Origin of the sequence: Bradyrhizobium sp. AUGA SZCCT0176, assembly GCF_018130145.1 — a bacterium.
Classification (GTDB): domain Bacteria; phylum Pseudomonadota; class Alphaproteobacteria; order Rhizobiales; family Xanthobacteraceae; genus Bradyrhizobium.
In genome coordinates, this window is record NZ_JAFCMB010000001.1 from 169,032 (window position 1) to 282,411 (window position 113,380).

Below are 113,380 nucleotides of genomic sequence, written 5' to 3' on the forward strand. Positions count from 1 at the left end.
TCGGCGGAATCTCGGCGGCCGCAGGCACAGCCGGCGCAGCCTGTGCCAACGCCCCGAATCCGAAGGGGCCGCCCAGCAAAGATAGCGCGCCGGCGCTTTTCAGGATCGATCGCCGCGATAGGCTCATCTTGTGACCTTCCGTTACTTTTCAGTACTTTAGCTGTGTCCTAGCACCACCGAGGGCGGTGTAACTACTGGACAGGGCAGGGTTTTCGCAGGCATCACTTTAAAATCAAATGGAATCAAACCGGTGACAGGGGACAGGCGGAACGGACCATGACCGACCAGCCGAAGCGCTCGCGTTTTGCCGCCGACAGCATCGCAGCGCCGCTACGGCACGCGGTGTTCCGCCGGATATGGCTCGCCAGCCTGGTGTCCAATCTCGGCCTGTTGATCCAGGGCGTCGGCGCGGCCTGGGCGATGACGCAGATGACGTCCTCGGCCGACAAGGTCGCATTGGTGCAAACCGCGCTGATGCTCCCCATCATGCTGATCTCGATGCCGGCCGGCGCCATCGCCGACATGCACGACCGGCGCGTCGTGGCGCTGGTCTCGCTGTCGATCGCACTGGTCGGCGCCACCGCGCTGACCGTGCTGGCGTGGTTCAACCTCGTCACCCCGAATGTGCTGCTGGCGCTGTGCTTCATCGTCGGCTGCGGCATGGCGTTGTTCGGGCCGGCCTGGCAGGCCTCGGTCAGCGAGCAGGTGCCGGCGGAAACGTTGCCGCAGGCCGTCGCGCTCAACGGCATCAGCTATAACATCGCGCGAAGCTTTGGACCGGCGGTCGGCGGCATCGTGGTCGCGACCGCGGGTGCGGTCGCGGCGTTCGCGGTCAACGCGGTGCTCTATCTGCCGCTGATGGTCGTGCTGTTTCTGTGGAACCGCACCCATGAGCCGTCGCGCCTGCCGCGCGAGCGTCTCAACCGCGCGATGGTCTCCGGCGTGCGCTATATCGCCAACTCGCCGTCGATCCGCATCGTGCTGATACGAACATTGGTCACCGGACTGATCGGCGGTTCGGTCTCTGCGCTGATGCCGCTGGTGGCGCGCGATCTGCTGCATGGCGGCGCGCAAACCTACGGCATCATGTTAGGCGCCTTCGGCATGGGCGCCGTTATCGGGGCGCTCAACATCACGGAAGTGCGCAAGCGGCTGAGCGGCGAAGCCGCGGTGCGCGCCTGCGCGATATCGATGGCCGGCGCGATTGCCGCGGTGGCGTTCAGCAAGAACGCAGCGCTGACCGCAGCGGCCCTCGTACTCGCCGGCGGCGTGTGGATGCTGGCGGTCGCCCTGTTCAACATCGGCGTGCAGCTCTCGGCGCCGCGCTGGGTCGCGGGCCGCTCGCTGGCAGCCTTCCAGGCGGCGATCGCCGGCGGCATCGCGGTCGGAAGCTGGGGCTGGGGCCATCTGACGGACTACGCCGGCGTCGAGGCCGCATTGCTGGTCTCCGCAGGCCTGATGCTGGTTTCGCCTGTTCTCGGCATTTGGCTGCGCATGCCGCCGGTCGGCGCGCGCAACGAGGCTGCCACCGAAGTGCTGGCCGATCCCGAAGTGCGGCTGTCGCTGACCGGACGCAGCGGACCGCTGGTGGTTGAGATCGAATATCGCGTGGCGCAGGACAACGCCCGGCTGTTCCACAATGTGATGCAGGAAGTGCAGCTGAGCCGCCAGCGCAACGGCGCCTATGGCTGGTCGATCGCGCGCGACATCGCCGATCCCGAATTGTGGACCGAACGCTATCACTGCCCGACCTGGCTGGATTATCTGCGCCAGCGCAACCGCGCGACGCAATCCGAACGCGCGCTGCACCAGCGCGCGATCGACTTCCACCTCGGACCCGAGCCGATCCGCGTGCGCCGCATGCTGGAGCGACCGTTCGGATCGGTGCGCTGGAAGGAAGATACGCCCGACCGCGCGGCCAACGAGGTGTTGCCGGTCGCGACCGTGGCGGGCAGCAGTACGTAGATATCTCACCATCGTCATTCCGGGGCATCGCGGAGCGATGAACCCGGAATCTCGAGATTCCGGGCTCGTGCTTCGCACGCCCCGGAATGACGGAGAGACTAACTACCGCCCGTGGCTCGCCAGCGTTTGCTGACAGCCCTTGCTGATACGGGTGCGGTTCTGCTGCAGGCACGCCAGCACGACCATGTCGCCGTCATTCATCTGGGCGCGGCAAAACCGCGAGACGTCGCGGGCGCAGGCGTCATGGCCCGGCTGCTGTTGCGCCGAAGCCATTGAGGTCATCAGAACCAAGGGAATAACGAAAAGAAATCTGATCATCTTAGTTGCCTTCACACACAGCAATAAACGATCCCCGCCTTCTATCGCGTTTTCAGGCGAAAGCCAGCCCGGACCTAGTCCGGCAAAGACGGTTTGGTGCAGGAAGTCAGCGGCCGGGAAACGAAAAAAACGCCTGCGTCGCATCGACGCAAGCGTTTTTCGAGAGCCGAGGCGGAATGGGATTATTGCGCGGCGACCTTGCTGGACTTCTGCGCGGCGAAATCGCGGTCCATCACCGCGCGGCAACCGCTGGAGAGATTGCCGCGATTCTTGACCATGCAGGCGGTGATCTTCGGAATGTTCGGGATTTCGGAGCTGCAGAGGCGGAAGGCATCGCCCGTGCACTGCGAGCGGGCTTCTTCGCTGAAGGCGTAGCCCGCGGTCGAGGTAACAGCGGAAAGCGAAGCGGCAACGGCGAGCGCAATGCTGACGTTGCGAACGGTGGTGAAGAAAGCGGTCATTTTCGGCTCCCATTGGCGCCGCGGATGCGGGGCCCCTTGTTGATGACCGCACCATGCACCCGGGTTCCCGCACCCGCTGTGACGTTCGTCACACAGAGATAAGCCCCTAATTTTCCAGAACTCCCGGCGCCGCGTTGGGGAGGCGTTAAGACCTTATTGGCATTAATGGCCCGTTGCGTTGTGTCCCTTGCGTTATGTGGAAAGTGTAGCGATGCGTAATGCGTTAGGCCTGATGCTGGCCACTGTTGTTTCGGCGGCTGTGATCGCCGGTGTTTGGTTCTGGACCTCCTCGCCGCGTGCCGATGCGGCCCCTCAAACTGTCGCCGCCCGCAAGGCCGAGCCGTTGCCGGCCGCCGCCAAGTCGAAGGATGACGTCGAGGTAACGGCGTCGCTCACGAAGCCGGCCCCGCCGCCCGCACCTGCTGCGCCTGTGGCCGCAAAACCGGTTTGCGCCAATCCCGATGCGCTCGGCGTCAGCCGCACCGTCATTATCGACACCACGGGCGGACCGGGTTTCGGTTTCCTGCAATACAAGCAATTCGACTTCCTGACCGAGAAAGAGGTCGTGCTGACCTTCGACGACGGTCCGTGGCCGACCACGCCTGCGGTGCTGAAGGCGCTGGCGGACGAATGCACCAAGGCGGTGTTCTTCCCGGTCGGCAAGCACACCACCTATCACCCGGAAATCCTCCGCCAGGTTTTCGTAGCCGGCCACACCGTCGGCTCGCACACCTGGTCGCACGCGCATCTCGACAGCAAGAAGATGACGGAAGCGCAGGCCAAGGAAGAGATCGAGAAGGGCTTCAGCGCCGTGAAGATGGCGATCGGCGCTGCACCCGCGCCGTTCTTCCGCTTCCCCGGGCTCGGACACACCCAACCCACGCTGGCCTATCTCGGCACGCGAAACATCTCGATGTTCTCGGTCGACGTCGATTCCAACGACTTCAAATCGAGCGGTCCCGACCAGGTCATCCAGAACGTCATGACCAAGCTCGACAAGCAGGGCAAAGGCGTCATCCTGATGCACGATCTGCAGAAGCACACGGCGACCGCGCTGCCGACGCTGCTGCGCCGCCTCAAGGCCGGCGGCTACAAGGTCGTGCTGATGAAGGCCAAGGTGCAGCTTGAGACCTTGGCCGAGTATGATGCGATGCTGGTCAAGGACCTCAAGGTCCCGACCGTCGCCAGCCGCCCGATCGCCAGCGTGGTGCAGACGGCTCAGGAGTAAGGCGATCGCGGCAGCGCCGCCAACGCAATCATCCCAAGCAGCAACGCGCCCCCGGATTGATCCGGGGGCGCATCTTGTTTTCTCGGATTACCAGTAGATGCCGTGCCGACGCAGTTCGTTGATGATGCGCGCTTCGTTCCAGTAACGCTTCTTCCGGGGCTTATCGTAGCGCGGACCATCGTCATACGGCCGACGCGAGTCCGAGTATCGGGGGTCGTCCTTGTATTTCGGCTCATCCCGATATCGCGGTTCGTCCTTATACCGTGGTTCTTCCTTGTATCGCGGCTCGTCCCTGTAGCGTTCGGGCTTGGGTTCGACGATCGCCGGACGCTCGACATATTTCGGAGCCTCGGTCTTCGGCGCGTCCGCCTTTGGCGCTTCGGCTGCTTGCGCGACTTCCGCAACGCGCGGGGCTTCGGCGGTCTGCGAAATTGTGTTTGCCTTGGGGGCGGGTGCCGGGGCGGTCGTCTGCAGGCCGCTTCCGGCCAGCGAGAGGCTCCGGTTATCCCCTCCTTGCGCGGTGGCAGACGCCAAAACGAACCCTGCGATCAGAATGAGTTTGCGCATGATGTGTCTCCCGTTTTTGGTGGCGGGAAAACTAGGCGAGGACCGCGGATCGTTATGTGAGATAGGTCACGTAAGGGCGTGTACGATGGGCGGGGTGCCGGCATTCGAACCCGTGGGCGCACAACACTAGCGGGGCCGTGCTGCGCCGTCGGCCAGTTCCAGGGGATCTTGAGCGGCCTCAAAACGGGGAATGATGTCGGCGGGAAGTGCAACCAGCTTTGCTGCACGGTTGATGGACGATCCAAATACGGTGGCTGCCGCGACGTGCTTTGCCAGTTGCGTGTAGTCGTTCCAAATCAAATAGAACATCAGTGGTGGCTGCTCTCCATTATCAAGCAATTGGCTGGCGCGTTCGCCGGCTCCCTCGGTGAGCCACCATTGGTGCGCCAACGTGACAATCCTTCGAAAATTACGAATCGTGCCGGACTGCTTGCCGGGGTGAACGCCGGACAATTGAGCGCAATGTGTCAGCCAATTGAGGCCAGCTAAAATAGCGATCGCAAAATCGGTCGTCGCAGTTCCGGTGAAATCGATCACGGTCTCGTCGTGAGGGCGCTGAAACAGATAAGCGTTCATCATCTCGATCTGGCGGTCCGCACCGGTCAGCAACTCGAATTGCGGGCTTGGCACCATCGTCACATATCGCATCGCTTCGAGCCGGGTGTGATCCCAAACCGAGCTGATATCGCCATCCAGATCCGAAAGCGCCCGCTTGCAGGCCGGATAGATCAGTTTGCCGTTATCGGCATCATCGAGGTATCGCGGAACGCGGCTGCGTATTTCTTCAAGGATCGCGTGCGGTCCGCCAACGCGCCCCGTGTCGGCGGACTTCGTCGAAGGCTTTTTCGATTTCCACCAGTCAAACACTGCCTTGCCCTCTGGCCAGGCGAAGAAATCAGGAGCAAAGCCAGATAATAGCGACCGCCATTGGCAAGCCCAAGACCAGGGCAACGGCAATTGTCGATGTGAATGCGGAAAGCAAATTTACCCCCAGTTGCACCTTGCCCGGTTCAGACATGGCTCTACTCCACGGTTCGGAAAGGCAAAAAGCCGGTCACCGGGACAGCGGAGACGGCTTCTCGCCGCACACTCGTTTCCAGAAGGGACGACGCAGGGTGCGCCGACATGGTTAATGGAGGGTTAACGGCGCGGGATGGGCACGGAAAATGCCGGCACGGCCACCTCGGGGCTGAGAACAGCGGGCACCATCGCTGGAACGTAGTCGGCTACAGAACCAGCTGTTACCTGGGGAACAGCGCGCCGATTCACCTTCAAGCATTCTCCCAATCACAGGACGCGAACGGTCGCGCCCGACCCAACATGAGCGAGAGCCATGAACACGCAAACCCAGCAGATTGCCGCCCCTGACGTGCTGACCGATGAAGCGCTTGCAGCCGTGTACGGCGGCGCGAAGCAGCAAGTTACGAAAGCGGAATATGAGCGCATCCTTGCCAAGATGATCGCTGACAGTAAGCCCAAAACTTTTTTTGGATTGTTCTAGATAGATCTCGAGCCCTGAGGTTGGCGGAATGATCTTGGTACTCCGCAAGACGCCTCGGACCCGTCGGAAAGCTGGTGCCGCAAACAGGACTCGAACCTGTTACCCCGTCATTGCTTGGGATGGTGCAGCAGTTCGTCTATCCGTGGATACTCATTGGATTGACGTTATGCACGCGTAAGGGCTTCGCATTGGTCGGATGGCTTGTCACGATTGCCTCGACCTTGAATCTTTGCACCGCTGGCTATCCATACTTCATAATCTACGCCCTATTTCTAATCGGACCCTACTTGTTGATCGTGAGCTACGGCCCGACGCGAGGTGTCATCTCCTTGAACGAAGGAGTTCCAGGAGGGGGATTTCTCAAAAATCTGGTGGTGGGTACCTCCGCCCTGACAATTGGCGGTCTGGCAAGCTTGCCTTGGCTGTTGGAAGTGCGCCAGATCTTGAGCTTTACCGCCGCGCGCTCAACTGCTGACTATGACTTCGCCACCAAATACTCTTACTCGCCACTTCAGACTCTCGGTGCCTACGTCTTCCCGCCCGTGGGAAATCCAGAGGGGTGGGTCTATTTCGGTACGCTCAGCCTCTTCATCATTTCATTCTTCGTTGTGATTGTGCTGCACAGGCCCAAGACGCGAAGCGAGGACTTTTGGCTCATTGTACTCAGCGCATGCTGGATCGCGACCGTAACTGGCATGACACTCGGGCGGTATTCATATTTGTTTGACATGGTCTGGAGCACATTTCCTTTTCTGCAAGGTCTGCGAATTTGGGGCCGCCTGAATATCGTATTGCTTCCGGTCTTCGCGCTCCTTCTTGCTCGCGCTTGGCAAGTCTTCGAAACACAGCTGATTTCGCCAAGCGATCTATCTCGGTCGTGTAAGTTCGCTCTGTATTCATTCATGGCACTCGTGGTCGCAGTTCAACTCGGCCTTTTGTTCGGTGCAACGTTTGATTACTACTGGCTCCATTATGCCGTAGCTCAGCTTGGGCCCGCTTGGTGGTACCCGCTCATGGGCGTCGTTTCTGCGCTGACGATGGCATTCTTCATGTCTACAGCCGTTCGCCGCAAAATCTCCATACGGCCAGCGGCATTCTTGATTGTTTGCGTCGGCGTTATCACCGTTGATATTTGGCCGGAGTCCAGCACGCAGTGGGCAGCTCGTTATCCCGACCGATACAGCACCCGCGTAACGCACCCTATCGCGGATCAGGTCTCCGCCGGATTTACCGCTCCACGTCGGAGTGTTTATGGAGCAATTTGGCCGGAGTATCTCCCATCGTTTAACCTCGGAGTCGTCTCCGCTTGGTACAGTGAGGGTTATGTCCGCTTTTATAATCGTTACTTCAATGGGGATGCTAGCGTACGGCCGGACCTGCCGGCGGAGGAACGCGCGGCGCTAGAAACTTTCCTCGGCATCCGTGATGGCTCAAGGCTGTTCTTGACCCGAACTCTCGACCACCCCACTATCGCCAGCTTCCTGGCTGATGCGCGTGAAGTGGAGCAGAGCAGCCGCATAACTGTTGAGCGCTATGATGGGACCGAACTCCGCGTCCGCATCACCGCAGGCGAGCCGCTGATCTTAAGCTTTGTTGACAATTGGCTCCCTGGCTGGAACGCGACTGTGAACGACAAGCGAAGGACTATCGAACTATTGTTCGGAACCTTCAAAGCCTTACGTGTCGATCCAGGGGAAAATGAAGTTCGGTTCACATATCGTCCGGAGATGTTGAAGTATTTCTCGGCGACCCCTTAGCTTCGTTTTCATCTATCTCGGCAACACAGTGCCCGAATTGCTTGTCTGTCAGTCATAGCTTCTTCGCGAAAGTCGCTTTCGGGGTAGGAGACTTACTCGTCGGATATTTTGACCGGAATCTGCAGTGGTCTTCCCGTTACTCCGAAATACGCTCGGGTCCGCTTTCGCCCATTAGGCGAAGTGGTGCCGCAAACAGGACTCGAACCTGTGACCCCGTCATTACGAATGACGTGCTCTACCAACTGAGCTATTGCGGCGGACCAGACGCAGCGTTCGACAACTGGGCCGAAAACGCGTGCCACCTGATATCGGGCAGCGCCCGCCTTGGCAAGAAAAACGCAAGCCCCCGGGCCTACTCCCCGCCCCAGCGTGACAAAAATCCCCGCCAGCCGCCGGCCTGGGCCTTGGGCGGGCCGATTTGCTGGGCGAATTCGTCCGGAGGGCCGTCCTCGTCGATTCCCGGGTCATCCGGCGCCCGAACAATGGGAATCACGGCCGGAATCGGCGCCGGAACCGCCTTCGGAATGTCCTGGCGGGCGCGAAACAGCGGCGCGGCAACGGCGGGCGCGGGTTGGGCGGGCGCCGGTGCGGGTGACGGCTCAGGCTCTGCGGCTGGGGTCGGTTCCGGTTCGACGCTGGCGGCCGGCGGCGCGTTGTCCTGGGCGGCCGCAGCTGCGGGCGCGACAACAGGCTCGGGCGCGACGGGGGCTGCCGGTTCCGCCGGCTCGCTTTCGACCGGGGCTGGAGCCGGCGGCTCGAGCACGACCGCGCGGCGCGGCGTCGCCAGCATCGCCTCTTCGAACGGCGAGGATTCGATGGCGGGGCCCTTGTCGGACGGCAAGGCCGCGACCGGGGTCTGCCACTGGAAGGCGTCGAGGCGGCCGGTGACCGGCGAGACCGGCCGCCAGCGATCGCTGACATAGCCATCCGCGGTCCAGGCCGGATCGTGCAGCGCGCGCACCGCGCGCAAGGTCCACGCCCGCGCCCGGCCGCTGTCGCCATGTTCGGTGCGCTCGATCTCCGCCATAAGCAGCGCCACGCGCTGCGTCGGCGCTGTGATGAACGGCGCCAGCGCTTCGCGCGCTTTCGTAAATTCGGAGGCGTCGATCGCGGCGCGCGCGATCGCGAGCGCGCCCTCGATATGGCCGGGCGCTTTGGCCGCAAGCGTTTCGACGCGCACCAGCCGCTGGCGCGCGGAATCGCCGAGCTTCACATGGGCATAGGCATCGGCGAGATCAGGATGCGGCTGCGCCAGCCACGCGGTTTCGACCAGGCGCATCGAACGCCGCACCTGATGTGCCTCGCTTTCAAACTTGCTCGCGAGCACCGCGGCCGGCACCAGCGTCGGCGCCAGCTTGACCGCCTCCATCACGCTCTGACGCGCGAGATCGCGATCGACCTTCTCGAGCTCGAGCGCGCGTGCCGTCAGCAACACGCCGCGGTGACGGCGATAGGTCGCCTTGTCGATCAGCCCCGAGGACTGGTTGTTGTCGAGAATGCGGAGCGCGCCGGTCCAGTCGCTCTTGGCGCAGCAGAACCCGAGCACGGCATGCGACGCCCATGACGAAGACGGCGACAGTTTCAGCGCTTCCTCGGCGACCATCACGGCGGCGACGGGATCATCCGCGCGCTGCGCCTCGATGAACAGGCCGCGCAGGCCGAGCAGCCGCGTATCCGCGCGCTCGGCCATGGCGTGGAAGGCGCGCTGCGCGCCTTCGCGATCGCCATCGAGCTGCGCCGATTGCGCTTCCAGCAGCAGCGCCAGCGGATCCTCTGCCGCATGGCGGCGCGCGACGTCTGCATGCGCGCGGGCGGCGGTGGAATCGCCGTGACCGATCGCGAGTAATCCTTGCGTGATCGCATGGCGGCCGCGGGCGTGGCGCTTCTCGCGCCGATTACGACGCAGACGCGTCGGCGTGCGCCACAATCCGCGCAGGATCGCCCAGATCAACATGGCCGCGACGATGACAATGCCGAGCCCCAGCACGAATACCGGCAGCGTGGTCGCGATCTTCAGATTGCCCGACGACAGCACGACCTCGCCGGTCTGTTCGGCAACCCAGGCCGCGCCGGCTGCACCAAACGCGATCAACAGCAGAAACAGAATGATCCGGACCATCGGATTCCTTATTGCGCTGGTTTGGAGAGCACGGCCATGGCGTCGGCCGCAAATTGACGGGAGGCGGCCAGCGCGGCATCGCGCGCGTCGGCCTTGTCGAGCCAGGCTTGCGCCAAGGCACGATCGGCCGGCGCCAGCGTTTTCAGTTCGCGTCGCGCTTCATTGGCATCGTTGCGCAACGCCGCCGCGGTCGCCCGCGCTACCACCGCGCCGCGGTCATTGCCTGCGGTATCGGTGCGTTCGATGCGGACCAGTTTGGCGGCGCCGGCCTGCAACCGCTCGACGATGCCCGAACCAGTCGTGGCGGTGTCCTGCGGCAACGCCGGCGACAATTTCGGCACCAGCGTCAGCAATTCGCCCGAGAGCTTGCCGGCGCTCGGCACGCCCGTTGCCGCGAACGGCTCGAGCGCCTTCAGCGCTTCGGCGTTGGGCGCCAGCGCTTTCGCGGTGGTCAGCGCCGCCGGATAGGGATCGCCGGTTCGAACGAGAACATCGAGCAACGCCGCCGCCACCACGCGGCGCAGCGGCAGATCGTCGGCAGGTTTCGTATCGACCGGCTTGTCGGCGATCTTGCTGCCTTGCTGCGCGATCTCCGCGGCCTGCGCCTGCATGGCGGTTTCGATCTTCGCGATTTGTTCGTTGATCCCGGAGAGATCGGGTGCGGGTGCGCCGTCGGCGCGCGGCGCGGATTTCACCTCGTTAAGCGCGGAGGCAAGTTTTTCGTTCTGCGTGCGCGCGGTTGTGAGTTCGCCGCGCAGCGCGGCGAGCGATTTTTCCAGCGTATCAATCCGCGCCAGGGAAGCGGGATCGGCGACCGGCGCGGCGGGCTTGCTGGTTTTGGTTTCGAGTCCCGCGACGCGGGCGGTAAGGCCGTCGATCGCAGCAGCACTAGGCTGCGGCGCGGGAGGCGCTGCCGCCGGCTGAACGGCGGGCCAGCCCAGCATCCAGCCGACGCCGATCACGAGCGCGGCCGCCACCGCGCCGGAGACGGGTGCAACGATCCAGGGGGAAACCGGCGCCGGCGCAGGCGCCGGTTGCGGCGCCGGTTCCGCCGCAGCCGCCTCGGTTGCAGTCTCGGTCTCGGCCGCCGCAGCCTCAGACGCAGCAGTCTCGGGTGCTGCGGTATCCGACCTCGTTGTATCGCCTGCTTTCGCGGTCTCGCTGGTCACTTCGGTGGCATCGAGATCGATCGTCGGCGGCTCGCGCTTGGGCCGCTCCGATTCGGGCAGTGATCCCTGATTTTCGGGCCTGTCGTCGACCATCGCAGCGGTTCCCTTAGCGTGAGTTTCCCTGAACCTATCAGAATCGGGCGGGGTTAGGCCAATCGGGTCCGCAAAGCACGGCTCAAAGCCTCGAACAAGGCATTTTCGTCGGCCTGGGCGGCCGCCGTGACCTGCGTCGCGCCGGCATCGCGCAAGACGGCGGCAACGGCAGCGGAAATGCAGCATTGTGGCAGCGCCAGCGCCGATATTTCGACGCCGCCCGACCGCGCCGCGTTCAGAAAGGCGCGCGCGCTGCGGCGTGAATAATGCAGCACCGCCTCGACCTGGTTCGCCACGAAAGCGTCACATACTTCCTGCGGCAGGCTGGACGCCGGAATCATCCGGTAGGTCGTGTGCGTCACGACGGTAAATCCCTTCTCGCCCAATTCGCCCGCAAGATCGCGCGCGAGATCGGCGCCGGCCAGATAGAGCAGCGTGCTGGCTTTCTTGAGTTGCTTCGATTTCACAGCTCCCAGCACCAGATCGCGCAACGCACCGGCGTCGCCCCTGGCCGCGATCACCTGGCTGAAACCAGCGTCCCGAGCAGCCGAGGCGGTGTGTTCGCCGACCGCGAAGAGCGGCAATTTCAACAGCCGGCTATCGGCCAGATGCGGCGCGATGGCGCGTAGCGCGTTGGCGCTGGTGACGATGATGGCACCGTAACGGGCATCGGCGTCGTCATGGAACGGCACCGCCTCAAATCGCAGCATCGGCGCCCGAAGCACTTCAAAACCCCTGGCGCGAAGGGCTGTGGCGGTGGCCTCATCGTCCGGATGCGGGCGCGTGACGAGAACGGCCATGCCTCAGACCTCCAAAAATGTCTTGCCGCAACCCTTGGCACAACCCTTGGCGCAAGAAAAAGCCTTGGCGTAAGAAAAAGCCTTGGCTCAAAAAATTTCGGCTTTAACCGGCGATTGCACCTAGCGACCTCGTAATGCTACCGGGTTACGGAAGCGTTGTTTTGACCTGATACGCAAGGGATCAAATTGGATAACGACACGCCGATGCTGGTGCTGGGTATCGAGACCACCTGCGACGAGACCGCGGCAGCGGTGATCGAGCGGGCGAGCGACGGCAGCGGCCGGATCCTGTCCAATATCGTGCGCTCGCAGACCGACGAGCACGCTCGCTTCGGCGGCGTGGTGCCGGAGATCGCGGCGCGCGCCCATGTCGATCTGCTCGACGGCATTGTCGATAGCGCGATGAAAGAGGCCGGAATCGGCTTCGCGCAATTGTCGGCGGTCGCGGCCGCCGCGGGTCCCGGCCTGATCGGCGGGGTAATCGTCGGCCTCACCACCGCAAAGGCGATCGCGATGGTGCACGACACGCCGCTGATCGCGGTCAACCATCTCGAGGCCCACGCGCTGACGCCGCGGCTTACTTGCGCGCTGGCGTTTCCCTATTGCCTGTTCCTTGCCTCGGGTGGTCACACCCAGATCGTCGCGGTCGTCGGCGTCGGCAAATATGTCCGGCTCGGCACCACCGTCGACGACGCCATGGGCGAAGCCTTCGACAAGGTCGCAAAGATGCTGTCGCTGCCTTATCCCGGCGGACCGGAGGTCGAGCGCGCGGCCACCGGCGGCGATCCAAAGCGATTTGCGTTTCCGCGCCCGATGCTCGGGCGGCCGGATGCGAATTTCTCGCTGTCGGGACTGAAGACCGCCGTACGCAACGAGGCCAGCCGGATGATGCCGTTGGAGCCGCAGGATGTCAGCGATCTCTGCGCCAGTTTCCAGGCCGCGGTGCTGGAATCCACCGCCGATCGATTGAGCGTCGGCCTGCGGCTGTTCCACGAGCAGTTCGGTCCGCCCCGCGCGCTGGTCGCGGCCGGCGGCGTCGCCGCCAATCACGCGATCCGCGACGCCCTGCAGGATGTGGCGGCGAAAGCGCAGACCACGCTGATCATTCCGCCGCCGGCGCTCTGCACGGATAATGGCGCGATGATCGCCTGGGCCGGCGCCGAGCGGATGGCGCTCGGGCTGACCGATACGATGGATGCGCCGCCCCGCGCGCGCTGGCTGCTCGATGCCAATGCCGCCGCACCGGCGGGCTACGCCAACACCAGGGCGGGATTTTAGCGATGCCGTCTGAGAACACCGTGGCGGTGATCGGCGCGGGCGCCTGGGGCACCGCGCTTGCGGCCGTCGCGGCGCGCGCGGGCCGCGATGTCATCCTCTATGCACGCAACGCCGAAAACGCCGCGCAAATGAAGATGGCGCATGCCAATCCGCGGCTGCCGGGCATGCGCCTCGACCAGCGCATCGAAATCACCAACCGCATCGCGGCCGCGGCCGGCGCCCACATCATCCTGATCGCAACGCCCGCGCAGAATTTGCGTGAAGCGGCCCTGGCGCTGGCCCCACATCTGAAGAAGGCGACGCCGGTTATCGCCACCGCCAAGGGCATCGAGCGCGGCACACATAAATTCATGACCGAAGTGATCGCGGAAGCCGCCCCCGACGCGATACCTGCGATCCTGTCGGGACCGAGCTTCGCCGACGATGTCGCGCGCGGACTTCCGACCGCCGTGACGCTGGCGGCAAAGGACGAGGCGCTGGCAAGCGCGCTGGTGCAGGCGCTCGGCTCATCCACCTTCCGGCCCTATCACACCACGGATATCCGCGGCGTCGAGATCGGCGGGGCGGCGAAGAACGTGCTGGCGATCGCGGCCGGCATCGTTGAAGGACGCAAGCTCGGCGCCTCGGCGCTGGCTGCCTTGACCACGCGCGGCTTCAGCGAGCTGGCACGGCTCGGTCGCGCCTGCGGCGCGCGCGCGGAAACGCTGGCGGGGCTTTCCGGACTGGGCGATCTGATCCTGAGCTGCTCCAGCCTGCAATCGCGTAATTTCGCGCTCGGCATCGCGCTCGGGCGCGGCGAGCAGCCGGCGCGCGACAAGCTTGCGGAGGGCGCATTCACCGCGCCCGTGCTGATCGAGCTGGCGGCTTCGCAAAATGTCGACATGCCGGTATCAAATGCGGTCGCGGCGATCCTGGCCGGCAAGGTGACGATCGATGCCGCGATCGAGGGACTGCTGACGCGGCCGTTCAAGGCGGAGGAATAGATGGCGTACTGGCTGGTGAAGTCCGAGCCCTCGGTGTGGTCGTGGGATATGCAGGTTGCGAAAGGCGCCAAGGGCGAAGCCTGGACCGGCGTGCGCAATTTCACCGCGCGGCAGAATCTCGTGGCGATGAAGAAAGGCGACCGCGCCTTCTTCTACCACTCCAACGAGGGCAAGGAGATCGTCGGCATCGCGGAGATTATCAAGGAGGCCTATCCCGATCCGACCGACAAGACCGGCAAGTTCGTCTGCGTCGACATCAAGGCCGACAAGCCGCTGAAGATCCCGGTGACGATGGCCGCGATCAAGGCCGACAAGAAGCTCGCCGCGATGGCGCTGGTGAAATATTCGCGGCTGTCGGTGCAGCCGGTCACCGCGGACGAATGGAAGATGGTCTGCACGATGGGCGGATTGTAGGGCATCGTGGAGGCACCGCAGCGCCGACGCGCTATGGGTGGAACCTGGCGGGGCCAGATACAAAATCGCGAAAACAACCCCATGCAAAGTATCAGGATCCCTACTGGAAGGTAATAAAGCACCGCGCCCTGGGCCCTTAACCATTCCTTATCCCGTAATACTCCCCGATCCCTTTTGCAGGAGAAATTTAGCATTTCGGGCGCTAACTCCTGGACGTGCGGCAAGCACGCCAGCGGGAGAGATACGCCTTGAGATCGGGTGCCAGCAGCCTGAACGCGACGCCGCACGACGATGCGGCGGACGTGCTCGTGACGCCTGCGCTCGAAGCCGAGACCGAGCGGCTGCTGTCACAGCGCACGCGCGACATCCAGTTCTCTCCCGAAATGATCCGCGCCTACCGCAAGAAGGACTGGCCGCAACGCAGCAAGATTGCGCGCGCCTGGATGGTCTGGGTCGCCGCCATCAGCGTGGCCTTTGTGCCGCTCAGCTACCTTCTCGCTCCCGATTTCCTCACCCTCACCACCGCCATCAGCGGATTGCTGGTTCCGGCGCTGCACGCCTGCGCCTATCTGGTCTGGCGCAAGCCCCGCAGCGCCACGGTCGAAGGCCTGTCGCTGCTGCTCTTGATGACCAGCGTCATGATGGCGTACGGCGTCATCGCCGTCGCGGCCGGTGCCAGCAATTATGAGCGCTTCCTGATCTGCATCATGTACGTGAACACGATCGCGATCGTGGTGTTCAGCGTCGACTATATCTGGACGCTGGCCCTGATGATCTGCTCCACCGCGATCTTCTTTGGCTTTGAGATCTTCAATCCCGCGATCGAACTCCAGGAAGCGGTCGGGACGTCGATCTTTTATGCGATGGGAATCTTTGCGGCGACGATCGCGCGGAAGACCCAGTCGATCCTCGGTCAAAAAGCCTTCCTGCTGTCCTTGCGCAACCAGTATCGCAGCGACGCCCTGAGGCGCGCCAACCATCAATTGGAAATACTGGCGACGCGCGACCCGCTTACCGGGCTCGGCAATCGCCGTTCGGCGACCGATCTGATCGACCGGCTCTGGCGCGACCCGACGGTTCCGAAAGCCAGTATCACGTTCATCATGGCCGATATCGACTTGTTCAAGCACTTGAACGATACCGCCGGCCACGCCGCTGGCGACGCCTGCATCAGGCGGGTAGCGGATACGATCGAGGACTCGGTCCGGTTGGGCCTGGATGCGGTGTTTCGCTATGGCGGCGAGGAATTCCTCGTCGTTCTCGCGCATGCCACCCCCGATCTGGCCTGGACGATCGCGCAACGCATCCGCAGCGCGGTGGAGGCGCTCGGCATCGTCAATCCCGGAATCCATCCCGCAAATGATTCGACCAGCGTGGTGACGATCAGCCTCGGCGTCGCGTTCGCGCAGGAGAACGCCGCGCCGGAGATGGTCGCCAAATGGGCTGACGACGCTCTCTACGACGCCAAGCGCGGCGGCAGGAATATTGTGTTTTTGTCGAATGCGCATGCGGCGGCGGAGGATGTGCGGGACGCACAGCCTGTCGGCACCGATGAACGGAAGATGTCATCAAGGGTGGGCGGGCAGTAGCGCTCGCAATCTGTCATTGCCGGGCATAGCCGTCCGAAGGACGGCGTCGCTTCCGCTCGCCTATGACCCGGCAATCCATCACTTTTCAAAAATTCACTTTGTAGATGGATGCGCGGGTCAAGCCCGCGCATGACAAGCGGAAATTACGCCGCAGCAGCCGCCGTCACGACCTGCGCCAACAGCGCTTCGCGCTTCGACTGCGAGCGGTAGCCCTTCATTGTCGCGGCAAAGCGTTCGAGGATGCCGTCCTCGAAGGCGGTGACGATGGTGTCGTGGACGTAGCTCTTGCGGCAGATCGCGGGGGTATTCGACAGTTCGTCGGCAGCCGCCCGAACCGCCTCCAGCACCTGCTTCTTGCGGCCACGGGCGCTGGCTGCCGGCGAAATCCGCGACAGCGATTCCAGCACCACGGCCGAGGCCATCAAAGTGCGAAAATCCTTCAGCGAAATCTTGATGCCGGCGATCTCGCGCAGGAACCCGTTCACCGTCGTGGTCGAGACGGTACGCACGGTGCCGGAATTGTCGCGATACTGGAACATGCGCTTGCCCGGCACGCCGCGCAGGATGCCGATCGCGCGCACCAGCTTGGCCGCGTCGCATTCCTTGCGCACGGCCTTGCCGCCCTTGGCCTTGAAGGTCAGGACCAGATTGTCGTCTTCCAGCGTGACGTTGGACTTCAGCAGCGTGGTGGCGCCGCGGGTGCCGTTCAATCGCGCGTAGGATTCATTGCCCGGCCGGATCGCGGTGCGCGCGATCAGTTCGATCACCGCCGAGAGCGCGAACTCGCGCGTCGGCTCGTCGCCGGACAGATGCATCGAGACGTTGCGGCGGATCTTCGGCAAGGCCGCGACCAGGCGCGCAAGGCGATGGGCCTTGCGCTGCTCGCGGACCTTTTCCCAATCGGCGTGGTAGCGGTATTGCAGCCGGCCGGCGGCGTCGACGCCGACCGCCTGCAGGTGCGAGGTCGGATCGGGCGAATAACGCACCTGCTGATAGGCCGGCGGCACCGCCATCGAGTTCAGGCGCCGGATGGTACCGGCGTGGCGTATCGCCGTGCCGTTGGCGCGAACAAATGAATAGTTCTTGCCACGCTTGATGCGGCGGATCGTCAGCTCGTTCTGGTCGCCGAGCTTGAGGCCGAGTTCCTGCGCCAGCGACTCGACCGTAATCTTCGGCTCATGCTTGGCGAGCTTTTCCTTCGGCGAGGGGATTTTGGCGGGCGCCTTCAGCGGCGTTTTCGGCAACTGGCCAAGCGCTTCTGCCAAAGCGACGGCAGGATCAGCGGAATTGGGCCGCGTAGCCTCGAAATTCACCTGATCCATCATGACCGTCGTTGTCCTGCTCCGCCTGTTCTTCCGGTAATGCCGCTTGCTGCGGCTTGGTTCCGGCGGGGCCCTGTCACCCCGGAAACGCCATTTAGGGGGTAACGAACCCCTTTGCGAGTCCCGATTCCGCGATTAACGGTTATTGGATACCGGTCATGGGAGCCATTCGCGCGATAACGTTGATTTTGGGTCGCATCAAAACGCGAAAGTGATGGCCGGACCGGGCCGGCCGGGCCGTCCGGAAGCGCGGGAACCGACCAAGGTCGCAGATGTTTCCGCCTTGTCCGGGCCCCCTGCGACGCCTAATCATCGTAATAATCAAGACGGCTTGCGACCGCTTACGGGTAGGGCTCGCAATCAGCGGAGGGGAAGATGTCCGAGAAGATTTACGACGTGTCGGCAGACTGGTCGAAGCGCGCTTTGATCGACGACGCCAAGTATCGCGAGATGTACGCAAGATCGGTCGCCGACCCCAATGCCTTCTGGGCCGAACAGGGCAAGCGGATCGGCTGGATCAAGCCGTTCCACAAGGTCGAGAACGCCTCCTTCGCTCCCGGCAATATTTCGATCAAATGGTTCGAGGACGGTGTCCTGAACGTCGCCTGGAACTGCATCGACCGCCATCTCGACAAGCGCGGCGACCAGACCGCGATCATCTGGGAGGGCGACGATCCCAATGAGTCCAAACACATCACCTACCGCCAGCTGCACGACGAAGTCTGCAAGATGGCCAACATCCTGCGCACCAGGAACGTCAAGAAGGGCGACCGCGTCACCATCTACCTGCCGATGATCCCGGAAGCGGCGTATGCGATGCTGGCCTGCGCGCGGATCGGCGCCATTCATTCGGTGGTGTTCGGCGGTTTCTCGCCTGACAGCCTCGCCCAGCGCATCACCGATTGCCAGTCCAAGGTCGTCATCACCGCCGACGAAGGCCTGCGCGGCGGCAAGAAGGTGCCGCTGAAGGCCAATGTCGATGCCGCGATTGCCAAGAGCGGCGGCGTCGACTGGGTCGTCGTGGTCAAGCGCACCGGCGGCACTGTGGACATGAACCCTACCCGCGACTTCTGGTATCACGACGCCGCCAAGATGGTGACGACGGAATGCCCGTGCGAGCCGATGCACGCGGAAGATCCGCTGTTCATCCTCTATACGTCCGGCTCCACCGGCCAACCCAAGGGCGTGCTGCACACTTCGGGCGGCTATCTCGTCTTCGCGTCGATGACGCATCAATACGTGTTCGACTATCACGACGGCGACATCTACTGGTGCACCGCCGACGTCGGCTGGGTCACCGGCCACAGCTACATCCTCTATGGCCCGCTGGCGAACGGCGCGACCACGCTGATGTTCGAAGGCGTGCCGAACTATCCGGACAATTCGCGGTTCTGGAACGTCATCGACAAGCACAAGGTCAACATCTTCTACACCGCGCCGACCGCGATCCGCGCGCTGATGCAGGGCGGCGACGAGCCGGTGAAGAAAACCTCGCGCAAGAGCCTGCGTCTGCTCGGCTCGGTCGGCGAGCCGATCAATCCGGAAGCCTGGGAATGGTATCACCGCGTGGTCGGCGACGAGCGTTGCCCGATCGTCGACACCTGGTGGCAGACCGAGACCGGCGGCATTTTGATCACGCCGCTGCCGGGCGCGACAAAACTCAAGCCGGGTTCGGCGACGCGGCCGTTCTTCGGCGTGGTGCCCGAGATCGTCGATGCCGACGGCAAGGTGCTGGATGGCGAAACTAGCGGCAATCTCTGCATCGCCAAATCCTGGCCGGGCCAGATGCGCACGGTCTATGGCGACCACGCCCGCTTCGAGCAGACCTATTTCTCGACCTACAAGAACAAGTACTTCACCGGCGACGGCTGCCGCCGCGACGCCGACGGCTATTACTGGATCACCGGCCGCGTCGACGACGTCATCAACGTATCAGGCCATCGCATGGGCACCGCCGAAGTCGAAAGCTCGCTGGTGGCGCATGAGGCGGTCTCGGAAGCCGCCGTGGTCGGCTATCCCCACGACATCAAGGGCCAGGGCATCTATGCCTACGTGACACTGATGACCGGCAAGGAGCCGACCGAAGCGCTGCGCAAGGAACTGGTGGCGTGGGTGCGCAAGGACATCGGCCCGATCGCCTCGCCTGATTTGATCCAGTTCGCCCCGGGCCTGCCGAAGACGCGCTCCGGCAAGATCATGCGCCGCATCCTGCGCAAGATCGCCGAGGACGAACCGTCAAGCCTCGGCGACACCTCGACGCTGGCCGATCCCGCCGTGGTCGACGATCTCGTGCATAACAGGCAGAACAAGAAGGGCGCGGGGGCTTAGCGTGCAATAGGGTTGCCATCACTGCAAAGGGCTCCGAGATAACCGGAGCCCTTTTTGTTTCGCCTCAACCGCCGCTCACCGCGTGAGTGTCTTCCTCTCCGGCACGGTCACCGGCAGCGGCCGGGCCGCGGTCGGCGCTGCAGCGCCGACCGTCGTCTTGTTGAGGCCGCCGCCGCTCGGTGCCATGACCACCGGACTGGGATTCGGCCGCATCGGCGCTGAGATCGGCGGCGGCGGACGGTTCGGCAACTGCACCGGCTCCTTGATCCGCACATTGTCACCCGAGCCGTTGGGACGGATCACGTTCGGAATCCGCACATCGGGTTTGCCTGCCCCGGATGCCCCGCCAACCGGGTTGTGCCCGGTATGGCCGCCGTTCGACGACGGTGGATTGCCGACCGGCCGGCCGTCGCCGGTACCCGTAACCGGACCCGTCACCGGCGGTTTGCCGTCGCCGCCATGTGGCCGGTGGGCGTGGAGGCAGCGCCGCAGCGCAATGCCGGTGAGATTGGCGCAGGGATTTTCGGTTACCGGCGGCTTCGGCAACGGATCGGGCCTCGTCGGGAATACGCACAGATTGCCCACCCGCACCATTCCCGGGCGGCAGTCCGGCAAGCGGCATACGCCATGGTCCATGAAAGTGCCGCGCGGACACACTGGCGGGACCACGACGACGACCGGCGGACCATTGTCGATCGGCTGATCAAGACGCGGCGGCAGCGGCGACACAGGGTTGTGGACCGGCAACGGTTTGTATCCGCCGCCCTGCTTTGGGCCTACCTGTGGGCAGTCCGGAGCCACCGCACTCATGACGGCGAGGTTGTTCCAGATGAAATTCCAGTCGATCAAATTCTGCGCCAGGAACCAGGCCGGCCACGGCGAGAAGAAGATGTCGATGTCGATCCACGGGCCGACCACGTATCCCGGCAACACGATCACAGTGATTCCATACACGAGCTTGATGTCGGTAACGTAGGTCGTCTGCGTCAGCAGCACCGGGATCTGCTGCGGCGGCGCCGCGCCGTTGCAGCCTTGCGCGAACTTCTGCGTCTCGACAAAGATCCAGTAAGCGGCACTGTTGAAGTCGGCGGTGGAAACCGTCTGAACATCTTGGTCGGGCAGCATCGGCGCCCAGCCGACCCATTCCGGCGACGTGCGCCAGACAACCCAACCCGGGCTGAACTCCGCACCTGGCGTCCATATCCATCCCATCTGTGCGTCAGACACCCAGCGGCCGTAGTGATGGACGATCGCGCCCCACGGCGTCTTGTCGTCGTAGTACCAGCCATATTTTGGGGTCTTGACCCAGTTGCAGGGCGGATACGGACGCCAGCCCTGCGGCGTCACCGTGGGAATCCACACCTCTCCGTATTTGGCGTGCTGGACAAAGCGGCCGTATTGCGTGAGCACGCCGCGGAATTCCTCCTGCAGCTTCGCAACGCCTTGCTGCGGCACGACGCTGACAGAGCCTTGGGCAGATTCTTGCGCAGGCGCTTGCGCGAAAGCTGACGGCGTTGATGCTGACAGCACGAGGACGGCAAGCGCTGCGGCGAACATCGCCGTGAGCATCGTCCTGGTCTTGATCGAGATGTTCCGGGCAAGGGTCATGATGATTGCTCCCTCACTTCGCGTTCGACGGCGTGCAGACATTCGGGACGTTGAAGTTCAACGTCTTCTGCCACACGAAATTGGAATTCTTCATCATCTGGACCATGAACCACGCCGGCCACGGACCGAATCCGATCTGCACATGGACGAACGGCCCGATCAGGTAGGGCGGCAGCACGATGACGACGATGCCGTCGACGAATTCGTACGCCGTGATCCATTTGGTCTGGCGTAGAATTACCGGAATGCGTTCGACCGGAGCCGACTTCGTCGCGTCGCAACCATTGTTGAACTTCGCGGTCTCGACGAATATCCACTGATCGCTGTTGTTGAACTGATCGGACGACATGCTGGGGAACGCCGGGTCCGGCGGCATCGGCGCCCAGCCCGTCCATTCGGGGCTGGACCGCCACACCACCCATCCGGGGCTGAACTCCGAACCGGGATCCCAAGCCCAGCCGATCTGCTGATCCCAGAACCAGCGGCCATAGTGGTGCACGATCTGGCCCCACGGCGTCTTGTCGTCGTAGTACCAGCCATATTGTTTGGTCTTGACCCATTGGCACGGCGGATAGGGATGCCAGCCTTGCGGCGTGACCGTCGGTACCCACACCTCGCCGAAACGGGCGTGCTGCACGAAGCGTCCATATTGCGACAGCACCGCGCGGGCTTCGGCCTGCACCGGTTCGTCGCGAACCTCCTCCCTGACATCGTAGGAGGGTTGCGCCACGGCGGTTGCCGAAAGCGCTGATAGCCCCAGCAGCAATGCGGCCAGTATTGCTGTGAGGCGGCCGCCGCCGGCGCGGACGGCTCGGCGCAGCAAAACAATCTCAACCAATGCTCGCATGAGACGAACTCCTGCGCCCCGGAATTGGGCCGCAGCCAGTAGCCGCGTCGTCACGACGCCGCGTTCGGGGCTTCCGGTTTAATTTTTCGTCATGTTCGAGGCCTGGTACCGCCCGGCGCCCTTGCTGCCGCTCCTTTGGGCGAGGCCCCCGCCGCCTGGACCTGACGGCCTCACGCAATCGTCAGGGCGGCGACCGCTGCCCGGGACGTTTCCGGACGAGTGTTGTTTTCAAGTCATTTACTTTAATTCGAACATTTCCTTTGGTTCCCCCATCGAAACCAGTCTTGCGGCCGGCTTGGAAACCATCCGGTTAAGACACGCGGTTAAAAATGCGTGGGTGAGACGGCAAACCGGCATTTCCATTGGATTTTCCTTTGGAGGTTTGTGTGTGCATTTGAGGACCCCTGACGGGGCGATTGGGCGGGAGAAGTTGATGTCGATGAGGATTGCGGTGGCGCTGGCCGCCACCATCGGGATGGGCGTTTTGATGTCGTCGGCGGCCGAGGCGCGGCCCGAAATGGTCGGTATCCGCGGCGATTACACGCCGGGTACGATCGTCGTGAAGACCAACGAGCGCCGCCTCTATCTCATTCTCGAACAAGGCCGCGCCGTGCGCTATCCGGTCGGCGTCGGCCGCGCCGGCAAGCAGTGGGCCGGCACCACCCGCATCGACGGCAAGTATCAGAACCCGGCATGGTCGCCGCCCGCCGAAGTGAAGCGCGACAAGCCGAACATGCCCAACGTCATTCCCGGCGGCTCGCCGAGCAACCCGATGGGCGTCGCGGCAATGACGCTCGCCGGCGGTGAATACGCCATCCACGGCACCAATGCGCCGGGCTCGGTCGGCGGTTTTGTCTCCTATGGCTGCATCCGCATGCTCAACGCCGATATTACCGACCTTTACCAGCGCGTTTCGGTCGGCACGCAAGTGACGGTGACGCGCTGATCGGCATTCTCTGTTTTGAAATTTGAGAGAGCCGCGCATCGAGCGCGGCTTTTTCTATTTCCCGGCGTTCGCGCACCAGCCGTTGCGATGACCGCCGCTGTACCCGCGCCCATGGCCACCGGCAAGCAACGCAGCCGAGACGCTGGTGGTCTTCCTCGTCGCCACGTCGGCCACCACCCGGCCGGCATACTTGTCCGGCCCGATATTCGAGATCGTGACCGCGCCTTCGCGGAGCAGGCCGCGCAGCGCGTCACTCGCGGCTTCCGCCATCTGCAATTCCTGCGGACAGGCCGCCTTCAATTCCGGCGTGTCGATTCCGCGCAGGCGGACCCGCGTGTTCAGCGCGAGTCCATCCGGCAATTGCACCCGTGCCTCGAACGTGTCGCCATCGAAGGTGCGGATCACGTCGACGGCGTGACGCACATCGGGACTGCCAGCGCTCTTCCAGATTGTCTCGGCGTCGCGCGCCGCCTGGCTGTCGGCCGCGGGCGGAAACGGCCAATGCACCCAATGGCGCAGCGGCAGCATCGTCCCCGCGACAACCCCAATCACGAATACCCAGGGCAAGGCCGCTGCGAACCGGCGCCGCCAAGGACTTCGGTGCGGCGTTCGATAAGTATTTATTCTTTTATATGGGGACATATTCCCAATATGGTGGAATGAGTCGGCTATTCCGGCAAGTTACCGCATCGCCTCAAAAATCCGAGGCGATGCCTTTGCGCTCCCAGTCGCCGTAACGGGTCGGCTCCGGCCCCTTCGGACCCTGCAATTCCTGCTGTGCCGCCGGAGCGGTGGTGGCTTCGGCAGCTTTCCGGCGCGCTTCGGCTTCGGCCAGCGCACGCCGGGCGGCCGGCGTCAGCAACTTGCCGGGGGCGGCGCCGGGAAGAGCTGCAGGCGGTGATCGGGGATCGTCGGTCATGGCAAAATTTCCGGCAAAACTTTCCTGCGGCTGATCTCGTAGCACAGCGACGAACGCATCGCCGGCATCACAATCATGAAATCGCCGGCGCGATTCTTACATTTGGCATATTCGCATGCCAAAGGAGTTTTTCATTTCCAAGTTCTTCACTTCAATGGCATGCGCCGAAACCCTGTTCAGCACCTTCCGAGATATTCCTTCTCCATGCCCCCTTCAAGATTCGCAGTTCCTGCCGAAGTTCCCGGTCTCGCGGCGCGGCGCATAGCGGCCGACATTCTCGACGGCGTGCTGCACAAGCACCGCACCCTCGACGAGCAGCTCGACGGCGCCGGCGCCCATCCCGGATTGAAATCGCTCGCCGATCGCGACCGCGCGCTGATGCGGCGGCTGGTCGCAACGATCCTGCGGCGGCTCGGCACCCTCGGTCATTTATTGTCGCGCCTGCTCGATCGCGGCGTTCCGACCGACGCGCCGCGCGCGCAAAGCGCGCTGTTGATCGGCGCGGCGCAGATTCTCTGGATGGACGTGCCCGATCATGCCGCCGTCGACCTGTCGGTGCGGCTGGTGCAATCCGACCGACGCGCCGCGAAATATGCCGGGCTCGTCAATGCCGTGCTGCGGCGTTGTGCGCGCGAAGGCCAGCCGCTGATCGACGAAGTCAAGGCGCAGACGCTGGACATTCCGCCGTGGCTGCTGGCGCGCTGGATCGCGGCCTATGGCGAGACCACCGCGCGTGAGATGGCAATTGCGATCGGCCATGAACCGTCGCTCGACATCACCGTCAAGTCGGACGCGCCGCAATGGGCGACCCGCCTGCACGGCGAAACGCTGCCGACCGGGACGGTGCGCACCCTGTTGCAGGGTTCCGTGACGATGCTGCCCGGTTTCACCGAAGGTCAGTGGTGGGTACAGGACGCCGCCGCTGCACTGCCGGCGCGGCTGTTCGGCGACCTCAATGGCAAGAGCATCGTTGATCTCTGCGCCGCGCCCGGCGGCAAGACCGCCCAGCTCGCGCAAGCCGGCGCACGCGTCACCGCGGTCGATCGTTCGGCGCCGCGGATGACGCGGCTGCGCGACAATCTTTCGCGGCTGTCGCTGCAGGCCAATGACGTCGTGGCCGATGGCGCCGAATGGCCGGGCGGCGACGGCACGTTCGACGGCGTCCTGGTCGACGCGCCCTGCACCTCGACCGGCACCATCCGGCGCCACCCGGATGTGGCCTGGCTGCGCCAGGAAACCGACATCGCGGCGCTGTCGGCGCTGCAGATCCGGTTGCTGAAAAAGGCGGTCGCCCTGCTCAAGCCGGGCGGGACGCTGGTCTATTGCACCTGTTCGCTGGAACCGGAAGAAGGCGAGCAGGCGGTGGCGGCGCTGCTCGCGACCGAATCAGGCGTGCGCCGCGCGCCGGTGGACGCCGGCGAAGTCGCAGGCCTTGCCGAGATCGTAACAGCGGACGGCGATTTGCGTACCCTGCCCTGCCATCTGCCCCACGACGACCCGCGGCTTGGCGGGCTGGATGGATTTTACGCCGCGCGGCTGGTTAAATCCTGATTTTGCACCTGTTTTTCGCGACCTTCGGGTGATTCGCGCACTTTCAAGATGGTGTCTTGGGCGCGTTTCCGGATTAAAAGGATTCGCCACAAGATCTCCTCCCATCAAGGTTAGGCGTGTCGGTCGCTCAACGCAGACGCATTACGACGCTGGTCGCGAGCCGCTTTGCGCGGGGCGTGATGGCGCGCGCCAGCGGCGGTACCGTCGGGCTGTCGCGGCTGTGGCCGGGCCGCGCCGACCGGCTGATCATCGCGCCGCATGATCTGCGCACCGCCGACGCCACCCGCGCCGCCGAAATCTACGCCGGCCGTTTCGTGTTCGCCGGCAAGATCGTGACCTGCCACGGCCGCTCGATCTTCGATCTCGAACCGCCGTCGGAAGATTGGGAAGTGGCGCTGCTCGGTTTCGGCTGGCTGCGCCATCTGCGCGCGGCCGATACCGCGCTGACCCGCGCCAACGCCCGTTCGCTGGTCGACGACTGGATTTCGAATCCCGGCCGCAAGCGGCCGCTCGAGCGCCGCGCCGATGTGCTGGCGCGCCGCGTCATCTCGCTGTTGTCGCAGGCCCCGCTGGTGCTCGGCGATACCGACGGCAAGTTCTATCGCAAATATCTGCGCGGGCTGACCCGCGAGATCCGCTATCTGCGCTACACCATGCTCGACATCGCCGACGGCGTGCCGCGGGTGCAGGTGCTGATCGCGCTTTGCTACGCCTCGCTGTGCCTCGCCAACCAGGCAAAACATATCCGCTCCGCGAGCCGGCGGCTGTCCGACGAATTGCAGCGGCAGATCCTGCCCGACGGCGGGCACATCTCGCGCAATCCCGGCGCGCTGGTCGAACTGCTCAGCGATATGCTGCCGCTGCGCCAGACCTTTGCCGCGCGCAATATCGCGCCACCTCCGGCGCTGCTCAACGCGATCGACCGCATGATGCCGATGCTGCGCTTCTTCCGCCATGGCGACGGCGCCTTTGCGCTGTTCAACGGCATGAGCAACGCGCCGAACGATCTGGTGGCGACGCTGCTGGCCTATGACGACACCCACGGCGTGCCGATGGCGCACATGCCGCATACCGGCTTTCAGCGCCTCGATGCCGGCACCACCACCGTCATCATGGACACCGGCCCGCCGCCGCCGCCAAATATCAGCCAGGACGCGCATGCCGGCTGCCTTGCGTTCGAATTGTCCTCCGGGCCGAGCAGGATCGTCGTCAATTGCGGCATGCCCTCGACCGGCCGCGACAATTGGCGCGCCTTTGCGCGCAGCACCGCGGCGCATTCGACCCTGACCTATCACGAGACGTCGTCGTGCCAGTTCGTCGAGATATCGGCGATGAAGCGGCTGTTGCAGGGGGCGCCGGTGACCAGCGGCCCGGCCAATGTGGAAAGCTATCGCGAAGCGGTGGAGAGCGGCGATCTTCTGACCACATCGCATGACGGCTATCTGCCGCGATTTGGCGTCGTGCACCGCCGCGTGCTGATGATAGCGCCTGATGGCGCGCGGCTCGACGGCGAGGATACGCTGTCGCCGGCGCCGGGCTCGCGCTTCAAGGGCAGCGGCACCGACTTTGCCTTGCGGTTTCACCTGCACCCGTCCGTGAAGGCGAGCCGGCTTTCCGACGCCCGCGGCGTCATGCTGGTGCTGCCCAACCGCGACGTCTGGACCTTCGAGGCGCTCGACGACAAGGTCGACCTCGAGGACAGCGTTTTCCTGGCCGGCAATGACGGCCCCCGCCGCACCGCCCAGATCGTGATCCGGCAGGATTCGCGGCAGGCAACCTCGATCCGCTGGAATTTTGTGCGCTCCTCGACCTCAGCCGCGGCCACCAACGCCCGCCGCAACGCCAGGCGCGAACCGGAATTGCCGTTGTAGAAACAACCGATCCTGCCGTTGTGAAACCCGCCGAAAACTGCTAACCGAGCCCTGCTCGCGCGACTGGCGACCTTGGATGGAGTACCATCGGGAAGCGCGGGACTAGCTGCCGCGCGCCTGGGCACCCCCTTTAACCGAGGATCTTGCCCATGACTGACCATCCCCGCCGCGTCACCCGCGCTCTGTTGTCCGTTTCCGACAAAACCGGCCTGATTGAATTCGCCCGCGCGCTTGCAGGCCACGGCGTCGATCTGGTCTCCACCGGCGGCACCGCGAAGGCAATCGCGGCCGCGGGGCTGAAGGTGACGGACGTCTCCGACCTCACCGGTTTCCCCGAAATGATGGACGGCCGGGTCAAGACGCTGCATCCGAAGGTGCATGGCGGCCTGCTCGCGATCCGCGACAACAAGGAACACACTGATGCGATGAAGGCGCACGGCATCGCGCCGATCGATCTGCTGGTGGTCAACCTCTATCCGTTCGAGGCGACCGTCGACAAAGGCGCCGGCTACGAAGACTGCATCGAGAATATCGACATCGGCGGTCCGGCGATGATCCGCGCCGCGGCGAAGAACCACGACGATGTCGCGGTCGTCGTCGAAGCCAGCGACTATCAATCCGTGCTCGACGAGCTCGCCGCCAACAACGGCGCCACCTCATTGAAGTTGCGCCGCCGTCTCGCGGCAAAAGCCTACGCCCGCACCGCGGCCTATGATGCCGCGATCTCGAACTGGTTTGCGCTTCAGCTGAAAGACGACGCGCCGGATTTCCGCGCCTTTGGCGGCAAACTGATCCAGTCGCTGCGCTACGGCGAGAACCCGCATCAGACCGCGGCGTTCTACGCGACGCCCGACAAGCGGCCGGGCGTTTCGACCTTGCGCCAGCTTCAGGGCAAGGAGCTGTCGTACAACAACATCAACGACACCGACGCGGCCTATGAATGCGTCGCCGAGTTCGACCCGGCCCGCACCGCGGCCTGTGTCATCGTCAAGCACGCCAACCCCTGCGGCGTTGCCGAAGGCGGCGATCTGCTCGGCGCCTACAAGAAGGCGCTGGCCTGCGATTCGACGTCGGCCTTCGGCGGCATCGTCGCGGTCAACCGCACGCTCGACGCAGAGGCTGCGCGCGCCATCACCGAAATCTTCACCGAGGTCATCATCGCACCCGATGCCACGGAAGAAGCCATCGCTGTCGTCGCCGCAAAGAAGAATCTACGGCTGTTGCTGGTCGGCGGCCTGCCTGATCCGCGCAAGCCGGGTCTTACCGCCAAGACGGTGTCCGGCGGACTTCTGGTGCAAAGCCGCGACAACGCCGTGATCGAGGACATGGCGCTGAAGGTCGCAACCAGGCGCGCGCCGACCGATGCCGAACTGCGCGATCTCAAATTCGCCTTCCGCGTCGCCAAGCACGTCAAGTCCAACACGATCATTTACGCCAAGGATCTCGCCACCGTCGGCATCGGCGCCGGCCAGATGAGCCGCGTCGATTCCGCCCGCATCGCCGCCCGCAAGGCGCTGGATGCCGCGGCTGAAATGAAACTCGCCGAACCGCTGACCAAGGGTTCGGTGGTCGCGTCAGACGCGTTCTTCCCGTTCGCCGACGGCATGCTGGCCTGCATCGAAGCCGGGGCCACCGCTGTCATCCAGCCCGGCGGATCGATGCGCGACGACGAGGTGATCAAGGCCGCCGACGACCACGGCATCGCCATGGTGTTCACGGGCGTGCGGCATTTCCGGCATTAGGATCCCCGCCGTCATCCTGAGGCGCTCGGCGCTATTGCGCCGAGCCTCGAAGGATGAGCTCCATACTCCCGTCCGCCGCCCTTCGAGGCTCGCAAGTGCTCGCACCTCAGGGTGACGGACTACTCGACACGGGCGCCCTAACCCGCAACAGCAGCGCCAGCCCGACAATAAAAAACACCACCAGCAGCGCCATGCCGGCCTTCTGACTCGCAGTCACCGCCGTAACAACGCCGATCAGCAGCGGTCCGACGAACGAGGTGACCTTTCCGGTCAGCGCGAACAGCCCGAAACACTGCGCGATGCGATCTTGCGGCGCGAGACGAATCAGCAGCGTGCGCGACGCCGCCTGCAGCGGACCGCCGGCGCCGCCGATCAGGCATCCGAGGATGAGATAGGCGCGCTCGGCCGCACCCGAGAACAGCGGTCCGCCGGGCACGGGGGGTGCCACCTTCACGAACAGGATCGAATCCTTGTCGACCAGCAGGATGGCGGCGAGCGCCAGCAGCAGCACCAAGAGGCTGATCGCGATCACGCGCTTCGGCCCCACGCGATCATCGAGCTTGCCGCCGAGCCAGGCCCCGAACACGCCCGCGACCGCCGCGACAATGCCGAAGATGCCGATCTGGATCGTGTGCCAGCCGAACGTGCCCGCCGCATAGATGCCGCCGAAGGCAAACAGCGACACCAGCCCGTCGGTATAGATCATGTTGGCGAGCAGGAACGTCGCCAGCGATTTCTGCTTCGGCAATTCGCGCAGCGTCTGCTTCAGCTCGCTCAAACCTTCGCGCAACGCCGCGCGCATCGGAAGCTTTGCCGGATAGTCCGGCGTCAGCAAAAACATCGGCAGCGTGAACAGCATGAACCACAGCGCCGTCAGCGGTCCGGTGATGCGGTCGCCCGCATGCGTCACCGGGTCGAGGCCGAACAGCGGCATGAACCCGAACAGCGTGCGTCCGGTCTGCGGATTGGCGGCGAGAAAACCAAGCACCAGGATCAGGCTGAGGATACCACCGACATAGCCGGTGGCCCAGCCGGTGCCGGACAGCCGTCCGATCTTGTCCGGCGGCACCAGCGTGGGCATCATCGCGTTGTTGAACACGGTGGCGAATTCGACGCCGACACTTGCGATCGCATAACACAGCAGCAGTGTCGGGATAATGCTGGGATCGCCGGGCTTTCCGAACCACATCAGGCTCGAGCCGATCACCAGCAACAAGCCGAATCCTGCGATCCACGGCTTGCGACGGCCGCTGGCGTCGGCAATCGCGCCCAGGATCGGCGACATCAGCGCAATCATCAGGCCTGCGGCTGCGGTAGCAAATCCCCACAGCGCCTGCCCGGTCGCCGGATCCGGCGCGACGAAGCCTGCGAAATACGGCGCGAACACGAAGGTGGTGATCAACGTGAAATAAGGCTGCGCGGCCCAGTCGAAGAAGATCCAGCTGACGACGGCGGCGCGGGGCGGATATTTTCTTGAAGTATCAGCGCCAGATGCCTGAGGAGCAATCACCGTCATACCCAGGAATTTCCTTCATCGATCACGACAAGGCGTTTTGCCCGTCGAATTCGAACCCATATAGCATGCGATTATCATGCGTGTGCTATTGCCAGGCATCACACCGGCTCCAACTGCGGCGGATTTTGGATGATTTTCTGCACGAATAAGTGGCGTAGCGCGCTGGTGACCATCACGCTCGTCGTTGCGTCAGGCACAACGGCCTATGCGCAGGAGCAACGCCGCCTCTATACACCGCCGGACCTTGCCACGGTTCGCGCCGTATCCGCCCAACAGGGCATGGTGGTGGCGCAGGAAAAACTCGCGGCCCGCATCGGCGCCGACATTTTGCGGCAGGGCGGCAACGCGGTCGACGCCGCGGTCGCGACCGGCTTTGCGCTGGCCGTGACCTATCCGCGCGCCGGCAATATCGGCGGCGGCGGTTTCATGGTGATTCATTCCGCCGAGCGCAACGAAGACGTCGCGATCGATTATCGCGAGACCGCCCCATCCGCTGCCACGCGCGACATGTATCTCGGCGCCGACGGCAAACCCGACACCGACAAATCGCGCAATTCGGCGCTCGGCATCGGCGTGCCCGGCACCGTGGCGGGCCTGGCGCTCGCGCTGGAGAAATACGGCTCCGGCAAATTCACCCTCGCGCAAATCATCCAGCCATCGATCGAACTGGCGCGCGACGGTTTTATCGTCGCCGACGACATGGCCGACACACTCTCCGACATGTATCGCCGGATGGCGCGCTGGCCGAATTCCGCCAAATCTTTCTCCCGTGCCGATGGTGAGCAGCTGCGTGACGGCGACCGGCTGATCCAGCCTGATCTGGCGGCCACACTGACCGCGATCGCCGAACAGGGCCCGCGTGGCTTCTATGAAGGACCGGTCGCCGAAAAACTGGCGAAGGCGGTGAGCAGTGCCGGCGGCATCATGACGCCGGACGATCTGAAATCATATCAGGCGCTGCTCCGCGCGCCGGTGCGCGGCAATTACCGCGGCTACGACATCGTCTCGATGCCGCTGCCGTCGTCGGGCGGCACGGTGCTGCTGGAAACGCTGAACATCCTCGAAGGCTTTCCGATGTCCGACATGAAGCAGGGCTCGGCCCCCTCGCTGCATGTCATGATCGAGGCGATGAAGCGTGCCTATGCCGACCGCGCCCGCTATCTAGGTGACCCCGATTTCGTCAACGCACCGATGCAAGTCCTGCTCGCCAAGGATTACGCCGCCAGGCAACGCGCCAGCATCGATCCGGAACGCGCAACGCCATCGGCCGATGTCTTGAAAATTACCCCGCAACGCGAGGGCAGCAACACCACGCATTATTCGGTTGTCGACAGCCGTGGCAACGCCGTCAGCAACACCTACACCCTGAACTTCCCCTATGGCGTCGGCCTGGTCGCCGACGGCACCGGCATACTGCTCAACAACGAGCTCGACGATTTCACCGCGGCGCCCGGCGCCTCCAACGCCTTCGGGCTGGTGGGTTTTGAGGCCAATCTGCCCGGCCCGGGCAAGCGGCCGCTATCGTCGATGTCACCGACCATCGTGCTGAAGGACGGCAAGCCGGTGCTGGTGACGGGAACGCCCGGCGGCAGCCGCATCATCTCGGCGGTGCTGCAGATCGTCGTGAACGCGCTGGATTACAAGATGGATGTTGCGGCTGCCGTCGCCGCGCCGCGCGTGCACCATCAATGGATGCCCGACGAAGTGCGGGCGGAACGCGGCTTTCCGCAAGAGACGCTCGACGCCCTGAAAGCCAGAGGGCATCAGGTGATCGTGCCGCTCGGCCAGACCTCGGCCAATTCCATCGCCGTGACGCCCACCGGCCTGCTCGGCGCGCCCGATCCGCGCACCCGCGGCGCGGAAGCGGCGGGGCAATAGGTTTCGATTCGCTGTTGCCGGTTTGCCTGACGAACGCATCGGCGTAGGATTGTTCTTCAATCTTGCTCGGTCGTTCCCTCCCCCCTTGCGGGGGAGGGTTAGGGAGAGGGGTCCACACGGGTAGTCCCGATGACGCCACCCCTCTCCCCGACCCTTCCCCGCAAGGGGGGAGGGAGCATAACCATTTGTGCGTCCCTAACCTGGAGTCGTCCCATGACATCCCTCAAAGGCAAGACGCTGTTCGTATCCGGAGGCAGCCGGGGCATCGGGCTGGCGATCGCGCTGCGCGCCGCGCGCGACGGCGCCAATGTTGCGATCGCGGCCAAGACCGCGGAGCCGCACCCAAAACTCAAGGGCACGATCTACACCGCCGCCGACGAGGTTCGCGCTGCCGGCGGCAAGGCGCTTCCAGTGCTCTGCGATATCCGCGACGAAGCGCAGGTGATCGCGGCGATCGACAAGACCGTGGCCGAGTTCGGCGGCATCGACATCTGCGTCAACAATGCCAGCGCCATCAGCCTGACCAATTCGCAGATGACCGACATGAAGCGGTTCGACCTGATGATGGGTATCAATACGCGAGGCACCTTCCTGGTGTCGAAATATTGCATCCCGCATCTGAAGAAGGCCGCCAACCCTCACATCCTGATGCTGTCGCCGCCGCTCGACATGAAGACGAAATGGTTCGAGCATTCCACCGCCTATACGATGGCCAAATTCGGCATGAGCATGTGCGTGCTCGGGCTGTCAGGTGAATTGAGATCCGCAGGCGTCGCCGTCAACGCGCTGTGGCCGCGCACCACGATCGCGACCGCCGCGGTAGGCAATCTCCTCGGCGGCGACGCGATGATGCGTGCCAGCCGCACGCCTGAAATCATGGGCGACGCCGCTTACGTCATCTTCACCAAACCCTCCCGCGAATTCACGGGGCAGTTCTGCATCGACGACAAGGTGCTCTATGCCAGCGGCGTGCGTGACTTCGAGCCTTACCGTGTCGACAAATCGGTGCCGCTGATGTCGGACTTCTTCGTGCCCGATGACGACGTCCCGCCACCCGGCGTCACCGTGCAGGCGCTGCCTTCGGTTGGCGCGGCCCAGAAGTCGGGCTAGAACGCTTGCGCCGTCGGGTCGGCTGCGGAGAGGCGCGTGGGTTGGCGTAAATGGGTCGTTGTCGGGTTGGTGTTGGCCGTGCCGGCGGCGGCTTGCATCATCCTCCGTCCTGATCGCGCGATCCGCATCGCCACCGGCGTGGTGGCGCACAATGTCTGCGCCAAGACCTTCGTCTCCGGCCTTGATCCGCAAACCGTGTTTTCGGAAACTATCGAGCGTCCCGGACTGCGCCGCCTGCGCACGGCGCTGCGATTTTACGTTGATCACACTGCGATGAGTGTTGACGCGTCGGCGGCGTGGATGTTTGGCAGCCGCGCTGTCTATCATGAAGGGCTCGGCTGTGTGCTGCGGCACGGAACGAAGGAGCCGTATATCCTCAAGAGCGACATTGACGCATTGAAGGTACCGAAATCGCCGCCGCTGCTGGGCGAGATTGCCGGCCCCGATGTCGTGGCGCCGTCCAATCCCGCATTGAAGGCCGCGCTTGAGCACGCCTTCGAGGAGCGGGCTGAGCCGCCGTTCCGTCGTACCAAGGCGGTGGTCGTAGTGCACGACGGCAAGGTGATCGCCGAGCGCTACGCCAGCGGCATCGGCGTCAACACGCCGCTGCTCGGCTTTTCCATGACCAAGTCGGTGATCAATGCCTTGATCGGGGTGCTGACCCAGCAAGGGCTTGTCACGCCCTCGATGCCCGCGCCGATACCGGAATGGCGCGGCGATCTCAGGCGCGAGATCGAGGTCGAGCATCTCTTGCGCATGACCGCCGGGCTGGCGCTCGACGAAACCGACAGCTTCAGCGAGATGGTCTATCTGCAGGACGACATGGCCGGCTTCGCGGTCAACGCTGCGCTTGTCGCGCCGCCGGGCACGCGCTGGGCCTATTCCAGCCCGACGACGCAGCTATTGGCGCGGATCATTCGCGATGCCGCCGGCGGACCGGAGCAGAGCCTGGCGTTTGCGTGGCGCGAATTGTTCAATCCACTCGGCATCCGCGACGTCACGCTGGAATTCGACGCGACAGGCACGCTGCAGGGATCGACCAACATGCTGGCGAGCGCGCGGGACTGGGCGCGGTTCGGGCTGCTGTTTGTCAATGACGGCGTTGTCGGCGGCAAACGCCTGCTGCACGAGGACTGGGTGGATTTCTCGGCCGCTGCGACACTCGACACCGACTATGGCGCCGGGTTCTGGACCAATCGCAGCGAGCATGCACACGCCAAAGAACGCGTGCGATCAGGCATTCCCCGCGACGCGTTCTTTGCGGCCGGCGATCTCGGCCAGCGCATTATGATCATGCCGTTACAGCGTCTCGTCGTCGTCCGCCTCGGCGACAGCGTCGATCCGACCGGCGATATCGGCGGGCTCGCGCGATTGGTGAAGGAAGTGATCGCGGTGGTGGGGCCGTGAATCTTCCCCCTCTCCCGCGCTTGCGGGGGAGGGCCGGGGTTGGGGTGTCTCCGCGATTCAGACTGTTCGTGTGGAGAGAGCCCCCACCCGCCGCGCGTCGCGCGTCAACCTAAGAGCGAGCTTCGCTCGTCTCGACCCCGCAAGCGCGGGAGAGGTTAGCGTCCCACCACATACGGCCCGCCCTTTTCCAGCGCGCGCGCATAGGCCGGACGGGCGTGGATGCGTTCGAGGAACGCCATTGCCTTGGGGTGACCGACCTCCAGCCCGCCGCGCGCGGCGGCGGCTTCCAGCGGAAAGCTCATCTGGATGTCGGCGCCGGAGAATTCGCTGCCGGCGAACCATTCGCTTTTCGCCAGTTCGCCTTCCCAGTAATCCATGTGCTGCTTGAGCTGCGGATTGACCAGTGTGGTCAGCGCCGTATTGCAGACCTTGCGCACCAATGGCCGAAGCAAGGCCGGCGCGCGCTTGGGCATCAGCGTGAACAACAGTTTCAGCAGCAGCGGCGACATCGCGGATCCTTCCGCATAGTGCAGCCAATAGGTGTAGCGCAGCCGCTCCGGCGTATTCGGCGCCGGGATCAGTTTGCCGTTGCCATAGGTCGCGATGATGTATTCGGCGATCGCGCCGGATTCCGCGATGGTGTTGCCGTTGTCGGTGATCACGGGTGACTTGCCGAGCGGGTGAATGGCGAGCAGCTCTTTCGGCGCGCGCATGTCGCCCTGGCGCTGATAGCGCACGATCTCGTAGGGCACGGCGAGCTCTTCGAGCAGCCACAGCACGCGCTGCGAGCGGGAATTGTTGAGATGGTGCACCGTCAGCATAGCCGCTCCCCAAATTGACCGCCGCGTTGGTGCCAGCCGGGCACGGGAAAGTCGAGATGCCTTCAAGGCGGGTCATGGGACTTTGACAGACCTAATTTACCCGGGTAATATCCAAGGTAGAATCGAGGAACAGCCGTGAATCCCACATCTGATGCCGCCTACATCGCTTTTGAAGGAGACAGCTGCGTCGGATCGGGCGATCTGCGCGAGGTCGCCCGTTCCGCCAGGCAGGCGCTCGGGCGGCAGCCGGAGGCCTCGATCCTGATTTTCAACGGCAGGACCAGCGCGCTGGTCGATGTCGACTTCCGCGGCTCGGTCGACGACGTCGTGGCGCGGATTCCGCTGCCGGAGCCACCGTCCACGGATGAAGATACCGCCCTCGCCGCCCCGCGCGGTCCCGGCCGCCCGAAACTCGGCGTGGTCGCGCGCGAGATCACGCTGTTACCGCGGCATTGGGACTGGCTGGCGCAGCAAAAAGGGGGCGCCTCGGTCGCAATCCGGAAACTGGTCGACGAGGCGCGCCGCAACAACGAGGGCAGCGATCGCATCCGCCTTGCGCAGGAGGCCGCCTATCGTTTCATGTCGACCATGGCCGGCAACCGGCCGCATTTCGAGGAAGCGATCCGCGCACTGTTCGCGAGCGACGCCAAACGTTTCGAGCAGTTAATCGCCGAATGGCCCGCGGATGTGCGGGACCATGCTGCAAGGCTGGCAGTTCCGGCATTTCACCGTGAAGCTTGAGACGAAGTCCGGTTGATCCGGCTGATCGGACCCGCTAGGTTGGTTGAAATGATAGGGATCATATAAGAACCATCCGAGGGAGACCGCCGTGAGCCTAAATCCGCAATTCTTGTTCGATTTCGGCAGCCCCAACGCCTTCCTCAGCCATGAGGCGATCCCGGCGATCGAAAAGCGCACCGGCGCGAAATTCGAATATGTTCCGGTGCTGCTCGGCGGCATCTTCAAGGCCACCAACAACAAGTCGCCGGCCGAGACGCTCGCCGGCGTCAAGAACAAGCGCGAGTTCCACGCGATCGAGACCGAACGCTTCGTCAAGCGCTTTGGCGTCAAGCCCTACACCTGGAATCCGTTCTTTCCCGTCAACACGCTGAACCTGATGCGATCAGCAGTCGCCGCGCAAATGGAAGGCGTGTTCGAGAAGTATGTCGAAGCTGCGTTTCATCACATGTGGGTCGAGCCGAAGAAGATGGACGATCCGGAAGTCGCGGCGAAGGCACTGGCCTCCTCCGGCCTCGATGCCGCCAAACTTCTGGCCCGCTCACAGGACGCGGATGTAAAGGCAAAGCTGATCGAGAACACGCAAGCCGCGGTCGAGCGCGGTGCATTCGGCTCGCCGACGTTCTTTGTCGGCAAGGAGATGTTCTTCGGCAAGGAACAGTTGCGCGAAGTCGAGGAGATGATTTCGGGGAAATGACGACGCAGTCGTCATCCCGGGGCGCGAAGCGAACCCGGGATCTCGAGATTCCCCGGTGCGCAATTGCGCACCTGAGGTCTGGTCCTTCGGACCATCCCGGAATGACGGCGACACAGAATCAGCGGAGTTCACCAATGCAAAAACGAAACGCCACCGTCGCGGTGATCGGTGCCGGCGACTACATCGGCGGCGAAATTGCCAAGAAATTCGCTTCCGAAGGCTTCACCGTGTTCGCCGGCCGGCGCGACGGCGCCAAGCTGGAGCCGTTGAAGAAGGAGATCGAGGCAGCAGGCGGGTCGATCGTGGCGCGCTCGCTCGATGCGCGCAAGGAGGACGAGGTCGCCGCCTTCCTCAACGACGCCGACGCGCACGCGCCGCTGGAGGTCTGCATTTTCAATGTCGGCGCCAACGTCAATTTCCCGATTCTTGAGACCACCGACCGCGTGTTTCGAAAGGTCTGGGAGATGGCCTGCTGGGCCGGCTTCCTGGCGGGCCGGGAATCGGCGCGGCTGATGCTGCCGCGCGGCCAGGGCAACATCTTCTTCACCGGCGCTACCGCGAGCCTGCGCGGCGGCAGTGGTTTTGCTGCCTTTGCCAGCGCGAAATTCGGCCTGCGCGCGGTGGCGCAATCGATGGCGCGGGAGCTCGGGCCAAAGAACATCCATGTTGCGCATCTGATCATCGATTCCGGCGTCGATACCGCCTGGGTGCGCGAGCGCCGCGAACAGCTCTGGGGCAAGGAAGCCCTCGACAATCCGGATCTGCTGATGCCGCCGGCCTCGGTCGCGGCGGCCTATTGGCAGCTCTACCAGCAGCCGCGCAGCGCCTGGACGTTCGAGCTGGAGATTCGCCCGTTCGGGGAGAAGTGGTAGGACGCTCTTTCCGTCATGGCCGGGCTTGACCCGGCCATCCACGTCTTGCTTGCTGCTGCGGTGTTAAGACGTGGATGCCCGGCACACCTAGCGCGAAGACGCGCTTCGCGCTACTGGCCGGGCATGACGAGGACCGTGATATCTCCGGCTCTCTAGATGAAGTAAGCTAGAACAAAACGGAGTTGAACGATGCGCATTCTCGTGGTCGGCGCCGGCGCCATCGGCGGATATTTCGGCGGTAGGTTGCTTCAGGCCGAGCGCGACGTGACGTTTCTGGTGCGGCCGAAGCGGGCCTCTGAACTCGCCTCCGCCGGCCTCGTCATCAAGAGCCCTGCCGGCGACGTCACGCTGAAGAATCCGCCGACGGTGCAGGCCGACAAGCTCAGCGAAAAATTCGACGTAGTGCTGCTGAGCTGCAAGGCGTTCGATCTCGAGGACGCGATCAGGTCCTTTGCGCCGGCGGTTGGCCCAAATACCGCGATCATCCCACTGCTCAATGGCATGCTGCACCTGAACGTGCTCGACGAAAGATTTGGCGCGGAGCGCGTGCTGGGCGGCCTCTGTGCGATTGCCGCGACGCTCAACGAGGCGCGCGAGGTGGTGCAGCTGGCGCCGATGCAGTCGCTCAATTTCGGCGAACGCGACGGCAAGATGTCGGATCGCGTCCGTGCGATCTCTGAAATCTTCACCAGCGGCAACATTGGCGCTGTTGCCAGCGAACACATCATGCAGGATATGTGGGAAAAGTGGGTATTCCTGGCCTCATTGGCGGCCTCGACCTGCCTGATGCGCACTTCGGTGGGCAACATCCTGGCGGTGACGGGCGGCAAGGATTTCCTGCTCGGCATGCTCGATGAATGCAGCGCGGTCGCATCAGCGGAAGGCTTTGCGCCCGGTGGACCGTTCTTCCAGCGCACCCGCGGTTTGTTGACCGCGGAAGGCTCGCCCATGACCGCCTCGATGTTCCGCGACGTCAAGACGGGATTCCCGGTCGAAGCCGATCACGTCATCGGCGATCTCGTCGCCCGTGCCGACGCCGCGAAAATTCCGGTGCCGAAACTGCGCATCACCTACACCCATCTCAAGGCGTATGAAAAGCAGCGGGGGTGAGGTTTTATTCGTTGTCGTCCCGGCGAACGCCGGGACGACAGCAATTACAAATGCGCCAGATAATGCGCCAGCGCCTCGATCTCCTCTTCGCTGAGGGAATAGGCGACACTCGCCATCGCCGCCATGCCGCCGCCGGACCGCACCCCTGACTTGTAGTCGTGCAGCGCCTTGATGAGATAATCCTGACGCTGCCCGGCGACGCGGGCGACCGCCTTGGTGCCGGCGTAGTCCGGCAGGTGGCAAGACGCGCAACGCCCGCCCACGGCCGCCTGCGCGCCCTTCTTCGACAGATCCGGCTTGTCGTCGGCCGGCGCCTTCGGCGGCGATAGCTGCGCGAAATAGGCGCCGAGATTGCGGATGTCCTCGTTGTTGAGCTGCTCGACGACCGGCTGCATCTGCTCGTTCTTGCGGGCACCGGCGCGGTAGAACACCAGCTGCCACTGGATGAACATGTCCGGCTGCGCCGCCAGCGAGGGAATGTTTTCCATTTGCGAAATGCCGTTCTCGCCGTGACAGCCGACGCACAATTCGGCCTTCGCCTTGCCGGCGGCGATATCGGCGGCATGGGTGGGGCCGCAGATCATCGCTGCTGCTAGTAGGACCCCGGTAAACGCAAGTCGCATCATAGCTCTCCCGTCGTCATGGCCGGGCTTGACCCGGCCATCCATCTCTCTTCAAGAAATTTTGCGTTGATGGATGCCCGGATCAAGTCCGGGCATGACGAGCATGTTCCATTCCAAAACGCGAAGCTGCGGCCACTCGATCCCGAGTAACCGCAGCCTCGCCTGTTCGTTTGCGCCTTACTTCTTGGCGTAGCTGATGCGATAGATCGCACCGGCCCAGTCGTCGGACACCAGGATCGAGCCGTCCTTGTCGATGATGATGTCGTTGGGACGGCCGAGATAGCCCTGGTCGCCTTCGAGCCAGCCGGAAGCAAAGATCTCCTGCTTGGCGTTCTTGCCGTCGGGACCGACGATGACGCGCTTGATCCGGGCGCCCTGGTACTTTTTCCGGTTCCAGGAGCCGTGTTCGGCGATCAGGATGTTGTTCTTGTACTCGGCGGGGAATTGGCTGCCGGTATAGAACTTCATGCCGAGCGGCGCCACATGCGCGCCGAGATTGAGCACGGGCGGGGTGAATTCCGAGCACTTGTGACCCATCGCGAATTTCGAATCCGGCATATTCCCCTGGTGGCAGTAGGGATAGCCGAAATGCTCGCCGATCTTCGAGATCATGTTGAGCTTGTCGCTCGGCAGGTCGTCGCTGATCCAGTCCCGCGCGTTCTCCGTGAACCAGTATCGCCCCGAGCGTGGATCGACGTCGCCGCCGACGCTGTTGCGGACGCCGAGCGCCCAGATTTCCGCGTTGCCTGTCTTGGGATCGACGCGGCGGATCTGCGAGAGGCTGGTGGGCGGGAGGCCGATGTTGAAGGGAGGTCCGAACGGCAGGTAGAACCAGCCTTCCTTGTCGACCGCGATGTATTTCCAGCCATGCGCGACGTAGGACGGCATGTCGTCATACACCACCTTGCCGGCGCCGAGATTGTCGAGATTGGCTTCGGCGTTTTCGTATTTGATCAGCTTGTTGATCGCGACGACGTAGAGCGCGCCATCGACGAAGGCGAGGCCGGTCGGCATGGTGAGGCCCTTGAGGACAGTCTTGACCTCTCTCTTGCCGCCATTGTCCTTGATCGCGTAGACATTGCCGAGGCTGAAGGAGCCGACAAACAGCGTGCCCTTGTCACCCCTGGCCATCTGCCGCGCCTCCAGAACGTTGGAGGCGTAGACCTCGATCTTGAAGCCCGCCGGCAGTTTGATCTTCGGGATCAGCTTGGCGAGTTCGGCGTCCGTCGCGCCGGTCGGCGGGCCGGACGGCGGCGCCTGCCCCTTCTGCGCCTCGGTCTCGTCGCCGAGAAACCAGTCGGGCGGCGGGTTGGTCCAGAATTCCTTGGTGCCGGATTCGTATTTCTTCAGCGGCTTCTGTTGCGCGTTGGCCTGGCTGGCCGCCGCGACAACGAGGATCGCCGTGAGCGCAAGAATAGATCGATGGAAAGCCGATTTCATCGCGTCACTCCCTATGCAGCCTGGGGGGCTGCGCCTGTTATTATTTGAACGTTCGAGAGGCGAACTTGGTCAGGTGAGGTGGAATAGACCGTAAAATGGTAGCACATCTATTTCAGGAGAAAAGCGTGGGCTGCGCTACCCTGTCAGACGAAATTAGATTGAGTGCAAACTTTTCTTCGTCGGGTTTTGTTTTCGGACTTTTTCAAGGACGCTGCACCGCAATATTCGTTTGAAGCGAGCGCGGCGTCCGGATCGAACGGTGCGCGTCCCGGTGGGCGGGCTTCCACAGGCGAGGCAGATCGTGCGCGTGTTGGTTCTCGGTGGGACGGGCCTGATCGGCTCTGCCGTGGTGCGGCAACTCGTTGGCCGCCGACATGAATTGTCGCCCCGGAAGCCGCGATCGCCGCGGGATAACCGCGCTATCGCGTGCGCCTCAACGACAGCACTGCGGTGCCGTGGTTGTTGCGGTAGAGCAAATCATAGAGACCGGGAATGCCGATCACGGCGTCGTTGACGAAGACGAACAATTCTTCCTTGCCGTTGGGCGCAATCGTCGGCGTGATATTGAACTGGATGATGTCGTCATAGGGATCGGGCTCGTAGGAGTCCTCCTCGCCGCCGACATTGCCAAAACGCAGCACGATGCGGAACCAGTCCTTGGATAATTCCCGCCGCATCGGCAGCAATAGCCAGAGATAGACACGCTCGTACCATTGCGGCCGCTCCTTGCTGGAAAAGCCCCCGACCGGCGTGCCGATGCGGGCAAGGCCATTGAACCATTGCTTGTCTTCGCCGCTTTTGGCGCCGGGTTGAATCGTCACATAATAGCGGCCGCGATGCTGCAGCAGGATGCCGGTCGCCTTGCACAAATCCGACGTCTTGAATTCGACGCGCGCGGTCTGGTTGACGGCCAGCACCGCAGGTTTTGGATCGGTATCTCGACGCACGCAGGTTAGTCCGGCCGTGTCGAAGCCGTCGTAAGCGAGGTGGCTGACAAACGCCAATCCGAGATAGATGAACATCACCGCGAACAGGAAAGGCGCGATCATGGTCTTCAATTTGTCGTGGAAATGGATGTAAAGCGGACTGCTGCGCAGACCGTAAATCCCGTTGTCGGGAAGGCCTGTCGGCGCTTGCGGCGATTTTCGCCAGATCGAAGCCATCAAGCGCGAGGTCCGGCCCGCGATCCACGAGTTCACATACAACAGCGCCGAGACCAGGCCCACCATGACCAGAAACCAGGCTGGCGCGCGTGCATAACCGTCGGCCCAGGTCGATGCGAGGGTTGGAAGAAGTCCCAACGCAAAGCGCACGAAGTCCGACACCCACCGGATCGGACTGGTATATTCATCGTAGCGTGGCGCACTGGAGACCAGGGGGAAGATCACCAGCCACAGCGTCGCGCCGACGGTAGCGAAATAGGCGATACGGCGTGCCCAGACCCAGTTCCAGACATGCTCCTGCGCCAGTGCGCGCTGCGCCGCGGCCGCGCTGGTCTCGAACGGTTGTGTCGACGGCGCGATGCTGAAAGTGTCGGGTGAGACGATCTCGCCATCTTCCTTGACGACTTCGTAGTACGGCGGCAGGCCGACCGGCGCGTAGGCATGCGCGTTGTTCTCGATGCGCCGGAACACAGTCTCGTGAATCTTGGCGCTGATGACGTCGACCTCGTCTTCTTCCAGTTTCTTCGGATAGAAGGCCGGCACCAGCTTACGCGGTCCGTAGCGGTAATAGCCGCCAACGCCTTTGCGCGGATCGTACAGCCGTCCGTCCTTGTCGCGCTTCGAGATCGCGTTCTTGAACGTGTCGGGATCGGCAATCATGTGGTCGGGGCTCGGCGGCTGGCCCGCATAATCCGACTTGAATTTCAGCCCGCAGCGTTTCGCCTCGGTGATCATCCAGACGAAGGGGATGTGAGCCAGCGCATCGTCGGGATAGCCGCCGCCGACATTGGTGTGCACGCCGGCGAACCAGACCTGGCTGATGCGTTCGTTCTTGATGAAGCGCTTCCCGCCGGGTTCGGCCGGCGATGCCGCACCATGGATACCAGCGGTTTCATCCCAGAGCTGGGGGTGGAAGGTGGTGCGTTCCTCGTCGAGCGCCAGCGCCTGACAGGCGCGCATGACGCTCGGCGACAAATGCTTGTTCGGCAGTTCAAGCGGCCAGATATAGTCATGAATGCCGCGGGTCATTTCGTCGACCGGCATGCCGTAGGCGGCAACCGTGTCCCAGACCCCGATGAACCTGATCTTGACGTTCCTGCGAACCTCTCTTGGCGGGTAGTGCGGGCCGAACTTGTTGCGGATCCACTGGTACGGCCGTTCAAATCTCAGTTTGGGGTAGCGGTCCTTGCGATAAGCACGGTAGGCCGCACTCGCCAGGCTGTGCAGTTCAACCTCGTTATCGGCCTTGACGAGCCCCTGGCTGTCGATCATCCCCATCACGATCCGGATGGTGAAGGCACCGCGGCTGAAGCCAAAGCCGAACAGTTCGTCGTCCTTGTCGCGATAGTTCCGGCAGGCGAATTTGTAGAGCGCGATGACGTTGCGGCGCAGGCCGAGACCGAACGCACCACCTAGGATCGCCATCGGCTTGAACGACGAGGTGCCGACGCCGTCGTCATACAATGCGACCTGGTCGTTGCCGGAGAGATCCAGCGCCTCGAAGGTGCGCCAGACATTGGTGCGCCAGACTTTTGCCGAGGAATTGCCGGTGCCGTCGGACAGCAGGATGATTTTTCGGCTCATGGGACATGCCTCGCCCGCGGCATGAAATGAGTATGCAACCTAGGGTATCAGAGCATGACACGTTCTGACCGAATAGAGAAGCACACCGCGGGCAGGGCGGCCGCCCGTCAATACGGCGGCTCGTCATAGACGGGCTTGCCGTCGATCAGCAGGCGCTTGATCGCCGCCTGGCCGGAAGCCGTCACGGCCGCGACCACCTCCAGCCGTGCCTTTTCGGTCGTCTCGATTTTCTTGCCCTCGCCCTGCGGCACGAAATAGCTCTCGAGCCCGTATTTCACGAGCGCGGCGCGGATTCCGGGCGTGCAGACCCTGAGCCCCGCCTCGTTAGGCGGACAGACCGATCCCGCGCTCACCGTGCCCAGAATGACGATATCGGCGCCGGACACCGCCGGCCGCTCGGATGAGATCGCGACCGCCCTCGCCTTGCCGTTCTCGTCGGGCCGCAGGGTCACGAATACTTTTTGCCCCCGTTTGAACTCACTCGTTGAGTCCTTCGGCAGGTCAACCGCCGAGATTCGATAGTCGAGAATGACGTAATCGCCGCGAAACAGGTCGCGCGGGTCGACGGGCACGATCTCGAGCCGGACTTCCTGGCCGTTTCGCAATATTTCCGCCCGTTGATAGACCATCGCGAGGATCAGTCCGCAGAGCAGCAGCGCGGCGAGGATGTAGCGCGGAAGCAGCGGGACGCGCGCAAGGAAAGTATCGATCGTACCCATCAGGCCGCACTCCCCGAGGATTGTTCATTGGCACGCCTCGACCAGCTCGCGAGCTTGTGCGCCCCCAGGGCGAGCCCCAGCAGCACGACACCGGCGGCAAGGAAGAACAGGGACTGGTCGAGCAATGTGCCGACCGTGCGCCAGAGCAGGATCAATATCGAAACGCCGAACACCGCGTAGCCGACCACGACAAATGTCCGCAGGCCGACCAGCAGGCCGCCTGCGATCAAGGCCACCGCGCTGACGAGCACGGCGATGGGAATCAGCACGCGGCTCGGAATTGCGGGGCCGCCCACCAGCATCAGCGGAATCGTCAAGCCAATGGCGCAGGCCGCGATGATCACAAGCCGCCCGTTGTCCCTGTGCCGTGCCAGTACCGCGAGGGCCGCAAGCGCGAGCGCCGCCGCGACATAAGCAAGGCCGAGATGCGCATCGATGGCGTGCGCGGAGCGGACTGATTTTTCCAGAACGAGTTCGATTTCAAAGCAGAGAAACACGCCGAAGGCCCAGCCACCCCATGGCAGGAGCGCCCGGAACTCGGCGGGCCAGTCCCGGTCCAGCGCCAGCAGCCCGATCGCGATGTAGGCTACCGAGAACGCAATGCCGCCATGGATCAGGCGATCCGCTGGCGCCCACGTCAGTGTGGCCAGCCAGACGCCCAGCGCCAGAGCTGCAGCATGCGCCACCAGGCGATTTTCGCGGCCCAGCGCCAACGCAAATGCCGGAACGAACAGCAGGAAAAACGGCCAATGGATTTCGTGCCATTGCGCGTCGTCGAACCTTCCGAACGACCAGGCCGTCATCGCCGCAAAGGCAATCACGAGCGGGCCGCTCTTGCCCGTCAGCGCGGCCGCGATGAGCGCGCCGATCGCCACCAGCATCGCTCCCGCCGGCCAGTCGCCCGGCAGATGATACATCTGGCCGACCAGCGCCACGCCCGCGCCGAAGCTAAGCGTGGCGAATGTCACGGCGGCATCGGCGCCCCATGGGATCGCGCGCCGGCCGAGCAGAAGGGCGATCGGAAAACAGGCCGCAATCAGCGAGAGGATGCCGACCAGCCTGACCAGGCGCGGAATCTCCTGCCAGTTCGCGGCAACAAAGGCGCTGACGCTGGCCGCCAGCATCAGGGCGCCGAGCATCGCGAAGATGGCGGGCAGGCGCGAGGTCGCCTCTTCGCCAAATCGCGCCTTGCGGATGGAATGGGCCGCGTCGCCCGAAATCACGCCCTCTGCGACCCATTTGACCAGGTCCGCCTCAAGGCGCTGCCGATATCCACGTTCGAACAATTGCCAGCCTCGCTTGTGTCACGATCCTTGCGGCGCGGCACAAGACGACGCTGCAATCCTTGGTATCAGAAGATGGCATGCAGGTTCGGGAGAAAGAAGAGCGCGGCGGCGGCAGGTCGCCCGCCACCACAAACGACAAAGCCGCCTGACGGCGGCTTGTCGTTCAATCATTGCTTGGGCATGCGAGAAATCTTGGAGCGGGCGAAGGGGCTCGAACCCTCGACCCCGACCTTGGCAAGGTCGTGCTCTACCACTGAGCTACACCCGCATCCGAGATGTCGGCGATCGCTCGCCGGCAACGGCAGAGCTATGCCAAATGCAGGCCGTGAATGCAACAGCCAGCACACGGCCGAAACCACCCCGACAGGCGGATTTTCTTAATAAATTGGCGCGAATCGGTCCGAAACAACGCCCAAACCGCATTAATCGGTTCCCCGGCCTGGAGGGTGGTAACCCCAGGGTCAAATTGCCCTCCTATCTCGCCGCGATTCGGACTTCCTCCCGAACACGGCGATCCGCCGGCCGGTGAATTCGCCGCGCCGGCCGGGCCGCTGATGGGAGGCCGCCCACCCCCTGGGCCCCTTGGGACGAGTCCCGGTCGCGGCCGGGGCGATTGAATTTTGTGACCAAGCCGCCATCTAGCGGATGAGAACTTCGCGCCCTTCCGTGCTAGAAGGGCGCCATTCTCTGGGACAGCTTTCGAGACCAATTCTCAAGACATCAGGCGAGGATACATCGTGACGATAATTGAGCAGGGCGGCGGCCCCGCGCCGCAGGCCGTACCCGATCTGATCAAGGATACCACCACCCAGACCTTCGTGAAGGACGTCATCGAGGAATCGAAGCGCCAGCCGGTGCTGATCGACTTCTGGGCGGAGTGGTGCGGTCCGTGCCGTCAGTTGACGCCGATCATCGAAAAGGCCGTCCGCGCCGCCAAGGGCAAGGTCAAGCTGGTCAAGATGAACATCGACCAGCATCCGCAGATCCCCGGCCAGATGGGAATCCAGTCGATCCCGGCCGTGATCGCCTTCGTCAACGGCCAGCCCGCCGATGGCTTCATGGGCGCGGTGCCGGAAAGCCAGGTCACCGCCTTCATCGACAAGCTCACCAAGGGCATGGCCGCACCGGGCGAACCGAACATTGCCGAAATTCTGCAGGAGGCCGAGGCCGTGCTGGCGGAAGGCGATGCGGCTGCCGCGGCGCAGATCTATGCCGAGGTGCTGTCGATCGATTCCACCAATATCGCCGCGTTGGCGGGTCTCGCGAAATGCTACGTGACGACAGGTGCCATCGAGCAGGCCAAGCAGACCATCGCGATGGTGCCGGAATCCAAGCGCAATGACGCCGCCGTCAAGGCCGTGCAGGTCTCGATCGATCTCGCCGAACAGGCGCAATCCGTCGGCCCGGTCACCGAGCTGGAACAGAAAGTCGCCGCAGACCCGCTCGATCATCAGGCTAGGTTCGATCTGGCGACCGCGCTCAACGCCCAAGGCAACCGTGCCGAAGCGACCAACCAGCTGCTCGAAATCGTCAAGCGGGACCGCAAGTGGAACGAGGATGGCGCGCGCAAGCAGCTGGTGCAGTTCTTCGAAGCGTGGGGCGGTGCCGATGAAGCGACCGTGGATGGACGCAGGCGGCTGTCGACGATCCTGTTCTCGTGAGTTGCGTATTCCGCAACCGTGGACACCGGTTTTGCGATAAGAATACGCACAAGACATAGACATCTCATGCAGTAGAGCCGGGGCCGCAGATGCCGATCAATGCCGAATACCGCGGACCCGGCGAGCTTCCCGAAATCATTCCGGTGTTTCCGCTGCCGGGTGCACTGCTGCTGCCGCGCGGCCAGATGCCGCTCAACATCTTCGAGCCGCGCTATCTGGCGATGGTCGACGACACGCTGCGCGACGGCCACCGCCTGATCGGGATGATCCAGCCGGATATTTCCCACAGCAAGGACGAGGCGCGGCCGATGCTGTTCAAGGTCGGCTGCGTCGGCCGCATCACCCAGCTCGCCGAATCCGGCGACGGCCGCTACATCCTCGAACTCACCGGCGTCTCGCGCTTTCGGGTGGTCGAAGAGCTGACGGTGCTGACCGCGTACCGGCAATGCAAGGTGGATTTCTTCCCCTTTGTTGACGACTTCACCGCGCGCAAGGGCGAAGAGGCCGTCGACCGCGAGGCGCTGCTCGAGGTGCTGACCGATTTTCTCAACGCCAACAATTTGAAAGTGGATTGGGAAGGCATCGAGAGCGCGCCCAACGAGGCGCTGGTCAATGCGCTGGCGATGATGTCGCCCTATGGCCCCGCCGAAAAGCAGGCGATGCTGGAAGCGCCCGATTTGAAGACGCGCGCGGAAATCCTGGTCGCGGTGACCGAGATGGACCTCGCCAAGAAGCGCACCAGCGGCGGCGATACGGGACTGCAGTAAACCGCGCCGGCTACGCCGCGTTCGCGGCTGCCTTGACCCGCGAGCGCACCATTTTCGCAACTTCGGCGCTCGTTACCGGCGGACTGAAATAATAGCCTTGCGATTCGACGCAGTCCTCTCCGCGGAGGATGTCCCATTGTTCCTGGGTTTCCACGCCTTCGGCCGTGGTGGTCTTGCCGAGGCTCACGGCAAATCGAACCACCGCACGCGCGATGACGCGGGACTCTTCCTGCGGGCTGGTCAGCTCGCTGACGAAGCTGCGGTCAATTTTGATCTTGTCGAACGAGAATTTTTGCAAAAAGCTCAGCGATGAGTAGCCCGTGCCGAAATCATCCAGTGCAACTCGCACGCCCAGTTCGTGCAGCTGACCGAGCGCAGCGAACACGGCTTCGCTGTCGTGCATGATGGCCGTTTCGGTCACCTCGAGCTCAAGTCTTGGTGGCGCAATTCCCGAACTCGCCAGGGCGCTGACAATGACCCGAACCAGGTCCTTGCTTCTGAATTGAGCCGGAGACAGATTTATCGCGATCTTGAGATGGGCCGGCCATTTTGCCGCCTCCACGCACGCCGTCCGCAGTACCCACTCTCCGATCGGCACGATCAAGCCGGTTTCTTCCGCAAGCGGGATAAAGTCGCCGGGCATCACCCAGCCGCGCTGGGGATGATGCCAACGCAGCAACGCCTCAAAGCCGCTGATCTTGCCGTTCTTGAAATTGACGATCGGCTGGTAGCGCAGTTCGAACTCATCATTGGCAAGCGCGCTGCGCATATCCCGTTCGAGGTTGCGGCGGGCATGCATGAGTTCGTCGAGTTCCGGCTCGAAGAAACGGAAGGAACCACGCCCGCCATTCTTGGCGGAATACAAGGCGAGGTCCGCTTTCTTGAGAATTTCATCGGAATCGGTTCCGTCGCGTGGCGCAACGGCAATGCCGATGCTCGTTCCGACGGTGACCCGGTGATCGCCAAGATCGAAAGGTTCGCAAAGCTCGGCCTTGATTCGTTCGGCGAGCGCCACGGCTTCCACCAGCGGATTTTCCACGCACTCGATGACGGCGAACTCGTCGCCGCCCAGCCGCGCGACCATCGCCGTTTCCCTGACGCACGCCAGCAGCCGCGCGGCAACGGCTTGCAACAGCGCGTCTCCGGTGGGGTGCCCCAGCGTGTCGTTGACCTCCTTGAAGCGGTCAAGATCAAGCATGAGCACCGCGAGATCGGCGCCACCCCTGCGCGTGATGGAAAGGGCGAGCTCCAATCGCTTCCTCAAGAGGACGCGATTTGGCAGGTCGGTCAGCGCGTCGTGATGGGCCATATGCGTGATCTTGGCCTCGGACCTGCGCTGCTCGGTGACGTCCTGGTGCGTCGCCACCCAGCCGCCGCCGGGCATCGGTTGCCTCGTAACGCAGATCAATCGACCATCGGCAAGCTCGTCGACGCGACTTGCCGGGACGTTGCTTGGCAGCGCATTCAGGGCCGACAGCACCTGCTTTGCGGTGCTGTCATTGGTGCCACCCTTGAGGATGCCGTTGCTGATGCGATGCTCGATGATTTCGCGGTGTGGTGTCCCCGCCAGCAACAGTTCCGGCGGCAGCTGATACATTTTGGCGTAACGATCGTTGCAGACGACAAGCCGCTTCTCCGCATCGAACATGCAGAGACCTTCGCCCATGTTGTTGATCGCCGAATCCAGCCTGAGCTTCTGCTCCTGCAATTCCTTTTGGGAGCCTTCGACCTGTTGCCGCGCGAGCGAGAGCTGATCGATGATTTCCTCGAATTTGCGCGTCCGGTTGGCGAGGCGGCGATCCGCCAGCACGCCGACCAGGCTCATCCCGAGCACCGACAGAGCCACGCCCGCAATCGCCACCGCGAGAAACGCGGGAGAAAGTGACATCTCGTCAGGTCCCCGCGTCGGATCGGGGACAATTTCTACCGCGCCCATCGCCGTGAAATGATGCGAAACAATTGCGAGCGTCAGGAAAATCGCAGCGACAAATGTTCCCCACAGATCCTTGTAGCGGACCGCGAACGCGAGCGCCGCATAACCGAACATCATGCCCACAATGATGGAGGCGAACACGAGATCGAGCGACCAGGTGACCCGGCCCGGGACTTCGAGCGCCCACATGCCGAGATAGTGCATGCTGGCAATGCCCGCGCCGATGATTCCGCCGCCGATCGGTGCTCGCCACCGGCCGGGCGCATTGGCGGAGAAGCCGAACCCGCCGGAAGTCAGTATCATGGCCGCGGCGAGCGACAGCCCGGTCAAGGCCACGCCGTATCCGGTCGTGACACCGGGCTCGTAGGCGAGCATCGCGATAAAGTGCGTCGCCCAGATCCCGTACCCGATCGCGGCGCCCGCAATTGCAATCCAGATCAGCCGCGTCCTGGCATGCGACGAGATCGCCCGATGAAAGATATGGATGGCGACAACGCTTGCGACGAAGCAAACGAGACCGGCGAGGAGAACCAGTCGCCAGTCGTGTTCGACTGTAAGGCAGCTAAGAACGCGGAACATGTCATTCGGCCATGGTTGTTTGTCACCATGGTTACCCGCGCTGGTTCTTTACTTCCTAATTTCTTTGCAGCTTTCGAGGGCGTAGTTATCCGCGCGTAAAGAACGAATGTATAATGGTTGAATACATCAGGGTTTCTACGGAAAATCTCGATCTATCTGCCCGCTAATGTGCATTTGATTGATTGAACCGCCCGATGCGGAACCGCGCGCGGAACTGCTTATCGCGCAGCGAAATGGAACTCGCGACGGTGCGCATCCGTAGCGGTACGGAACTTGCTCCGTAGTGATACGGGACCGCGGTAGCGGGCCCTGGATGCGTTCGCTGCGCTCATTAACATTTGCCCGGGCCGCTTCCACTTGATTGGCGCTGCCGAGCAAAGCCTTCTGCTCCGTCGTTTCGGCGGTGGGTCCTTCGCAGGCGTCACGCGCGACGGTTTGATTGAGTAGCCGCTTGGCGGCGCGGAGGCTTCCGTCTTGCTTGAGGCACGCGCCGGCTTCAGCAATCGCCGTAAGCATCGCCGCATCAAGCGCATTCATCTTGCCCATGGCCCTTCTCCTTGCTCCCACCCGGACCATGGGCATCTCCGTTTTCACGGCGGCGCAGGAAGGCGCCTAGTATCCCGCGACCGCCAGTGCGACGACGGCGGTGAGCGCCTTCCATCCAAAGCCGCGTCCGCGCGACCACCACGCATTCGCCGCGGCCGCAAAGGCGTAGATCGCGATCACGGTAATGACGATCCAGTGCCGGGCGCTCTCTGAGCCGAAGGAAGGAGCTGCGATCAGCAGCACTGCGCCGCCGATCCACGCCACGGTGCCGGCCTGCCACACCAGCCGGATCAGGGTCCGCAAGCTCTCGGGCTGGATGGTCGCTTTGGCGAACACCTTGGTTTCCCCGAGCACGCCGTGAATCAGGGATACCGCTATTCCGGCGACGCCGGCGCATTGCAGAATGATATCGCGCATCGGATAAGTCTCCATACAGTTGTGTATGGTTATGACTTGCCGCCTGGCGGCTGTCAATACAGTAGTGTATGGTGGACGTCGCAGGACGGGAACATGGGCGATCAACTCTCGGGGCAGGATTGGGTCGACCAGGGTCTGAAGACGCTGGCGAAAAGCGGCTTCACGGCGCTGAAGGCGGAACCGCTGGCCAAGGCGATGGGGGTGTCGCGCGGCAGTTTCTACTGGCATTTCGCGGATATTTCCGCGTTCCATGCCGCGATCCTCAAGCAATGGCGCGAAATCGCCGCCGAACAGATCATCGCCGGGGTCGAGGCGGCATCAAAGAACGAGAATCCGCTCGAGGTGCTGCTGCGCCGGGTGTTCGGCGCAAGATTGGCGCTGGAAAACGCGGTCCGCACCTGGGCCAGCGTCGACTCCGCGGCGCGGGCGGCGGTGCAGGCGATCGACCGCCGCAGGCTCGGCTATGTCGAGAGCCTGTTGACGCAGTCCGGATTATCCGCGGAGGTGGCCCGCGCCCGCGCGCAAATCCTCTATTGGGCGTTTCTCGGTTTTGCCCTGTCGGACCAGCCACTGCCGAAGGCGCAGCAACAGGCCATGCTCGACGAAATGCTGCGGATAGCCACCTCGCGATGACAAGTTTGGTGTGCTAAGGGACCGGCCAAGCTGGAGATCACAAATGAATTCGCCCGAACGCCTCGACAGCACCGTCGATCCGAAATTGCTGGAAATCCTGGTGTGCCCGATCACCAAGGGCCCGCTGGAGTTCGACGCCTCCACGCAGGAGCTGATCTCGCGCTCCGCCAAGCTCGCCTACCCGATCCGCGACGGCATCCCGATCATGCTGCCGGAAGAGGCCCGGAAGATCGATTAGGGCGATCACTCTCCTCGCCGTCATGGCCGGGCTTGTCCCGGCCATCCACGTCTTCATCGCTCAGCCCCAAAAGTAAGTCGTGGATGCCCGGCACAAGGCCGGGCATGACGAAAGATGGAGCGCTATAACGCCTCGCCCTTCAGCAGCCGCGGCACTTCGCCTGATAATCCCGCGGCCTGGCGGATGAACAGGCTCTTCAGCGGCGGCGCGCGATCGACCAGGCCCAACCCGATGTCGCGCACGGTGCGCAGCAGCGTCGATTCGTTCGAGAACAGGAAGTTCAGCGAGTTGGTCGCAACTCCCATCGCCATGGTGTCGAAGCGGCGCCAGCGCTGGTACCGTTCGAGCACGTCGGCCTGGCCGAGATCCATGCCGAGCCGCGCGGCGTCGACCACGACTTCGGCCAGGGCTGCGACATCCTTCAGCCCCATATTGAGCCCCTGCCCTGCGATGGGGTGGATCACATGCGCGGCGTCGCCGATCAGCGCCAGACGTTCGCCGATGAAGGAGCGCGCGACGAAATAGCCGAGCGGAAACGCGCGCGGCTTGTCGAGCGCCTTGACCTCGCCGAGATGCAGGCCGAAGCGCTGCTCGAGCTCGCCGTGAAATTCATCTTCGCCGAGCGCGGTGATGCGCGCGGCTTCGGTACGGTTCTCGGTCCACACCAGCGACGAGCGCTTTCCGGTCAGCGGCAGGATCGCGAACGGGCCCGCGGGCAAAAAATGTTCTTCGGCACGGCCACCATGATCGCGCTCATGGCCGACGGTGACGACGATGCCGGATTGATCATAGTCCCAGCCATGGGTGGCGATCCCGGCGCGTTCGCGCAGCTTTGAGCGCGCGCCGTCGGCGGCGACCAGCAGGCTGGCTTCGATGATCGTGCCGTCGGCGAGCGTCACGTCGACGCCGTCAGTGCGTGAATCGAACGAGGCAACGGCGGTCGCGCGCAGCTCGATGCCCTCGGCCTCGGTGCGCGCCACCAGCGCATCGATCAGATATCGGTTCTCGACCATATGCGCGAAGGGCTCGCCGGGCTCGACATTGCCGGCGAAGGTGAGGAACACCGGACGGGTGGCGTCATCAAGCTTGGAATCGGTGACGACCATGTCGAGAATCGGCTGCGCGGTGGGCGCGATCTGGCCCCAGACGCCGAGCGCCTCGAACAGCCGCCGGCAGGCGGCGACGATCGCGGTGGCGCGCGGATCGCGGCTCGGCTTTGAGGCCAGCGCCGGATCGGCCACGATGACAGGAATATCGCGACCCAGGCCCTGACGGAGCGCCAGCGCCAGCGCCAGCCCCGCAAAGGCGCCGCCGCAGATGACAATACTTCGCTGTGCCGGCATAGGGACCTGCTTCATTCATACTCTTGCTACCGGAGTATAGCTGGGTGAAACAGAGGTGAGAAACAAGGCTTTATCCCGTCATTCCGGGGCGATGCGCAGCATCGAACCGGGAATCTCGAGATTCCGGGTTCAAGCGACGACGCGTGCCCCGGAATGACCCGAAAAACCGAAAGTGCCGCCATGTCCGCAAGCGTGACCGACCTGATTTCGATCCTCGACATCGAACCGATCGAGGTGAATCTGTTTCGCGGCAACAGCCCGAAAACCGCGTGGCAGCGGGTGTTCGGCGGCCAGGTGATCGGACAGGCGATGGTGGCGGCGTGCCGCACCGTCGAAGGCCGGCTGCCGCATTCGCTGCACTGCTATTTCATCCTGCCGGGCGACCCGCAGGTCCCGATTATCTACCAGGTCGAACGCTTACGCGACGGCAAGAGCTATTCGACCCGCCGCGTCACCGCCATTCAACATGGCAACGCGATCTTCTCGATCATGGTCTCGTTCCACGCCGAGGAGGATGGCGCCTTCAACCACCAGGACAAGATGCCGGACGTGCCGCCTCCGGAAAAACTCTCCGCCGAGGAAGTCGCCAAGCAGCCGGTGTTCAAGGAGATGCCGGAGTTCATCCAGCGCTATTACGAGATGGACCGGCCGATCGAGTTGCGCCCGGTCGAACTCGGCCGCTATTTCGGCGAGCAGATCGACGACGGCCGCATCAATGTCTGGATCCGCACCGCGGCAAAACTCCCGGATGATCCGGCGCTGCATATGTGCGCGCTGGCCTATGCGTCGGATTTCTCGCTGCTCGACGCCGTGATGGCGCGCTACGGCCGCACGCTGTTCGACAGCAACGTGATGCCGGCCAGCCTCGATCACGCGATGTGGTTTCACCGGCCGTTCCGCGCCGACGAATGGCTGCTTTATTCGCAGGATTCACCGAGCGCACAGGGCGGCCGCGGGTTGGCCCGCGGCCTGATCTTCAAGCCCGACGGCACGCTGGTGGCGTCGGTGGCCCAGGAAGGCTCGATCCGCCAGCGCAGGGCATAGCGTTTTCTACCCGTTCGGCTGCGCGCCTCGCTCGGCCAACACCGTCTGCGACGCCAGCCACTGCCACATCCATCGATACACCCATGGAATCGGGATGATGAAGATCGAGGCAATTCCGGCCACGATCGCGCGCCACAGGAATTCCAGCCCGGTGCCGATGAACAGGACTTCACGCTGCGTGCCCTGGATATTGCGACAAGCCCAACGCATCATCGCGGTATAAACCCACGCCCAGCCGATGATGGTGAAGATGGCGAGCACTCCGAGGATCGAGTATCCCAGATAGGCCCAGATCGAACCGGAGAAGCTGAGCCCGAGCGGCTGCCCGTCGGACGCGAGGTTCGCGATGAACCATTTCAGGAAAAGCCAGTAGAGAACAAACTGGACGAGGTTCGCCAGATTGCTGAGCACATCACTGCCGAGGAAGGTTACCGCAACGAGAAGCACGATAGCCCCGAAATACCAGGGAACGATGGTCATCGCATTGCCGGTGAAGCTGAGGTTCGGCCGGCCCGGCACCTTGATGCACGGCACGAGCCAGTTCAGGTACCAGACCAGGACCCACGGCGCCGGGATCACCAACACCATTCCGATAATCATCACGAGGCTGCGCCAGACAAACTCCAGGATGCCGAAATCGATCGACAGCGGGCCGCCGGCGTAACCGCCTCCGCCCGCATAGCCACCGCCAGCGCCGCGGCTCATCGGCGGCGGGCCGCCCGGTTGCGCAACCGGCGGCGGGGCGCCATCCGCCGGCATCAGGCCGGGAATTTCGCCCGCGCGCTGCCAGCCGGACATTCCCTCTGACCAGACCAGCGTATCGGCCCTGACCGTGCCCCTTGTGATGAGATCGCGCAGCTGGGCTTCCGGAAAGGGCCCCTGTTGCTGGCCATTCGCTGCATAAAACCACGATCGGTTCGACATTTTTAATCCCTTGGGTCGTGGAAACGGGGGAAGCCGGCGGGGCGGCTGGCGAAAAGCCCATTGTGTCGGAGGATCATATTCCCTGTACAGGGACTGAGGTCACCAGCTGCAAATGTTTTCCCCTTAAACCTGCAAGTTTTTTGTGCCATTTGCATAGAAAGATGCCAGATTTGGATTTTGGCAGCGAGCCGCCGGGCGGCCAGCCTGCCGAACACGCCGAAAGAACGTCAAAAAGATCGTCAAAAACTACGTCTAGAAAGACCGTCCAAGGAACTTTCAAGCGAACTTTCAATAGAGCATCCCAAGAGACATGAAGGCCTGACCATGAAACTCGTCGTCGCGATCATCAAACCATTCAAGCTTGACGAGGTGCGCCAGGCGCTGACCGCCATCGGCGTGCACGGCATGACCGTCACCGAGGTCAAGGGGTACGGCCGTCAGAAGGGCCACACCGAAATCTATCGCGGCGCCGAATATGTCGTGAACTTCCTGCCCAAGCTGCGCATCGAAATCGCGGTCGCCTCCGACGTCGCGGACAAGGCGGTCGAGGTCATCACCGCGCATGCGCGCACCGGCCAGATCGGCGACGGCAAGATTTTCGTGACGCCGATCGATCACGCACTTCGCATTCGCACCGGCGAGACCGACAGCGACGCGCTCTGAAGTTTTCATTTCAGTTCAACGCGCGCGGGCAACGACGCCTGACGCGCGAACAAAAAACGACAACAGAACGACAACAGGCCGGGGAAATTCCATGGGGGCACTCTCGATTCGTGCAGCGAAGATCGCTGCGCTCAGCATTCTTGCGATGAACGTCTCGCCGGCGACGCCGGCCTTTGCGCAGACATCGACCATCAACGCCGCCGACACCGCGTGGATGATCGTCGCCACCGCGCTCGTCCTGATGATGACGATACCGGGCCTGGCGCTGTTCTATTCCGGCATGGTGCGCAAGAAGAACGTGCTGGCGACGATGGCGCAGAGTCTCGCTGCGGTCGCGATCATCTCCATTCTCTGGGTGTGTTTCGGCTATTCGCTGGCGTTCGTCGGCGACGGTCCCTGGATCGGCACGCTGGACCGCTGGTTCCTCATCGGCATTACCATGGACAGCGTCAACCCGGCGGCGAAGACGATCCCGGAAGCGCTTTTCATGCTGTACCAGATGACGTTTGCGATCATCACGGTCGCGCTGGTGGCGGGCGCGGTAGCCGACCGGATGCGGTTCTCGGCCTATCTGCTGTTCTCGATCGGCTGGTTCATGTTCGTCTATGTGCCGCTGGCGCATTGGGTGTGGGGCGGCGGCTTCCTCGCCGCCATGGGCGTGCTGGATTTTGCCGGCGGTCTCGTCGTGCATCTGTCCGCCGGCATCGGCGGTCTGGTTGCCGCCAAGGTGATGGGACAGCGTCACGGCTATGGCAGCGACAATCTCTCCCCGTTCGACCTGTCGCTCGCCGTCATCGGCACCGGATTGCTGTGGGTCGGCTGGTTCGGATTCAACGGCGGCTCGGCGCTGGCGGCGAACTCGCGCGCCGTCATGGCCATCACCGCAACGCATCTGGCTGCCTGCGCCGGCGCGCTGACCTGGGGCGCGATCGAATGGGCAACGCGGCGCAAGCCCTCCGTGCTCGGCATGATCTCCGGCGCGATCGCAGGCCTCGGCACGATTACGCCGGCCTCCGGTTACGTCGCACCGTGGCACGGAATCATCATCGGTCTGGTGGCGGGTTTGGTTTGCTTCTGGGCCTGCACCTGGCTCAAGCACCGCTTCAAGTATGACGATTCGCTCGACGTGTTCGGCGTCCACGGCATCGGCGGCATGACCGGCACCCTGCTCGCCGGCGTTTTTGCCACCGCCGCCATCGGCGGCACCGGCGGCCTGATCGAAGGCCATCCGCAGCAGGTGCTGATCCAGCTCTACGGCATCGGCGTCACCCTGGTGTGGTCGGGCGGCGTCACCTTCGTGCTGCTCAAGCTGGTGAGCGCGTTCGTGCCGCTGCGGGTCTCACTGCAGCAGGAGCTCGAAGGCCTCGATATTTCGCAACACGGCGAGGCGCTTCAGTAAGCCGCCGCGTCGCGTCGGGCTTGCACAACACATAAGTGTGTGCTTATGTGTTGACATGATCGAAACCGACATCTTCAAGGCGCTGGCGGATCCCACCCGCCGCAAGGTCTTTGAGAAGCTCGCCGGCGGAAGCCTCAACGCCAGCGCCTTGCGCGATGGAATGGAGATCAGCCAACCGGCGGTGTCGCAGCATCTCGCGGTGCTGCGCGCGGCCGGACTCGTGCGCGAACAGCGGCACGGCCGCTTCGTGAACTACGAAGTCGATCCGGACGGTATCGCCAGCATCGGGACGTGGCTTGCGCGCTACCGCGCCTACTGGCCGAAGCGCATCGAGGCGCTCTCCGACCTCTTGAAGGACATGGATCAATGAGCGATGCCGTCGAGCCTGATCACACTGAGGCCCTCGAGCTCGAATACGAACTCGATGCGCCGCCCGAGAAAGTCTGGCGCGCGGTGACCATTCCTGCGCTGCGCGAACGCTGGCTTCCCGATTGCGATCTTTCCGGAGCCGAACCGGAATCGTCAGTCACGGGCGAGGAGGTCCGCTATCGTCTGCGCGAGCAAGAACCGCCGTTCCGCGAAAGCCACGTCACCTTCAAGATCGCGCCAAACGAGGCCGGCGGCACCCGCTTCCGCATCATTCAAGAGGCCTGCGATATCCGCAGAATTCAGCCGCGGCCAGCCAACAGCAACAGCGGCTGCATGATGCGCGCGGCTTGATCGCAGACACCATCACCTTCTGAGACTTCATCAACCTACTGAAACGGAGGTCGCCGATGCGCGACATGATGCAACTCGTCCCGATGGTCGTTGAACAGTCCACCCGCGGCGAACGCTCCTTCGACATCTATTCCAGACTCTTGCGCGAACGCATCATCTTCCTGAACGGCGAGGTCAATGATGCCATGTCCGGACTTGTTTGCGCGCAGCTGCTGTTCCTCGAGGCCGAGAACCCGAACAAGCCGATCAATCTCTACATCAACTCCTATGGCGGCGTGATCACCAGCGGGCTTGCGATGTACGACACCATGCAGTTCATCAAGGCACCGGTTCATACACTGTGCATGGGCACCGCGCGCTCCATGGGATCGTTCCTGCTGATGGCGGGTGAGCCCGGTCACCGCGCCGCCTTGCCCAACGCCAGCCTTCACGTGCACCAGCCGCTCGGCGGCTTCCAAGGCCAGGCGTCCGACGTCCTGATCCATGCCACTGAAATGCAGGAGACCAAGCGGCGCATCACCCGGCTCTATGCGCAGCATTGCGGACGTCCGGAAGAGGAGGTGGAACGGACGCTGGACCGCGATCACTTTATGACCGCCCAGCAGGCGCTCGCGTGGGGACTGATCGACAAGGTTCTCGCGGAACGCGATGCCGCCTGACGGGTCCGCGTCTAGGTCTCGGTGCAGCAGAAGCTAAAGTGCTTGGAGATTTCGCAGCACGGCGAGGCGCTTCAGTAGAACTACCTATCTGAATACCGCCTTCCTGCCCTCGCACTGGGCAGGATTATGTCCGGAGTCTGGCGTGCCCGCGCCTTGACCAGACGTGCCTATTTTTTGAGCGCGACGGAATAGCGCAGTTTGGTTCCCCTCCCCGAAAGGCCGAAAAGGCCCGGATTCATAAACCGTTAGGGAAATCCGCCGTTCTGGCACGGCATTTGATTCTATGGGTCTTGGCTGTGCCCGCGAAGTGAACTTCTCCGCGTGGTGAACCTCAGTCGAGAACGCCCGGTATGTCTGAACCGGGCCAAGCGGGGATAGGACCCATGAAAATTGTTATGGCGATCATCAAGCCATTCAAACTCGAAGAAGTCCGGGACGCCCTGACCGCCATTGGCGTTCACGGTCTCACGGTGACGGAAGTCAAAGGCTATGGTCGGCAGAAAGGCCACACGGAAATCTATCGCGGCGCTGAATACGCGGTGAGCTTCCTGCCCAAGATCAAGATCGAGGTCGCTGTGGCCTCGGATCAGGTCGACAAGACCATCGACGCCATCACCTCGGCAGCAAAAACCGGACAAATCGGCGACGGCAAGATCTTCGTCATCAACCTCGACCATGCGGTTCGTATCCGCACCGGTGAGGCGGATGCCGCGGCCCTCTGATTTCGCGCTCAATCATACCACTCAGGAGTACAACAAATGACGTTCAAACGTCCCTATAGCGCGGGATTGACGGCCCTCGCCGTCGGCATGTTCGCCGCGACCTCCGCTTACGCGGAAGCCACTGTCAACAAGGGCGACAACGCCTGGATGCTCACGTCGACGGTGCTGGTGCTGTTGATGACGATCCCCGGCCTTGCACTGTTCTATGGTGGTCTGGTCCGCTCCAAGAACATGCTCTCGGTCCTGATGCAGGTTTTCTACACCGTCTGCATCGTCACCCTGATCTGGGCGGTCTACGGCTACAGCCTCGCCTTCACCGGCGGATCGGACTTCATCGGCGGCTTCTCCAAGGCGTTCCTGAAGATCGCGCCGGAAGGCAAGACGATTCTCGACGCTCAGGCGGCGACCTTCTCCGCCGACGTCAACATCACGGAGCTGATTTATATCTGCTTCCAGATGACCTTCGCGTGCATCACCCCCGCACTCATCGTCGGCGCCTTCGCCGAACGCATGAAGTTCTCGGCTGTCGCGCTGTTCGTGCCGCTCTGGGTAACGCTGATCTATCTGCCGATCGCGCACATGGTTTGGTACTGGGCCGGACCGGACGCGATCTCTGCGGCGCTCAAGACGTTCGAAGCCGCGACGGACAAGGCAGCTGCGCAGGCCGCCTTCGATGCGGCGAAGACCGCGTTCGGAGACGACCAGGGCTGGATCTTCAAGAAGGGCGCGATCGACTTCGCGGGTGGCACCGTGGTGCACATCAACGCCGGCATCGCCGGTCTCGTCGGTGCGCTCCTGATCGGCAAGCGCGTCGGTTACGGCAAGGAGCTGATGGCTCCGCACTCGCTGACCATGACCATGATCGGCGCTTCGCTGCTCTGGGTCGGCTGGTTCGGCTTCAATGCCGGATCGAACCTCGAAGCCTCCGGCGGCGCCGCGCTCGCCATGACCAACTCCTTCGTTGCAACCGCAGCGGCGGCGATGGCCTGGATGTTCGCGGAATGGATCGTCAAGGGTCACCCCTCGGTGCTCGGCGCGTTGTCGGGTGCGGTGGCGGGCCTGGTGGCGGTTACGCCTGCGGCCGGTTACGCCGGTCCGATGGGCGCGATCGTGCTCGGTCTCGTGGTCGGAATCGTCTGCCTGTTCTTCTGCACCGTGGTGAAGAATGCGCTCGGCTATGACGACTCGCTCGACGTGTTCGGCGTCCACTGCGTCGGCGGCATCGTCGGCGCGCTCGGCACCGGCATCCTGGTGAACCCGGCCCTCGGCGGTACCGGCGTCATGGACTACACCATCGGCAAGGTCGCCGAATACGACTTCGCAGCGCAGATGGTCTCGCAGTTCTGGGGCGTCTGCACCACGCTGGTGTGGTCGGGCATCGGGTCTGCCATCCTCTTCAAGGTCGTCGATGTCATCGTCGGCCTGCGCGTCAACGTCGAGACCGAACGTGAAGGCCTCGATGTCACCGAGCACACGGAGCGCGCCTACAATATGTGAGTTCTCCCGGGGTGCGATCCCTTGGGGTCGCACCCACAACTCCGGTTCGGGCACATACCCGGCAATGCCCTGACCGTTGAGGGGCTCCAGCGCAAGTTGGAGCCCCTTTCTTTTTGTTCGGGCCGCTGGACAAGAATCGTAGGATGGGTGGAGCGCAGCGATACTCATCCTTCCATTGCGCGGGTGAGGTGATGGGTATCCCGCCTGTCATCGGGCGCGAATTCGCGCGACCCGTGGCTCCACCCATCCTGCGGACCATCACCCGAACTTCGCGCTGAGTTTCGGAAACAGGTCGTATACCTCGTCTTCCTGCCACTCGGTTCCGGATGGCTGAGCCGGCGCACTCCGCTGCGGTGGATTGCCGGCAACCGCTTCGACACCATCGGTGACGGCGTATTGATAGCCTTCGTAGAACCAGTCCAATTCATCAAAACCGTCGTCCGCCAGTGAGTCCGGATCCGACAGCGCGCGCTTGAATGCCTGACGTCCCCTGGAGATCAACGCAGCGCGAAAATCGGAGAAGGTATCGTCGCTGCAACCGCCATTGATGATGTAGGCGGCGCCCCACAGCGGCCAGCAATAGGCCTTGTCCATCATCCCATCGAAGTGCTGCGCAAATTCAAGCGCCTCGTCCTTCGGCAGCGCTGCGATTTGCTGGCGCAGCCCTTCGCATTTTTGATCCATGTCGCCGCCCGAATTATCGTGCGCGCGCTGCACGATCTTCCAGAAACCGTCCTCGTCCATCACATGCTCCTGCGGGCTCGCCTTCCGGCGTCATGCACAGACTAATCCGGGAACGGCAGAGTTCACGATGGAACAGAAACCAGAGCTAAAAAAGCATTGCCAAATCCTGCGCGCGGAGCAGAATTGACCACAACAACAACCGGGAGGACGTCATGAAACTCGAAGGCGGATGCTATTGCGGCGCTGTGCGCTATCAGGCCGAGGGCGAGCCGATGATGCAGGCGCAATGTCATTGCCGCGAATGCCAATACGTTACCGGCGGCTCGCCCAATATGTTCGTTGTGATGCCGCCCGACGGCTTCAAATACACCAAAGGTGGGCCGAAGCAGTTTTCACGCAAGGACCTTGAGAAGCCGGTGACACGCGAATTCTGCGCCGAATGCGGCACGCATATGGTGACCCGGCCGCAGCGGCCGGTCGTGGTGGTGAAGGTCGGAACCCTCGATAACCCCGCTATGATCACGCCGCAGATCGCCATCTACACAGTCGACAAGCAGCCCTTCCACCACATTCCCGAGGGCATGCCGAGTTTCGAGCGGTTGCCGCAGCGGTAGGTGTTCCGGCATCGTCATTGCGAGCGAAGCGAAGCAAATCCATAGCGCGGCATAGCGATTGTGGATTGCTTCGTCGCTTCGCTCCTCGCAATGACGCTTAGCTGTGACATAAACAACACGACGGGCAAATCAATTCTGATTTACAGAAATCATGTCAAGCCCCGAAATGAAAAATATTTCTGTTTACCAGAAGGAAAATCAGGTGCATATCTTTGGCCATCCCGTCCCACTCAGAGGGCGTCGGCCGTCGTCACGGACGTTGGACGGGTTGCGGTGGACGCTGGTTTACGCCTCGACGACGGCGTGGATAAGCGTACGGCAAAACCGTGTGGTCCTGGCGCCCGTTGCTGGCGTCAAGCTGTTGGAGAAGCGCAAGCGGAAACGGCAGCGACGGAGTCAACCAAGAACTCGTCTCCGGGGAGATCACGGCATAAGCCGTAAAGCCATTGCGCAGGGAAGGCCGGGTGTTCTCCGCTGCCCTGTATGCTCGTGTGCACTTTGTTTTGTGCAAACCGCACGCGAGACCGCGGGTGCAGCGCGCACCCGGTCTTCCCTGCGCCCTCTTATTTTGGGGGCAAGGAATTTCTGGCAAAGCTCGGGCGCAATGCGTCGCGAGATCGCGGCCACATATTCAGCTGTCGTCACCCGCCCGAGTGCGCAATTGCGCACGGGGGGCGGGTGATCCAGTATTCCAGAGGCGTCAATGACAAAACGGAGAGGCCGCAGCGTACTGGATCCCCGCATGCGCGGGGATGACAACCGAATGTGGCGCGGAACTGCTGGTCCGGATCGACCAAAATCCACCAAAATCGACGCTGGCGCCGATGGTTAATCGCGTCTTAACCTCGCCGTATCTATGGTGGTTTGATCCGCTTCCGGTCGCTCCGTCCGTCCCCCGACCGCAATTGAAAGTGCTGGCGTTTTAGACATGGCAATGACCGCCTCTTCCGGCGTGGCGCAGGGCGCCGGCAGTGTCCCCGCTGCCGGTCAGGCCGAGCGTTCGCCGTTTCTGCGGACGGCCGAGCTTCTGGCTCCCTATCAACCCGGTAAGCCATTGATCGCGTTATCGTTAGGAGAACCGCAGCATCCTGTCCCGAGCTTCGTCGGGCCGGTGCTGGCCAAACACATCGCCGATTTCGGCCGCTACCCGATCGCCAAGGGCATCGAGCCATTCCGCCGGGCGGTCGCGAACTGGCTCTCGGCCCGGTTCCAGCTGCCCCGGGCAATGGATCCCGAGAGCGAAATTCTGGTGCTGAACGGCAGCCGCGAAGGCCTGTTCTTCGCGGCGATCACGGCCGCGCGCTATGTCGGTCCCCGCAAGGGCAGGCCGGCGATCCTGATGCCGAACCCGTTCTATCCGGCCTATGGCGCCGGCGCGCGCGCCGCCAATTGCGAACCGATCTATCTGCCGACCACGCTCGCCAACGGCTTCCTGCCGGATCTCGATACGCTCGATGAAGCGACGCTGGCGCGCACTGTTGCGATGTTCATCGCCTCGCCGGCCAATCCGCAAGGGTCCGTCGCCTCGCGCGACTACTTCACCCGTCTGACGCAACTCGCCGATCGCTACGGCTTCATGATCCTGAGCGACGAGTGCTATTCGGAAATCTACACCAAACAGGCGCCGGGCAGCGTGCTCGAATGCGCAGGATCCGATTTCAGCAACGTCGTGGCGTTTCAATCGCTGTCGAAGCGCTCGAACCTGCCGGGCATGCGCGTCGGCTTCGCGGCCGGCGACAAGAAATTTCTCAGCGTCTTTCACGAACTGCGCAATGTCGCCGCCCCGCAGGTGCCGGTGCCGCTGCAGCACGTCGCGGTTGCCGCCTATAGCGACGAGGCGCATGTCGAGGAGAACCGCCGGCTCTATCGCATCAAGTTCGATCTCGCCGATCAGATCCTCGGCAATCGCTACGGCTATGTCAGGCCCGCCGGCGGCTTCTGCGTCTGGCTCGATGTATCGGACCGCGGCGGCGACGAGGCTGCGACGGTGCAGCTCTATCGCGATGCCGGCGTGCGCGTGATCCCCGGAACCTATCTGTCGCGTCCGCAAAACGACGGCAGCAATCCTGGCGCCGGCTATATCCGCCTGGCGCTGGTATCGGACAGTGAATCAACGGCCGAGGCGTTGCACCGCCTGGTCGAAACCTTGGCTTAATCGCAGGGCCCCATGAGCATGCCAGCGATCGAACGTGTCATTCCCCTGGTCGGCCATCTGCCGGCCTCGATCCGCGACGCGCTGGCGCGGCGCCTGCGGGAGGTCGCAGGCCTGTGCCTGATCGCGATCTCCGGCGTCGCCGCCGCCGCGCTGATGACGTGGTCGGTGCAGGATCCAAGTTTGAGCCACGCGACCTCGCGCGCGATCCGCAACGTTCTCGGATATCCCGGCGCGATCGGCGCCGATCTGTTGATGCAGATTCTCGGCCTTGGGGCGATCATGCTGATCCTGCCCGTCGCGGTGTGGGGTTGGCGCATGCTGACCCATCGCACCTTCGACCGCGAAGCGTTGCGCCTGGCCTGCTGGATCCTCTGCACTATCATTGCGGCAGGCTTTGCCAGCTGCTGGCCGCATGGCGGCGCATGGCCGCTGCCGACCGGGCTTGGCGGCGTCGTCGGCGATGCGCTGGTGCGCGCGCCGGCCGTAATCTTCGGGCCCGCCGGTTTCATCTACCGGCTGGTGCTCGGTATCATCCTGTTCGCGGCGATGTGCGCCACCTTCCTGTTTGCGAGCGGCTGGGGTTCGCGTCCGCGCGACGACGAGGAGCTGACACCGATCGAGGACGATGACGCGCCGTTCGAGGAAGAGCGCGATCGCAGCTCGGTCTCGCTCGGCTGGGTCTATCATGCCCTGATGAGCGCCAAGGCCCGGCTCGGCTGGCTGATGTCCACGGCCTATCGTTCGCTGGTCGCAAGCGCGCCGCAGCCCCGCACCGCTTCCTTCGAGCGGCAAGAGCCCAGCCTCGGCGGCCGGACGGCGCCGTCGATTGCCCCGCAAGCCCAGGAAGAAGACGAGCACGAAGAAGAGGAAGAAGACGAGGAAGAGGAAGCCCCGGTCGCCCGCGCCCCGCGCAAGAAGGCGGCGCCAAAGGCATCGCCACGGAAATCCGACAAGTTCGAATTGCCGGCGGTCTCGATGCTCACGGCACCAAAAGCGTCCGATCGCCAGCCGCTCAGCAAGAGCGAACTGGAAGCCAATTCGCGCGCGCTGGAAGGCGTGCTCGGCGACTTCGGCGTCCGCGGCGAGATCGTCAAGGCCAATCCCGGCCCTGTCGTCACGCTGTACGAACTCGAGCCGGCGCCCGGCATCAAATCCTCCCGCGTCATCGGTCTCGCCGACGACATCGCCCGCTCGATGAGCGCGCTGTCGGCTCGCGTCGCCGTGGTTGCCGGCCGCAACGCCATCGGCATCGAATTGCCGAACGCGCATCGCGAAAAGGTCTATTTGCGCGAACTGCTGTCGCTGAAGGACGAGTCGCACGCCAAACTGCCGCTCTGCCTTGGCAAGAACATCGGCGGCGAATCCATCATCATCGACCTGGCGCGCACGCCGCATATGCTGATCGCCGGCACCACCGGCTCCGGCAAATCGGTCGCCATCAACACCATGATCCTCAGCCTGGTCTACCGGCTGCGGCCCGATCAGTGCCGGCTGATCATGGTCGATCCCAAAATGCTCGAACTCTCCGTCTATGACGGCATCCCGCATCTGCTGACGCCCGTCGTGACCGACCCGAAGAAGGCCGTGGTCGCGCTGAAATGGGCGGTGCGCGAGATGGAAGAGCGCTACAAGAAGATGTCCAAGCTCGGTGTCCGTAACATCGACGGCTACAACCAGCGTCTCGTCGAAGCCAAGGGCAAGGGCGAGGAGCTGACGCGCACGGTGCACACCGGCTTCGACAAGGAATCCGGCAAGGCGATCTACGAGGACGAAAAGCTCGACCTCGAACCGCTGCCCTACATCGTCATCATCGTCGACGAAATGGCCGACCTGATGATGGTCGCCGGCAAGGACATCGAAGGCGCGGTGCAGCGGCTGGCGCAGATGGCGCGCGCCGCGGGCCTGCACGTGATCCTCGCCACGCAACGTCCCTCGGTCGACGTCATCACCGGCACCATCAAGGCGAACTTCCCGACCCGCATCGCGTTTCAGGTCACGTCGAAAATCGACAGCCGCACCATTCTCGGCGAAATGGGCGCCGAGCAACTGCTCGGCCAGGGCGACATGCTCTATATGGCCGGCGGCGGACGGATCAGCCGCGTGCACGGCCCGTTTGCCTCCGACGAGGAAGTCGAGAAGGTGGTGCGCCATCTCAAGACGCAGGGCCAGCCGGAATATCTCGAGGCCGTTACGGCGGAAGAACCTGCCGAGGGCGAGGACGGCGCGGTATTCGATTCCACCGGCATGGGTGGCGACGGCAGCGGCGACCTGTTCCAGCAGGCCGTGGCGATCGTCAAGCGCGACCGCAAGGCCTCGACCTCCTACATTCAACGCCGGCTGCAAATAGGCTACAACCGTGCGGCGTCATTGATGGAGCGGATGGAACTCGAAGGCATCGTCGGACAGGCCAACCACGCCGGCAAACGCGAAATTCTGGTCGAGGAAGAAGAGAGCGGTTTCTAGAGCGATTTCAAGCGATTGGACCCACTAACGAACTGAATTTGGCGTAATAATTCTCACGGAAAAACGATATCTCCTTTGGTCGAAAGCGCGATAAAACCACCGGCAGTGGGACGATCCGTTGAATAGAGATTCGAAATATCTGATGACACACTACTTTACCCTTCGCGGCGTCCGTTACGGACTGGCGCTTGTGACCGCCATGTCCGTTGCCGGCGCAGCGACATCAGGCTTTTCGCAGAACGTTCCGGTCCCAAAGCCCGCACCCAAGGCCCGCGACGGCGGCGTGCAGATGAGCGCGCAGGATTCGCAAAAAGGTCCGGCGACGACAGGTGCGACCCAGGCGCCGCCAAAGACTGGAACGACCCAGGCGCCGCCGAACCCGGTCATCCCCGATCGAAATCGCAATGTGCCCGCCAATATTTTCGCGACCTTCGATGCCAACCAGAAGGCGCAGGCCGCCAGGGTGAGCTCGTATCTGTCGTCGCTGCAGACGCTGGTCGGGAATTTCGTCCAGGTCGGGCCGGACGGCAGCAAGACCAAGGGCGACTTCGTGATCCAGAAGCCGGGCAAGGTGCGCTTCGAATATGACGCGCCGAGCCAGATCGCGATCGTCGCCGACGGATCCTCGCTCGCCGTGCGCGACAAGAAGCTCGCGACCCAGGACATCTATCCGTTGTCGCAGACGCCGCTCCGGTTCCTGCTGTCGGACCGTATCGATCTGTTGAAGGATACCAACGTCGTCAGCGTCACCGCCGATGACGTCTTCATCAGCGTCACCATCGAGGAGAAGCAGGCGCTGATCGGCACCAGCCGGTTGATGCTGATGGTCGGCACCAAGGACGGCCAGCTCAAGCAATGGACCGTGACCGACCCGCAGGGCTACGACACCACGATCGCGGTCTATAATCTGGATACCTCCAAGAAGGTCGACCCCGGCCTGTTCAAGATCGATTTCACCAACTATTCGATGCCACCAGGCTGAACATTCTTGATTAGGGGCAAAGGACGTGCGTCATCAACCGCACGTCTTTTTCATTTCGGGCCCGCATGCGTTTTTCCCTGACAACGTGGAATATCAACTCGGTGCGCCTGCGCATCGACATCGTCGCCAAATTCCTCAAATCGGTACGGCCTGACGTCCTCTGCCTGCAGGAGACCAAATGCATCGACGATGCCTTCCCGCTGAAGCGCTTCAAACGCCTCGGCTATGAGCATGTCGCGCTGAACGGGCAGAAGGGCTATCACGGCGTCGCCATCGTCTCGAAACTGCCGTTCGATACCAAGGATATCCGCACCTTCTGCGACAACATCGATTCGCGGCACATCTCCGTGGCGTTCGGCGAAAAAGCCCAGCTCGCAAAGCCGCTGGTGCTGCATAATTTCTACGTCCCGGCCGGCGGCGACATCCCCGACCCCGCGCTCAATCCGAAGTTCGATCACAAGCTCAAATTTCTCGACGAGATGAAAGCCTGCGAGCCGCTGCATCCGCGCGGCGACGACCGGCATATCCTGGTCGGCGACCTCAACGTGGCGCCGCATGAGAACGACGTGTGGTCGCACAAGCAGCTGCTAAAGGTGGTCTCGCACACCCCGATCGAATGCGAAAAGCTGCTGGCGGCGCAGACCCATGGCGAATGGTTCGACGTCGCGCGCGAGCGCATCCCGATGTCGGAGAAGGTCTACACGTGGTGGAGCTACCGCGCCGCCGACTGGACCGTCGGCGACCGGGGCCGCAGGCTCGACCACATCTGGGTTTCGCGGGCGCTGAAGGATGGCGTCAGCGATTTCCGCATCACGCGCGATGCCCGCGGCTGGGAGCGGCCGTCGGATCACGTGCCGGTTACGGTGACGCTGGAGGTGTGATTGCGATCAGGTCGAGAGCTTGGCGCCGGCCATCAGAATATCGCTGGCAAGCTGGCTGGTGCGGGTGGCGAGTTCGTCGCGCAGCGCCCGCGCCGCGGCAGGGTCGCTCTCGAGCACGCGCTGAAACAGGCTGCGCGACACCCGGATCACGGTGGAATTTTCGATCGCGATCGCGCTCGACGGCCGCTTCATCGCCACGATCAACGCCAGCTCACCGATCAGGGCACCGGGGCCTGCGATGATTTCAGCGCCGCCGTCCTCGACCCGGAACGCGCCGCGCTGCACGATATAGCCGGCATCCGCCTCGTCGCCGGCGTTGAACAATTGGTCGCCGCGACCGAATTCGCGCTGCTCCGAGCCGATCGCCAGCATGCGCAACGCCGTCGTCCCCAACAGGCGCAGTGTCGGGACGCGCTCAAGCAGAGCTACATCATCTTCGATCGACATACGGAACCGGTGATGCCCAGGGAGGTACGATTCGTGGGCCGAATCGTATCACGGCACCAGCTTGTAGCCACCGGCTTCCGTCACCAGGATCTCCGGATTGGCGGCATCTTTCTCGATCTTCTGCCGCAGCCGGTAGATGTGGGTTTCCAGGGTGTGGGTGGTGACACCGGAATTATAGCCCCAGACTTCCTGCAGCAGCGTCTCGCGCGACACCGGCATCTGGCCGGCCCGGTACAGGAAGCGCAGGATCGCGGTTTCCTTCTCGGTCAGCCGCACCTTCCGAGCGTTGGCGCCGGTCAGCATCTTGGAGCCGGGCCGGAAGCTGTAGGGGCCGACGGAGAACACCGCGTCCTCGCTGGCCTCGTGCTGGCGCAGTTGCGCCCGGATCCGGGCCAGCAGCACGGCGAACCGGAACGGCTTGGCGACGTAGTCATTGGCGCCGGATTCGAGGCCCAGAATGGTATCCGAATCGGTGTCGTGGCCGGTCAGCATGATGATCGGCGCCTTGAAGCCCCCCTTGCGCAGGGAGCGGACCACTTCGCGGCCATCGGTATCGGGCAGGCCGACATCCATCAGCACCAGATCGGGGGAATTGGCCTTGGCGGCGCTGGCGCCCTTGGCGCCGGTATCGACCGCGGAGGCTTCGAACTCCTCATGCAGTGATAATTGCTCGACCAGCGTGTCGCGCAGATCGGTATCGTCATCCACGATCAGGATCTTGCGGGCATTGGCCATAGGTACGATCCTCTTGAGGCAGGCGGCGGACACAAGTGGGAGCGTCTCAAGCCGGTCTTGGTCGGTTGGTCGATGACGAAACTGGTTCGCGGGCGAACCTCGGCCATCGGGTACGGAATCAGGTAGGAGATTGTTACAATTTCACAAGGCGAACCGCAGTGTATCCCATATTCGAGGGGCTGTTGGATGAATGTCCTGTAATGGGCGTCAAATAGAGCAATTGCGGCCGGGGAGGCAACCCCAGGATTTGGACGTTTGGCATGGGAAGCACCAATTTTTCAATCACTTATGGGACAGAAGCGCGTGATCGGCCGCTCTCGGCGATCAGGGTTCACCGCGGCGCCGGCGACCCGCGCCGGGGCTGGCTGACGGCGGACGGCTGGACCGTCCCGGTGGCACTTGGTCGCGGCGGCATCCTCGCCAACAAGCGCGAAGGCGATGGCGGCACCCCGCGGGGCACCTACCGGCCACTGCAATTATGGTGGCGCGCCGACCGCCACTCGCGCCCGCCAACCTTTCTGCCGGTCCGGCCAATCCGGCCCGAGGACGGCTGGTGCGAAGACCCGAAGGACCGTCACTACAACCAGCCAATACAGCTCATGCGTGACCAGACCGGCGACCGCCTCACACGCGACGATCACCTCTACGACTTCATCGTCGAGATCGATCACAACAGCGCGCCGCGTATTGCCGGCCGCGGCAGCGCGGTGTTCCTGCATCTGGCGCGCACGAATTTTTCCGCCACAGCAGGCTGCGTTTCGATGACAAAATCTGCGATGCTGCGGTTGCTGCGGCGGATGGGGCCGCAAACCAAAATTACTATTGGATGAACTTCATTTCAGGATGCGGGGATTATGCAGGACAGACATCAGATTGCGTCTGCATCGCAGACGTTGCACGGCCATTGGCGCGCCGGCACCAAGCTTGACGCGCTCGACAACTGGCTGCGGCCACAGGACCGCATCGAGGCCTATGCGATCCAGGCCGCGATCGAAAGATTTTCGACGACCCATCTGTTCGGCTGGAAGATCGCGGCCACCAGCGAGGCCGGGCAGAAACACATCAATGTCGACGGTCCGATGGCCGGACGCATTCTCGCCGAGACCGTGATCCCTGACGGCGGCACGGCTTCGATGGCCGGCAACGAAATGCGCGTTGCCGAGCCGGAATTCGCGTTTCGCATGCGCTACGATCTACCGTCGCGATCGACGCCCTACACGGTGAGCCAGGTGCTCGATGCCGTGGACACGCTGCATCCGGCGATCGAGATTCCGGATTCGCGCTTTTCGGATTTCGTCAGCGCCGGCGACGCCCAGATCATCGCCGACAACGCCTGCGCGCATCTGTTCGTGCTCGGCCCGGCCACGACGGCGGACTGGCGCGCGCGCGACCTGGTCGAGGAACGACCTGTCACCACGCTGCGCGGCCAGCAATTCATCGGTCAGGGCAAGAACGTGCTGGGCGACCCCCGGCTGGCGCTGACCTGGCTCGCCAACGAATTGCGCCAGCTCGGCGTGACACTGAAGGCGGGCCGGGTCGTCACCACAGGCACCTGCCATCCGCCGCTGCCGATCCAGGCTGGCGATTTCTGCGCGGTCGATTTCGGGGTGCTCGGGAAAGTGTCGGTGGGGTTCGAGTAGACGGCTTCACACTCGGTGTCGTCCCGGCGAAGGCCGGGACCCATAACCACCGCTATGTATTGTTTACAAAGTGTATCAACTCCGACCGTGCACCACCGAGAAGCCGCGGCGTGGGTCCCGGCCTTCGCCGGGACGACAAGTCAGCGATGCCCGAAAATCGCCGAGCCGACGCGGATATGCGTGGCGCCGAACTGGATCGCGATCGCAAAATCGGCGCTCATGCCCATCGACAGACTCTTCAAGCCGTTGCGCGCGGCGATCTTTGCGGTCAGCGCAAAATGCGGCGCCGGCGCCTCGTCGACCGGTGGAATGCACATCAATCCGGAAATCAGCAGGCCATACTTCTCCCGGCAGCTCGCAATGAACGCATCGGCCTCGCCGGGCGCGACGCCGGCCTTCTGCGGCTCCTCGCCGGTGTTGAGCTGGACGAACAATTCCGGCTGTTTTTTCTGGGAATTGATTTCCTTGGCTAACGCTTCGCAAATGCTCGGGCGGTCGACAGAATGAATGGCATCGAACAGCGCCACGGCCTCTTTCGCCTTGTTGGATTGCAGCGGCCCGATCAGATGCAGCGCCAGCCCCTGGTAAGCGGACATTAACCCAGGCCATTTCGCTTTGGCTTCCTGCACGCGATTCTCGCCGAATACGCGCTGTCCGGCGTCGATAATGGGCGAAATCGCCGACGCGTCGAACGTCTTGGACACCGCGATCAATTGTACCGTCGCCCGATCGCGGCGCGCTTCCTTGCAAGCGCGCGCGATGTCCTGCTCCACGGTAGCAAGTCCGCCAGGTAAAGGTTCTGTTAGCGAGCTGGTCGTCGGAGGCGTCATGTGAATTGTGGCTCGTACATTTACGGGATTTCCTTGGATTTTACCAAGTTCGGGAAGGGCTTTTTGAATCCTTCGCTTTACCCTGCCACGCGGGGTGGGGAACAAGATGTCTGCCGTTACTTTCAACCGCAACAGAGTGAAACTCAAGAAGCTTCTGGGGATCCGGACGCGGCTGGTGCTGCTGGCGTTGATCCTGGTGGCGCCCTTGATGCTGGAACGCGTCCGTTCGCTCGAACATGCCCGCTCCAAGCAAATCGCCCTTGCCACCGAAGAATTCCTCAACATCGCGCAGCATAGCGCCGATACCCAGCGCGAAGTCGTCTCCTCCGTCGAGACGATGCTGAAATCGGCGGCCTATATCCGCGCGTCCAGCGGCATCGGTCGCGGTTGCGAAATCCTGCGCGCCAGCCTGCCGAGCAACCTGCCCTGGATCCGCAGCATCATGATCGCGTCCAAGGACGGCCTCGTGCAGTGCTCGACCTTGAACATTCAGGTGGGACTGCAAATCGGCGACCGCGAATACTTCAAGAAGGCGCAGGCAAGCCGCGACTTCGTTTTCAGCGACTATCTGTTCGGCAAGACAAACGGGCGGCCGATGATGATGGCGGCCTATCCGGTGTCTGCCATCAATCCCGAGGAAGATGCCGTCGTCGTTGCCGGCATCAATATCGATTGGCTGTCGAAGATCATGACCAATCTCGGCGGGCGGCCGGGAATTTCGTCGTTGCTGGTCGACAGCGCCGGCGTCGTCCTCGCCGCGCCCACCGATCAGACCAGCATGATCGGCCGGCCGCTGGATTCGGTGCCGCTGATGTCCGCCGTGGCGGAGAAGGCCTTGAGCTCCGACGCACCGACCGGCTCGCTTTCATTCACCGCTTCCGACGGCTCGAATCGCACGATCAGTTTCTCCCGCATTTCCGGAACGCAATCCCGCCTGATCGTCAGCATCGACGAAACCAGGGTGACCGCCGCGATCAATCGCGAGATCCGCACCGCCTATCTCCAATTGGGATTCGTCTGCCTGTTCGTGCTGCTGGGCGCGCTGATCGGCGCGGAAAAACTGATCATCAACCCGATCGAGGTGATGACCGGCATGGCCAAGCGCTTCGGCGAGGGCGACCGGTCGGCGCGCGTCGCGCGCAGCAAACTGCCTGCTGAATTCATGCCGCTGGCGCGCGCCTTCAACGCGATGGCCACCCAGCTCAGCCAACGCGAGCGCGAGCTTCTCGCCAACAACGACCGCCTCACTGTGATCGCATCGATCGATATGTTGTCGGGTCTTGCCAACCGCCGCGGGTTTCAGAGCCGTCTGGATTTCGAGTGGATGAAGGCGCAGCAATACAACAGCCAATTGTCGCTGCTGATGATCGATGTCGATCACTTCAAGCTCTATAACGACACCTATGGCCACCCCGAGGGCGACGCCTGCCTGACCAGGCTCGGCGAAACGCTGGCCGGGATCGCCGCCGACACCATGGGCTTCGCCGGCCGCTATGGCGGCGAGGAATTCTGCCTGCTGCTGCCGAACACCGATTCGCTCAAAGCACTGGCGATCGGCGAGATGGTGCGCACCGCGGTGCTGGATCTGAAAATACCGCACCACACCAGCAGCCATCACACCGTCACCGTGAGCATCGGTGTGGCCGGCACGCTCCCGCACGACGCGCTGCGCCCGGGCGACCTGATCGAAGCCGCCGACGCCGCCCTCTACGCCGCCAAACACCGCGGCCGCAACACCGTGGTCGAGCATGGATTTGCGAGGATGGCGGATCAGGCCGGAATGGCGCTGGCGGGTTAGCCCGCCACCTGCTGCTCAGGCACGAGTTCGGCCTCGGTGACGACCCGATTGCGGCCGGTCTTCTTGGCCTGATAGAGCGCGCGGTCGCAGCGCTCTATCAGGTCGGCCATCGATTCGCCGCCCTGGAACTGGGCCACCCCGATGGAGATGGTGATGCCGGGCAGTGCTTCGCCGGTCGAACGGCGGGAGATGTGGCATTCGGCAACCAGACGCCGGATGCGTTCCGCAATCGTGGCAGCCGTCGTCAGGCCAGCGTTCGGCAGGATGACGATCAGCTCCTCGCCGCCATATCGCGCCGGCAGATCGATGTCCCGCACGGCCTCGCGCAACACCTTCGCCATCAGGCGCAGCACCTGGTCGCCGACCCCATGGCCGAACTCGTCGTTGAAGCGCTTGAAGTGATCGATATCGATCAGAAGCGCACTCACTGGATCATCCTGTTCCATCGCCGCGAGCTGAGCCTTGCGGAAGAACTCCTCCAGCGCCCGGCGGTTCGGCAGGCCGGTCAGCGTGTCAGTCTTGGCCCGCTCCTCGGACTTGACCAGGGAATCGCGGATCGTCGCCAGTTCGCGTGATTTCTCGACAAAGCTGACTTCGAGCTTGGTGGCGCGCGTCGTCGCCTTGGCGAGTTCGCCCATCAGGCTCTCGATCAGCAGCTTGGGATCGACGCCGGCCTCGGTGCGCTCGGTGACATCGTTGATGGCAGCCATTTGCGTGCGGTTGTCGGCGATCGCCGTGGTCAGGAACTGCTTGGCCGACGCCATCACCGAATGCAATTGCTGGGAGACTTCATAGGCCACCGCCTCGTCGGTGGCTTTCGACCCGATATAGCTCTCATAGATCTCGCGATTGGTCTGGGCGTCGAACTTGCGCTTGTTGCCGATCAGGATATCGATCGCGCGCTTGAGCACCGGCGGCGTGCCGAGCGTATAATTGAACCAGACATGGAAATTGTTCGGCGTCGGCGGCACGCGATGCTCGGCCATTGAGCGCATGGCCGTTTCAGCGACCGACGTCGCGTACTCGAAATCGAGCTCGTCGAATCCCGCGGTCACGGCTTTGATGGCTTCCTACCGGTGAATTGGTGCCCTTTTCATAGGCAGGTTCCCATGAATTCGTTAAATGCCCCTCAACCGACCCGCCGGCAATGCGGCTCCAGGCGTCCCAGGGGCCTGTCGATCTGCGCCAACCCGTTGACCCCGCAACCGCTTTTGTGGCCTAGTCCGCCGTCTTTTAGACGGCCCCGAATCCATAAAAGCCCAGCGATTCCATGACCTCCGAACGCTATAACGCCCGTGACTCCGAGCCGCGCTGGCAACGCCAGTGGGACCAGAAGGCGATCTTCGCCTCCAAAAACGACGACTCCCGGCCGAAATATTACGTCCTCGAGATGTTCCCCTACCCGTCCGGGCGCATCCATATCGGGCATGTCCGCAACTACACGCTCGGCGACGTGCTGGCGCGGTTCATGCGCGCCAAGGGGTTCAACGTCTTGCACCCGATGGGCTGGGACGCGTTCGGGCTGCCAGCCGAAAACGCCGCGATCGAGCGCAAGGTCGCGCCCAAGGCCTGGACCTACGACAACATCGCCGCGATGAAGAAGCAGCTGCAGTCGATCGGGCTGTCGCTGGACTGGAGCCGGGAATTCGCGACCTGCGATCCCAGCTACTACAAGCATCAGCAGAAGATGTTTCTCGACATGCTGCGGGTGGGGCTGGCCGACCGCGAGAAGCGCAAGCTGAACTGGGACCCGGTCGACATGACCGTGCTCGCCAATGAGCAGGTGATCGACGGCCGCGGCTGGCGCTCCGGCGCCGTGGTCGAGCAGCGCGAGATGAGCCAGTGGGTCTTCAAGATCACGAAGTACGCGCAGGAACTGCTGGACGCGCTCGATACGCTGGATCGCTGGCCCGACAAGGTGCGGCTGATGCAGCGCAACTGGATCGGCCGCTCCGAGGGCCTGTTACTGCGCTTTGCACTGGATGCGGCAACGACGCCCGCCGGCGAAACCGAACTGAAGATCTTCACCACGCGGCCGGACACGCTGTTCGGCGCCAAGTTCATGGCGATTGCGGCCGATCATCCGCTGGCGATCGCGGCGGCGGCGAAAAATCCGAAGCTGGCAGAGTTCATTGCCGAACAAAAGCGCATCGGCACAGCGCAGGAAATCATCGACACCGCCGAAAAGCAGGGTTTCGACACCGGCATCCGCGCGGTGCATCCGTTCGACCCAAGCTGGAAGCTGCCGGTCTATGTCGCGAACTTCGTGCTGATGGAATACGGCACCGGCGCCATCTTCGGCTGCCCGGCGCACGACCAGCGCGACCTCGACTTTGTGAACAAATACGCGCTCGGCAACATCCCCGTGGTGTGTCCGGAAGGCCAGGATCCGAAGAGCTTTGTCATCACCGATACCGCCTATGACGGTGACGGCCGCATGATCAATTCGCGCTTCCTCGACGGCATGACCATCGAGCAGGCCAAGGAAGAAGTCGCAAAGCGGCTGGAGTCAGAGCTGCGAGGCAACATGCCGGTCGGTGAGCGGCAGGTGAATTTCCGCCTGCGCGACTGGGGCATTTCGCGGCAGCGCTATTGGGGCTGCCCGATCCCGGTGATCCATTGCCCGAAATGCGATGTGGTGCCGGTGCCGGACAGCGACCTGCCGGTAGTGCTGCCGGAGGATGTCTCCTTCGACAAGCCCGGCAACGCGCTCGACCATCATCCGACCTGGAAGCACGTCGCCTGCCCGAAATGCGGCGGCAAGGCCCAGCGCGAAACCGACACCATGGACACGTTCGTGGATTCGTCGTGGTACTTCGCGCGCTTTACCGATCCCTGGAACGAGAACGCGCCGACGACGCCTGATGTCGTGAACCGGATGTTGCCGATCGACCAGTATATCGGCGGCGTCGAGCACGCGATCCTGCATCTGCTGTACAGCCGCTTCTTCACCCGCGCGATGAAGGCGACCGGCCACATCGGTATGGACGAGCCGTTCGCCGGCATGTTCACGCAGGGCATGGTGGTGCACGAGACTTACCAGAAGGCCGATGGCTCTTACGTCACGCCCGCCGAGGTGAAGGTCGAGACTGGCGGCAATGGCAAGCGCGCCCTTCTGCTGACGACGGGTGAAGAGATCACCATCGGCGCGATCGAGAAGATGTCGAAGTCGAAGAAGAACACCGTCGACCCCGACGATATCATCGCGACCTACGGCGCCGACGTCGCGCGCTGGTTCATGCTATCGGACTCACCACCCGATCGCGACGTGATCTGGAGCGACGAGCGCGTGCAGGGCGCCTCGCGCTTCGTGCAGCGGCTGTGGCGGCTGGTCAACGAATCGGCCGAGATCGCCAAAATGGCCCCGGCCGCCCGGCCGGCCTCGTTCGGCGACGATGCGTTGGGCCTGCGCAAGGCGGCCCATGGCGCGCTGGACAAGGTGTCGAACGGCATCGAGCGGCTGCATTTCAACGTCTGCCTCGCCCATATCCGCGAATTCACCAATGCGCTGGCCGAGGTGCTGGGGCGCGAGGGGCAGCCGGCGCCTGACCTGAGTCCAGATTTTTCTTGGTCGGTCCGGGAGGCCGCGGTCATCCTTGTTCAACTGTTCGCGCCCATGATGCCCCATCTGGCCGAGGAGTGCTGGACGGTCTTGGGGCAATCCGGGCTGATTTCGGAAGCCGATTGGCCCCAAATCGAACGCGATTTGCTGGTTGAAGACACGGTGACGCTGGTGGTTCAGGTCAATGGCAAAAAACGGGGTGATGTAACCGTGCCACGGGGCGCCCAAAATCCGGAAATTGAGGCTGCCGTTCTGGCCCTTGATGCGGTAAAGCTGGCCTTGGGTGGCAAGGCCGTCCGCAAGGTGATTGTTGTTCCCATGAGGATCGTGAATGTCGTTGGCTAGGACCCGGATCGCCGTTCGGCTGCTCGCCGTCGCCGCTCTGGCGGCGCTGACGGCCGGTTGTTTCCAGCCGATGTATGCCGAACGCGCCGACGGCTCGCCTGGCCTGCGCGAAAAGCTGATGGGTGTGGAAATCCCGCCCGTCGACAAGAACAACGCCTCCCGCGAGGCCCGGATCCAGGTCGAGATCCGCAACCAGCTGGCGTTCAAGCTTTATGGCAATGCGACCGGCATGCCGCCGACCCATCGGCTGGTGCTGCGGTTCTCCACCACCCGCTCGTCGCTGATGCTCGATCCGACCACAGCGCTGCCGTCGAGCGAGAATTACGGCATCGATGCGCAGTACAATCTGATCGATCTGGCGACGAACAAATCTGTCATGACCGGCACGACCTTCTCCCGCGTATCCTATGACATCCCGGGCCAGATGCAGCGTTTCGCCCGCGCCCGCGCCTTCCGCGACGCCGAGGATCGCTCCGCCAATGAGATCGCCGAGAACATCCAGACACGGCTGGCGTCGTTCTTCGTCGCTGGAAGCTAAGAGCCCGTCATTCCGGGGCGCGCGTTAGCGCGAACCCGGAATCCAGAGATTATTCGATCGAGATTCCGGGTCCACGCGAAGACGCGTGTCCCGGAATGACAAGGTTGGTATGGTCGCGCTTCGCGGAAAAGAAATCGACGCCTTTCTCGCCCGGCCTGATTCCGCCCGTCCCATCATTCTGCTGTACGGCCCGGACGCCGGCCTGGTGCGTGAGCGCGCCGACGCGCTGCTGGCGTCCGCGGTCGACGATCCCAACGACCCATTCTCAATGGTGCGGCTGGACGGTGACGAGCTGTCGGCCGAGCCGTCGCGGCTGGTCGATGAAGCGATGACGGTGCCGCTGTTCGGCGGCCGCCGCGCCATCCGCGTGCGTGCCGGCTCGCGCAGTTTTGCTGGCGGCATCGACACGCTGGCGGAGATGCCGCTCAAGGATTGCCGCATCGTGATCGAGGCCGGCGAACTCCGGCCGGAATCGCCGCTGCGAAAGGCCTGCGAGCGCGCCAAGACCGCGGTCGCGATCGCCTGCTATCCCGACACCGAACGCGACCTTGCCAAGCTGATCGATGACGAATTGCGGCCGTCCAATCTGCGCATCGCGCCCGACGCCCGCGCGGTGTTGACCGCATTGCTCGGCGGCGACCGGCAGGCCTCGCGCAACGAATTGCGCAAGCTCGCGCTCTACGCCCACGGCCAGGGCGAGGTGTCGATCGACGACGTGATGGCGGTTGTCGCTGACGCATCCGAGCTGAAGCTCGACCCGATCGTCGACGGCGCGTTTGCGGGAAAGCCTGATCTGGTCGAAAGCGAATTCGCCAAAGCCATGATCGCCGGCACCTATCCCGGCGTGATCATTTCGGCAGCCCAACGTCAGGCCGCATGGCTGCACAAATCGGCGCTTGCGGTGGCCGAGGGCACGCCGGTCTCGACGTTGCTGGAGAGCGGGTATCCGCGGCTGCATTTTTCGCGCAAGGGCGCAGTTGAAGTCGCGCTGCGGAATTTCAGCGCCGCGCGGCTGGTCGCGATTATCGACCAGCTCGCGACCGCCGCATTCGACATGCGCAAACAAGCCACGCTGGCAGCCGCGATCGCGCAACGCACGCTGCTGTCGATCGCGGCGAACGCGAAACGGCGGGGATGAAATTTCCTCGTCGTCCCGGCGAACGCCGGGACCCATACGCCGCGGCCGGCGTTATTGGAAAAGGAAGCCAACGACCAGCGGGTAAAACAATGACCGCTGGTGGTTATGGGTCCCCCGATGCGCAATTGCGCATCTGAGCTCAACGCCGGGACGCCGAAAATAAATTCGAGCGCTCCGTTCAACCGCCCTTCGCCAGCCGCCGCATCACTTCGTCGAGCTGCTCGAGGTTGCGGTAGCTGATCTGGACGCTGCCGCCGGGATCGCGGTGATTGACGGTGACGGCCAGCCCTAGCGCGTCGCTGACGCGTTTCTCCAACGCTATCGTATCGGGGTCCTTGGTCTTGCCGCCGCTGCTGCGGGCCTTCTGCGGCTTGCGCTCCGGCACGCCTTCTTCATGCGCCAGCGCTTCGGCCTGGCGGACGTTGAGGCCTTCGGCGACGATGCGCTTTGCGGAGGCAAGCGGATCCGGCACGCCGATCAACGCGCGGGCGTGGCCGGCGGACAATTCGCCGTTGGCGATGAGGGCCTGCACTTCCGCCGGCAGCTTCGTCAGCCGCATCATGTTGGCGACATGGCTGCGGCTCTTGCCGACCTCCTTGGCGATCTCTTCCTGGCTGCGTTTGAATTCTTCCGCGAGCGCGTGATAGCCCTGCGCCTCTTCCATCGCATTGAGGTCTTCACGCTGCACGTTCTCGATGATCATGATCTCGAGCGCGTCGCTGTCGCTGACCTCGATCGGCACGATCGGCACTTCATGCAGGCCGGCCAGCTGCGAGGCGCGCCAGCGGCGTTCGCCGGCGATGATCTCGTAGCGATCGGCAACGCCCTTCACCGGACGCACCACGATCGGCTGGATCACGCCATGCTGCTTGACGGAAGCCGCGAGCTCACCGAGTTCGGCATCGGCAAATGTCCGGCGCGGGTTGCGCGGATTTGCCTTTAGAAATTCGATCGGCACCTTGCGCTGATTGCGCGGGCGCTCGACGTGCGCGGCCTCACCGCCGACATCGCCGATCAGACTTGCAAGACCGCGGCCCAGTCGCGAACGCGCTTCGTCGGCCATCGCCAGCTCCCTTGGATTCACGCAACTTACTCCGAAATTAGAAACTGTGTTTCTTGTAGGATGGGTAGAGCGCAGCGAAACCCATCATCTTGATCGCGTATGTGGCGGTGGGTTTCGCTGCGCTCTACCCACCCTACGATTTCGCGCTAATGCGTTCGCAGCTCACGCTCGCGCTGGATCACCTCGGTTGCGAGTTTCAGATACGCATCGCTGCCGACGCATTTGAGATCGTAAACCAAGACCGGCTTGCCATAGGACGGCGCCTCGGAGATGCGCACGTTGCGCGGGATCATGGTGTTGTAGACCTTGGCGCCCATGAACTGCCGGACGTCGGCGACGACCTGGTTCGACAAATTGTTGCGCGAGTCGAACATGGTCAGCACGATGCCGTGGATCGACAGGGTAGGATTCAACGTCGAGCGCACCTGCTCCACGGTCTGCAACAATTGCGACAGACCTTCGAGCGCGAAGAACTCGCATTGCAGCGGCACCAGGATCGCGTCGGATGCCGCCATCGCATTGACGGTGAGGAGGTTGAGCGACGGCGGGCAGTCGATCAGCACATAGGTGTAATCGGAGTCGGGCGCCGCGTTGCTGTTCAGCGCCGCGATGGCGTCGCGCAGCCGGAAGGCGCGGCCGGGCGTCGATCCCAGCTCCAATTCGAGACCCGACAAGTCCATGGTGGAAGCCGCGATATGCAGACGCGGCACGGCGGTTACAACGACAGCTTCGCGCAGCGGGGCTTCACCGATCAGCACATCGTAGGTTGAACAGTTGCGGTTGCGGCGATCGATGCCGAGACCGGTGGAGGCGTTGCCCTGGGGGTCGAGGTCGACGATCAACACGCGCTCGCCAATCGCAGCGAGTGCGGTGCCAAGATTGATCGCGGTGGTAGTCTTGCCGACGCCACCCTTCTGGTTGGCGAGCGACAATATGCGCGGATGGCCCGCCGGTGTAGCCGCTTTATCTTCTTGATATATTTGATCAATCACGGTCATACCCGGTGCCCATCGCGGAAGTTTTGCGTCGCTCGATGCGGTCGAGTTCGACGATCCAGCCTTGTCCGCCCGTGCGGCTGGAATGAAGTTGCGGCCTAATATTCCAATATTTAGTGGCTTCGGTCAATTCAGCCTCTACATCTTGTCCCTTTAGAAATAACGCTTTTGCGCCCTTTCCTACCAGCGGTTCCGCGAAACCGATGAGCTGATGTAACGGAGCCAGCGCCCGCGCAGTGACGCAATCGACAGGGCCGGCGATTCTATCCACGATATCCCCGATGTCAGCGAGATGCACGGTCCCGGCCGCCGAGGTCACACGAATTGCTTCGCGCAGGAACGCGGCTTTCTTGGCGTTGCGTTCGACCAGCTGAATATTGGCGCCCGGCGTCTCGGCCAAAGCGCAGGCGAGGACCACACCCGGAAAGCCGCCGCCGCTGCCGAGATCGACCCACCTCGTTGCAGTGGGAGCCAAGCTCAGGAGCTGTAGCGAGTCGGCGATATGGCGAGTCCAGAGATGTGGAAGTGTCGATGGCGCCACCAGGTTTGTTTTGGCCTGCCATTCCCGGAGCAGATCGACATAGCGATCCAGCCGCGCCTCTGTTTCACGTGAAACGGGGGTGAGGGCGAGGGCGGCGGCTTTGTCGGAGGTTGGGACCATGAATTTTACTTGCTCGGCATCTTATCGATTCGCTCGAAGGCCGCCGCTGCTGAGGCTGTCATTGCGAGCGAAGCGAAGCAATCCATCGCGCAGCATAACGGACAGGTGGATTGCGTCCGCCTTCGCTCATGAGCTACGGCGGACAGGTCGCCGCCTGCCCCCTCTGGACTGTGGGCCTCCCCGTTTCACGTGAAACGTTTTAAGCCGTCACCTTCGAAGTCTTTCGCCGGGCTTCACGCCGCAGATATGCCGCCAGGATACCGAGCGCGGCCGGAGTCAAACCATCCAGCCGCCCCGCCTGCCCCACGGTTCGCGGCCGCGCCGCCTCAAGCTTTGAGCGCGCCTCATTGGAGAGGCCGGGCACGTCAGAATAATCGATGTCGGTCAGAACCATGCCCTCATCGCGCCTGAAGGCGTCGACGTCAGCGGTCTGGCGCTTCAGATAGACGTCATATTTGGCATCGATCTCGAGGTGGACGGCGATCGATGGGTCAATGGCGGATAGCTCGGGCCAGATGCCTTGCAGGGCGGACCATTCGACCTCCGGGTAGGCCAATAGCTCAAACGCCGAGCGACGATGGCCATCCCGGTTCAGCGCCAGGCCGTGCTTGCCGGCTTCGTTGGGCGTGATCGTCAAAGACTTCGCCAGCGACTTCGCGGCTTCGAGCGCGCCCATCTTGGTGCCGTGGCGCTGCGAACGCACCTGCCCTACGCAACCCAAGGCGATCCCCTTGTCGGTCAGCCGCTGGTCGGCATTGTCGGCTCGCAGGGTCAGGCGATATTCCGCCCGCGAGGTGAACATTCGATACGGCTCAGTGATGCCGCGGGTCACGAGATCATCGATCATCACGCCGAGATAGCCGTCGGCACGGTCGAAAACGATCGCCTCGCCGCCGCTGGCGGACAGTGCCGCATTCAGCCCCGCAACAATTCCCTGTGCCGCAGCCTCTTCATAGCCGGTGGTGCCGTTGATCTGCCCGGCCAGGAACAGTCCCGGCAGCCGCTTGGCCTGCAGCGTCGGCTCCAACTCCCGGGGATCGACATGGTCGTACTCGATCGCATAGCCCGGGCGGACCATCTTGACCTGTTCGAGACCAGGAATGGTCGAGAGGATCGCGAGCTGCACCTCCTCCGGAAGCGAAGTCGAGATGCCGTTGGGATAGACGGTGGAGTCTTCCAGGCCTTCCGGCTCCAGGAAGATCTGATGGCCGTCGCGATCGCCAAAGCGGACGATCTTGTCTTCGATCGAGGGGCAATAGCGCGGACCGCTGCTCTTGATCTGACCGGAATACATCGGCGAGCGATGTACATTGGCCCGGATCACGTCATGGGTCGCCGGCGTGGTGCGGGTGATCCCACACTGGATCTGTGGGGTCGTAATGCGGTCGGTCATGACCGAGAACGGCTCCGGCGGATCGTCGCCGGGCTGCATTTCGACCGCGGACCAGTCGATAGTCGTGCCATCCAGCCGCGGCGGCGTCCCTGTCTTGAGACGGCCGAGCGTAAACCCAGCACGCTCGAAGGAAGTCGAAAGCCCCATCGCCGGAGCCTCGCCGACCCGCCCCGCAGGCCAGTTCTTTTCGCCGAGATGGATCAGACCACGGAGGAAGGTCCCAGTGGTGATGACGACGGTACCACAGCCAAGTTCGCGGCCGTCGCCGAGACGAATGCCGGTGACACGCCCGCTCGAAACAATCAGCTCATCCGCCTCGCCTTCGACCACACTCAGATTGGCGGTCTCGATGATCGCCGCCTGCATCGCGGCCGCATAGAGTTTGCGGTCGGCCTGGGCCCGCGGTCCGCGAACGGCAGGACCCTTGCGACGGTTCAGCATCCGAAACTGGATGCCGCCAGCATCGGCGACCCGGCCCATCAGACCATCGAGGGCATCGACTTCACGGACGAGATGACCCTTGCCCAGACCACCGATGGCGGGATTGCAGGACATCGCGCCGACGGTCGCAAAGCTGTGGGTGACCAGCGCTGTCTTCGCGCCCATCCGGGCTGCCGCGCTCGCGGCCTCGCAGCCGGCATGGCCGCCGCCGATGACGATAACGTCGAAGGAATCTGAGCGCGAAATCATGACGGACTTCTATCGCGGAGTCAGAAATCGCGGAAGCGGGAAGTTGCGGGAAATTGAAAGGAATGGATCTGTTTCACGTGAAACAGCGGGTTCCACCAGCGCCTCGGGAACTGTTTCACGTGAAACACGCCAGCCATGAAATGAATTAAAAACTAAAAGAAAGAAATATTACTTCCCTACACAGAATTCCCGGAAGATCACGTCGAGTATGTCCTCGACATCGACGCGCCCCAGCAGCCGCCCAAGGGAGTGCGCGGCGACGCGAAGTTCCTCGGCCGCCAGTTCCTCGCCCTCTCCGACCACCTCAATGCTGCGCCGCAACGAAGTCGCCGTCTGCTGCAGCAACTGCCTTTGCCGGGTCCGGCTGATCAACCCGCCTTCGCTGGCGCCGAAATAATCCTGGGCGAACTGGACCAAGGCCGCGATCAGCTCGGGAAGCCCGTCCCCGCTCCTGGCCGAAATCGCAAATTCGCCTCGTCCCGGTACCTCGGCCAATGGCCGAGCGGCCGGATCCAGGTCGATCTTGTTGCGGACGGGCCAGACCGGCGCGGTGCCTGCGTGATCAATTCTCGCGTCCGCCCCGTCGGCAAGCCACAGCACCAGATCGGCTTCCGCGGCACGAGCCCGCGCGCGACGCACACCCTCCTGCTCCACCGGATCGTCGGTCTCGCGAATACCGGCGGTGTCGATGACGGTCACCGGAAAACCGTCGAGATCGAGCTGCACCTCGATGACGTCACGCGTGGTGCCGGCGTGCGGCGATACGATCGCCACCTCGCGCCGCGCCAGCTGATTCATCAAGGTCGATTTGCCGACATTCGGGGGACCCGCGATCGCAACCACCAGGCCATCGCGCAGCCGTTCACTTTGGCCCTGTGCCGCAAGCACTTCTTCGATTTCGATTAAGAGTGTTTTGATTTTCGCCAGCGCCGGCGCAATCAATTCCGCTGGCACATCGCCCTCATCCGAAAAATCAATGCCGGCTTCGATCAGCGCTGACGCCTCGATGATGCGCGCACGCCAGTCGCGTGCCTTGTCGCCGAGCAACCCCTTGAGCTGGCGCAGCGCCTGGCGCCGTTGCCGGTCGGTATCGGCGTGAATGAGATCATCCAGACCTTCGGCCTCGGTCAGATCGAGCTTGCCGTTCTCGAACGCGCGCCGCGTGAATTCGCCGGGCTCGGCGGCCCGCATATTTTCCAAAGCGGCCAGCGCCGCGAAGATCGCGGCCAGCACCGCCCGCCCACCATGGACATGGAACTCGGCGACGTCCTCGCCGGTGGCGCTCGCCGGTCCCGGGAACCAGAGCACCACCGAATCGTCCAATGGCTGACCGCTGGTGTCCTGGAGAAGCATCCGGGTCGCTGCCCGCGCCGGCGGGATTTTGCCCCCCAGCGCCATTAGCGCCGGACCGGCGCCCGGCCCCGATACCCGCACAATCGCGATTGCACTGGGCGCGCGGCCCGACGACAGCGCAAAAATGGTCTGATCCCGCGGATGCATCGCCTATTTGTGCAGGAGTGCTTGAAAAGGCAACGCAATTTGAGCTGCGGGTCGACATCCCGATCAGAAGGGGAAACGCCCTCCCGAGAGCCAATTTGCTGCAGCATTTGTGCAGCAAATTTGCTGCGAAAACCGATGGCTTGGCTGGGTTTCGTGGCCTGTCCTTATCTAAACCGAGCAATATCAGATACTTAATCGAAAGTCGGCTCCGATGCGCCTCCCCGGCCATGCTGCACCTTTGCTGCAGCAATTGCTGCAACATGGGCGACCAACGAAAGGGGCGCCCCGTCTGCACGAGGCGCCCTTCCCCAAAACCTCGCCTGACGGATCAGGTGTTCATGGAATCGAAGAATTCCGAGTTGTTCTTGGTGTTGCGGAGCTTGTCGAGCAGGAAGTCGATCGCGTCCATGGTGCCCATCGGATTGAGGATACGGCGCAGCACGTACATTTTCTTGAGGAGCTGCGGATCGGTGATGAGCTCTTCCTTGCGGGTGCCGGAGCGCGAGATGTCGATCGCCGGGAAAGTCCGCTTGTCCGAGACCTTGCGGTCCAGGATCAGTTCGGAGTTACCGGTTCCCTTGAACTCTTCGAAGATGACTTCGTCCATTCGGCTGCCGGTATCGACCAGCGCGGTCGCGATGATGGTGAGCGAACCGCCCTCCTCGATGTTACGGGCGGCACCGAAGAAGCGCTTCGGCCGCTGCAGCGCATTGGCGTCGACACCGCCGGTCAGCACCTTGCCGGATGACGGCACCACGGTGTTGTAGGCGCGGCCCAAACGCGTGATCGAATCGAGCAGGATCACGACGTCGCGGCCGTGTTCAACCAGCCGCTTGGCCTTTTCGATCACCATCTCGGCGACCTGGACGTGACGCACCGCCGGTTCGTCGAAGGTCGACGAGACGACTTCGCCCTTCACCGAACGCTGCATGTCCGTGACTTCTTCCGGACGCTCGTCGATCAGAAGTACGATCAGATAGCATTCAGGATGATTGGCGGTGATCGAGTGCGCGATGTTCTGCATCAGCACCGTCTTGCCGGTGCGTGGCGGCGCCACGATCAGGGCGCGCTGGCCTTTACCGATCGGGGCGACGATGTCGATAACCCTTGCAGAAAGGTCTTTTCGCGTCGGGTCTTCAAGTTCGAGGCGGAAGCGCTGGTCCGGAAACAGCGGCGTCAGATTGTCGAAATTGACCTTGTGCTTGGATTTTTCCGGGTCTTCGAAATTGAGCGTGTTGACCTTGAGCAGCGCGAAATAGCGTTCGCCTTCTTTCGGGCTGCGGATATGGCCCTCGATGGTGTCGCCGGTGCGAAGCCCGAAGCGACGGATCTGCGAGGGCGAGACGTAGATATCGTCCGGGCCCGGCAGGTAATTCGCGTCAGGCGAGCGCAGGAAGCCGAAGCCGTCGGAGAGAACCTCAACGACACCCTCGCCGATAATGTCGGTTTCCTGGATCGCGAGCTGCTTGAGGATGGCGAACATCAGCTCCTGCTTGCGCATGGTGCTGGCATTTTCGACCCCGTTCTCTTCCGCGAACGAGACGAGCTCGGCCGGCGTTTTTGCTTTGAGGTCTTGGAGTTTCATTTCCCGCATTGGGGTGGTCCTGTGGAGAATAACTGGAGGAGGGGTGCGAGGGGCTTCGAACGAAAAGCGGACACGAAAAACGGAAGGTCCGCAGGTCTAAGCGAGGAAAGTGCCGGTAAGGCTTCAAACCTGATGCGGTGGCCGGCTCAACGAGGAGACCGGGACACAACCACATCCGCCTGCGTGGGGTGGGATTTGGCTAATATAGAAAATCGCCCGCCGCTTCGCAAGCAGGCCTGAAGTACTCCTCGCGCCAAAAAGGCCGCCTAGAACGGCCTAACCACGACCAGAATAACGATCCCGATCATCAGAACAGTAGGTACCTCGTTGATAATACGATAGAATTTCTGGCTTCGCATATTCTTGTCGGCGGCGAAATCCTTCACCCAGCGCGAAAAAAAGCCGTGGACGCCGGACAGCGCGATCACCAGTGCGAACTTGGCGTGAAACCAGCCGGACACGTACCAATGGCCGCTCCAGGCCAGATACAGCCCGGCCAGCCAGGTGACCATCATCGCCGGGTTGATGATCGCCTTCAGCAGCCGGCGTTCCATCACCTTGAAGGTTTCGGATTGCTTCGATCCGACCTCGGCATCGCAATGATAGACGAACAGCCGCGGCAGATAGAGCATGCCGGCCATCCAGGAGATGACCGCAATCACATGCAGTGCCTTGATCCACGGGTAGGCCGTGATCGTGATCCACTCGTACATCGCGCGTCGCCTTGTCCTCATCGCCGCTTGGAACGTTCAGACGCTCTCAGCATTGCCTGAAAAGCTTTCGCCAGCGGGGGACGGAGACATATCCTCAATGCACCGCTTCTCTAACTAATATTTTTAGAATCTTAGGTTTGAGTCTAAGTAGCGGTGAATTGGACTCACAACAAACTGTCCCGCAGTTCTCCCGGCTTGTTCACATCCATCCACATTTCGGCGAGACAATCTGGTCGCTCGAATAATGCGCCTTGCATCAAACGCTTGCGTTGGTTTGCCCGGAGCTTATGCAGAGACAAATCCACAAATTCTCACTATCGTTCGGATTGGGGATCTGACTTATCCTTTTGGGAGCCCTGTGTAGAAAAAGCCGGGTTATCCCCGAGAGGGCGATCCAGGGCCAAATCTCTGGGCTAAGGTCCACAAGGATTCACAGGATACACAGGGGTTTTGGTGCCCACGACCGGCAATTATTTTCACCTCCATCTGGTCTCCGATTCGACCGGTGAGACACTGATCACCGTGGCGCGCGCGGTGGCCGCGCAGTACGCCAACGTCACCGCGGTCGAACATGTCTATCCCTTGGTGCGCAGCCAGAAGCAGCTCGACCGTGTGCTCGATGAGATCGAGGAGGCGCCGGGCATCGTGCTTTTCACGCTGCTGGAAAAGGATCTGGTTGGCCGGCTCGAGACCAAGTGCAAGGACATCAACATCCCGAGCCTGTCGATCATCGGGCCGGTGATGCAATTGTTCGAAGCCTATCTCGGTGCGGCCACCACGGGGCGCGTCGGCGCCCAGCACGTGCTCAATGCCGAATATTTCAAGCGCATCGACGCGCTGAACTACACGATGATCCATGACGACGGCCAGCATGTGGAAGGCCTCGAAGATGCCGACATCGTATTGGTCGGTGTATCCCGTACATCCAAGACGCCGACCTCGATCTATCTCGCCAACCGCGGCATCCGCACCGCGAATGTCCCGCTGGTGCCGGGCATTCCGGCGCCGCATCAGCTGGAGACGCTGAAGAAGCCGCTGGTGGTCAGCCTCCATGCGACGCCGGAGCGCCTGATTCAGGTACGGCAAAACCGGCTCCTGAGCATGGGCGCCGATTCCGGCAACGACGATTATATCGATCGCCAATCCGTCACCGATGAAGTGGCATATGCGCGGCGGCTCAGCGCCAAGTTCGGCTGGGCGCAGCTCGACGTGACGCGGCGGTCGATCGAGGAAACTGCGGCCGCTATTTTGAAACTTTTCACCGACCGGCAGCGGCAACGGCTTCCGGAATGACGCGGCTACCATGAGCATCTGGCTTGGAAAAGACCCGCTAGTCCTGGCTTCGCAGAGCCGCGCGCGGCAGATGCTGCTGGCCAACGCCGGCATCGCCTTTGAAGCTGTTCCGGCCGATATCGATGAGCGCGCCGTGCAAAAGGAGTCCGGGCTTTCGGCACCCGGCGAAATCGCCAAGTTGCTGGCGCGAGAAAAGGCGCTGTGGGTTTCGCGGCAAAAACCCGGCCGCTACGTTGTTGGCGCCGACCAGACCCTGGCGCTTGGAGACCGGTTGTTCAGCAAGCCTGCCGGGCGTGCCGCAGCAGCGGAGCAATTGGGTTCGCTCGCCGGCAAGCGCCACGAATTGCACTCGGCATTTGCCGTTGCCCGCGACGGCAAGATATTGTTCGCCGATGTTAGCGTTGCACACATGACCATGCGATCGCTAAGCAAAGGCGAGATCGAGGCCTATCTGGACCAGGCGGGAGAGGCGGTAACAACCAGCGTCGGCGCCTATCAGCTGGAAGGGCTCGGGGTGCATTTGTTCGAGCGCATTGAAGGCGATCATTTTACCATCCTCGGCCTGCCGCTGCTGCCGCTGCTCGCATTCTTGCGCGGTGAGCGGTTGCTCGGTGTCTGAACTCTCAAACAACGGCGATCTGAATGCTGATCCTTGGACTGACCGGTTCGATCGGAATGGGAAAATCCACCACCGCAAAACTGTTCGCGGAGGCGGGGGTTCCCGTGTACGACGCCGATGCGGAGGTGCACAAAATCTATGAGGGTGAGGCTGCGCCGGCGATCGAAGCGGCGTTTCCCGGCACCACCGTGGACGGCAAGGTCGATCGCGCGCTGCTCTCCGTCCAGGTGGTGCACGATCCCGATGCCATGAAGCAGCTTGAGCAGATCGTTCATCCGATGCTCGGCGCCTCGCGAAAGACATTCTTCGAAGATGCGGAAGCGGCGGGCAAGCCGGTGGTGCTGTTGGATATCCCGCTGCTGTATGAGACCGGCGGCGAGAAGCGTGTCGATGCGGTCGTGGTGGTGACGACGACGCCCGAAATGCAGCGCGAACGCGTGCTGGCGCGCGGCACGATGGACGAAGCGCGCTTTGACGCCATTGTGGCGCGGCAGCTACCTGATGCGGAAAAGTGCAAGCGCGCTGATTTCGTGGTGGATACCTCGCATGGTCTCGACCCCGTGCGCGCCCGTATCAGGGACATTCTGGCCGAGGTTGTTAAGATGCCGCAGCGGCGGACGTGATTCGCTGACTTTCCGGCCCGGTCTTTTTGTTTGACGCGTTTTCCTTACGCGAACCGGTACCCACTTCGCTCGAAAACGCTTTAGAGAAAACCCATGCGTGAAATCGTTCTCGATACCGAAACCACCGGCCTTGATCCGCTGCGCGGCGACCGGCTGGTCGAGATCGGCTGTATCGAGATCTACAACCGCATGCCGACCGGGCAGACGTTTCACGTTTACATCAATCCCGAACGCGACATGCCGGCCGAGGCGTTCGCGGTGCATGGTCTGTCCGCCGAGTTCCTGTCCACCAAGCCACTGTTCACGGAAGTCGTGGAGCAGTTCCTGGAATTCATCGCCGATGCGCCGTTGGTGATCCACAACGCATCGTTCGACATCAGCTTCATCAATGCCGAACTCGACCGGATCAAACGGCCGGTGATCGCACGTGATCGGCTGGTCGATACCTTGCTGCTGGCGCGCCGCAAGCATCCCGGCGTGTCCAACAGGCTCGATGATCTCTGCTCGCGCTATTCGATCGACAATTCCCGCCGCACCAAGCACGGCGCGCTGCTTGATTCCGAATTGCTGGCTGAGGTCTATATCGACCTGATCGGAGCACGGCAGTCGCAGCTGGTCCTGGCCTCGGAGACACGCGAGTCGCGGGCGGAGCGGACCGGCGACATGCCGCGCCGGCAGCGCGAGACGCCGCTCGCACCCCGAATCACCGATGCCGACCGCGAGGCGCACCGGGCCTTTGTCGCCACGCTGGGCGACAAGCCGATCTGGAACGAGTTTCTGGGAGCCGCTTGAAACGCTGCAGCGGCGTTTAGCCGCTGAGCGTCCGTTAGCTGGGTTTCGCGCCCGAAGCAGCCTGCGCCGCCGCCTGCCGCTCCATGTTCTGGCGGTAGAGGCCGACGAAATCCACGGGATCGAGCATCAGTGGGGGGAACCCGCCGTCACGCACCGCGGTGGCAATGATCTCGCGTGCGAACGGGAACAATAGCCGCGGGCATTCGATCATGACCAGCGGGTGCAGGTTTTCCTTCGGCACATTGACGATGCGGAACACGCCCGCATAGGCGAGGTCGAACGAAAACATGACCTTGCCGGCATTTTCCGCCTTGCCCTCGATCGAAAGCGTCACCTCGAACTCGCTTTCGGAGAGATTATTGGCGCCGACATTGATCTGGATATTGATGGCCGGCTGCTGCTGCTGAGGCGCCAGCGATCCCGGGGCGTTCGGATTCTCGAACGACAGGTCCTTGGTATACTGCGCCAATACGTTGAGCTGGGCAGGGGCCTGCTCTGCGGGCGCGCCGTTACCGTTGGTCATGAAACTCTCCTAAAAACGCTGGCGAGCGGAGCCCGGGTTATAGTCTGAATTCGCTCGGCGGGCGGAAATGCCATTGCCGGGCGAGTGGCTATCATAGCCCCGCCTTATTCCACAAGGACGACGGACTGAAGGCGGGTCCGGCCAACCGCCATTTGTGACAGATATGGCTAATAGCGCGCGGCCAGCCTCCCAGCGAGCCCCTTTGGGGTCATCCTAAATAATTGAATATGCGTGATTTCCGGACATGATCGGATTTCCCCTCGCGGCCAAAACGCGCTACAATTCACCCGCGCCAAAACGCGCCATTGGCCGGGCAAAGTTTCATGCCTACATGCTGCAGTGTCGATTGAAGATGTAATCTCTGCCGTTCCCGGGCTCATGAGGGAACCCTCGACCGCCGGACCCGTTGCCGGCGTTAGAACCAGAAAGCGAATACGACGTGGATATTTACACTATCATCTTCCTGGCGCTGGCCGTCTTCATCTTCCTGCGCCTGCGCAGCGTCCTCGGACAGCGCACTGGAGGCGAACGGCCGCCCTATGATCGCGCCGCGCCGAACGTCGTGCAGCGTACGCAGGACAACAACGTCGTGCCGATGCCCGGTGCCGTGATCGATCAGACGCCGTTGGCGCCGACCGCGGACGTTGCGCCGGCGACCGACCGCTGGAAGGGCATTGCGGAAGCGGGCACGCCGCTGGCGCAAGGGCTCGACGCGCTTGTCGCGCAGGATTCCTCGTTCGATCCCCGTCACTTCCTCTCCGGTGCCCGCAGCGCCTACGAGATGATCGTGCTGGCGTTTGCCAATGGCGACCGCCGCGCGCTCAAGGATCTGTTGTCGAGCGAGGTCTATGAGAGTTTCGACTCCGTGATCAAGGATCGCGAGAAGCACGAGCAGAAAACCGAAACGCGGTTTGTTTCGATCGACAAGGCCGAACTGGTGGGTGCGGAAGCCCGCGACAAGGCGGCACAGCTGACGGTGCGGTTCGTGTCGCAGATGATCTCGGTCACCCGCGACAAGACCGGCGCCATTGTCGATGGAACGCCGGATAAGGTCGCCGATATCACCGATGTCTGGACATTTGCCCGCGACACGAGTTCCCGCGATCCGAACTGGAAGTTGGTTGGCACCGGAAGCGCCAGCTAGCGCGCACAGCCTTGTAAGGTCTCTTGCAAGGCTGGCGCTGGCTGCGATCGCTATCGCGTTGTCACTGGCTCCCCTGGACGCATCTGCCGCGCGTCGGACGCGGTCGCATTCACATCCGCCATCGCATCCGGTATCCGAGCGTCACCTTCCTTATCCGCAGCTGGATTTGCCGTTCCAGATCACCAACACCCAATATGCGCCGGTCGCCTGGTCCGACATCACCGGCTGGCGCGAAGACGATCATCTCGCCGCCTACAAGACCTTTCGCGACAGCTGCAAGCCGATAGCAGCGCAAACCAAGCCACCATCCGAACCGAAAGCGATTGGTACCTCGCTGCGCTATCCCTGCCGGGTCGCCAGGGGCCTCGAGCTAACCGACGGCGCCAGGGCGAAAGCGTTCTTCGAGGAGCATTTTCTGCCCTTGCGGATATCGCGGCTCGGCGAGCCCGAGGGCTTTGTCACCGGCTATTACGAGCCCATCGTCGACGGCTCGCGGACGGAGAACGAGGTCTACAAAGTGCCGGTCTATCGTCGGCCGTCCAATCTGTTCGTTCGCGGCGCCACGCAGAGCTCGGCCGGGTTGCCCAACGGGGGCAAGGTGTTTCGCAAGATTGGCCGCCGCAAGTTGGTGCCCTATTACGATCGCGCCGAGATCGAGGACGGTGCGATTGAGGGCCGCGGCCTCGAGATCTGCTGGCTGAAAGACCAGACCGATCTGCTGTTCTCGCAGATCCAGGGTTCGGCGCGGGTCAGCCTAGATGATGGCTCGACCGTTCGCATCAATTACGATGCGCATAATGGTTATCCCTATACGCCGGTCGGCCGCATCCTGATCGAACGCAACATCATCCCCAGGGATCAGATGTCGATGCAGAAGATCCGGGAGTGGATGACGGCGAACCCCGATGGCGCCAACGAGTTGCGTCGCCAGAACCGGTCCTACGTGTTCTTCCGGGAGGTAAACCTCTCCGACAAGGACGAAGCCGTCGGCGCCCAGGGCGTGCCGCTGACGCCGGGCCGCTCGATCGCGGTTGATAAAGCACTGCATGTCTACGGCACGCCGTTCTTCATCGAGGGCGAGTTGCCGATCGAAACCGATATATCCAAAACGCCGTTTCGGCGGCTGATGATAGCGCAGGATACCGGCTCGGCGATCGTCGGGCCCGCCCGCGCCGACCTCTATCTCGGCGCCGGGGCTGACGCCGGCAAGGTAGCAGGCCGCTTCCGCCATCCTATGCGTTTTGTCATGCTGCTGCCGAAGAGCCTCGATCCTTCCGCGCGTGGCCGCAAGATGCCGGTGCCGGACGAGCGGCCGTCGGAGAAAATCGCAAAGCTGTTTCCGCAGGTTGATCCGTTAAAGGATCCGAAGAACGCCACTCCCGCTGCAACGCCGGCCGTGACAGCACCCACATCCGCCGCGCAGGCTGCTGTGGTAAAACCGGTGCCGCTGCCGGCGGCCCGTCCCGATGTCAAACCGGTTTCCGAACCGGTCCGCCACCGCCACACTCGCCGCTTCCGCCACCGTCAATGAAACGCCGGACGTCGAGCTCGATCCCCGAAATACCAATGCCGCCGCGGCGCCAGCGCAGCCTCAGCGAAGAGGAGCGTGCGCTGTGGGAAAGCGTGGCCAAGCAGGTCAAGCCGCTGCGCAAGCGGCGCCGCGCCGTCAAGCCGCCGGCAGCCGCGCCGGAGGCGGAAGCCAGTGTCGCCGCCAACCCCGTTGCGTCACCGAAGGCGATGCCTTCGCCACGAATCATTCCTCCGTCACGGCCGGAGCCGCCACCGCTGGCGCCGATCGGACGCCGTGAACGCTCACAGCTTTCGCGTGGCCGGAAAGAGATCGACGCCCGGCTCGATTTGCACGGCATGACGCAGATCCGCGCGCACCGCGTGCTGCTGACCTTCCTGCAGCGCGCGCACAGCGATGGCCTCACCTTCGTGCTCGTCATCACCGGCAAGGGCAAAGTGGGCGGCTCCGAGGCCGAGCGCGGCGTGTTGCGCCGTCAGGTGCCGCAATGGCTCAGCCTGCCGGAATTCCGCTCGCTGGTGGTCGGATTCGAGGAAGCCCATATCGGCCACGGCGGCGAGGGCGCGCTGTATGTGCGGGTGCGGAGGGTCAGGTGAGTATTTAGAACGGCCGCACGATGCCGACGCGCGGGATTAGCGTGACGATCCAGCCGAAGATCTGGGTTTTCCGATCATCGGTCGATATCAGCACCGCCTCGCGTGCTGCGGGCAGCATCTTCACCGCATGCAGGATCAGGAACAGGCACACCGCCCAGTTCGAAATCCAGCGCGAGTAATCGAACACGATCACGAACATCACCAGATAGGCGAGGGTGACGATTGCTATCGCCGCGATGACGATGCGGCGATGCGCGTCGACTGCAAGCGCTGCGATCAACCTCGAAAAATATCGCCACAGCGGGCTATGCAACCAGATCAGCAGCGCAAACACCGGGATGCCGAGTAGGTTCGACGGCAGACGCGCCCAGGTATCCAACATTTCCTTCGATAGCGGCTGATACCAGATGTAACTGAAGCTCAGCAGATTGGTGCGCGATGGGTCGGCCATCCTGCCTTGCAGGTAACCGGCGAACTCCGATTCAGGAATCGCCATCGTCCCGTAGAATTGCGCGGCGATGAAAAGAATGCCGGTGGCCGCGAGCGCGGCAATGCCCGCGATCGCGCCTGGGCGGCTCACACCCTGCGCCAGATAGTAACGCAGCACCACGATGGCCGCGATGGTCGGCACATACATCAAGAGGTGAATGTGGTGGATCAGCACGAGGATCATCGAGAACAGCGTGGCGAGCAGCACATAGAACAGCGAGCGCGCCGGAATCAGCAGCAGGACAATTGCGAACAGGCATCCGTAGATGTCGAAATGCCCGAGCGTGTGCATGAAATTCTTCAGGAAGAACGGCGAACCGGCCATGAACACGAACAGCGGCAGATGTGCGTCGTCGAAACCGAATGTCCGTTTGAACAGCCGTACGAACAGGCCGGCCGTGATGAGCCAGACGGCGCCACTGATCGCGAACACCAGCCACACCGGCACTTTCGCGGTGAACAGCGCCACGATGGCGCCGATCAGCGCGCGCTTGGTGAAGCCGAAATGATAGTCGACGAGGAGATGGATGTAGGGAACGAAGGGCGGCAGCGTGATCTTGTGCAGGAACACCCCGACGAACACGGCGACATTGACGGCCAGCATCAAGCGCCAGGGGTTTTCCCGGATAAACAGATTCAAGCTCATTGTCGTCCCGGCCTAGTGCGCAATTGCGCACGGGAGCCGGGACCCATACGCCGCGGCCGTGGTTGCTTTAGCACAATGGCCGATGGCGTCTTCCAACTATAGATGACCGGGGTTATGGGTCCCGGCTCCCGTGCGCAATTGCGCACTAGGCCGGGACGACAATTTGCTACAAAATAAACCGGCTCAAATCCGCGTTCTTCGCGAGATCGCCGACATGCTTCTGCACGTAGTCGGCATCGACCTTGATGGTCTCGCCGTGGCGGTCCGGGGCGGCAAAGGAAATCTCGTCGAGCACGCGCTCCATCACCGTCTGCAGGCGCCGCGCGCCGATATTTTCCACGGTGGAGTTGACGGCGACCGCGACGTCAGCCAGTGCGTCGATGGCACCGTCGGTGATGTCGAGCGTGACGCCTTCGGTCTGCATCAGCGCGATATATTGCTTGATCAGCGACGCCTCCGGCTCGGTCAGGATGCGGCGCATGTCGTCGCGTGTCAGCGCTTCCAGTTCGACCCGGATCGGCAGCCGGCCCTGCAACTCGGGCAACAGGTCCGATGGTTTCGCAATGTGGAACGCGCCGGACGCAATGAACAGGATATGGTCGGTTTTGACCGCGCCGTGCTTGGTCGAGACGGTGGTGCCTTCGATCAGCGGCAGCAGGTCGCGCTGCACGCCTTCGCGCGAGACGTCGCCGCCGGTACGGCCGTCGCGCACGCAGATCTTGTCGATCTCGTCGAGGAACACGATGCCGTTGTTCTCGACCGCGTTGATCGCTTCCAGCACCAGCTGATCGCTGTCCAAAAGCTTGTCGGATTCCTCGTTGACCAGGGTCTCGTGCGAACTCTCGACCGTCAGGCGGCGGGTCTTGGTCCGTCCGCCCATCTTGCCGAAGATATCGCCGATCGAAATCGCACCCAACTGGGCGCCGGGCATGCCCGGGATTTCGAACATCGGCATGCCGCCCGATGACGACGTCTCGATTTCGATTTCCTTGTCGTTCAGTTCGCCGGCGCGCAGCTTCTTGCGGAACGAATCGCGGGTGGCAGGACTGGAAGCCGGCCCGACCAGCGCGTCGAGCACGCGCTCCTCGGCCGCGAGCTGGGCGCGGGCCTGCACGTCTTTCCGTTTGCGCTCGCGGGTCTGGGAGATCGCGACCTCGACGAGATCGCGGATGATCTGCTCGACGTCGCGGCCGACATAACCGACCTCGGTAAACTTCGTGGCTTCGACCTTGATGAAGGGGGCACCAGCCAATTTCGCCAGCCGTCGCGCGATTTCGGTCTTGCCGACGCCGGTTGGCCCGATCATCAGGATGTTCTTCGGCAGCACCTCCTCGCGCAGATTGCCGGTGAGCTGCAGCCGCCGCCAGCGGTTGCGCAGCGCAATCGAGACGGCGCGCTTGGCGTCGGACTGGCCGACGATGAAGCGGTCGAGTTCGGAGACGATTTCACGGGGGGAAAAGTCGGTCATTGGCTTTAGCTAGGGTGAAATTTCGTTCACGGCAAGGCGGCTGGAAGTCCAATCTTCTTAGCATGACCTCCGGGCAAACGCTTTGCGTTTGTCCCGAGGGAAAACCGGTACCCACTTTTCGGATCGTGCTCTAGATAATCGGCGGGCCGGCCTGCCATTGCTTGATCGCCTCGAAGGGGTAGAGCAGCATGATGATGTTCAGCGCCAGATTGTCGCGAATGTGCAGCGCCAACACGATTTCGAACGCCAGTGCCAGCGCCACAGTGGCCGCGACCGGTAACTTCCTAGCCAACAGGAAACCGCCGATCATGGCGAAATTGTCGGAAATCGAATTGACGATGGTGTCGCCGAAATAGTCCAGCGAGATGGTGCCGGTCCGATAGCGATCGATGATCCAACTCGAATTCTCGACCAGCTCCCAAGCACCCTCGACCAGCATCGCAAGTATCAGGCGTGCGGGCCAGGCGAGACGTGGAAACAGAAGATGGGCAGCTCCATAAAACAGGAAGCCGTGCAGGATGTGCGACAGCGTGTACCAGTCGGCGATGTGCTGCGAGTTTTCCGAGCTCTGCACCACGCCGTGCCAGAGCTTGACGTAGCCGCAGGCGCAGATCGGCAGGCGGCCCATCGCATAGAGGATCGAGGCCTGCAGCACCAGGATGCCGGCGGCCATCAGCAGCCAGTGCCAGGCCGTAACACTGTTGGCGAGGGGAGGCCGTGCGGCGGCGCTGTCGGTGGTCATGGGTTGCGAACCATCAGCAGCGCAGGACCATCGGGTGTATCGACCATATGGGCTCTTTCGAATCCAGCCCTCTCATAGGCGCGCACGGCTCGGTGGTTGGCGGGATCGGGGTCGGTGACCATGCGCGGCGTGCCATGCGCCAGCCGCGCGTCGACGAAGGCTCGAATCAGCGCCGAGCCATGGCCGCGTTCGATCATGCCGGGTTCACCAATAAAGAGATCGATGCCACGGGTGCCCTTGGGGTGAGTGCCGAAGCCGGAATTCCAGGCGGTAAGATCATAACACTGGATGTAGCCGAAATCGGCGCCGTTTGTCGAAACGACAAATTGATCCATGGCCGGCTCGTCGAGATCGCCGCTGACCAGCGCATATTGCTCGTCCGGATCGCCCCACCATTCCCGGACATGGGGATGCGCGAGCCATTGCCGGATCACCGGCAGATCCGCTGAGGTCATGGCGCGAAAGACGTAAGCCGCCATCAATCAGCCGCCCAGCGCCTCGATGGTCACGTTGCGGTTGGTGTAGACGCAGATATCGGCGGCGATATCCAGCCCGCGGCGAACGATGGCCTCGGCGTCCTTGTCGGTATCAATCAGTGCACGGGCGGCGGCCAGCGCATAATTGCCGCCGGAGCCGATCGCCATCACGCCGGCCTCCGGCTCCAGCACGTCGCCGGTGCCGGTCAGCACCAGCGAGACGTCCTTGTCGGCGACGATCATCATCGCTTCCAGGCGGCGCAGATAGCGGTCCGTGCGCCAGTCCTTGGCGAGTTCGACCGCGGCGCGGGTCAATTGACCCGGATACTGCTCCAGCTTGCTCTCCAGCCGCTCGAACAGGGTGAAGGCATCAGCGGTGGCGCCGGCAAAGCCGCCGATGACGTCGCCCTTGCCGAGTTTGCGGACCTTTTTGGCGTTGGATTTGATCACGGTCTGGCCGATCGAGACCTGGCCGTCGCCGCCGATCACCACCTTGCCGCCCTTGCGGACCGTTAAAATGGTGGTGCCGTGCCAGACCGACGGCTCGTTGGGGGATGCTTGCATGGAATACCTCGTGTCCGACCAGATTTAGGGGCTCGAGCGCACCGTTACAATCGGTCGGATTTGGTCACTATAGGGGGAAGTTGAGCCTTTTAAGCACGATCCCGCAGTGGCGAAGGCGACTTCGGCCTGTTAAAAGGGCCGCGTTTTCGGCCGGGAAGAGGCAAAGGAAAGCACATTTCATGCGCATAGCGACCATCAAGCGCAAGACCAAGGAGACCGACATCGAGGTGGCGGTAAACCTCGACGGCACGGGCGTGTCCAAGGTTTCGACCGGTATTGGCTTCTTCGACCATATGCTCGACCTCCTGGCCCGGCATTCGCGCATCGACATCACGGTCAAGGCGGATGGCGATCTCCATGTCGACCACCACCACACCACCGAGGACGTCGGCATCGCGCTGGGTCAGGCCGTGAAGCAGGCGCTCGGCACCATGGCCGGAATCACCCGCTATGCCTCGATCCATATGCCGATGGACGAGACGCTGTCGCGCGTCGTGATCGACATTTCGGGCCGGCCGGTGCTGGTGTTCAAGGTGGATTTTCCGCGCGACAAGATCGGCGAGTTCGACACCGAGCTGGTTCGCGAATGGTTCAATGCGTTCACGACCAACGCCGGCGTGACTTTGCATGTCGAAACCTTATATGGCGGGAACAGCCATCATATCGCCGAATCCTGCTTCAAGGGTTTGGCCCGGGCGCTTCGTACGGCGGTTGCCATCGATCCAAAAACCGCGGGCGAAGTGCCATCCACCAAGGGTCAGCTCGGCGGCTGATTTTGGACCATGATCTGGACCCGGAGGGCCCCGCTGGCGAAAAGTGGGAACCGGTTTTCCCGAAACGGTCCATGCTTGAACTAAAAGGCTGATCGGACTGACCAATCAGCTCGATCTGGTTCGCGGCGGAGAGTGACGATGCCGGTCTATACAGTGCATGCCCCGGTCAATGGCGGCGCCGGTCTGGCGGCGACCGACAGGTTTATTTTCGTCCGTGACGGCTTTCATTACTGGGCCGTGGTGATGAGCCTGCCGTGGCTTGTCTGGCATCGTCTGTGGCTGGCGCTGATCGGCTGGATCGCGCTGACAGTTGCGATCGCATTCGGCCTGAGGGCGCTGGGCGCCGGCGGTGGTACCATCCTGTTCGCCAATTTCCTGGTTGCGCTTCTGATGGGCTTTGAAGCGGCCAGCCTGCGGCGCTGGACGTTCTCGCGGCGCAACTGGCGGCAGCTCGATATCGTGGTGGCCGAAGATGAGGAAGCCGCCGAGCAGCGCTTCTTCGATCGCTGGACCGCAAGGCAGCGCGGCCTCACCAACGACCAATGGGCGGTTGAGCGCGGCGGGCCGCCGCCGACCCGCAACGTTCCGGGACAGCCATTCTCGAAACCGCCGCCGATGCCGCAAGGCGGCATCATCGGCCTGTTTCCCGAGCCGGGAGGATCACGATGAGCGTTGCGATCATCGATTACGGCTCCGGCAATCTGCACTCGGCGGCGAAGGCATTCGAGCGCGCCGCGCGGAGCATGGAAAATCCGCCGAAGATCATGGTGACGCGCGATCCCGAAGCGGTGTTCCGCGCCGATCGCATCGTGTTGCCCGGCGTCGGCGCCTTCGCCGATTGCCGCAGGGGCCTCGATGCCGTCGACGGCATGCTCGAGGCGATGACGGAAGCCGTGCGTTCCAAGGCGCGGCCGTTCTTCGGCATCTGTGTCGGCATGCAGCTGATGGCGACGCGCGGCAAGGAGCATGTCACCACCGACGGCTTCAACTGGATCGCAGGCGACGTCGAGAAGATCACGCCGCGCGAGGAGAATCTGAAAATTCCCCACATGGGCTGGAACACGCTCGACATGGTGCGCGAGCACCCGGTGCTGGAGCGCCTGCCGCTGGGGCCGAAGGGCCGCCACGCCTATTTCGTGCACTCCTATCACCTCAACGCCTCGCATGAAGCGGATGTGCTGCTGCGCGCCGAATATGGCGGGCCGGTAACGGCGATGGTCGGCAAGGACACCGCGATCGGTACGCAATTCCACCCGGAAAAGAGCCAGCGTTTCGGGCTGGGTCTGATCTCGAACTTTTTGAAATGGAAGCCGTGATCCTTTTTCCCGCCGTCGATCTGAAGAACGGCCAGTGCGTGCGCCTCGAACAGGGCGACATGGCGCGGGCGACCGTGTTCAACCTCGATCCCGCGTCGCAGGCACGGGCCTTCGCCGATCAGGGTTTTGAATATCTGCATGTCGTCGATCTCGACGGCGCCTTTGCCGGCAAGCCGATGAACGCGCTGGCGGTCGAAGGGATGCTGAAGGCGGTCACCATGCCGGTGCAGCTCGGCGGCGGCATTCGCGACCTCAAGACCATCGAGGCCTGGCTCGACAAGGGCATTGCGCGGGTGATCATCGGCACCGCGGCGGTGCGCGATCCCGAACTGGTGAAGAGCGCCGCGAAAAAATTCCCCGGCCGCGTCGCGGTCGGTCTCGACGCCCGCGACGGCAAGGTCGCGGTCGAAGGCTGGGCCGAGACCTCGCAGGTGACCGTGCTCGAAATCGCGCAGCGGTTCGAGGATGCCGGCGTCGCCGCGATCATTTTTACGGACATCGCGCGCGACGGTCTGCTCAAGGGCCTCAACCTCGACGCCACGATTGCGCTGGCCGAGAGCATCTCGATCCCCGTCATCGCCTCCGGCGGCTTTGCTTCCATCGAGGACGTCAAGGCGCTGCTGGAGCCGCGCGCCAAAAAGCTTGCAGGCGCCATCGCCGGCCGCGCGCTCTATGACGGCCGGCTCGATCCGGCTGCCGCATTGGCGCTGATCCGCAACGCGCGCAGCGCGGCCTAGGGAGACCAAGATGTTCAAGGTCCGCGTGATCCCCTGCCTCGACGTCAAGGACGGCCGCGTGGTCAAGGGCGTCAACTTCGTCGACCTGCGCGACGCCGGCGATCCCGTCGAAGCGGCGATTGCGTATGACGCCGCCGGCGCCGACGAGCTTTGTTTCCTCGACATCACCGCTACCCACGAGAACCGCGGCACCATGCTCGACGTTGTCAGGCGGACGGCGGAGGCCTGCTTCATGCCGCTGACGGTCGGCGGCGGGGTGCGGACCATCGAGGACATCAAGACGCTGCTGCGATCCGGCGCCGACAAGGTCTCGATCAACAGTGCGGCGGTCTCCAACCGCGAATTCGTCAAGCAGGGGGCCGAAAAGTTCGGCGAGCAGTGCATCGTGGTCGCGATCGACGCCAAGCGGGTCAAGCGCGCCGGCGGCTCGGACCGCTGGGAGATTTTCACCCATGGCGGGCGCAATTCGACCGGGATCGACGCCATCGAATACGCCCAGGAAGTGGTCTCGCTCGGCGCCGGCGAAATCCTGCTGACCTCGATGGACCGGGACGGCACAAGGCAAGGCTTCGACCTGCCGCTGACGCAGGCGATCGCTGACAGTGTTCCCGTACCGGTAATTGCGTCCGGCGGGGTCGGTAACCTTGACCACCTCGTGGACGGCATCCGCCAGGGCCACGCCACCGCGGTGCTGGCGGCCTCGATATTCCACTTCGGCGAATTTACCATTCGCCAAGCCAAGGAGCACATGGTGCGCGCCGGGCTGCCGATGCGGCTCGATCCCTGACGACTCCCCGTCACAAAAGTGCTAAGTCCGTGATCGGGATGGCGCGGGCCTTCAGCCGGCGCAGGTGCTGAGTTCAGTTGATGCCACGTTTCACTATTCATGATCTGGCCGCCACCATCGATGCAAGGGCCGCATCGGGGGGAGAAGCGTCCTACACCCGCAAGTTGCTCGACAAGGGCGCGGAGCACTGCGCCAAGAAACTCGGCGAGGAAGCGGTCGAGACCGTGATCGCCGCGGTCGAGAACGATCGCGACCACCTGATCGCCGAAAGCGCCGATTTGCTGTTTCATCTGCTGGTGCTGCTCAAAGCGCGCGGCGTGACGCTGGAAGAAGTCGAGACCGCGCTCGGGCAACGTACCAACCAGTCCGGGCTGGAAGAAAAAGCCGCGCGCAAGCGCGATTGAGCAAGAGGCGACGCCATGGATATTCGGGCGACGGACCAGCAGTACAACCCCTACCGGATCTTCACGCGCGAGCAGTGGGCGCGATTGCGCGACGACACGCCGATGACGCTGGAGCCGGGCGAGTTCGAACGGCTGCGTTCGCTGCACGACCGCCTCGATTTGCAGGAGGTCGAGGACATCTTCCTGCCGCTGTCGCGGTTGCTCTCGATCTATGTCGATGCGACCTTGCGGCTCTACCAGGCGCAGCGTCAGTTCCTCGGCATCCGCGACCGCAAGGTGCCCTATATCATCGGCGTCGCCGGCTCGGTGGCGGTCGGCAAATCCACCACCGCGCGCGTGCTGCAGGCGCTGCTGGCGCGCTGGTCGCCGCGGCCCAAGGTCGAAATGGTGACGACCGACGGTTTTCTGTTTCCGAACGCCGTGCTCGAGCGGCAGGGCCTGATGCAGAAGAAGGGCTTTCCCGAGAGCTACGACCTGCCGATGCTGCTGTCGTTCCTGAGCGACATCAAGGCCGGACGGCGGCCGGTGCGCGCGCCGGTCTATTCGCATTTGACCTACGACATCGTTCCCAACAAGTGGATCGAGGTCGACCGACCCGACATCCTGATCGTCGAAGGCGTCAACGTACTGCAGACCGGCCGGCTGCCGCGCGACGGCAAGGCGGTGCCTGTGGTCTCCGACTTCTTCGACTTCTCGGTTTATATCGACGCCGACGAGGCGGTGCTGCGCCAATGGTATGTGCGGCGCTTCCTCGCGCTGCGCGACACGGCGTTTACCGATCCGCGGTCCTACTTCCATCGTTACGCGTTGCTCTCCGACGAGGAGGCGACGGCAACCGCGCTGGCGATCTGGGAACGTACCAACCTTGCCAATCTCGAAGACAACATTTTGCCGACCCGGCCGCGCGCGACGCTGATCCTCAAGAAGGGCGCCGATCACGTCGTCGAGACGGTGGCGTTGCGACGGCTGTAGCTAGCTTCGTAGGATGGGTTGAGCCCTTGCGAAACCCATCAGCTTCGTCGCCAGTCATTGATGGGTTTCGCGAAGAGCTCAACCCATCCTACGATTGATATCAAGCCGCGATATGGCGCGAGGCCGCAAGACCCGCGATCGCCTCCGCCAGTTTCTCGCGATCGAGCGGCTTGATCAGGAAACCATCCATCCCGGCTTCAAAACAGGCGTAGCGGTCTTCCACCAGCGTGTTGGCGGTCAGCGCCAGGATCGGCGTCCGGCGTCCGGGCAGGCCGGATTCCAGCGTGCGCATCCGCTTGGTGGTTTCGATGCCGTTGAGCTGCGGCATCTGGATGTCCATCAGCACGAGATCATAGCCCGCGCCGGCCGATTTGGCCGACAGCCAGGATTCCAGCGCCTCTTCGCCATTGGTGGTGATGACGGCCTGGTGCCCCAGCCGGCTCAGCAAGGAGCGCATCAACAGCGCGTTGATCTCATTGTCTTCCGCGACCAGGATCGAAAGCCCTTTGCTCGCCGGCGCCGGCGTCGGGGCAGGCTCATCCAGACCGGTCATGGCATCGCTGACGACGCTCGGCGCCGATATCTCGGGCGTGGCCGTCAGGCGCGCCGCGAGCGAGGCGGCGCGGAGCGGCTTGACCAGATAGCCGGTGAAGGGGGATGCCGCGGAAGGCTGCAACTCCTGCCGCGTCGCCGGCGTGAACATCACGATGCGCTGTGTGGCGTGCAGCCGTGCGGCCTCGCCGAACGCTTCGATGGCTTTGGTGCCGAGCGCGTGATCGATCAGGATGGCGTGCCAGAGCCGCTCCGGCAACAGCGCCTGGGCGACGTCGGCGTCGGAAACCATGCAGGTCTGGCCGCCCCAGCGCTGCAGCCGCCGCGCGGTCAATGAGGCCTCGATGCCCTGCGGCGACACCAGCATGACCGACTGGCCGGTCAGGTCGGGTGCGGCAAACGTCTTCGGCGTGCCGGCCTCGGAAGCTGGCAGCGGGATCGTCACCTCGAACGTCGAACCGATACCGGGCTTGCTCTCCAGCGTGATGCGGCCGCCCATCCGCTTGACGATGCGGTCGCTGATGCTGAGGCCCAATCCGGTGCCGCCATAGCTGCGCGCGATGCGATCGTCGGCCTGCTCGAATTCGCGGAAGATGCGCTCCTGCGCCTCGGGCGCGATGCCGATGCCGGTGTCGCGCAACACAAAACTGACTTCACCCGGACGGATGCCGGGCTCGACAATCAATGCGACGCCGCCGGTCGCGGTGAACTTGATGGCGTTGCCGGCGAGATTGAGCAGCACCTGGCGCAGCCGCGCCGCATCGCCGACCACTTCCATCGGCAGGCGCTCGTCGATATAGGCGGCGATCTCGAGCTTGCGGGCCTGCGCGCGCGGCGCCAGCAATTCGGTGATGCCCTCGATCAGTTCCGGCAGGGCGAAGGCGCGATGTTCGAGGTCGATCTTGCCGGCCTCGATCTTGGAATAATCCAGCAGTTCCTCGATCAGCGACAGCAGCGCGTCGCCGGAGGTCTTCACCGCCTTGACGTAGGTGGTCTGTTCCGGCGTCAGCGGCGTATCCAGCAGCAGCCCGCTCATGCCGATGATGCCGTTCAGCGGCGTGCGGATCTCGTGGCTCGCCATGGCGAGGAAGCGCGACTTGGCGCGGCTGGCGGCATCGGCCTGGTCGCGGGCCTCGGCCAGCGCGCGCTCGCTCTCGGTGCGGTTGGTGACGTCGCGGCCGACGCTCTGCATTTCGGATGGCCCGCCGGCATCGTTGCGCACCAGCGCTTCACGCCAGGCGATCCATCGCGCGCCCTCGGGACCCGCGATCTTCTGGTCATGGATGCGGGTGCCGTTCCATTCCAGCACGCTGTCGCCTTGTTCCAGAACTTCGAGCGTGGCGGTGCTGCCGATCAGGGCCTCGCGCGGCGCTTGCGCCAGTTCGCAATAGGCATCGTTGACGAAGGTGATGCAGCCGTCGGTGTTGCGCAGGATGATCAAATCGCCCTGCGATTCGAACAGGCGGCGGGTGCGCTGCTCGGCTTCCTGTAACTCCCAGTTCCGGTCCGCCATCGCTTCATTGTGCAAGGCGACCTTTTGCATCTTCTTGCGCAGGAAGCGAAACCGGGCGCTCTGGGCGGCAAGCGCGACGCAGGCGATCGCGAACAGGAAGCTGATGCCGATCGCAAAGGTGTGCGGATTGTAGCCGGATATTTCCGAGCGGCTTGCGGTTATGAAGCCGTAGGCGCCGCCAAAGGTGGCGGAAAAGACGATGAAGGAGCGGAGGGTGAAGCTGACCCAGGGATGCCGGCGGCCAAAGCGGCGGAAGTATAGTTTAATCCGGTAAGTCCGCCCCATCGTCAGTTACCCTGAGATTGTTTGCTCGAATTGAGGCGGCTCGATTCGCCCGGTGCTTCCGGCCAGACGATGCGTCGCCGACCTTGAAAAGTGCTTGAGGCGGGCTGCCTTTCGCGGGTGCGATAAAAACAGGGTTGATAAAGTGTTAACTCACAGCGAGGCGGCCACGACGCGAGGCTGTGCGCCGCGGGCGCTGACGATGAGGGCGGCGGCGTCGCGCGCCGAAAAGCTCTTCGAGCGCACGAAGATGCGGTAATCGGCGGGTCCCTCAGTCGAGAGATAGATGACGGGTTCGGACGGCGACGGCGAGCTGGAAATCGCGACCAGCTGCGGCGGCGAACGGCTTTCGCAGGCGCCGGGCTCGGTGCTGTCGATGTCGTCGATGACGGTAAAGTCCGCCGCTTCCGCGCTGTCGGAGATCTGGACGCGGACGGTGGCGCGCCCGGGATCGCTGGTGAAACTGACGTGACGTTCGGCCTGCCAGGACAGGGCCGCGATCTGGAGCGAAGCGCCCGCAATCTCGATGCAGGGGCGCGGACCGGTCGAGAACTCGCCGCGGGCGAACAGGGCGACGACGGCCAGCGGAACCACCGAGGCCAGAACCTTGAAACGCAACATGACACTACCCACTCAGCACAAGCCCGCGACGGGGGCTTATGGTTGGCAGAGTGTAAAGAAAACTCGTTACTACGGGGTTTATGAGCCGAGATTTCGCTCGCTCCACGTGTCGTCCCGGCGAACGCCGGGACCCATACGCCGCGGCAGTCATTTTGCGAAAGGTATCTAACGCCAGCGCTCTCACCGATGGGCCGCGGCGTATGGGTCCCCCGATGCGCAATTGCGCATCTGAGCTCAAGGCCGGGACGACGACGTGGATGGGTCATTGCAAACATGACGTCACATTCTCGCGGCGCGATGCGCCCGAAGTTTTGCAAATCATCCGCCCCCAAAAAATCGAGAGGGCGCAGGGAATGCCGGATGCGCGCTGCACCCGCGGTCTCGCGTGCGGTTTGCACAAAACAAAATGCACACGAGCATACAGGGCAGCGGAGAACATCCGACATTCCCTGCGCAATGGCTTTACGGCTTATGCCGTGATCTCCCCGGAGACGAGTTCTTGGTTGACTCCGTCGCCGCCGTTTCCGCTTGCGCTTCTCCGACGGCTTGACGCCTGCAACGGGCGCCAGGACCACACGGTTTTGCCGTACGCTTAGTCCGCGCCGTCGTCTCAGCGCAAACCAGCGTCCACCGCAACCCGTCCAACGTCCGTGACGACGGCCGACGCCCTTCTGACCAGGACGGGATGGCGATAGATGCGCACTGATTTGGGCCGGTCGACAACAGAAAAATTTTCGATTTACAGAAATCTTCTACTTGACACGATTTCTGAAACTCAGAATTGATTTGCCCGTCGTGTCAATTTGTCGCGACAAGATTAGAAAGCGGCCCGCCGGGACGGCTTACGTGGTGCCAGAGTGACGACTTGGCGACTGCGGGTCCGGCACAGTCCTAAGGCAACAACCGCAACTCGATTGTTTCGGCTTTCTGATTTGGAAGCGCAAGCCCGGGACCTCGTAGGATGGGTAGAGCCAACGGGTCGCGCGAATGCGCGCCCGATGACAGGCTCCGCGAAACCCATCGCTGACTTGCGACGGAGCTGATGGGTATCGCTGCGCTCTACCCATCCTACGAGACCGTCACGCCGCGCGCCGCGAATCATCGGCCAATGCGCGATACGACAGCGCTTCCGCCAGATGCAGACGGCCGATCTTGTCCGCGCCGTCGAGGTCGGCCAGCGTGCGGGCGACGCGCAGCACGCGGTGATAGCCGCGCGCGGTCAGCTTCATGGTCTCGGCGGCGTCGCGCAGCAGCTTTTGTCCCTGCGCATCCGGCTGCGCGATGGTCTCCAGCAGCGACGCGGGGGCTTCGGCATTGGTGCGGACATGCGGCATGCCGGCGGCGGCGTAGCGCGCGAGCTGGACGTCGCGGGCGGCGGCGACACGGGCGGCGACTTCGGCGGAGCCTTCGCTCGGCAGCGGCAGGATCAGGTCGGCGGCGGTTACCGCCGGCACTTCGATGCGCAGGTCGATGCGGTCCATCATCGGGCCGGAGATGCGCACCTGATAATCCCCTGTGCAGCGATCGATCCGTCCGCGCTTGCAGGAATAGCCGGGCTCATAGGCATGGCCGCAGCGGCACGGGTTCATCGCCGCGACCAGCATGAAGCGCGCCGGATAGGTGACGCGGTGATTGGCCCTGGACACCGCGACCTCGCCGTTCTCAAGCGGCTGGCGCAGCGAGTCCAGCACGCGCGGATCGAACTCCGGCAATTCGTCGAGGAACAGCACGCCCTGATGCGCCAGCGAGATCTCGCCGGGTTTTGCGCGCATCCCGCCGCCGGTCAGCGCGGCCATGCTGGCGGAATGATGTGGCGCCCGGAACGGCCGCCGCGCCGTCAACGCGCCGTCGCGGATTTCACCGGCGACCGAGGCGATCATCGAGACTTCCAAAAGCTCGGACGGCGACAGCGGCGGCAGGATCGAGGGCAGCCGCGCCGCCAGCATCGATTTGCCGGCGCCGGGCGAGCCGATCATCAGCAGATGATGTCCGCCGGCCGCCGCGATCTCCAGCGCGCGTTTTGCGCTCTCCTGCCCCTTGATGTCGCGCAGGTCGAGCAGCGTCTCCTCGCGCTCGTGCACTTTCGGCTGCGGGCGCGACAGCAGCTGCGTGCCTTTAAAATGGTTGGCGATCTGGATCAGCGATTTCGCCGCGATGATCTGGATGTCCGGGCTCGCCCAGGCCGCTTCCGTTCCGCAGGCCGCGGGGCAGATCAGGCCTTCGTCACGCGAATTGGCGCCGATCGCCGCCGGCAGCACGCCCGCGACCGGCGCGATGGATCCGTCGAGCCCGAGTTCGCCCAGCACGGTAAAGCCCGAGAGCGCGTCGGGCGGGATCGCGCCAATGGCGGCCATCAGGCCGAGCGCGATCGGCAAATCGTAATGGCTGCCTTCCTTCGGCACGTCGGCGGGGGCGAGGTTGACAGTGATCCGCCGTGCCGGCAGCGCCAGCCCCGAGGCGATCAACGCCGAGCGCACCCGCTCGCGCGCCTCGGAAACCGCCTTGTCGGGCAGGCCGACGATCGCAAACGCCGGCAGCCCGGGCGCGACCTGCACCTGCACGTCGACCGCGCGGGCCTCGATCCCCTCAAAGGCTACGGTAGAAACCCGCTGAACCATGCCGACCCCTTGCCTCTACCGAGGGTAGCGGAACCGGGGGAGGAACACAAGAACATTACGGGAACATCTTCATCTTTTGGCAAATGGCTATGCTGCGGTCCCGCTAATCACGATGACGACCAGCCGGCTTCAGGCGCCATAGGAAGTCGGTCACTGCTTTGACCGCTGCGGCAGGTGCTCGTTGCAGAAGAAAATGCGGCGCATCCAACATTACGCACTCAAGGTCGGGGCGTAGCGACTTCAATCGTTCAGACGTTTGAGGAGTGATCAACCGGTCTTGTATCCCGCCGAGATAGAGTATCGGCACGGGGCACCGTAGGAATGCCTCCGTAGCATCAACGGTAAGCGCTGCCTTCGTTCGACCAGCCAGAACCGCCGGGTCGACCGAATTGAGACAATCAATTGTGCCCTCAATCAATGCGACTGGAGCGCTGTCGCCGAACAAGAACCATCTCATGAGAAGAACCTGACCCGGCAATCGGAAAAGGAGCGGACGCATGATGTGTCTTGCAAAGCGCGGCATCCAAGCGACGGGCCGCGACGCGAAGCTCGCAACGAGAATGACTGCGATTAGATGCGGATGCCCGATCGCTGCCACGCGTAGCGCAAGGGGTCCGGAGAAACTTTCAGCAAGAATAACGAACGGCTGGCCTTGAGGCAGCAAACGCAAGACGTCGGTTTCGAGCACCCCATAGTCGTCCTCATGCTTCGGAAAACAGATGATTTGTGGCTTGAGCGTTGGGGGCAGTGCTTTGACAAACCATTCAAAGAGGCGACCCGATCCATCAAGCCCCGGAAGCAGGACCAACGAGAGTGGTGAAGAAACCTGAGATGCTTGCTGCTCCATCGTCGCTTAGGATTACCACAAACAACATGAGCCGTGGTCCGACAAAGGGGGCTTGGAGATTGCCTCCACCGTCTCGACGCCCCTCAATTCAGCTTACTCGCCGCAACCACCGCCATATTCGGCGCCGGCGGCTCCAGCATCTTCAGCGCGGCATCGAGGCCGTTGCGCAAATTGACGGCGGCGTTCTGGCTGCAGCGCAGTCGGCCTGAGGAGATGAATTTTACCTCGGTCGAACCATCAGTTTTGGGAATGAGAATTCGGGTGGCGAGTTCGATCTCGACCGAGCCGTTCATGGTGCCGTAGGCGCCGACGATGTCGAAATAGACCAGCGGGGCGGCGGCTCCGGTGTCTTCATAGACAAGGTCGCCCGGCTTGGGGTTCGGTTGGTCGGTCAAGGGGCTCTCCTATATAGCGTCAGGGTCAGGATTCGCTGAACCTTGCTTACGCCAGTCTAGGGTCGATCCCTAGTGCCGGGTTCAGCCCGGCGGTATTCGGGGCCAGCACGGCCGGCCCCGAATAATTGCAGCTCAAAGGTTCATCACCATCGCCGACGGATAGTAATGGAAACCTTCGCTGGTCTTGCCGATGTGACCAAAGCCGGGCCAGGCGAAATGATAGGACATGACCGGGGTCTTGTTGGCCGCGATCATGTCGAGCAGTTTCACGCGGGTGTCCGCCGCCTGCTTCGGATCCGAGTCGTAGGAGAATTGCATCCGCGGCTTTTCCAACAGCAGTATCGGGTGGTGGGTGAGGTCGCCGAGGAAGGCAAAGGATTTGCCTTTCGAGCTCACCATGAAGATGGTGTGTCCCACGGTGTGGCCGGGGGCCGCGATCGCGGTCACGCCGGGCAGAAATTCCTGGTTGTCCTTGATGAAGACGATGCGGTCGCGCACCGGCATCAAATTCTTGCGGGCGTGAATCACAAAATCCTTCAGCGGACTGCCGAGCTTGCCTTCAT

107 protein-coding genes, 2 tRNA genes and 1 riboswitch (2 of these 110 only partly in view) are annotated in these 113,380 nt (G+C 63.1%); of the genes, 57 read left to right on the forward strand and 52 right to left on the reverse strand.

Annotated elements, in window-relative coordinates; translation table 11 throughout:
* Positions 1-127, reverse strand: the start of a protein-coding gene (locus JQ600_RS00840) for a hydrolase (RefSeq protein WP_212389463.1). The gene continues 1,244 nt to the left of window position 1, outside the view; 127 of the gene's 1,371 nt are visible here — the first part of the coding sequence; its start codon is at positions 125-127; its stop codon lies beyond the left edge, outside the window.
* A 149-nt stretch (positions 128-276) separates the two neighbouring features.
* On the opposite strand from JQ600_RS00840, the gene JQ600_RS00845 reads away from it, so the two are divergent.
* The gene (locus tag JQ600_RS00845; protein WP_212389464.1) at positions 277-1,965 is read left to right on the forward strand and encodes an MFS transporter; all 1,689 of its coding nucleotides are present in this window, start codon (positions 277-279) and stop codon (positions 1,963-1,965) included.
* A 102-nt stretch (positions 1,966-2,067) separates the two neighbouring features.
* Here JQ600_RS00845 and JQ600_RS00850 read toward each other — a convergent pair whose 3' ends face one another.
* Both JQ600_RS00850 and JQ600_RS00855 read right to left on the reverse strand, forming a co-directional pair.
* Positions 2,068-2,283 (reverse strand): hypothetical protein, encoded by a 216-nt coding sequence (locus JQ600_RS00850; RefSeq protein WP_212389465.1) that lies wholly within the window; start codon positions 2,281-2,283, stop codon positions 2,068-2,070.
* A gap of 182 nt (positions 2,284-2,465) precedes the next feature.
* Entirely contained in the window at positions 2,466-2,744 is a 279-nt protein-coding gene (locus JQ600_RS00855) for a hypothetical protein (protein ID WP_212268631.1), read from the reverse strand.
* 211 nt (positions 2,745-2,955) lie between these two features.
* On the opposite strand from JQ600_RS00855, the gene JQ600_RS00860 reads away from it, so the two are divergent.
* Positions 2,956-3,972: a polysaccharide deacetylase family protein gene (locus tag JQ600_RS00860; protein ID WP_212389466.1), complete on the forward strand. Its 1,017-nt coding sequence runs from the start codon at positions 2,956-2,958 to the stop codon at positions 3,970-3,972.
* Positions 3,973-4,059: 87 nt separating this feature from the next.
* Here the strand turns inward: JQ600_RS00860 and JQ600_RS00865 are convergent, their stop codons facing one another.
* The 3 genes from JQ600_RS00865 to JQ600_RS37160 all read right to left on the reverse strand — a co-directional run bounded on the left by JQ600_RS00865 (position 4,060) and on the right by JQ600_RS37160 (position 5,557).
* Entirely contained in the window at positions 4,060-4,539 is a 480-nt protein-coding gene (locus tag JQ600_RS00865) for a hypothetical protein (protein ID WP_212389467.1), read from the reverse strand.
* 126 nt (positions 4,540-4,665) lie between these two features.
* Positions 4,666-5,406 (reverse strand): hypothetical protein, encoded by a 741-nt coding sequence (locus tag JQ600_RS00870; RefSeq protein ID WP_212466497.1) that lies wholly within the window; start codon positions 5,404-5,406, stop codon positions 4,666-4,668.
* Positions 5,407-5,434: 28 nt separating this feature from the next.
* Entirely contained in the window at positions 5,435-5,557 is a 123-nt protein-coding gene (locus tag JQ600_RS37160) for a hypothetical protein (RefSeq protein ID WP_283813455.1), read from the reverse strand.
* Positions 5,558-5,872: 315 nt separating this feature from the next.
* Here JQ600_RS37160 and JQ600_RS00875 point away from each other — a divergent pair, with 315 nt between their 5' ends.
* Positions 5,873-6,040: a hypothetical protein gene (locus JQ600_RS00875; protein WP_212268623.1), complete on the forward strand. Its 168-nt coding sequence runs from the start codon at positions 5,873-5,875 to the stop codon at positions 6,038-6,040.
* Positions 6,041-6,114: 74 nt separating this feature from the next.
* Complete coding sequence (locus JQ600_RS00880; RefSeq protein WP_212489631.1) at positions 6,115-7,797, forward strand: hypothetical protein; 1,683 nt, start codon at positions 6,115-6,117, stop codon at positions 7,795-7,797.
* Between the two features lie 181 nt (positions 7,798-7,978).
* On the opposite strand, the gene JQ600_RS00885 is transcribed toward JQ600_RS00880, so the two are convergent.
* From JQ600_RS00885 to JQ600_RS00900, 4 genes are all read right to left on the reverse strand, one after another.
* Positions 7,979-8,054 (reverse strand) — tRNA-Thr (locus JQ600_RS00885).
* Between the two features lie 95 nt (positions 8,055-8,149).
* On the reverse strand, positions 8,150-9,916 hold the full coding sequence (locus JQ600_RS00890; RefSeq protein ID WP_212489632.1) for a heme biosynthesis protein HemY: 1,767 nt from the start codon (positions 9,914-9,916) through the stop codon (positions 8,150-8,152).
* A gap of 8 nt (positions 9,917-9,924) precedes the next feature.
* The gene (locus tag JQ600_RS00895) at positions 9,925-11,178 is read right to left on the reverse strand and encodes a COG4223 family protein (RefSeq protein WP_212389470.1); all 1,254 of its coding nucleotides are present in this window, start codon (positions 11,176-11,178) and stop codon (positions 9,925-9,927) included.
* A 53-nt stretch (positions 11,179-11,231) separates the two neighbouring features.
* Positions 11,232-11,978 (reverse strand): uroporphyrinogen-III synthase, encoded by a 747-nt coding sequence (locus tag JQ600_RS00900; protein WP_212268605.1) that lies wholly within the window; start codon positions 11,976-11,978, stop codon positions 11,232-11,234.
* A 204-nt stretch (positions 11,979-12,182) separates the two neighbouring features.
* Between JQ600_RS00900 and tsaD the strand changes: the two genes are divergently transcribed.
* The 4 genes from tsaD (at position 12,183) to JQ600_RS00920 (ending at position 16,242) form a co-directional block, all read left to right on the forward strand.
* On the forward strand, positions 12,183-13,256 hold the full coding sequence (tsaD, locus tag JQ600_RS00905; RefSeq protein WP_212389506.1) for a tRNA (adenosine(37)-N6)-threonylcarbamoyltransferase complex transferase subunit TsaD: 1,074 nt from the start codon (positions 12,183-12,185) through the stop codon (positions 13,254-13,256).
* Between the two features lie 2 nt (positions 13,257-13,258).
* Positions 13,259-14,239 carry an NAD(P)H-dependent glycerol-3-phosphate dehydrogenase gene (locus tag JQ600_RS00910; RefSeq protein ID WP_212389471.1) on the forward strand — a complete coding sequence of 327 codons (981 nt, stop codon included), beginning with the start codon at positions 13,259-13,261 and terminating at the stop codon, positions 14,237-14,239.
* Complete coding sequence (locus JQ600_RS00915; protein WP_212389472.1) at positions 14,240-14,653, forward strand: EVE domain-containing protein; 414 nt, start codon at positions 14,240-14,242, stop codon at positions 14,651-14,653.
* Between the two features lie 248 nt (positions 14,654-14,901).
* On the forward strand, positions 14,902-16,242 hold the full coding sequence (locus JQ600_RS00920) for a diguanylate cyclase (protein WP_212489633.1): 1,341 nt from the start codon (positions 14,902-14,904) through the stop codon (positions 16,240-16,242).
* A 143-nt stretch (positions 16,243-16,385) separates the two neighbouring features.
* Here JQ600_RS00920 and JQ600_RS00925 read toward each other — a convergent pair whose 3' ends face one another.
* Positions 16,386-17,567 carry a DNA topoisomerase IB gene (locus tag JQ600_RS00925; protein WP_212389474.1) on the reverse strand — a complete coding sequence of 394 codons (1,182 nt, stop codon included), beginning with the start codon at positions 17,565-17,567 and terminating at the stop codon, positions 16,386-16,388.
* A gap of 372 nt (positions 17,568-17,939) precedes the next feature.
* Here JQ600_RS00925 and acs point away from each other — a divergent pair, with 372 nt between their 5' ends.
* Positions 17,940-19,892 (forward strand): acetate--CoA ligase, encoded by a 1,953-nt coding sequence (gene acs, locus JQ600_RS00930; RefSeq protein ID WP_212389475.1) that lies wholly within the window; start codon positions 17,940-17,942, stop codon positions 19,890-19,892.
* A gap of 75 nt (positions 19,893-19,967) precedes the next feature.
* On the opposite strand, the gene JQ600_RS00935 is transcribed toward acs, so the two are convergent.
* Both JQ600_RS00935 and JQ600_RS00940 read right to left on the reverse strand, forming a co-directional pair.
* The gene (locus tag JQ600_RS00935) at positions 19,968-21,500 is read right to left on the reverse strand and encodes a DUF6600 domain-containing protein (protein ID WP_212389476.1); all 1,533 of its coding nucleotides are present in this window, start codon (positions 21,498-21,500) and stop codon (positions 19,968-19,970) included.
* A 13-nt stretch (positions 21,501-21,513) separates the two neighbouring features.
* A complete protein-coding gene (locus JQ600_RS00940; protein ID WP_212389477.1) occupies positions 21,514-22,347 on the reverse strand; it encodes a DUF6600 domain-containing protein in 834 nt (277 codons plus the stop codon).
* A 433-nt stretch (positions 22,348-22,780) separates the two neighbouring features.
* Between JQ600_RS00940 and JQ600_RS00945 the strand changes: the two genes are divergently transcribed.
* Positions 22,781-23,293, forward strand: a complete 513-nt coding sequence (locus tag JQ600_RS00945) for a L,D-transpeptidase (RefSeq protein ID WP_212389478.1) — start codon at positions 22,781-22,783, stop codon at positions 23,291-23,293.
* 54 nt (positions 23,294-23,347) lie between these two features.
* Here the strand turns inward: JQ600_RS00945 and JQ600_RS00950 are convergent, their stop codons facing one another.
* Complete coding sequence (locus tag JQ600_RS00950; protein WP_212389479.1) at positions 23,348-23,935, reverse strand: thermonuclease family protein; 588 nt, start codon at positions 23,933-23,935, stop codon at positions 23,348-23,350.
* A gap of 52 nt (positions 23,936-23,987) precedes the next feature.
* Positions 23,988-24,212, reverse strand: coding sequence for a DUF1674 domain-containing protein (locus tag JQ600_RS00955; RefSeq protein WP_212389480.1), 225 nt, complete (start codon positions 24,210-24,212; stop codon positions 23,988-23,990).
* A 204-nt stretch (positions 24,213-24,416) separates the two neighbouring features.
* Between JQ600_RS00955 and JQ600_RS00960 the strand changes: the two genes are divergently transcribed.
* The 3 genes from JQ600_RS00960 to purH all read left to right on the forward strand — a co-directional run bounded on the left by JQ600_RS00960 (position 24,417) and on the right by purH (position 29,376).
* The gene (locus JQ600_RS00960) at positions 24,417-25,763 is read left to right on the forward strand and encodes an RsmB/NOP family class I SAM-dependent RNA methyltransferase (protein ID WP_212389481.1); all 1,347 of its coding nucleotides are present in this window, start codon (positions 24,417-24,419) and stop codon (positions 25,761-25,763) included.
* Between the two features lie 116 nt (positions 25,764-25,879).
* Entirely contained in the window at positions 25,880-27,634 is a 1,755-nt protein-coding gene (locus tag JQ600_RS00965; RefSeq protein ID WP_212268581.1) for a heparinase II/III family protein, read from the forward strand.
* Positions 27,635-27,683: 49 nt separating this feature from the next.
* Positions 27,684-27,764: riboswitch (ZMP/ZTP riboswitch) on the forward strand.
* A 19-nt stretch (positions 27,765-27,783) separates the two neighbouring features.
* Complete coding sequence (gene purH, locus JQ600_RS00970; protein ID WP_212389482.1) at positions 27,784-29,376, forward strand: bifunctional phosphoribosylaminoimidazolecarboxamide formyltransferase/IMP cyclohydrolase; 1,593 nt, start codon at positions 27,784-27,786, stop codon at positions 29,374-29,376.
* A 106-nt stretch (positions 29,377-29,482) separates the two neighbouring features.
* Here the strand turns inward: purH and JQ600_RS00975 are convergent, their stop codons facing one another.
* Positions 29,483-30,892 (reverse strand): MFS transporter, encoded by a 1,410-nt coding sequence (locus JQ600_RS00975; RefSeq protein ID WP_212389483.1) that lies wholly within the window; start codon positions 30,890-30,892, stop codon positions 29,483-29,485.
* Positions 30,893-31,021: 129 nt separating this feature from the next.
* On the opposite strand from JQ600_RS00975, the gene ggt reads away from it, so the two are divergent.
* The 3 genes from ggt to JQ600_RS00990 all read left to right on the forward strand — a co-directional run bounded on the left by ggt (position 31,022) and on the right by JQ600_RS00990 (position 35,287).
* The gene (gene ggt, locus JQ600_RS00980) at positions 31,022-32,770 is read left to right on the forward strand and encodes a gamma-glutamyltransferase (protein ID WP_212268575.1); all 1,749 of its coding nucleotides are present in this window, start codon (positions 31,022-31,024) and stop codon (positions 32,768-32,770) included.
* A 213-nt stretch (positions 32,771-32,983) separates the two neighbouring features.
* Positions 32,984-33,880 (forward strand): NAD(P)-dependent oxidoreductase, encoded by an 897-nt coding sequence (locus tag JQ600_RS00985; protein ID WP_212389484.1) that lies wholly within the window; start codon positions 32,984-32,986, stop codon positions 33,878-33,880.
* Between the two features lie 36 nt (positions 33,881-33,916).
* Entirely contained in the window at positions 33,917-35,287 is a 1,371-nt protein-coding gene (locus JQ600_RS00990) for a serine hydrolase (RefSeq protein ID WP_212389485.1), read from the forward strand.
* Between the two features lie 155 nt (positions 35,288-35,442).
* Here JQ600_RS00990 and JQ600_RS00995 read toward each other — a convergent pair whose 3' ends face one another.
* Positions 35,443-36,108, reverse strand: a complete 666-nt coding sequence (locus JQ600_RS00995; protein WP_212389486.1) for a glutathione S-transferase family protein — start codon at positions 36,106-36,108, stop codon at positions 35,443-35,445.
* Between the two features lie 135 nt (positions 36,109-36,243).
* On the opposite strand from JQ600_RS00995, the gene JQ600_RS01000 reads away from it, so the two are divergent.
* The 4 genes from JQ600_RS01000 (at position 36,244) to panE (ending at position 39,525) form a co-directional block, all read left to right on the forward strand.
* On the forward strand, positions 36,244-36,849 hold the full coding sequence (locus JQ600_RS01000; RefSeq protein WP_212489634.1) for a DUF2239 family protein: 606 nt from the start codon (positions 36,244-36,246) through the stop codon (positions 36,847-36,849).
* Between the two features lie 88 nt (positions 36,850-36,937).
* Positions 36,938-37,543: a 2-hydroxychromene-2-carboxylate isomerase gene (locus JQ600_RS01005; RefSeq protein ID WP_212389488.1), complete on the forward strand. Its 606-nt coding sequence runs from the start codon at positions 36,938-36,940 to the stop codon at positions 37,541-37,543.
* A gap of 134 nt (positions 37,544-37,677) precedes the next feature.
* Complete coding sequence (locus JQ600_RS01010) at positions 37,678-38,415, forward strand: SDR family oxidoreductase (protein ID WP_212389489.1); 738 nt, start codon at positions 37,678-37,680, stop codon at positions 38,413-38,415.
* 189 nt (positions 38,416-38,604) lie between these two features.
* The gene (gene panE, locus JQ600_RS01015; RefSeq protein ID WP_212389490.1) at positions 38,605-39,525 is read left to right on the forward strand and encodes a 2-dehydropantoate 2-reductase; all 921 of its coding nucleotides are present in this window, start codon (positions 38,605-38,607) and stop codon (positions 39,523-39,525) included.
* A gap of 44 nt (positions 39,526-39,569) precedes the next feature.
* On the opposite strand, the gene JQ600_RS01020 is transcribed toward panE, so the two are convergent.
* From JQ600_RS01020 to JQ600_RS01045, 6 genes are all read right to left on the reverse strand, one after another.
* A complete protein-coding gene (locus JQ600_RS01020) occupies positions 39,570-40,148 on the reverse strand; it encodes a c-type cytochrome (protein ID WP_212389491.1) in 579 nt (192 codons plus the stop codon).
* Between the two features lie 177 nt (positions 40,149-40,325).
* On the reverse strand, positions 40,326-41,588 hold the full coding sequence (locus tag JQ600_RS01025; RefSeq protein ID WP_212389492.1) for a sorbosone dehydrogenase family protein: 1,263 nt from the start codon (positions 41,586-41,588) through the stop codon (positions 40,326-40,328).
* A gap of 419 nt (positions 41,589-42,007) precedes the next feature.
* Positions 42,008-44,335, reverse strand: coding sequence for a DUF2235 domain-containing protein (locus JQ600_RS01030; protein ID WP_212389493.1), 2,328 nt, complete (start codon positions 44,333-44,335; stop codon positions 42,008-42,010).
* A 107-nt stretch (positions 44,336-44,442) separates the two neighbouring features.
* The gene (locus tag JQ600_RS01035) at positions 44,443-45,054 is read right to left on the reverse strand and encodes a GDYXXLXY domain-containing protein (RefSeq protein ID WP_212389494.1); all 612 of its coding nucleotides are present in this window, start codon (positions 45,052-45,054) and stop codon (positions 44,443-44,445) included.
* Positions 45,054-46,340, reverse strand: a complete 1,287-nt coding sequence (locus tag JQ600_RS01040; protein WP_212489635.1) for a DUF2157 domain-containing protein — start codon at positions 46,338-46,340, stop codon at positions 45,054-45,056. Before JQ600_RS01040 ends, JQ600_RS01035 begins: the two co-directional genes overlap by 1 nt.
* 193 nt (positions 46,341-46,533) lie before the next feature.
* Positions 46,534-46,608 (reverse strand) — tRNA-Gly (locus JQ600_RS01045).
* A 469-nt stretch (positions 46,609-47,077) separates the two neighbouring features.
* Between JQ600_RS01045 and trxA the strand changes: the two genes are divergently transcribed.
* Positions 47,078-48,001: a thioredoxin gene (gene trxA / locus JQ600_RS01050; protein WP_212389496.1), complete on the forward strand. Its 924-nt coding sequence runs from the start codon at positions 47,078-47,080 to the stop codon at positions 47,999-48,001.
* Between the two features lie 89 nt (positions 48,002-48,090).
* Positions 48,091-48,768, forward strand: a complete 678-nt coding sequence (locus JQ600_RS01055) for an LON peptidase substrate-binding domain-containing protein (RefSeq protein WP_212268548.1) — start codon at positions 48,091-48,093, stop codon at positions 48,766-48,768.
* Between the two features lie 10 nt (positions 48,769-48,778).
* On the opposite strand, the gene JQ600_RS01060 is transcribed toward JQ600_RS01055, so the two are convergent.
* The 3 genes from JQ600_RS01060 to JQ600_RS01070 form a co-directional block, all read right to left on the reverse strand.
* Positions 48,779-51,280: an EAL domain-containing protein gene (locus JQ600_RS01060; protein ID WP_212268546.1), complete on the reverse strand. Its 2,502-nt coding sequence runs from the start codon at positions 51,278-51,280 to the stop codon at positions 48,779-48,781.
* A gap of 135 nt (positions 51,281-51,415) precedes the next feature.
* Positions 51,416-51,826 (reverse strand): hypothetical protein, encoded by a 411-nt coding sequence (locus JQ600_RS01065; RefSeq protein WP_212389497.1) that lies wholly within the window; start codon positions 51,824-51,826, stop codon positions 51,416-51,418.
* 66 nt (positions 51,827-51,892) lie between these two features.
* Positions 51,893-52,243, reverse strand: coding sequence for a hypothetical protein (locus JQ600_RS01070; RefSeq protein ID WP_212210265.1), 351 nt, complete (start codon positions 52,241-52,243; stop codon positions 51,893-51,895).
* A 93-nt stretch (positions 52,244-52,336) separates the two neighbouring features.
* On the opposite strand from JQ600_RS01070, the gene JQ600_RS01075 reads away from it, so the two are divergent.
* Positions 52,337-52,876, forward strand: coding sequence for a TetR/AcrR family transcriptional regulator (locus JQ600_RS01075; RefSeq protein WP_212389498.1), 540 nt, complete (start codon positions 52,337-52,339; stop codon positions 52,874-52,876).
* Positions 52,877-52,919: 43 nt separating this feature from the next.
* Positions 52,920-53,114 (forward strand): Trm112 family protein, encoded by a 195-nt coding sequence (locus tag JQ600_RS01080; protein WP_212268540.1) that lies wholly within the window; start codon positions 52,920-52,922, stop codon positions 53,112-53,114.
* Between the two features lie 122 nt (positions 53,115-53,236).
* On the opposite strand, the gene JQ600_RS01085 is transcribed toward JQ600_RS01080, so the two are convergent.
* Positions 53,237-54,457, reverse strand: coding sequence for a ubiquinone biosynthesis hydroxylase (locus JQ600_RS01085; RefSeq protein WP_212389507.1), 1,221 nt, complete (start codon positions 54,455-54,457; stop codon positions 53,237-53,239).
* A 180-nt stretch (positions 54,458-54,637) separates the two neighbouring features.
* Between JQ600_RS01085 and tesB the strand changes: the two genes are divergently transcribed.
* On the forward strand, positions 54,638-55,501 hold the full coding sequence (gene tesB / locus JQ600_RS01090; RefSeq protein ID WP_212268538.1) for an acyl-CoA thioesterase II: 864 nt from the start codon (positions 54,638-54,640) through the stop codon (positions 55,499-55,501).
* A gap of 6 nt (positions 55,502-55,507) precedes the next feature.
* On the opposite strand, the gene JQ600_RS01095 is transcribed toward tesB, so the two are convergent.
* On the reverse strand, positions 55,508-56,425 hold the full coding sequence (locus tag JQ600_RS01095) for a DUF4339 domain-containing protein (protein WP_212389499.1): 918 nt from the start codon (positions 56,423-56,425) through the stop codon (positions 55,508-55,510).
* A gap of 324 nt (positions 56,426-56,749) precedes the next feature.
* Between JQ600_RS01095 and JQ600_RS01100 the strand changes: the two genes are divergently transcribed.
* The 7 genes from JQ600_RS01100 (at position 56,750) to JQ600_RS01130 (ending at position 62,085) form a co-directional block, all read left to right on the forward strand.
* Complete coding sequence (locus tag JQ600_RS01100; protein ID WP_192740630.1) at positions 56,750-57,088, forward strand: P-II family nitrogen regulator; 339 nt, start codon at positions 56,750-56,752, stop codon at positions 57,086-57,088.
* A 91-nt stretch (positions 57,089-57,179) separates the two neighbouring features.
* Positions 57,180-58,487, forward strand: a complete 1,308-nt coding sequence (locus tag JQ600_RS01105; RefSeq protein ID WP_212268534.1) for an ammonium transporter — start codon at positions 57,180-57,182, stop codon at positions 58,485-58,487.
* 55 nt (positions 58,488-58,542) lie between these two features.
* Positions 58,543-58,857, forward strand: coding sequence for a helix-turn-helix transcriptional regulator (locus JQ600_RS01110; RefSeq protein WP_212268531.1), 315 nt, complete (start codon positions 58,543-58,545; stop codon positions 58,855-58,857).
* Entirely contained in the window at positions 58,854-59,207 is a 354-nt protein-coding gene (locus JQ600_RS01115; RefSeq protein ID WP_212268529.1) for an SRPBCC domain-containing protein, read from the forward strand. The genes JQ600_RS01110 and JQ600_RS01115 overlap by 4 nt, the downstream gene beginning before the upstream one ends.
* A 56-nt stretch (positions 59,208-59,263) precedes the next feature.
* Complete coding sequence (locus JQ600_RS01120) at positions 59,264-59,866, forward strand: ATP-dependent Clp protease proteolytic subunit (protein ID WP_212389501.1); 603 nt, start codon at positions 59,264-59,266, stop codon at positions 59,864-59,866.
* 383 nt (positions 59,867-60,249) lie between these two features.
* A complete protein-coding gene (locus JQ600_RS01125) occupies positions 60,250-60,588 on the forward strand; it encodes a P-II family nitrogen regulator (protein WP_008142813.1) in 339 nt (112 codons plus the stop codon).
* Positions 60,589-60,624: 36 nt separating this feature from the next.
* Positions 60,625-62,085 carry an ammonium transporter gene (locus tag JQ600_RS01130; RefSeq protein ID WP_212268525.1) on the forward strand — a complete coding sequence of 487 codons (1,461 nt, stop codon included), beginning with the start codon at positions 60,625-60,627 and terminating at the stop codon, positions 62,083-62,085.
* Positions 62,086-62,343: 258 nt separating this feature from the next.
* Here JQ600_RS01130 and JQ600_RS01135 read toward each other — a convergent pair whose 3' ends face one another.
* Entirely contained in the window at positions 62,344-62,829 is a 486-nt protein-coding gene (locus tag JQ600_RS01135; protein WP_212268523.1) for a DUF4240 domain-containing protein, read from the reverse strand.
* Between the two features lie 152 nt (positions 62,830-62,981).
* Between JQ600_RS01135 and JQ600_RS01140 the strand changes: the two genes are divergently transcribed.
* The 5 genes from JQ600_RS01140 to JQ600_RS01160 all read left to right on the forward strand — a co-directional run bounded on the left by JQ600_RS01140 (position 62,982) and on the right by JQ600_RS01160 (position 69,864).
* Positions 62,982-63,383 carry a GFA family protein gene (locus JQ600_RS01140; protein ID WP_212268522.1) on the forward strand — a complete coding sequence of 134 codons (402 nt, stop codon included), beginning with the start codon at positions 62,982-62,984 and terminating at the stop codon, positions 63,381-63,383.
* 928 nt (positions 63,384-64,311) lie between these two features.
* Complete coding sequence (locus JQ600_RS01145; RefSeq protein ID WP_212264171.1) at positions 64,312-65,538, forward strand: aminotransferase class I/II-fold pyridoxal phosphate-dependent enzyme; 1,227 nt, start codon at positions 64,312-64,314, stop codon at positions 65,536-65,538.
* Positions 65,539-65,550: 12 nt separating this feature from the next.
* Positions 65,551-68,001, forward strand: coding sequence for a DNA translocase FtsK (locus tag JQ600_RS01150; RefSeq protein WP_212386226.1), 2,451 nt, complete (start codon positions 65,551-65,553; stop codon positions 67,999-68,001).
* 142 nt (positions 68,002-68,143) lie between these two features.
* Positions 68,144-68,983, forward strand: a complete 840-nt coding sequence (locus JQ600_RS01155; protein ID WP_212386227.1) for an outer membrane lipoprotein carrier protein LolA — start codon at positions 68,144-68,146, stop codon at positions 68,981-68,983.
* Between the two features lie 65 nt (positions 68,984-69,048).
* The gene (locus JQ600_RS01160) at positions 69,049-69,864 is read left to right on the forward strand and encodes an exodeoxyribonuclease III (RefSeq protein WP_212386228.1); all 816 of its coding nucleotides are present in this window, start codon (positions 69,049-69,051) and stop codon (positions 69,862-69,864) included.
* Between the two features lie 6 nt (positions 69,865-69,870).
* Here JQ600_RS01160 and JQ600_RS01165 read toward each other — a convergent pair whose 3' ends face one another.
* On the reverse strand, positions 69,871-70,311 hold the full coding sequence (locus JQ600_RS01165) for a Crp/Fnr family transcriptional regulator (RefSeq protein ID WP_212264168.1): 441 nt from the start codon (positions 70,309-70,311) through the stop codon (positions 69,871-69,873).
* Between the two features lie 48 nt (positions 70,312-70,359).
* Positions 70,360-71,046, reverse strand: coding sequence for a response regulator transcription factor (locus JQ600_RS01170; RefSeq protein ID WP_044539278.1), 687 nt, complete (start codon positions 71,044-71,046; stop codon positions 70,360-70,362).
* A 260-nt stretch (positions 71,047-71,306) separates the two neighbouring features.
* Between JQ600_RS01170 and JQ600_RS01175 the strand changes: the two genes are divergently transcribed.
* Together JQ600_RS01175 and JQ600_RS01180 are read left to right on the forward strand one after the other, a co-directional pair.
* Entirely contained in the window at positions 71,307-71,876 is a 570-nt protein-coding gene (locus JQ600_RS01175) for a L,D-transpeptidase (protein ID WP_212264167.1), read from the forward strand.
* Positions 71,877-71,900: 24 nt separating this feature from the next.
* Entirely contained in the window at positions 71,901-72,686 is a 786-nt protein-coding gene (locus JQ600_RS01180; RefSeq protein WP_212386229.1) for a 2-keto-4-pentenoate hydratase, read from the forward strand.
* 140 nt (positions 72,687-72,826) lie between these two features.
* Here the strand turns inward: JQ600_RS01180 and JQ600_RS01185 are convergent, their stop codons facing one another.
* Positions 72,827-73,516 (reverse strand): YggS family pyridoxal phosphate-dependent enzyme, encoded by a 690-nt coding sequence (locus JQ600_RS01185; RefSeq protein ID WP_212264165.1) that lies wholly within the window; start codon positions 73,514-73,516, stop codon positions 72,827-72,829.
* A 106-nt stretch (positions 73,517-73,622) separates the two neighbouring features.
* On the opposite strand from JQ600_RS01185, the gene JQ600_RS01190 reads away from it, so the two are divergent.
* Positions 73,623-75,314 carry a diguanylate cyclase domain-containing protein gene (locus JQ600_RS01190; RefSeq protein ID WP_212264164.1) on the forward strand — a complete coding sequence of 564 codons (1,692 nt, stop codon included), beginning with the start codon at positions 73,623-73,625 and terminating at the stop codon, positions 75,312-75,314.
* On the opposite strand, the gene JQ600_RS01195 is transcribed toward JQ600_RS01190, so the two are convergent.
* Positions 75,311-76,300 (reverse strand): GGDEF domain-containing protein, encoded by a 990-nt coding sequence (locus tag JQ600_RS01195; protein ID WP_212386429.1) that lies wholly within the window; start codon positions 76,298-76,300, stop codon positions 75,311-75,313. The genes JQ600_RS01190 and JQ600_RS01195 overlap by 4 nt on opposite strands.
* 284 nt (positions 76,301-76,584) lie before the next feature.
* Here JQ600_RS01195 and leuS point away from each other — a divergent pair, with 284 nt between their 5' ends.
* The 3 genes from leuS to holA all read left to right on the forward strand — a co-directional run bounded on the left by leuS (position 76,585) and on the right by holA (position 80,897).
* Positions 76,585-79,221 carry a leucine--tRNA ligase gene (gene leuS / locus JQ600_RS01200; RefSeq protein WP_212386230.1) on the forward strand — a complete coding sequence of 879 codons (2,637 nt, stop codon included), beginning with the start codon at positions 76,585-76,587 and terminating at the stop codon, positions 79,219-79,221.
* Positions 79,208-79,759, forward strand: coding sequence for an LPS assembly lipoprotein LptE (gene lptE / locus JQ600_RS01205; RefSeq protein ID WP_212386231.1), 552 nt, complete (start codon positions 79,208-79,210; stop codon positions 79,757-79,759). Before leuS ends, lptE begins: the two co-directional genes overlap by 14 nt.
* A 109-nt stretch (positions 79,760-79,868) precedes the next feature.
* Positions 79,869-80,897: a DNA polymerase III subunit delta gene (holA, locus tag JQ600_RS01210; protein WP_212386232.1), complete on the forward strand. Its 1,029-nt coding sequence runs from the start codon at positions 79,869-79,871 to the stop codon at positions 80,895-80,897.
* A gap of 178 nt (positions 80,898-81,075) precedes the next feature.
* On the opposite strand, the gene JQ600_RS01215 is transcribed toward holA, so the two are convergent.
* The 7 genes from JQ600_RS01215 to hemJ form a co-directional block, all read right to left on the reverse strand.
* Positions 81,076-81,960 (reverse strand): ParB/RepB/Spo0J family partition protein, encoded by an 885-nt coding sequence (locus JQ600_RS01215; RefSeq protein ID WP_212386233.1) that lies wholly within the window; start codon positions 81,958-81,960, stop codon positions 81,076-81,078.
* A 146-nt stretch (positions 81,961-82,106) separates the two neighbouring features.
* Positions 82,107-82,958 carry a ParA family protein gene (locus JQ600_RS01220; RefSeq protein ID WP_212386234.1) on the reverse strand — a complete coding sequence of 284 codons (852 nt, stop codon included), beginning with the start codon at positions 82,956-82,958 and terminating at the stop codon, positions 82,107-82,109.
* Complete coding sequence (rsmG, locus tag JQ600_RS01225; protein WP_212386235.1) at positions 82,945-83,616, reverse strand: 16S rRNA (guanine(527)-N(7))-methyltransferase RsmG; 672 nt, start codon at positions 83,614-83,616, stop codon at positions 82,945-82,947. The genes JQ600_RS01220 and rsmG overlap by 14 nt, the downstream gene beginning before the upstream one ends.
* A 199-nt stretch (positions 83,617-83,815) precedes the next feature.
* Positions 83,816-85,699, reverse strand: coding sequence for a tRNA uridine-5-carboxymethylaminomethyl(34) synthesis enzyme MnmG (mnmG, locus tag JQ600_RS01230; protein ID WP_212489636.1), 1,884 nt, complete (start codon positions 85,697-85,699; stop codon positions 83,816-83,818).
* Positions 85,700-85,867: 168 nt separating this feature from the next.
* Positions 85,868-87,199 carry a tRNA uridine-5-carboxymethylaminomethyl(34) synthesis GTPase MnmE gene (gene mnmE / locus JQ600_RS01235; protein ID WP_212489637.1) on the reverse strand — a complete coding sequence of 444 codons (1,332 nt, stop codon included), beginning with the start codon at positions 87,197-87,199 and terminating at the stop codon, positions 85,868-85,870.
* 328 nt (positions 87,200-87,527) lie between these two features.
* Complete coding sequence (gene rho, locus JQ600_RS01240; RefSeq protein ID WP_074821153.1) at positions 87,528-88,793, reverse strand: transcription termination factor Rho; 1,266 nt, start codon at positions 88,791-88,793, stop codon at positions 87,528-87,530.
* A 257-nt stretch (positions 88,794-89,050) separates the two neighbouring features.
* The gene (gene hemJ, locus JQ600_RS01245) at positions 89,051-89,497 is read right to left on the reverse strand and encodes a protoporphyrinogen oxidase HemJ (protein ID WP_212264155.1); all 447 of its coding nucleotides are present in this window, start codon (positions 89,495-89,497) and stop codon (positions 89,051-89,053) included.
* Positions 89,498-89,950: 453 nt separating this feature from the next.
* Here hemJ and JQ600_RS01250 point away from each other — a divergent pair, with 453 nt between their 5' ends.
* From JQ600_RS01250 to dnaQ, 4 genes are all read left to right on the forward strand, one after another.
* Positions 89,951-90,790, forward strand: a complete 840-nt coding sequence (locus JQ600_RS01250; protein ID WP_212207596.1) for a pyruvate, water dikinase regulatory protein — start codon at positions 89,951-89,953, stop codon at positions 90,788-90,790.
* 10 nt (positions 90,791-90,800) lie between these two features.
* Entirely contained in the window at positions 90,801-91,409 is a 609-nt protein-coding gene (locus JQ600_RS01255) for a Maf family protein (RefSeq protein WP_212386238.1), read from the forward strand.
* A gap of 23 nt (positions 91,410-91,432) precedes the next feature.
* Positions 91,433-92,032, forward strand: a complete 600-nt coding sequence (gene coaE, locus JQ600_RS01260; protein ID WP_212386239.1) for a dephospho-CoA kinase — start codon at positions 91,433-91,435, stop codon at positions 92,030-92,032.
* Positions 92,033-92,125: 93 nt separating this feature from the next.
* Complete coding sequence (dnaQ, locus tag JQ600_RS01265) at positions 92,126-92,824, forward strand: DNA polymerase III subunit epsilon (protein ID WP_212264151.1); 699 nt, start codon at positions 92,126-92,128, stop codon at positions 92,822-92,824.
* Between the two features lie 34 nt (positions 92,825-92,858).
* Here the strand turns inward: dnaQ and secB are convergent, their stop codons facing one another.
* Positions 92,859-93,347, reverse strand: a complete 489-nt coding sequence (secB, locus tag JQ600_RS01270) for a protein-export chaperone SecB (RefSeq protein WP_212264150.1) — start codon at positions 93,345-93,347, stop codon at positions 92,859-92,861.
* A gap of 439 nt (positions 93,348-93,786) precedes the next feature.
* Here secB and JQ600_RS01275 point away from each other — a divergent pair, with 439 nt between their 5' ends.
* From JQ600_RS01275 to JQ600_RS01285, 3 genes are read left to right on the forward strand one after another with little or no spacing between them, the layout of a single operon-like run.
* Positions 93,787-94,491 (forward strand): Tim44/TimA family putative adaptor protein, encoded by a 705-nt coding sequence (locus JQ600_RS01275; protein ID WP_212264149.1) that lies wholly within the window; start codon positions 93,787-93,789, stop codon positions 94,489-94,491.
* Positions 94,469-96,022: a murein transglycosylase A gene (locus tag JQ600_RS01280; protein ID WP_409410638.1), complete on the forward strand. Its 1,554-nt coding sequence runs from the start codon at positions 94,469-94,471 to the stop codon at positions 96,020-96,022. The genes JQ600_RS01275 and JQ600_RS01280 overlap by 23 nt, the downstream gene beginning before the upstream one ends.
* On the forward strand, positions 96,019-96,615 hold the full coding sequence (locus JQ600_RS01285; RefSeq protein WP_212386241.1) for a Smr/MutS family protein: 597 nt from the start codon (positions 96,019-96,021) through the stop codon (positions 96,613-96,615). Before JQ600_RS01280 ends, JQ600_RS01285 begins: the two co-directional genes overlap by 4 nt.
* A gap of 4 nt (positions 96,616-96,619) precedes the next feature.
* Here the strand turns inward: JQ600_RS01285 and JQ600_RS01290 are convergent, their stop codons facing one another.
* The 5 genes from JQ600_RS01290 to hslV all read right to left on the reverse strand — a co-directional run bounded on the left by JQ600_RS01290 (position 96,620) and on the right by hslV (position 101,000).
* The gene (locus tag JQ600_RS01290; RefSeq protein ID WP_212264146.1) at positions 96,620-97,750 is read right to left on the reverse strand and encodes a hypothetical protein; all 1,131 of its coding nucleotides are present in this window, start codon (positions 97,748-97,750) and stop codon (positions 96,620-96,622) included.
* Between the two features lie 166 nt (positions 97,751-97,916).
* Positions 97,917-99,218: an ATP-dependent protease ATPase subunit HslU gene (gene hslU, locus JQ600_RS01295; RefSeq protein ID WP_212264145.1), complete on the reverse strand. Its 1,302-nt coding sequence runs from the start codon at positions 99,216-99,218 to the stop codon at positions 97,917-97,919.
* Between the two features lie 130 nt (positions 99,219-99,348).
* Positions 99,349-99,960, reverse strand: coding sequence for a DUF2585 domain-containing protein (locus JQ600_RS01300; protein ID WP_212264144.1), 612 nt, complete (start codon positions 99,958-99,960; stop codon positions 99,349-99,351).
* Positions 99,957-100,439 (reverse strand): GNAT family N-acetyltransferase, encoded by a 483-nt coding sequence (locus tag JQ600_RS01305; RefSeq protein ID WP_409363263.1) that lies wholly within the window; start codon positions 100,437-100,439, stop codon positions 99,957-99,959. Before JQ600_RS01305 ends, JQ600_RS01300 begins: the two co-directional genes overlap by 4 nt.
* A 3-nt stretch (positions 100,440-100,442) precedes the next feature.
* The gene (hslV, locus tag JQ600_RS01310) at positions 100,443-101,000 is read right to left on the reverse strand and encodes an ATP-dependent protease subunit HslV (protein WP_192736137.1); all 558 of its coding nucleotides are present in this window, start codon (positions 100,998-101,000) and stop codon (positions 100,443-100,445) included.
* A gap of 179 nt (positions 101,001-101,179) precedes the next feature.
* Here hslV and hisB point away from each other — a divergent pair, with 179 nt between their 5' ends.
* From hisB to coaA, 7 genes are all read left to right on the forward strand, one after another.
* Positions 101,180-101,773: an imidazoleglycerol-phosphate dehydratase HisB gene (gene hisB / locus JQ600_RS01315; protein ID WP_212489639.1), complete on the forward strand. Its 594-nt coding sequence runs from the start codon at positions 101,180-101,182 to the stop codon at positions 101,771-101,773.
* Positions 101,774-101,911: 138 nt separating this feature from the next.
* Positions 101,912-102,442, forward strand: a complete 531-nt coding sequence (locus JQ600_RS01320; RefSeq protein ID WP_212264141.1) for a DUF2628 domain-containing protein — start codon at positions 101,912-101,914, stop codon at positions 102,440-102,442.
* Positions 102,439-103,089, forward strand: a complete 651-nt coding sequence (gene hisH, locus JQ600_RS01325; protein ID WP_212386243.1) for an imidazole glycerol phosphate synthase subunit HisH — start codon at positions 102,439-102,441, stop codon at positions 103,087-103,089. The genes JQ600_RS01320 and hisH overlap by 4 nt, the downstream gene beginning before the upstream one ends.
* Complete coding sequence (gene hisA, locus JQ600_RS01330; protein ID WP_212386244.1) at positions 103,077-103,826, forward strand: 1-(5-phosphoribosyl)-5-[(5-phosphoribosylamino)methylideneamino]imidazole-4-carboxamide isomerase; 750 nt, start codon at positions 103,077-103,079, stop codon at positions 103,824-103,826. The genes hisH and hisA overlap by 13 nt, the downstream gene beginning before the upstream one ends.
* 10 nt (positions 103,827-103,836) lie before the next feature.
* Complete coding sequence (gene hisF, locus JQ600_RS01335; RefSeq protein ID WP_192736142.1) at positions 103,837-104,613, forward strand: imidazole glycerol phosphate synthase subunit HisF; 777 nt, start codon at positions 103,837-103,839, stop codon at positions 104,611-104,613.
* Positions 104,614-104,693: 80 nt separating this feature from the next.
* Entirely contained in the window at positions 104,694-105,017 is a 324-nt protein-coding gene (locus tag JQ600_RS01340) for a phosphoribosyl-ATP diphosphatase (RefSeq protein ID WP_192736143.1), read from the forward strand.
* 15 nt (positions 105,018-105,032) lie between these two features.
* Positions 105,033-105,989 carry a type I pantothenate kinase gene (gene coaA / locus JQ600_RS01345; RefSeq protein ID WP_212031935.1) on the forward strand — a complete coding sequence of 319 codons (957 nt, stop codon included), beginning with the start codon at positions 105,033-105,035 and terminating at the stop codon, positions 105,987-105,989.
* Positions 105,990-106,089: 100 nt separating this feature from the next.
* Here coaA and JQ600_RS01350 read toward each other — a convergent pair whose 3' ends face one another.
* From JQ600_RS01350 to JQ600_RS01375, 6 genes are all read right to left on the reverse strand, one after another.
* Positions 106,090-108,339: a PAS domain-containing hybrid sensor histidine kinase/response regulator gene (locus tag JQ600_RS01350; protein ID WP_212264139.1), complete on the reverse strand. Its 2,250-nt coding sequence runs from the start codon at positions 108,337-108,339 to the stop codon at positions 106,090-106,092.
* 150 nt (positions 108,340-108,489) lie between these two features.
* Complete coding sequence (locus tag JQ600_RS01355) at positions 108,490-108,957, reverse strand: hypothetical protein (RefSeq protein ID WP_212264138.1); 468 nt, start codon at positions 108,955-108,957, stop codon at positions 108,490-108,492.
* Between the two features lie 1,079 nt (positions 108,958-110,036).
* Positions 110,037-111,575, reverse strand: coding sequence for a YifB family Mg chelatase-like AAA ATPase (locus JQ600_RS01360; protein ID WP_212489640.1), 1,539 nt, complete (start codon positions 111,573-111,575; stop codon positions 110,037-110,039).
* Positions 111,576-111,678: 103 nt separating this feature from the next.
* Positions 111,679-112,422, reverse strand: a complete 744-nt coding sequence (locus JQ600_RS01365) for an alpha/beta fold hydrolase (RefSeq protein WP_212386246.1) — start codon at positions 112,420-112,422, stop codon at positions 111,679-111,681.
* Positions 112,423-112,505: 83 nt separating this feature from the next.
* A complete protein-coding gene (locus JQ600_RS01370) occupies positions 112,506-112,817 on the reverse strand; it encodes a hypothetical protein (protein ID WP_212386247.1) in 312 nt (103 codons plus the stop codon).
* Positions 112,818-112,949: 132 nt separating this feature from the next.
* On the reverse strand, positions 112,950-113,380 hold the final stretch of the coding sequence (locus JQ600_RS01375; protein ID WP_212386248.1) for an MBL fold metallo-hydrolase. Its footprint extends 553 nt past the window's final position; 431 of the gene's 984 nt are visible here — the last part of the coding sequence; the start codon falls outside the window, past its right edge; its stop codon occupies positions 112,950-112,952.

Excerpts from the sequence above, each read along its gene's own strand:
- JQ600_RS00950 (WP_212389479.1), bottom strand. The coding sequence starts at position 23,935 with ATGTCCCCATATAAAAGAATAAATACTTATCGAACGCCGCACCGAAGT.
- JQ600_RS01165 (WP_212264168.1), bottom strand. The coding sequence starts at position 70,311 with ATGTCGATCGAAGATGATGTAGCTCTGCTTGAGCGCGTCCCGACACTG.
- JQ600_RS00955 (WP_212389480.1), bottom strand. The coding sequence starts at position 24,212 with ATGACCGACGATCCCCGATCACCGCCTGCAGCTCTTCCCGGCGCCGCC.
- mnmE (WP_212489637.1), bottom strand. The coding sequence starts at position 87,199 with ATGCATCCGCGGGATCAGACCATTTTTGCGCTGTCGTCGGGCCGCGCG.
- hisH (WP_212386243.1), top strand. The coding sequence starts at position 102,439 with ATGAGCGTTGCGATCATCGATTACGGCTCCGGCAATCTGCACTCGGCG.
- JQ600_RS01355 (WP_212264138.1), bottom strand. The coding sequence starts at position 108,957 with ATGTTGCGTTTCAAGGTTCTGGCCTCGGTGGTTCCGCTGGCCGTCGTC.
- JQ600_RS00925 (WP_212389474.1), bottom strand. The coding sequence starts at position 17,567 with ATGATGGATCAGGTGAATTTCGAGGCTACGCGGCCCAATTCCGCTGAT.
- lptE (WP_212386231.1), top strand. The coding sequence starts at position 79,208 with ATGTCGTTGGCTAGGACCCGGATCGCCGTTCGGCTGCTCGCCGTCGCC.
- JQ600_RS01145 (WP_212264171.1), top strand. The coding sequence starts at position 64,312 with ATGGCAATGACCGCCTCTTCCGGCGTGGCGCAGGGCGCCGGCAGTGTC.
- JQ600_RS01155 (WP_212386227.1), top strand. The coding sequence starts at position 68,144 with ATGACACACTACTTTACCCTTCGCGGCGTCCGTTACGGACTGGCGCTT.
- rho (WP_074821153.1), bottom strand. The coding sequence starts at position 88,793 with ATGCGGGAAATGAAACTCCAAGACCTCAAAGCAAAAACGCCGGCCGAG.
- JQ600_RS00945 (WP_212389478.1), top strand. The coding sequence starts at position 22,781 with ATGTCGATGAGGATTGCGGTGGCGCTGGCCGCCACCATCGGGATGGGC.
- JQ600_RS00975 (WP_212389483.1), bottom strand. The coding sequence starts at position 30,892 with ATGACGGTGATTGCTCCTCAGGCATCTGGCGCTGATACTTCAAGAAAA.
- JQ600_RS01175 (WP_212264167.1), top strand. The coding sequence starts at position 71,307 with ATGGGAAGCACCAATTTTTCAATCACTTATGGGACAGAAGCGCGTGAT.
- JQ600_RS01095 (WP_212389499.1), bottom strand. The coding sequence starts at position 56,425 with ATGTCGAACCGATCGTGGTTTTATGCAGCGAATGGCCAGCAACAGGGG.
- JQ600_RS00935 (WP_212389476.1), bottom strand. The coding sequence starts at position 21,500 with ATGACCCTTGCCCGGAACATCTCGATCAAGACCAGGACGATGCTCACG.
- leuS (WP_212386230.1), top strand. The coding sequence starts at position 76,585 with ATGACCTCCGAACGCTATAACGCCCGTGACTCCGAGCCGCGCTGGCAA.
- JQ600_RS01060 (WP_212268546.1), bottom strand. The coding sequence starts at position 51,280 with ATGTTCCGCGTTCTTAGCTGCCTTACAGTCGAACACGACTGGCGACTG.
- hslU (WP_212264145.1), bottom strand. The coding sequence starts at position 99,218 with ATGACCGACTTTTCCCCCCGTGAAATCGTCTCCGAACTCGACCGCTTC.
- JQ600_RS01220 (WP_212386234.1), bottom strand. The coding sequence starts at position 82,958 with ATGACCGTGATTGATCAAATATATCAAGAAGATAAAGCGGCTACACCG.
- mnmG (WP_212489636.1), bottom strand. The coding sequence starts at position 85,699 with ATGATTTCGCGCTCAGATTCCTTCGACGTTATCGTCATCGGCGGCGGC.
- JQ600_RS00915 (WP_212389472.1), top strand. The coding sequence starts at position 14,240 with ATGGCGTACTGGCTGGTGAAGTCCGAGCCCTCGGTGTGGTCGTGGGAT.
- JQ600_RS01100 (WP_192740630.1), top strand. The coding sequence starts at position 56,750 with ATGAAACTCGTCGTCGCGATCATCAAACCATTCAAGCTTGACGAGGTG.
- JQ600_RS01120 (WP_212389501.1), top strand. The coding sequence starts at position 59,264 with ATGCGCGACATGATGCAACTCGTCCCGATGGTCGTTGAACAGTCCACC.
- JQ600_RS00985 (WP_212389484.1), top strand. The coding sequence starts at position 32,984 with ATGACATCCCTCAAAGGCAAGACGCTGTTCGTATCCGGAGGCAGCCGG.
- JQ600_RS01360 (WP_212489640.1), bottom strand. The coding sequence starts at position 111,575 with ATGGTTCAGCGGGTTTCTACCGTAGCCTTTGAGGGGATCGAGGCCCGC.
- JQ600_RS01170 (WP_044539278.1), bottom strand. The coding sequence starts at position 71,046 with ATGGCCAATGCCCGCAAGATCCTGATCGTGGATGACGATACCGATCTG.
- JQ600_RS01180 (WP_212386229.1), top strand. The coding sequence starts at position 71,901 with ATGCAGGACAGACATCAGATTGCGTCTGCATCGCAGACGTTGCACGGC.
- JQ600_RS01190 (WP_212264164.1), top strand. The coding sequence starts at position 73,623 with ATGTCTGCCGTTACTTTCAACCGCAACAGAGTGAAACTCAAGAAGCTT.
- JQ600_RS01070 (WP_212210265.1), bottom strand. The coding sequence starts at position 52,243 with ATGCGCGATATCATTCTGCAATGCGCCGGCGTCGCCGGAATAGCGGTA.
- tsaD (WP_212389506.1), top strand. The coding sequence starts at position 12,183 with ATGCTGGTGCTGGGTATCGAGACCACCTGCGACGAGACCGCGGCAGCG.
- JQ600_RS00900 (WP_212268605.1), bottom strand. The coding sequence starts at position 11,978 with ATGGCCGTTCTCGTCACGCGCCCGCATCCGGACGATGAGGCCACCGCC.
- JQ600_RS01020 (WP_212389491.1), bottom strand. The coding sequence starts at position 40,148 with ATGCGACTTGCGTTTACCGGGGTCCTACTAGCAGCAGCGATGATCTGC.
- coaE (WP_212386239.1), top strand. The coding sequence starts at position 91,433 with ATGCTGATCCTTGGACTGACCGGTTCGATCGGAATGGGAAAATCCACC.
- acs (WP_212389475.1), top strand. The coding sequence starts at position 17,940 with ATGTCCGAGAAGATTTACGACGTGTCGGCAGACTGGTCGAAGCGCGCT.
- JQ600_RS00960 (WP_212389481.1), top strand. The coding sequence starts at position 24,417 with ATGCCCCCTTCAAGATTCGCAGTTCCTGCCGAAGTTCCCGGTCTCGCG.
- JQ600_RS01025 (WP_212389492.1), bottom strand. The coding sequence starts at position 41,588 with ATGAAATCGGCTTTCCATCGATCTATTCTTGCGCTCACGGCGATCCTC.
- JQ600_RS00855 (WP_212268631.1), bottom strand. The coding sequence starts at position 2,744 with ATGACCGCTTTCTTCACCACCGTTCGCAACGTCAGCATTGCGCTCGCC.
- JQ600_RS01055 (WP_212268548.1), top strand. The coding sequence starts at position 48,091 with ATGCCGATCAATGCCGAATACCGCGGACCCGGCGAGCTTCCCGAAATC.
- ggt (WP_212268575.1), top strand. The coding sequence starts at position 31,022 with ATGATTTTCTGCACGAATAAGTGGCGTAGCGCGCTGGTGACCATCACG.
- JQ600_RS00890 (WP_212489632.1), bottom strand. The coding sequence starts at position 9,916 with ATGGTCCGGATCATTCTGTTTCTGCTGTTGATCGCGTTTGGTGCAGCC.
- JQ600_RS01285 (WP_212386241.1), top strand. The coding sequence starts at position 96,019 with ATGAAACGCCGGACGTCGAGCTCGATCCCCGAAATACCAATGCCGCCG.
- JQ600_RS01085 (WP_212389507.1), bottom strand. The coding sequence starts at position 54,457 with ATGCCGGCACAGCGAAGTATTGTCATCTGCGGCGGCGCCTTTGCGGGG.
- JQ600_RS00875 (WP_212268623.1), top strand. The coding sequence starts at position 5,873 with ATGAACACGCAAACCCAGCAGATTGCCGCCCCTGACGTGCTGACCGAT.
- panE (WP_212389490.1), top strand. The coding sequence starts at position 38,605 with ATGCGCATTCTCGTGGTCGGCGCCGGCGCCATCGGCGGATATTTCGGC.
- JQ600_RS01215 (WP_212386233.1), bottom strand. The coding sequence starts at position 81,960 with ATGGCCGACGAAGCGCGTTCGCGACTGGGCCGCGGTCTTGCAAGTCTG.
- JQ600_RS00860 (WP_212389466.1), top strand. The coding sequence starts at position 2,956 with ATGCGTAATGCGTTAGGCCTGATGCTGGCCACTGTTGTTTCGGCGGCT.
- JQ600_RS01365 (WP_212386246.1), bottom strand. The coding sequence starts at position 112,422 with ATGGAGCAGCAAGCATCTCAGGTTTCTTCACCACTCTCGTTGGTCCTG.
- dnaQ (WP_212264151.1), top strand. The coding sequence starts at position 92,126 with ATGCGTGAAATCGTTCTCGATACCGAAACCACCGGCCTTGATCCGCTG.
- JQ600_RS00895 (WP_212389470.1), bottom strand. The coding sequence starts at position 11,178 with ATGGTCGACGACAGGCCCGAAAATCAGGGATCACTGCCCGAATCGGAG.
- JQ600_RS01065 (WP_212389497.1), bottom strand. The coding sequence starts at position 51,826 with ATGGGCAAGATGAATGCGCTTGATGCGGCGATGCTTACGGCGATTGCT.
- tesB (WP_212268538.1), top strand. The coding sequence starts at position 54,638 with ATGTCCGCAAGCGTGACCGACCTGATTTCGATCCTCGACATCGAACCG.
- hisA (WP_212386244.1), top strand. The coding sequence starts at position 103,077 with ATGGAAGCCGTGATCCTTTTTCCCGCCGTCGATCTGAAGAACGGCCAG.
- JQ600_RS01075 (WP_212389498.1), top strand. The coding sequence starts at position 52,337 with ATGGGCGATCAACTCTCGGGGCAGGATTGGGTCGACCAGGGTCTGAAG.
- JQ600_RS01010 (WP_212389489.1), top strand. The coding sequence starts at position 37,678 with ATGCAAAAACGAAACGCCACCGTCGCGGTGATCGGTGCCGGCGACTAC.
- JQ600_RS01195 (WP_212386429.1), bottom strand. The coding sequence starts at position 76,300 with ATGGCCGAGCATCGCGTGCCGCCGACGCCGAACAATTTCCATGTCTGG.
- secB (WP_212264150.1), bottom strand. The coding sequence starts at position 93,347 with ATGACCAACGGTAACGGCGCGCCCGCAGAGCAGGCCCCTGCCCAGCTC.
- coaA (WP_212031935.1), top strand. The coding sequence starts at position 105,033 with ATGGATATTCGGGCGACGGACCAGCAGTACAACCCCTACCGGATCTTC.
- rsmG (WP_212386235.1), bottom strand. The coding sequence starts at position 83,616 with ATGGTCCCAACCTCCGACAAAGCCGCCGCCCTCGCCCTCACCCCCGTT.
- JQ600_RS01185 (WP_212264165.1), bottom strand. The coding sequence starts at position 73,516 with ATGACGCCTCCGACGACCAGCTCGCTAACAGAACCTTTACCTGGCGGA.
- JQ600_RS37160 (WP_283813455.1), bottom strand. The coding sequence starts at position 5,557 with ATGTCTGAACCGGGCAAGGTGCAACTGGGGGTAAATTTGCTTTCCGCA.
- JQ600_RS00940 (WP_212389477.1), bottom strand. The coding sequence starts at position 22,347 with ATGCGAGCATTGGTTGAGATTGTTTTGCTGCGCCGAGCCGTCCGCGCC.
- JQ600_RS00865 (WP_212389467.1), bottom strand. The coding sequence starts at position 4,539 with ATGCGCAAACTCATTCTGATCGCAGGGTTCGTTTTGGCGTCTGCCACC.
- hslV (WP_192736137.1), bottom strand. The coding sequence starts at position 101,000 with ATGCAAGCATCCCCCAACGAGCCGTCGGTCTGGCACGGCACCACCATT.
- JQ600_RS01340 (WP_192736143.1), top strand. The coding sequence starts at position 104,694 with ATGCCACGTTTCACTATTCATGATCTGGCCGCCACCATCGATGCAAGG.
- JQ600_RS01160 (WP_212386228.1), top strand. The coding sequence starts at position 69,049 with ATGCGTTTTTCCCTGACAACGTGGAATATCAACTCGGTGCGCCTGCGC.
- JQ600_RS01125 (WP_008142813.1), top strand. The coding sequence starts at position 60,250 with ATGAAAATTGTTATGGCGATCATCAAGCCATTCAAACTCGAAGAAGTC.
- JQ600_RS01105 (WP_212268534.1), top strand. The coding sequence starts at position 57,180 with ATGGGGGCACTCTCGATTCGTGCAGCGAAGATCGCTGCGCTCAGCATT.
- hemJ (WP_212264155.1), bottom strand. The coding sequence starts at position 89,497 with ATGTACGAGTGGATCACGATCACGGCCTACCCGTGGATCAAGGCACTG.
- JQ600_RS01140 (WP_212268522.1), top strand. The coding sequence starts at position 62,982 with ATGAAACTCGAAGGCGGATGCTATTGCGGCGCTGTGCGCTATCAGGCC.
- JQ600_RS01035 (WP_212389494.1), bottom strand. The coding sequence starts at position 45,054 with ATGGGTACGATCGATACTTTCCTTGCGCGCGTCCCGCTGCTTCCGCGC.
- JQ600_RS01135 (WP_212268523.1), bottom strand. The coding sequence starts at position 62,829 with ATGGACGAGGACGGTTTCTGGAAGATCGTGCAGCGCGCGCACGATAAT.
- hisB (WP_212489639.1), top strand. The coding sequence starts at position 101,180 with ATGCGCATAGCGACCATCAAGCGCAAGACCAAGGAGACCGACATCGAG.
- JQ600_RS01300 (WP_212264144.1), bottom strand. The coding sequence starts at position 99,960 with ATGACCACCGACAGCGCCGCCGCACGGCCTCCCCTCGCCAACAGTGTT.
- JQ600_RS01150 (WP_212386226.1), top strand. The coding sequence starts at position 65,551 with ATGAGCATGCCAGCGATCGAACGTGTCATTCCCCTGGTCGGCCATCTG.
- JQ600_RS01130 (WP_212268525.1), top strand. The coding sequence starts at position 60,625 with ATGACGTTCAAACGTCCCTATAGCGCGGGATTGACGGCCCTCGCCGTC.
- purH (WP_212389482.1), top strand. The coding sequence starts at position 27,784 with ATGACTGACCATCCCCGCCGCGTCACCCGCGCTCTGTTGTCCGTTTCC.
- JQ600_RS00850 (WP_212389465.1), bottom strand. The coding sequence starts at position 2,283 with ATGATCAGATTTCTTTTCGTTATTCCCTTGGTTCTGATGACCTCAATG.
- holA (WP_212386232.1), top strand. The coding sequence starts at position 79,869 with ATGGTCGCGCTTCGCGGAAAAGAAATCGACGCCTTTCTCGCCCGGCCT.
- JQ600_RS01320 (WP_212264141.1), top strand. The coding sequence starts at position 101,912 with ATGCCGGTCTATACAGTGCATGCCCCGGTCAATGGCGGCGCCGGTCTG.
- hisF (WP_192736142.1), top strand. The coding sequence starts at position 103,837 with ATGTTCAAGGTCCGCGTGATCCCCTGCCTCGACGTCAAGGACGGCCGC.
- JQ600_RS01305 (WP_409363263.1), bottom strand. The coding sequence starts at position 100,439 with ATGGCGGCTTACGTCTTTCGCGCCATGACCTCAGCGGATCTGCCGGTG.
- JQ600_RS00910 (WP_212389471.1), top strand. The coding sequence starts at position 13,259 with ATGCCGTCTGAGAACACCGTGGCGGTGATCGGCGCGGGCGCCTGGGGC.
- JQ600_RS01255 (WP_212386238.1), top strand. The coding sequence starts at position 90,801 with ATGAGCATCTGGCTTGGAAAAGACCCGCTAGTCCTGGCTTCGCAGAGC.
- JQ600_RS01030 (WP_212389493.1), bottom strand. The coding sequence starts at position 44,335 with ATGAGCCGAAAAATCATCCTGCTGTCCGACGGCACCGGCAATTCCTCG.
- JQ600_RS00995 (WP_212389486.1), bottom strand. The coding sequence starts at position 36,108 with ATGCTGACGGTGCACCATCTCAACAATTCCCGCTCGCAGCGCGTGCTG.
- JQ600_RS01110 (WP_212268531.1), top strand. The coding sequence starts at position 58,543 with ATGATCGAAACCGACATCTTCAAGGCGCTGGCGGATCCCACCCGCCGC.
- JQ600_RS01080 (WP_212268540.1), top strand. The coding sequence starts at position 52,920 with ATGAATTCGCCCGAACGCCTCGACAGCACCGTCGATCCGAAATTGCTG.
- JQ600_RS01350 (WP_212264139.1), bottom strand. The coding sequence starts at position 108,339 with ATGGGGCGGACTTACCGGATTAAACTATACTTCCGCCGCTTTGGCCGC.
- JQ600_RS00845 (WP_212389464.1), top strand. The coding sequence starts at position 277 with ATGACCGACCAGCCGAAGCGCTCGCGTTTTGCCGCCGACAGCATCGCA.
- JQ600_RS01290 (WP_212264146.1), bottom strand. The coding sequence starts at position 97,750 with ATGAGCTTGAATCTGTTTATCCGGGAAAACCCCTGGCGCTTGATGCTG.
- JQ600_RS01115 (WP_212268529.1), top strand. The coding sequence starts at position 58,854 with ATGAGCGATGCCGTCGAGCCTGATCACACTGAGGCCCTCGAGCTCGAA.